The organism is Rhizobium sp. KDH_Rht_773_N, from assembly GCF_052946295.1.
In genome coordinates, this window is record NZ_CM129525.1 from 4,110,643 (window position 1) to 4,223,412 (window position 112,770).

Annotated in this window: 106 protein-coding genes, 1 pseudogene and 1 riboswitch (2 of these 108 cut by a window edge); of the genes and pseudogenes, 53 read left to right on the forward strand and 54 right to left on the reverse strand. The window is 63.4% G+C overall.

The features are described from left to right. Positions 1-12: the 5' end (the start) of a class II fumarate hydratase gene (fumC, locus tag ACU8HS_RS20425; RefSeq protein WP_377311843.1), read on the reverse strand. The gene continues 1,380 nt to the left of window position 1, outside the view; the window shows 12 of its 1,392 coding nt (coding positions 1-12); its start codon is at positions 10-12; its stop codon lies off the left edge, out of view. Positions 13-75: 63 nt separating this feature from the next. Here fumC and ACU8HS_RS20430 point away from each other — a divergent pair, with 63 nt between their 5' ends. The 3 genes from ACU8HS_RS20430 to ACU8HS_RS20440 all read left to right on the forward strand — a co-directional run bounded on the left by ACU8HS_RS20430 (position 76) and on the right by ACU8HS_RS20440 (position 4,474). Further along, the gene (locus tag ACU8HS_RS20430; protein WP_162763292.1) at positions 76-318 is read left to right on the forward strand and encodes a hypothetical protein; all 243 of its coding nucleotides are present in this window, start codon (positions 76-78) and stop codon (positions 316-318) included. A gap of 113 nt (positions 319-431) precedes the next feature. Then, entirely contained in the window at positions 432-2,330 is a 1,899-nt protein-coding gene (locus ACU8HS_RS20435; RefSeq protein WP_112705331.1) for a L,D-transpeptidase family protein, read from the forward strand. Between the two features lie 77 nt (positions 2,331-2,407). Next, positions 2,408-4,474, forward strand: a complete 2,067-nt coding sequence (locus tag ACU8HS_RS20440) for an adenylate/guanylate cyclase domain-containing protein (RefSeq protein ID WP_113412262.1) — start codon at positions 2,408-2,410, stop codon at positions 4,472-4,474. A gap of 114 nt (positions 4,475-4,588) precedes the next feature. Here ACU8HS_RS20440 and ACU8HS_RS20445 read toward each other — a convergent pair whose 3' ends face one another. Further along, entirely contained in the window at positions 4,589-5,299 is a 711-nt protein-coding gene (locus ACU8HS_RS20445) for an HAD family hydrolase (RefSeq protein WP_447015088.1), read from the reverse strand. Between the two features lie 194 nt (positions 5,300-5,493). On the opposite strand from ACU8HS_RS20445, the gene rpiA reads away from it, so the two are divergent. From rpiA to ACU8HS_RS20465, 4 genes are all read left to right on the forward strand, one after another. Further along, a complete protein-coding gene (gene rpiA, locus ACU8HS_RS20450; RefSeq protein WP_112705235.1) occupies positions 5,494-6,192 on the forward strand; it encodes a ribose-5-phosphate isomerase RpiA in 699 nt (232 codons plus the stop codon). Between the two features lie 17 nt (positions 6,193-6,209). Further along, positions 6,210-6,776: a DUF2059 domain-containing protein gene (locus ACU8HS_RS20455; protein ID WP_112569379.1), complete on the forward strand. Its 567-nt coding sequence runs from the start codon at positions 6,210-6,212 to the stop codon at positions 6,774-6,776. Positions 6,777-6,882: 106 nt separating this feature from the next. Continuing rightward, the gene (gor, locus tag ACU8HS_RS20460) at positions 6,883-8,268 is read left to right on the forward strand and encodes a glutathione-disulfide reductase (RefSeq protein ID WP_447015089.1); all 1,386 of its coding nucleotides are present in this window, start codon (positions 6,883-6,885) and stop codon (positions 8,266-8,268) included. Positions 8,269-8,479: 211 nt separating this feature from the next. Further along, positions 8,480-8,620, forward strand: a complete 141-nt coding sequence (locus tag ACU8HS_RS20465) for a hypothetical protein (protein WP_447015090.1) — start codon at positions 8,480-8,482, stop codon at positions 8,618-8,620. Between the two features lie 106 nt (positions 8,621-8,726). Here ACU8HS_RS20465 and ACU8HS_RS20470 read toward each other — a convergent pair whose 3' ends face one another. Continuing rightward, positions 8,727-9,089, reverse strand: coding sequence for a hypothetical protein (locus ACU8HS_RS20470; RefSeq protein WP_447015091.1), 363 nt, complete (start codon positions 9,087-9,089; stop codon positions 8,727-8,729). 209 nt (positions 9,090-9,298) lie between these two features. On the opposite strand from ACU8HS_RS20470, the gene ACU8HS_RS20475 reads away from it, so the two are divergent. Further along, positions 9,299-9,598 carry a transposase gene (locus ACU8HS_RS20475; protein WP_447015092.1) on the forward strand — a complete coding sequence of 100 codons (300 nt, stop codon included), beginning with the start codon at positions 9,299-9,301 and terminating at the stop codon, positions 9,596-9,598. Positions 9,599-9,610: 12 nt separating this feature from the next. Here the strand turns inward: ACU8HS_RS20475 and ACU8HS_RS20480 are convergent, their stop codons facing one another. After that, a complete protein-coding gene (locus ACU8HS_RS20480; protein ID WP_112705237.1) occupies positions 9,611-10,894 on the reverse strand; it encodes a pilus assembly protein in 1,284 nt (427 codons plus the stop codon). Positions 10,895-11,149: 255 nt separating this feature from the next. Between ACU8HS_RS20480 and ACU8HS_RS20485 the strand changes: the two genes are divergently transcribed. Continuing rightward, a complete protein-coding gene (locus tag ACU8HS_RS20485) occupies positions 11,150-12,523 on the forward strand; it encodes a class II 3-deoxy-7-phosphoheptulonate synthase (protein ID WP_112573552.1) in 1,374 nt (457 codons plus the stop codon). 175 nt (positions 12,524-12,698) lie between these two features. Here ACU8HS_RS20485 and ACU8HS_RS20490 read toward each other — a convergent pair whose 3' ends face one another. Next, complete coding sequence (locus ACU8HS_RS20490; RefSeq protein ID WP_447015093.1) at positions 12,699-13,511, reverse strand: hypothetical protein; 813 nt, start codon at positions 13,509-13,511, stop codon at positions 12,699-12,701. Positions 13,512-13,733: 222 nt separating this feature from the next. On the opposite strand from ACU8HS_RS20490, the gene ACU8HS_RS20495 reads away from it, so the two are divergent. Then, positions 13,734-14,003 carry a hypothetical protein gene (locus tag ACU8HS_RS20495; protein WP_447015094.1) on the forward strand — a complete coding sequence of 90 codons (270 nt, stop codon included), beginning with the start codon at positions 13,734-13,736 and terminating at the stop codon, positions 14,001-14,003. Positions 14,004-14,359: 356 nt separating this feature from the next. On the opposite strand, the gene ACU8HS_RS20500 is transcribed toward ACU8HS_RS20495, so the two are convergent. Next, positions 14,360-15,325 carry an IS110 family transposase gene (locus ACU8HS_RS20500; protein WP_112706310.1) on the reverse strand — a complete coding sequence of 322 codons (966 nt, stop codon included), beginning with the start codon at positions 15,323-15,325 and terminating at the stop codon, positions 14,360-14,362. A 418-nt stretch (positions 15,326-15,743) separates the two neighbouring features. Between ACU8HS_RS20500 and ACU8HS_RS20505 the strand changes: the two genes are divergently transcribed. Beyond that, the gene (locus tag ACU8HS_RS20505) at positions 15,744-16,178 is read left to right on the forward strand and encodes an NUDIX hydrolase (protein WP_447015095.1); all 435 of its coding nucleotides are present in this window, start codon (positions 15,744-15,746) and stop codon (positions 16,176-16,178) included. A 122-nt stretch (positions 16,179-16,300) separates the two neighbouring features. Here the strand turns inward: ACU8HS_RS20505 and ACU8HS_RS20510 are convergent, their stop codons facing one another. From ACU8HS_RS20510 to ACU8HS_RS20535, 6 genes are all read right to left on the reverse strand, one after another. After that, complete coding sequence (locus tag ACU8HS_RS20510; RefSeq protein WP_447015096.1) at positions 16,301-17,056, reverse strand: NUDIX hydrolase; 756 nt, start codon at positions 17,054-17,056, stop codon at positions 16,301-16,303. Then, a complete protein-coding gene (locus ACU8HS_RS20515) occupies positions 17,056-17,538 on the reverse strand; it encodes an HIT family protein (RefSeq protein WP_447015097.1) in 483 nt (160 codons plus the stop codon). Before ACU8HS_RS20515 ends, ACU8HS_RS20510 begins: the two co-directional genes overlap by 1 nt. A 169-nt stretch (positions 17,539-17,707) precedes the next feature. Beyond that, on the reverse strand, positions 17,708-18,538 hold the full coding sequence (locus ACU8HS_RS20520) for an alpha/beta fold hydrolase (protein ID WP_162703013.1): 831 nt from the start codon (positions 18,536-18,538) through the stop codon (positions 17,708-17,710). Between the two features lie 238 nt (positions 18,539-18,776). Then, positions 18,777-20,018 (reverse strand): MFS transporter, encoded by a 1,242-nt coding sequence (locus tag ACU8HS_RS20525; RefSeq protein ID WP_447015098.1) that lies wholly within the window; start codon positions 20,016-20,018, stop codon positions 18,777-18,779. Then, positions 20,015-20,656 carry a winged helix-turn-helix domain-containing protein gene (locus ACU8HS_RS20530; protein WP_112756342.1) on the reverse strand — a complete coding sequence of 214 codons (642 nt, stop codon included), beginning with the start codon at positions 20,654-20,656 and terminating at the stop codon, positions 20,015-20,017. The genes ACU8HS_RS20525 and ACU8HS_RS20530 overlap by 4 nt, the downstream gene beginning before the upstream one ends. Before the next feature lie 63 nt (positions 20,657-20,719). Beyond that, the gene (locus tag ACU8HS_RS20535; protein ID WP_112756464.1) at positions 20,720-21,256 is read right to left on the reverse strand and encodes a DUF1003 domain-containing protein; all 537 of its coding nucleotides are present in this window, start codon (positions 21,254-21,256) and stop codon (positions 20,720-20,722) included. Between ACU8HS_RS20535 and ACU8HS_RS20540 the strand changes: the two genes are divergently transcribed. The 4 genes from ACU8HS_RS20540 (at position 21,255) to ACU8HS_RS20555 (ending at position 25,378) form a co-directional block, all read left to right on the forward strand. Continuing rightward, a complete protein-coding gene (locus ACU8HS_RS20540) occupies positions 21,255-21,452 on the forward strand; it encodes a hypothetical protein (RefSeq protein ID WP_447015099.1) in 198 nt (65 codons plus the stop codon). The genes ACU8HS_RS20535 and ACU8HS_RS20540 overlap by 2 nt on opposite strands. Before the next feature lie 5 nt (positions 21,453-21,457). Beyond that, positions 21,458-23,137 (forward strand): NAD+ synthase, encoded by a 1,680-nt coding sequence (locus ACU8HS_RS20545; RefSeq protein WP_112573556.1) that lies wholly within the window; start codon positions 21,458-21,460, stop codon positions 23,135-23,137. A 27-nt stretch (positions 23,138-23,164) separates the two neighbouring features. Further along, positions 23,165-23,998 (forward strand): TolB family protein, encoded by an 834-nt coding sequence (locus ACU8HS_RS20550; protein WP_447015100.1) that lies wholly within the window; start codon positions 23,165-23,167, stop codon positions 23,996-23,998. A gap of 321 nt (positions 23,999-24,319) precedes the next feature. After that, the gene (locus ACU8HS_RS20555; RefSeq protein WP_113500894.1) at positions 24,320-25,378 is read left to right on the forward strand and encodes a glycosyltransferase family 1 protein; all 1,059 of its coding nucleotides are present in this window, start codon (positions 24,320-24,322) and stop codon (positions 25,376-25,378) included. Between the two features lie 152 nt (positions 25,379-25,530). On the opposite strand, the gene ACU8HS_RS20560 is transcribed toward ACU8HS_RS20555, so the two are convergent. Continuing rightward, positions 25,531-26,598, reverse strand: coding sequence for a 3-deoxy-7-phosphoheptulonate synthase (locus ACU8HS_RS20560; protein WP_112705248.1), 1,068 nt, complete (start codon positions 26,596-26,598; stop codon positions 25,531-25,533). Between the two features lie 240 nt (positions 26,599-26,838). Beyond that, the gene (locus tag ACU8HS_RS20565; RefSeq protein ID WP_377310399.1) at positions 26,839-28,236 is read right to left on the reverse strand and encodes an MFS transporter; all 1,398 of its coding nucleotides are present in this window, start codon (positions 28,234-28,236) and stop codon (positions 26,839-26,841) included. 152 nt (positions 28,237-28,388) lie between these two features. Beyond that, positions 28,389-28,579, forward strand: a riboswitch (cobalamin riboswitch). Positions 28,580-28,621: 42 nt separating this feature from the next. Here ACU8HS_RS20565 and bluB point away from each other — a divergent pair. After that, positions 28,622-29,308 carry a 5,6-dimethylbenzimidazole synthase gene (gene bluB, locus ACU8HS_RS20570; protein WP_112705249.1) on the forward strand — a complete coding sequence of 229 codons (687 nt, stop codon included), beginning with the start codon at positions 28,622-28,624 and terminating at the stop codon, positions 29,306-29,308. Between the two features lie 14 nt (positions 29,309-29,322). Here bluB and ACU8HS_RS20575 read toward each other — a convergent pair whose 3' ends face one another. Next, positions 29,323-30,399: a DUF2865 domain-containing protein gene (locus ACU8HS_RS20575; RefSeq protein WP_447015101.1), complete on the reverse strand. Its 1,077-nt coding sequence runs from the start codon at positions 30,397-30,399 to the stop codon at positions 29,323-29,325. Between the two features lie 198 nt (positions 30,400-30,597). Here ACU8HS_RS20575 and ACU8HS_RS20580 point away from each other — a divergent pair, with 198 nt between their 5' ends. Continuing rightward, on the forward strand, positions 30,598-31,140 hold the full coding sequence (locus ACU8HS_RS20580; RefSeq protein WP_447015102.1) for a ribonuclease H family protein: 543 nt from the start codon (positions 30,598-30,600) through the stop codon (positions 31,138-31,140). 5 nt (positions 31,141-31,145) lie between these two features. Here ACU8HS_RS20580 and ACU8HS_RS20585 read toward each other — a convergent pair whose 3' ends face one another. Then, entirely contained in the window at positions 31,146-33,458 is a 2,313-nt protein-coding gene (locus ACU8HS_RS20585) for an NADP-dependent malic enzyme (RefSeq protein ID WP_447015103.1), read from the reverse strand. Between the two features lie 231 nt (positions 33,459-33,689). Between ACU8HS_RS20585 and ACU8HS_RS20590 the strand changes: the two genes are divergently transcribed. From ACU8HS_RS20590 to ACU8HS_RS20600, 3 genes are all read left to right on the forward strand, one after another. Further along, complete coding sequence (locus ACU8HS_RS20590) at positions 33,690-35,129, forward strand: FAD-binding oxidoreductase (protein ID WP_447015104.1); 1,440 nt, start codon at positions 33,690-33,692, stop codon at positions 35,127-35,129. Between the two features lie 264 nt (positions 35,130-35,393). Further along, entirely contained in the window at positions 35,394-36,206 is an 813-nt protein-coding gene (locus ACU8HS_RS20595; protein ID WP_112573284.1) for a UDP-2,3-diacylglucosamine diphosphatase, read from the forward strand. Positions 36,207-36,401: 195 nt separating this feature from the next. Continuing rightward, on the forward strand, positions 36,402-37,622 hold the full coding sequence (locus ACU8HS_RS20600) for an MFS transporter (protein WP_447015105.1): 1,221 nt from the start codon (positions 36,402-36,404) through the stop codon (positions 37,620-37,622). Here ACU8HS_RS20600 and dgcA read toward each other — a convergent pair. Beyond that, positions 37,574-38,557, reverse strand: coding sequence for an N-acetyl-D-Glu racemase DgcA (gene dgcA / locus ACU8HS_RS20605; RefSeq protein WP_447015106.1), 984 nt, complete (start codon positions 38,555-38,557; stop codon positions 37,574-37,576). The two genes, ACU8HS_RS20600 and dgcA, sit on opposite strands and share 49 nt — an antisense overlap. A gap of 100 nt (positions 38,558-38,657) precedes the next feature. Between dgcA and ACU8HS_RS20610 the strand changes: the two genes are divergently transcribed. The 4 genes from ACU8HS_RS20610 to ACU8HS_RS20625 all read left to right on the forward strand — a co-directional run bounded on the left by ACU8HS_RS20610 (position 38,658) and on the right by ACU8HS_RS20625 (position 42,797). Further along, positions 38,658-39,827: an MlaE family lipid ABC transporter permease subunit gene (locus tag ACU8HS_RS20610; protein ID WP_447015107.1), complete on the forward strand. Its 1,170-nt coding sequence runs from the start codon at positions 38,658-38,660 to the stop codon at positions 39,825-39,827. Position 39,828: 1 nt separating this feature from the next. Beyond that, positions 39,829-40,689 (forward strand): ABC transporter ATP-binding protein, encoded by an 861-nt coding sequence (locus ACU8HS_RS20615; protein WP_377309838.1) that lies wholly within the window; start codon positions 39,829-39,831, stop codon positions 40,687-40,689. A gap of 9 nt (positions 40,690-40,698) precedes the next feature. Next, the gene (locus ACU8HS_RS20620) at positions 40,699-42,069 is read left to right on the forward strand and encodes an MCE family protein (protein ID WP_112573294.1); all 1,371 of its coding nucleotides are present in this window, start codon (positions 40,699-40,701) and stop codon (positions 42,067-42,069) included. Between the two features lie 113 nt (positions 42,070-42,182). Then, entirely contained in the window at positions 42,183-42,797 is a 615-nt protein-coding gene (locus tag ACU8HS_RS20625; RefSeq protein ID WP_113412282.1) for an ABC-type transport auxiliary lipoprotein family protein, read from the forward strand. Between the two features lie 77 nt (positions 42,798-42,874). Here ACU8HS_RS20625 and ACU8HS_RS20630 read toward each other — a convergent pair whose 3' ends face one another. Together ACU8HS_RS20630 and ACU8HS_RS20635 are read right to left on the reverse strand one after the other, a co-directional pair. Beyond that, positions 42,875-43,741, reverse strand: a complete 867-nt coding sequence (locus ACU8HS_RS20630; protein ID WP_112759090.1) for a D-alanyl-D-alanine carboxypeptidase family protein — start codon at positions 43,739-43,741, stop codon at positions 42,875-42,877. A gap of 190 nt (positions 43,742-43,931) precedes the next feature. After that, positions 43,932-50,615 (reverse strand): apolipoprotein A-IV repeat region-like domain-containing protein, encoded by a 6,684-nt coding sequence (locus tag ACU8HS_RS20635; protein ID WP_113412356.1) that lies wholly within the window; start codon positions 50,613-50,615, stop codon positions 43,932-43,934. Between the two features lie 462 nt (positions 50,616-51,077). Between ACU8HS_RS20635 and ACU8HS_RS20640 the strand changes: the two genes are divergently transcribed. Next, a complete protein-coding gene (locus ACU8HS_RS20640) occupies positions 51,078-51,449 on the forward strand; it encodes an Hpt domain-containing protein (RefSeq protein ID WP_112567514.1) in 372 nt (123 codons plus the stop codon). Positions 51,450-51,652: 203 nt separating this feature from the next. Beyond that, positions 51,653-51,973, forward strand: a complete 321-nt coding sequence (locus ACU8HS_RS20645; protein WP_112568251.1) for a 2Fe-2S iron-sulfur cluster-binding protein — start codon at positions 51,653-51,655, stop codon at positions 51,971-51,973. Positions 51,974-52,265: 292 nt separating this feature from the next. On the opposite strand, the gene ACU8HS_RS20650 is transcribed toward ACU8HS_RS20645, so the two are convergent. After that, complete coding sequence (locus ACU8HS_RS20650) at positions 52,266-52,892, reverse strand: DUF922 domain-containing protein (RefSeq protein WP_112567516.1); 627 nt, start codon at positions 52,890-52,892, stop codon at positions 52,266-52,268. Between the two features lie 206 nt (positions 52,893-53,098). Between ACU8HS_RS20650 and folP the strand changes: the two genes are divergently transcribed. The 3 genes from folP (at position 53,099) to folK (ending at position 54,945) form a co-directional block, all read left to right on the forward strand. Continuing rightward, on the forward strand, positions 53,099-53,992 hold the full coding sequence (gene folP, locus ACU8HS_RS20655; protein WP_112705258.1) for a dihydropteroate synthase: 894 nt from the start codon (positions 53,099-53,101) through the stop codon (positions 53,990-53,992). 76 nt (positions 53,993-54,068) lie between these two features. Continuing rightward, positions 54,069-54,437 (forward strand): dihydroneopterin aldolase, encoded by a 369-nt coding sequence (folB, locus tag ACU8HS_RS20660; protein WP_112567520.1) that lies wholly within the window; start codon positions 54,069-54,071, stop codon positions 54,435-54,437. After that, a complete protein-coding gene (folK, locus tag ACU8HS_RS20665; RefSeq protein WP_447015108.1) occupies positions 54,418-54,945 on the forward strand; it encodes a 2-amino-4-hydroxy-6-hydroxymethyldihydropteridine diphosphokinase in 528 nt (175 codons plus the stop codon). Before folB ends, folK begins: the two co-directional genes overlap by 20 nt. 27 nt (positions 54,946-54,972) lie before the next feature. On the opposite strand, the pseudogene ACU8HS_RS20670 reads toward folK, so the two are convergent. The 5 genes and pseudogenes from ACU8HS_RS20670 to ACU8HS_RS20690 all read right to left on the reverse strand — a co-directional run. Further along, positions 54,973-55,191 (reverse strand): annotated as a pseudogene (locus tag ACU8HS_RS20670) (hypothetical protein); the annotation flags it as partial. 162 nt (positions 55,192-55,353) lie between these two features. Then, positions 55,354-55,905 (reverse strand): hypothetical protein, encoded by a 552-nt coding sequence (locus ACU8HS_RS20675; protein WP_112567524.1) that lies wholly within the window; start codon positions 55,903-55,905, stop codon positions 55,354-55,356. Positions 55,906-56,116: 211 nt separating this feature from the next. Continuing rightward, positions 56,117-57,196, reverse strand: coding sequence for a TIGR01620 family protein (locus ACU8HS_RS20680; protein ID WP_112756361.1), 1,080 nt, complete (start codon positions 57,194-57,196; stop codon positions 56,117-56,119). Then, positions 57,193-58,668, reverse strand: coding sequence for a YcjX family protein (locus ACU8HS_RS20685; protein ID WP_112567528.1), 1,476 nt, complete (start codon positions 58,666-58,668; stop codon positions 57,193-57,195). The genes ACU8HS_RS20680 and ACU8HS_RS20685 overlap by 4 nt, the downstream gene beginning before the upstream one ends. A 72-nt stretch (positions 58,669-58,740) precedes the next feature. Further along, positions 58,741-59,235: a SixA phosphatase family protein gene (locus ACU8HS_RS20690; protein WP_447015109.1), complete on the reverse strand. Its 495-nt coding sequence runs from the start codon at positions 59,233-59,235 to the stop codon at positions 58,741-58,743. A gap of 277 nt (positions 59,236-59,512) precedes the next feature. Here ACU8HS_RS20690 and dksA point away from each other — a divergent pair, with 277 nt between their 5' ends. Then, positions 59,513-59,932 (forward strand): RNA polymerase-binding protein DksA, encoded by a 420-nt coding sequence (gene dksA, locus ACU8HS_RS20695; RefSeq protein WP_112567532.1) that lies wholly within the window; start codon positions 59,513-59,515, stop codon positions 59,930-59,932. Between the two features lie 109 nt (positions 59,933-60,041). On the opposite strand, the gene ACU8HS_RS20700 is transcribed toward dksA, so the two are convergent. Further along, positions 60,042-61,232 (reverse strand): flagellar biosynthetic protein FliO, encoded by a 1,191-nt coding sequence (locus ACU8HS_RS20700; RefSeq protein WP_447015110.1) that lies wholly within the window; start codon positions 61,230-61,232, stop codon positions 60,042-60,044. Positions 61,233-61,539: 307 nt separating this feature from the next. Here ACU8HS_RS20700 and cckA point away from each other — a divergent pair, with 307 nt between their 5' ends. Beyond that, complete coding sequence (gene cckA / locus ACU8HS_RS20705; RefSeq protein WP_112705265.1) at positions 61,540-64,143, forward strand: cell cycle histidine kinase CckA; 2,604 nt, start codon at positions 61,540-61,542, stop codon at positions 64,141-64,143. A 115-nt stretch (positions 64,144-64,258) separates the two neighbouring features. Here the strand turns inward: cckA and ACU8HS_RS20710 are convergent, their stop codons facing one another. Both ACU8HS_RS20710 and ACU8HS_RS20715 read right to left on the reverse strand, forming a co-directional pair. After that, a complete protein-coding gene (locus ACU8HS_RS20710) occupies positions 64,259-65,185 on the reverse strand; it encodes a pseudouridine-5'-phosphate glycosidase (protein WP_112567538.1) in 927 nt (308 codons plus the stop codon). A gap of 30 nt (positions 65,186-65,215) precedes the next feature. Beyond that, the gene (locus ACU8HS_RS20715) at positions 65,216-66,160 is read right to left on the reverse strand and encodes a carbohydrate kinase family protein (RefSeq protein ID WP_447015111.1); all 945 of its coding nucleotides are present in this window, start codon (positions 66,158-66,160) and stop codon (positions 65,216-65,218) included. 229 nt (positions 66,161-66,389) lie between these two features. On the opposite strand from ACU8HS_RS20715, the gene recA reads away from it, so the two are divergent. The 4 genes from recA to ACU8HS_RS20735 all read left to right on the forward strand — a co-directional run bounded on the left by recA (position 66,390) and on the right by ACU8HS_RS20735 (position 71,776). Then, entirely contained in the window at positions 66,390-67,478 is a 1,089-nt protein-coding gene (recA, locus tag ACU8HS_RS20720; RefSeq protein ID WP_112567542.1) for a recombinase RecA, read from the forward strand. 170 nt (positions 67,479-67,648) lie between these two features. Further along, on the forward strand, positions 67,649-70,303 hold the full coding sequence (gene alaS, locus ACU8HS_RS20725; protein ID WP_447015112.1) for an alanine--tRNA ligase: 2,655 nt from the start codon (positions 67,649-67,651) through the stop codon (positions 70,301-70,303). A 32-nt stretch (positions 70,304-70,335) separates the two neighbouring features. Next, the gene (locus tag ACU8HS_RS20730) at positions 70,336-70,833 is read left to right on the forward strand and encodes an STM3941 family protein (RefSeq protein WP_113499192.1); all 498 of its coding nucleotides are present in this window, start codon (positions 70,336-70,338) and stop codon (positions 70,831-70,833) included. 91 nt (positions 70,834-70,924) lie between these two features. After that, the gene (locus tag ACU8HS_RS20735) at positions 70,925-71,776 is read left to right on the forward strand and encodes an AraC family transcriptional regulator (protein WP_112705269.1); all 852 of its coding nucleotides are present in this window, start codon (positions 70,925-70,927) and stop codon (positions 71,774-71,776) included. A 9-nt stretch (positions 71,777-71,785) separates the two neighbouring features. On the opposite strand, the gene ACU8HS_RS20740 is transcribed toward ACU8HS_RS20735, so the two are convergent. Together ACU8HS_RS20740 and ACU8HS_RS20745 are read right to left on the reverse strand one after the other, a co-directional pair. Beyond that, positions 71,786-72,415: a glutathione S-transferase family protein gene (locus ACU8HS_RS20740; RefSeq protein WP_447015113.1), complete on the reverse strand. Its 630-nt coding sequence runs from the start codon at positions 72,413-72,415 to the stop codon at positions 71,786-71,788. 437 nt (positions 72,416-72,852) lie between these two features. Next, complete coding sequence (locus ACU8HS_RS20745) at positions 72,853-74,064, reverse strand: NADP-dependent isocitrate dehydrogenase (protein ID WP_112567554.1); 1,212 nt, start codon at positions 74,062-74,064, stop codon at positions 72,853-72,855. Positions 74,065-74,255: 191 nt separating this feature from the next. Between ACU8HS_RS20745 and ACU8HS_RS20750 the strand changes: the two genes are divergently transcribed. The 6 genes from ACU8HS_RS20750 (at position 74,256) to ACU8HS_RS20775 (ending at position 81,463) form a co-directional block, all read left to right on the forward strand. Beyond that, a complete protein-coding gene (locus ACU8HS_RS20750) occupies positions 74,256-74,798 on the forward strand; it encodes a hypothetical protein (protein ID WP_112756374.1) in 543 nt (180 codons plus the stop codon). 113 nt (positions 74,799-74,911) lie between these two features. Further along, a complete protein-coding gene (locus tag ACU8HS_RS20755) occupies positions 74,912-76,948 on the forward strand; it encodes an FUSC family protein (RefSeq protein ID WP_447015114.1) in 2,037 nt (678 codons plus the stop codon). Positions 76,949-76,955: 7 nt separating this feature from the next. Continuing rightward, positions 76,956-77,786, forward strand: coding sequence for an RNA methyltransferase (locus ACU8HS_RS20760; protein WP_112567561.1), 831 nt, complete (start codon positions 76,956-76,958; stop codon positions 77,784-77,786). Further along, positions 77,767-78,570 (forward strand): glutamate racemase, encoded by an 804-nt coding sequence (murI, locus tag ACU8HS_RS20765; RefSeq protein WP_112567563.1) that lies wholly within the window; start codon positions 77,767-77,769, stop codon positions 78,568-78,570. Before ACU8HS_RS20760 ends, murI begins: the two co-directional genes overlap by 20 nt. Positions 78,571-78,664: 94 nt before the next feature. Next, complete coding sequence (locus tag ACU8HS_RS20770) at positions 78,665-79,840, forward strand: MFS transporter (protein ID WP_447015115.1); 1,176 nt, start codon at positions 78,665-78,667, stop codon at positions 79,838-79,840. Positions 79,841-79,948: 108 nt separating this feature from the next. Then, entirely contained in the window at positions 79,949-81,463 is a 1,515-nt protein-coding gene (locus ACU8HS_RS20775) for a helicase HerA domain-containing protein (protein ID WP_447015116.1), read from the forward strand. A gap of 6 nt (positions 81,464-81,469) precedes the next feature. On the opposite strand, the gene ACU8HS_RS20780 is transcribed toward ACU8HS_RS20775, so the two are convergent. Next, positions 81,470-81,805, reverse strand: a complete 336-nt coding sequence (locus ACU8HS_RS20780) for a cupin domain-containing protein (RefSeq protein ID WP_112568255.1) — start codon at positions 81,803-81,805, stop codon at positions 81,470-81,472. A gap of 101 nt (positions 81,806-81,906) precedes the next feature. Between ACU8HS_RS20780 and ACU8HS_RS20785 the strand changes: the two genes are divergently transcribed. The 6 genes from ACU8HS_RS20785 (at position 81,907) to ACU8HS_RS20810 (ending at position 86,994) form a co-directional block, all read left to right on the forward strand. Continuing rightward, positions 81,907-82,437 (forward strand): MarR family winged helix-turn-helix transcriptional regulator, encoded by a 531-nt coding sequence (locus tag ACU8HS_RS20785; protein WP_447015117.1) that lies wholly within the window; start codon positions 81,907-81,909, stop codon positions 82,435-82,437. 198 nt (positions 82,438-82,635) lie between these two features. Then, positions 82,636-83,253, forward strand: a complete 618-nt coding sequence (gene rpsD / locus ACU8HS_RS20790) for a 30S ribosomal protein S4 (protein WP_112567569.1) — start codon at positions 82,636-82,638, stop codon at positions 83,251-83,253. 168 nt (positions 83,254-83,421) lie between these two features. Next, entirely contained in the window at positions 83,422-84,351 is a 930-nt protein-coding gene (locus tag ACU8HS_RS20795; RefSeq protein ID WP_112567571.1) for a glutaminase, read from the forward strand. 59 nt (positions 84,352-84,410) lie between these two features. Further along, positions 84,411-85,277: a tRNA 2-thiocytidine(32) synthetase TtcA gene (ttcA, locus tag ACU8HS_RS20800; RefSeq protein ID WP_112756386.1), complete on the forward strand. Its 867-nt coding sequence runs from the start codon at positions 84,411-84,413 to the stop codon at positions 85,275-85,277. A 44-nt stretch (positions 85,278-85,321) separates the two neighbouring features. Beyond that, entirely contained in the window at positions 85,322-86,152 is an 831-nt protein-coding gene (locus ACU8HS_RS20805) for an inositol monophosphatase family protein (RefSeq protein ID WP_447015118.1), read from the forward strand. 17 nt (positions 86,153-86,169) lie between these two features. Then, positions 86,170-86,994, forward strand: coding sequence for an inositol monophosphatase family protein (locus ACU8HS_RS20810; RefSeq protein ID WP_447015119.1), 825 nt, complete (start codon positions 86,170-86,172; stop codon positions 86,992-86,994). A 24-nt stretch (positions 86,995-87,018) separates the two neighbouring features. Here ACU8HS_RS20810 and hisC read toward each other — a convergent pair whose 3' ends face one another. The 6 genes from hisC to ACU8HS_RS20840 all read right to left on the reverse strand — a co-directional run bounded on the left by hisC (position 87,019) and on the right by ACU8HS_RS20840 (position 92,890). Then, positions 87,019-88,077 (reverse strand): histidinol-phosphate transaminase, encoded by a 1,059-nt coding sequence (hisC, locus tag ACU8HS_RS20815; protein ID WP_447015120.1) that lies wholly within the window; start codon positions 88,075-88,077, stop codon positions 87,019-87,021. Positions 88,078-88,109: 32 nt separating this feature from the next. Then, positions 88,110-89,390, reverse strand: a complete 1,281-nt coding sequence (locus tag ACU8HS_RS20820) for a multidrug effflux MFS transporter (RefSeq protein WP_112567581.1) — start codon at positions 89,388-89,390, stop codon at positions 88,110-88,112. Between the two features lie 119 nt (positions 89,391-89,509). Then, the gene (locus ACU8HS_RS20825; protein ID WP_112567583.1) at positions 89,510-90,757 is read right to left on the reverse strand and encodes a multidrug effflux MFS transporter; all 1,248 of its coding nucleotides are present in this window, start codon (positions 90,755-90,757) and stop codon (positions 89,510-89,512) included. A gap of 137 nt (positions 90,758-90,894) precedes the next feature. Further along, positions 90,895-91,230, reverse strand: coding sequence for a Grx4 family monothiol glutaredoxin (gene grxD, locus ACU8HS_RS20830; protein WP_112567585.1), 336 nt, complete (start codon positions 91,228-91,230; stop codon positions 90,895-90,897). A gap of 146 nt (positions 91,231-91,376) precedes the next feature. Next, complete coding sequence (locus ACU8HS_RS20835) at positions 91,377-92,198, reverse strand: c-type cytochrome (RefSeq protein WP_447015121.1); 822 nt, start codon at positions 92,196-92,198, stop codon at positions 91,377-91,379. A 26-nt stretch (positions 92,199-92,224) separates the two neighbouring features. Then, positions 92,225-92,890 carry a glutathione S-transferase family protein gene (locus tag ACU8HS_RS20840; RefSeq protein ID WP_447015122.1) on the reverse strand — a complete coding sequence of 222 codons (666 nt, stop codon included), beginning with the start codon at positions 92,888-92,890 and terminating at the stop codon, positions 92,225-92,227. A gap of 112 nt (positions 92,891-93,002) precedes the next feature. Here ACU8HS_RS20840 and ACU8HS_RS20845 point away from each other — a divergent pair, with 112 nt between their 5' ends. Beyond that, entirely contained in the window at positions 93,003-93,911 is a 909-nt protein-coding gene (locus ACU8HS_RS20845) for a LysR family transcriptional regulator (protein ID WP_447015123.1), read from the forward strand. A 13-nt stretch (positions 93,912-93,924) separates the two neighbouring features. Here ACU8HS_RS20845 and ACU8HS_RS20850 read toward each other — a convergent pair whose 3' ends face one another. Then, positions 93,925-94,155 carry a hypothetical protein gene (locus ACU8HS_RS20850; protein WP_112756396.1) on the reverse strand — a complete coding sequence of 77 codons (231 nt, stop codon included), beginning with the start codon at positions 94,153-94,155 and terminating at the stop codon, positions 93,925-93,927. A 166-nt stretch (positions 94,156-94,321) separates the two neighbouring features. On the opposite strand from ACU8HS_RS20850, the gene ACU8HS_RS20855 reads away from it, so the two are divergent. Further along, positions 94,322-95,467 (forward strand): hypothetical protein, encoded by a 1,146-nt coding sequence (locus ACU8HS_RS20855; RefSeq protein ID WP_447015124.1) that lies wholly within the window; start codon positions 94,322-94,324, stop codon positions 95,465-95,467. 122 nt (positions 95,468-95,589) lie between these two features. Here the strand turns inward: ACU8HS_RS20855 and ACU8HS_RS20860 are convergent, their stop codons facing one another. From ACU8HS_RS20860 to ACU8HS_RS20875, 4 genes are all read right to left on the reverse strand, one after another. Continuing rightward, positions 95,590-95,823: a BolA/IbaG family iron-sulfur metabolism protein gene (locus ACU8HS_RS20860; RefSeq protein WP_112567597.1), complete on the reverse strand. Its 234-nt coding sequence runs from the start codon at positions 95,821-95,823 to the stop codon at positions 95,590-95,592. 19 nt (positions 95,824-95,842) lie between these two features. Beyond that, a complete protein-coding gene (purL, locus tag ACU8HS_RS20865) occupies positions 95,843-98,077 on the reverse strand; it encodes a phosphoribosylformylglycinamidine synthase subunit PurL (RefSeq protein ID WP_447015125.1) in 2,235 nt (744 codons plus the stop codon). Between the two features lie 239 nt (positions 98,078-98,316). Beyond that, positions 98,317-98,898, reverse strand: a complete 582-nt coding sequence (locus ACU8HS_RS20870; protein WP_112705279.1) for an acyloxyacyl hydrolase — start codon at positions 98,896-98,898, stop codon at positions 98,317-98,319. Positions 98,899-99,023: 125 nt separating this feature from the next. Beyond that, positions 99,024-100,442, reverse strand: coding sequence for an aminotransferase-like domain-containing protein (locus ACU8HS_RS20875; protein ID WP_447015126.1), 1,419 nt, complete (start codon positions 100,440-100,442; stop codon positions 99,024-99,026). Positions 100,443-100,522: 80 nt separating this feature from the next. On the opposite strand from ACU8HS_RS20875, the gene ACU8HS_RS20880 reads away from it, so the two are divergent. Next, the gene (locus tag ACU8HS_RS20880; RefSeq protein WP_112705281.1) at positions 100,523-100,777 is read left to right on the forward strand and encodes a DUF1127 domain-containing protein; all 255 of its coding nucleotides are present in this window, start codon (positions 100,523-100,525) and stop codon (positions 100,775-100,777) included. 55 nt (positions 100,778-100,832) lie between these two features. On the opposite strand, the gene ACU8HS_RS20885 is transcribed toward ACU8HS_RS20880, so the two are convergent. The 7 genes from ACU8HS_RS20885 to ACU8HS_RS20915 form a co-directional block, all read right to left on the reverse strand. Beyond that, positions 100,833-101,237 (reverse strand): hypothetical protein, encoded by a 405-nt coding sequence (locus ACU8HS_RS20885; protein ID WP_112567607.1) that lies wholly within the window; start codon positions 101,235-101,237, stop codon positions 100,833-100,835. 23 nt (positions 101,238-101,260) lie between these two features. Further along, positions 101,261-101,932, reverse strand: coding sequence for a phosphoribosylformylglycinamidine synthase subunit PurQ (gene purQ / locus ACU8HS_RS20890; protein ID WP_112567609.1), 672 nt, complete (start codon positions 101,930-101,932; stop codon positions 101,261-101,263). Beyond that, positions 101,929-102,186, reverse strand: coding sequence for a hypothetical protein (locus ACU8HS_RS20895; protein ID WP_112567611.1), 258 nt, complete (start codon positions 102,184-102,186; stop codon positions 101,929-101,931). The genes purQ and ACU8HS_RS20895 overlap by 4 nt, the downstream gene beginning before the upstream one ends. Before the next feature lie 19 nt (positions 102,187-102,205). After that, on the reverse strand, positions 102,206-102,448 hold the full coding sequence (gene purS / locus ACU8HS_RS20900; RefSeq protein WP_112567613.1) for a phosphoribosylformylglycinamidine synthase subunit PurS: 243 nt from the start codon (positions 102,446-102,448) through the stop codon (positions 102,206-102,208). Positions 102,449-102,482: 34 nt separating this feature from the next. Beyond that, positions 102,483-103,247 (reverse strand): phosphoribosylaminoimidazolesuccinocarboxamide synthase, encoded by a 765-nt coding sequence (gene purC, locus ACU8HS_RS20905; protein WP_112567615.1) that lies wholly within the window; start codon positions 103,245-103,247, stop codon positions 102,483-102,485. Between the two features lie 231 nt (positions 103,248-103,478). After that, positions 103,479-105,809 (reverse strand): putative bifunctional diguanylate cyclase/phosphodiesterase, encoded by a 2,331-nt coding sequence (locus ACU8HS_RS20910; RefSeq protein WP_447015127.1) that lies wholly within the window; start codon positions 105,807-105,809, stop codon positions 103,479-103,481. A 65-nt stretch (positions 105,810-105,874) separates the two neighbouring features. Continuing rightward, on the reverse strand, positions 105,875-106,429 hold the full coding sequence (locus tag ACU8HS_RS20915; RefSeq protein ID WP_112567619.1) for an RBBP9/YdeN family alpha/beta hydrolase: 555 nt from the start codon (positions 106,427-106,429) through the stop codon (positions 105,875-105,877). A 160-nt stretch (positions 106,430-106,589) separates the two neighbouring features. Between ACU8HS_RS20915 and ACU8HS_RS20920 the strand changes: the two genes are divergently transcribed. Together ACU8HS_RS20920 and ACU8HS_RS20925 are read left to right on the forward strand one after the other, a co-directional pair. Next, complete coding sequence (locus ACU8HS_RS20920) at positions 106,590-107,393, forward strand: DUF2189 domain-containing protein (RefSeq protein WP_112567621.1); 804 nt, start codon at positions 106,590-106,592, stop codon at positions 107,391-107,393. 123 nt (positions 107,394-107,516) lie between these two features. Beyond that, positions 107,517-107,984, forward strand: coding sequence for a low affinity iron permease family protein (locus tag ACU8HS_RS20925; RefSeq protein WP_447015128.1), 468 nt, complete (start codon positions 107,517-107,519; stop codon positions 107,982-107,984). A gap of 45 nt (positions 107,985-108,029) precedes the next feature. Here ACU8HS_RS20925 and purB read toward each other — a convergent pair whose 3' ends face one another. The 5 genes from purB to ACU8HS_RS20950 form a co-directional block, all read right to left on the reverse strand. Beyond that, the gene (purB, locus tag ACU8HS_RS20930; protein WP_447015129.1) at positions 108,030-109,337 is read right to left on the reverse strand and encodes an adenylosuccinate lyase; all 1,308 of its coding nucleotides are present in this window, start codon (positions 109,335-109,337) and stop codon (positions 108,030-108,032) included. A gap of 62 nt (positions 109,338-109,399) precedes the next feature. Then, entirely contained in the window at positions 109,400-109,885 is a 486-nt protein-coding gene (locus tag ACU8HS_RS20935) for a hypothetical protein (RefSeq protein ID WP_447015130.1), read from the reverse strand. Between the two features lie 2 nt (positions 109,886-109,887). Beyond that, entirely contained in the window at positions 109,888-110,619 is a 732-nt protein-coding gene (locus tag ACU8HS_RS20940) for a DUF2259 domain-containing protein (protein WP_112756410.1), read from the reverse strand. Continuing rightward, positions 110,620-111,297, reverse strand: a complete 678-nt coding sequence (gene rpe, locus ACU8HS_RS20945) for a ribulose-phosphate 3-epimerase (RefSeq protein ID WP_447015131.1) — start codon at positions 111,295-111,297, stop codon at positions 110,620-110,622. A gap of 59 nt (positions 111,298-111,356) precedes the next feature. Next, on the reverse strand, positions 111,357-112,439 hold the full coding sequence (locus tag ACU8HS_RS20950; RefSeq protein ID WP_447015132.1) for a branched-chain amino acid ABC transporter substrate-binding protein: 1,083 nt from the start codon (positions 112,437-112,439) through the stop codon (positions 111,357-111,359). A gap of 172 nt (positions 112,440-112,611) precedes the next feature. Between ACU8HS_RS20950 and ACU8HS_RS20955 the strand changes: the two genes are divergently transcribed. Further along, positions 112,612-112,770: the 5' end (the start) of a flavin reductase gene (locus tag ACU8HS_RS20955; protein ID WP_112567636.1), read on the forward strand. Its footprint extends 336 nt past the window's final position; only the first 159 of its 495 coding nucleotides appear in the window; its start codon is at positions 112,612-112,614; its stop codon lies beyond the right edge, outside the window.

The following is a 112,770-nucleotide window of genomic DNA, read 5'->3' on the forward strand; positions in this document are numbered from 1 at the left end:
GGTGGAGCTCATGGCTTGCGGCCTTCCTGTCACATGCTGTTAAGGGCAGTTTTTTGAAGATGAGGGACTTATAGGGTGGAACGCTTTCCAAGAAAACCGGACGCCGTGCGAAATATTGATGATGGATCTCATGTTTTGCATCGTCCTTCGGCGCCGCAGCCAGCGTGTTCTTTCGGCCACGCCGGCAAATTAATGCAAATGGCGGCAGAAAGCGCACTTTCTCGGGCGGGAAAATTCGGTAAAAAATTAACTAATAATTTCATAATTTTGTGTGAACTGCTGGCCGGCGTTGCGCTCAACCCCGTCACACAAAGTTGAGTCTGAAAACGCTGGCGGCGCAGGCCGGTTTCTGATGAATGGACCGCGGCTGCCGGGAAGAATTGATCTGAGCCATTTGCTCGAACAGCATGATACTGGAACTGGAAAACAAGATGAAGTTCGTTTTGAAAAGCGCGGTTTCCGCATTGGCACTTTCCTGCGTGATGGGCGCGGTTCCTGCGCATGCCTATACGCTGATGGATATGCTGCGCGGCGACCGGGCGAGGGGCCAGAGCACGATTTTCATGGACCCTTCGGCTCCGGTTCGCGGCAATCCGGGCAATCGCAACGGCGGCCTTGGCGGCGATCTCGATCCGGAAGCGGCCCTGCCCAAGGTTTCCAGCCCGCGCTATTACACCTACAAGGCTGAAACGCTGCAGCTCGTCGACACGACCAAGTTTGCCGATCCGGTCGTGACCGGCGCGGTGGCCGACGTTTCGGGTGCGGCCACGACCGACGTCGCCCCGCAGCGCCACTTCCTGACGGAAGCCAAGGTTCGCGCCAATGCCGATGTCGCCAGAGCGCTGCAGGCCTATTACGGCGACGGCAAGAACCCGCTCGTCTGGGTTTCCGGCGAGGGTGTCAACGAGCGCGGCAAGGCGGCGCTCGCCGTGCTTGCCGATGCGGCAAGCGTCGGCCTCGATCCGGCCGATTACGCCGTCACCCAGCCGGCGATCGATCCGGCCAATCCCGACCCTGACGCCCGCGACCGGGCGCTGACGCAGTTCGAACTGGCGCTGTCCGCCAAGGTCCTGGCCTATGTGCAGGATACGACGCGCGGCCGCATCGATCCCAACAAGCTCTCCGGCTACCATGATTTCCAGCGCAAGGTCGTCAAGCTCGATCCGGTGCTGAAGCTTTCGCGCCTCAGCCCCGACGTCGCCGCCTATCTTTCCAGCCGTAACCCCGACAGCCCGCAGTTCCTGGCGCTGAAGGCCGAGCTTGCCAAGCTGCGCGCGGCCGACGGCGGCAATGAAGAGCGGATCACCATTTCGCTGGACCGCCTGCTGCGCCCCGGCGACAGCTCGCCGGAAGTGGCCAATATCGTCAAGGCGATCGAGAAGCACGGTTCGCCGGAACTGAAGAGCGCGCACGCGGCAACATTTGCGGCCTATGCGGGCAGCAGCGACTATTCGCCCGAGATCGTGTCGATGGTCGAGGACTTCCAGAAGGAACACGGCCTGAAGCCGGACGGCGTGATCGGCCAGGCGACCGTGCGCACCATGACCGGCGGCGACAGCAACGCCTCCAAGATCGACAAGCTCGTCGTCGCCATGGAAGAGGCGCGCTGGCTGCCGGAGGATCTCGGCCCGCGTTACGTGATGATCAACCAGCCCGCCTTCATGGCCTATTATTACAACGACTCCAAGCAGCAGCTGGCGATGCGCACCGTCGTCGGCGGCAAGAACAACCAGACCTATTTCTTCGACGACGAGATCGAAACCGTCGAATTCAATCCGTTCTGGGGTGTTCCGCAGTCGATCATCATCAACGAGATGCTGCCGAAGCTGCGCGCCGACCCGAACTATCTGGACCAGCTCGGCTACGAAGTCGAAGTCGGCGGCCATGCCGTGCCGTCTTCCAGCGTCGACTGGTACGGCTCGACGCAGAACATCTCGGTGCGCCAGCCGCCGAGCAGCGACAATGCGCTCGGCGAGCTGAAGATCCTGTTCCCGAACAGCCACGCCATCTACATGCACGACACGCCGTCCAAGAGCTTCTTCAAGCGCGACATGCGGGCTCTCAGCCACGGCTGCGTGCGCCTGTCCGACCCGCGCGCCATGGCCGCAGCCGTGCTCGGCACGACGGTCGACGATGTGGCCCGGCAGATCGCGACCGGCCAGAACCATGCCGTGAAGGTGCCGCAGAAGATCCCGGTCTATGTGTCCTATTTCACCGCATGGCCGAACAAGGACGGCGTGATCGAGTATTTCGACGACGTCTACGGGCGCGATGCCTATACGCTGAAGGCGTTCGACGTGACGACGAAGGCGCGTGAGGCGCAGATCTGACGCCTGGCATTACGGAGTTCAAGCGGGCGGTCTTCTGACCCGGCCACTTGTCCAAATGCCGAACTGTCCGGACCGGCATGAGCGCCGTCCCTGCAACGCCCCGTATCGGGGCGTTTTTTGTGCGTGGACGCTATCCTCGGAGCGCTGTCACCGGCGCACCAACGAATCTCGCCACCGCAACCTGGTGGTGGTACAGTGCCAGAGAGCTTCGCGCCGCTGCCAGACAGTGGCCGTGCCAAGCATGGTTTGTGCGTCGAGGGGATGTACCCATGACAACAGCGGGCGTCGAGCGGCGGCTCGCGGCGATCCTGATGGCGGATGTCGTCGGCTATTCTCGTCTTGTCGAGCAGGACGAGGTCAGCACCGTCGATGCACTGAACGATATTCACCGCGAGGTCGTTGATCCACTCCTGACGGAACACAATGGCCGCCTGATCAAGCTGCTCGGAGATGGCGTTCTTGCCGAGTTCGCCTCCGTCGTCGATGCGGTCAAGTGCGCGGTCGCCATGCAGAAAACGGTTGCCGCGCGGCAGGCGGATGTTTTGCCCCAGAGGCGCATCGTCTTTCGCATCGGCATCAATCTGGGTGACGTAATCGTCGAAAGAGGCGACCTGCTGGGAGATGGTGTCAATATCGCCGCTCGCCTCGAGCAGCTTTGCGAGCCTGGCGGCGTTCTGATCTCCGGCACCGCCTACGATCATTTGCAGGGCAAGCTCACATTGCCCCTCGATCCTGCAGGAGATCAACGGGTCAAGAATATCGCCAGGCCCGTGCGCACCTATCGCGTGCGGATGGATCGGGGCGGACGGCCCTGGCGGTTGCGCCTGCGCCAATATTCGGCCCATCTCAGATGGGCTACGGTGATGATCGCAGTCGTGCTCGCGGCCGGCGGCTGGTACACCTTCATGCGGCCGGGTTCGGGCCAGCGGGTCGCCACAGCCCTCCCTTCCGTCGCCGTGCTCCCGTTCAAGGACATGAGCGGCAATGCGGCGCTTGGCTATTTCGGCGATGGCGTGGCCGAGGACATCATCTCCATGCTGTCGCGGGTGCCCGATCTGAAAGTGCTGGGCCGCAATTCGTCATTCCTCTTCAAGGGCGAACCGATCGACCTGCGCAAGATCGGCTCGGAGTTGGGCGTCACGCATGTTCTCGAAGGGAGCGTCCGAATGGATTCCGGCCGGCTGCGCATCGTGGCCCAGCTCGTCGAGACCAGGACTGGCGAGAATGTCTGGGCCGAGCGTTTCGACCGCTCCGGCACCGACCCCTGGGAAATACAGGACGAGGTCACGGAGAAGATCGTTGCCGTCCTGGCGGGCGACGCCGGCACCTTGAAGAAGGCGCAGTATCGGCAAAGCTGGGGAAAAGACCACGCCGATCTCGAAGAGTACGACTATTATCTCCGCGGCAATGATCTGCTGGTGCAATTGAGTCCCGGAACGACGGAACAGGCGCGTCAGGTACTGACGGACGGACTTGCGAAATTCCCCGATTCCGCTCTCCTCAAGATCAAGCTCGGCCTTGCCTATTTCACGCGAGGCTGGAACGGCTGGAGTGACAGCCCGACATCGGACTATGGCGAGGCAGCCAGGCTCGCAGGCGAGGCGATGGCCCAACCGACGCTTTCACCGATGGAGCGGCGGGCGGGCCACTATCTGTCGGCCTTCGTCCGTATGACGGAACGGAAGTTTGCAGAGGCAGTTATTGAGGCTGATGACGCGATCCGCCTGTCGCCTTACGACGCGCAGATGCTTGGCGCTCTCAGCCAGATACTGGTGGCGGCAGGAAAGCCCGCGCAGGCGCTGGAATGGATCGACCGTGCAGAGGCGCGGCAGGCCGCAAGCCCCCAGACATCTCAGGAACTGGCCTTCTACAGAGGCTGGGCCCTGGCGGTGCAAGGCAAGCTTGAGGAGTCGCTGTCCGCATTGAAGATAGATCAGACCGACTTCTTCAGTCCGTTGATGCAGGCAATCGTTCTGAAGCGGCTCGGCCGAACCGAGGAAGCGGCAGCCCAGTTGCAGAAGGGCCTCGCCTTCGATCCCGACTTCACGCAGGCCAAATGGCGCGAGCTCTTCTTCTACAGCGATCCCGCCATTGTCGAACGCGAAGTCGCAGACCTCGCCAGTCTCGGTCTTCCGGAAAATTAGCGCGGGAAGCCCATCTCAGCGGCCGATTGGCCGCTCGCGGGTTCCGGTGCTTGCCGTTGCCGCGCAGATACGGTCGGCGGAAATCGGCCGGGGAAACTTTTCGGGAAACGTATCTCAGACGGCGACTTTCGATCTGCTGCCCCGCAGCAGGCTCTCCACCAGCTCCCCCGTCAGCTCATCGAAATGCGCGATGACGGTATCCGGATCGAGGCTCGCCACCGGCACGTCCGAAAAGCCGAAGGGAACGGCAATCACAGGCACGCCGGCATTCTTCGCCACGGCAATGTCATTGATACTGTCGCCGATCATGACGGCGCGGGAGACATCGCCGCCGGCGCGCTCGATCGTGCCGGTCAGATGGCGGGCATCGGGCTTGCGGTATTCGAACGTGTCGCCGCCGATGATCGCATCGAAATAATGCGTCAGCTCGAGCTTCTGGAGGAGGGTGGTCGCAAGCCCTTCCATCTTGTTGGTGCAAACGGCGAGCGCGTAGCCGTCGGCCTTCAGCCGATCCATGGCGGCGACGAGGCCGGGATAGGGCCGGGTGTGGCCCGGCATGTTGGCGATGTAATGATCCACGAAGCGCTCGACCAGGGACGGCAGCTCTTCCTGCGAGACGGGCCTGTCCTGCATCCTGCCGGCGCGCTCGATCATGACGCGGGCGCCCTGGCCGACGAGAGAGGTCAGGTCGTCATAGGTGACGGGCACGAGGCCGATCGTCGCGATCGTGTGGTTCAGGCTGTCGACGAGATCGACACTGGTATCGAGCAAGGTGCCGTCGAGATCGAAAACGATGAGGGCCTTATTTTCGGGAGCGCGGGTCAAAGTCGTGCCTCTTTGCGGGATAAGATCATTCCGCAGTAGGCGATGGACGGGCGAAAAGCAACGCTGCGACATGCTACGGAAAAGTCGCAGCCGAAACGCGTGGCTTTCAATCGCAGGACGATGATTTTGGCTTTCGTTTGCAATACGAGCCGTGTAAACAGCACATCCAACGCAATATCAGGAGCTGGCGGCGCATGGATGCCCGCGAAATGAAGATCAAGGCCGCCGAGGCAGCGCTTGTCCATGTCGAATATGGCATGCGCCTCGGAATCGGGACGGGGAGCACGGCGGAAGAATTCGTCCGGCTGCTCGCCGAAAAGGTGGCGGCCGGTTTCAAGGTCGAGGGCGTTCCGACGTCCGAGCGCACGGCGCGGCTCTGCGTCGAACTCGGGGTCCCCCTGAAGTCGCTGGACGAACTGCCGCAGCTCGACCTGACGATCGACGGCGCCGACGAGGTCGATCCGGCGCTCAGGCTCATCAAGGGCGGCGGCGGCGCGCTGCTGCGCGAGAAGATCGTGGCGGCCGCCTCGACGCGCATGATCGTCATTGCCGACGAAAGCAAGCTGGTCGATACGCTCGGCGCTTTCGCCCTGCCGATCGAAGTCAATCCCTTCGGCCTCGTTTCGACGCGTATCGCGATCGAAAAGACCGCCGCGCGGCTTGGTCTTTCCGGCGAACTGACGCTGCGTCAGTCCGGTGACGGAGAGTTTACCACCGACGGCGGACATCACATCATCGATGCATCTTTTGGCCGCATTCCTGATGCAGAGGCGCTCTCGAGGGAGCTGAATTCCATACCCGGTGTCGTGGAGCACGGGCTTTTCATCAACATGGCGGCGCTTGCGATCATTGCCGGTCCTGCAGGTGCCCGCACGCTGCAGGCAAACAGATAACAGGAGCATAGAAACTCATGATGAACATTGCAGGTCTTGGCCGTCTTGCCGCTGCGACCATCGTTCTTTCCGGGCTTGCCTTCGGCTCTGCCGCAAGAGCGCAGGAAGTATCCGAAGAGCAGCTGAAGGCCGCCCGCGCGGCCATGGACGCGATCGGCGCAACCACGCAGTACGACAATATCCTGCCGGGTCTGGCCGAGCGCCTCAAGGCCGGCCTCATCCAGGATTCGCCGAACTACCAGGACGTCATCACCGCGACCGTCGATGCCCAGGCGCTGGCGCTCGCACCGCGCCGCGCCGACCTGGAAAAGGAAGCGGCGCTGACCTATGCCAAGGCGTTTACGGTCGACGAGCTGAAGGCGATTGCCGATTTCTACAATTCCGACGTCGGCAAGAAGCTGCTGCGCGACGGCCCGGTCGCCTCGCGCGAAACCGCCAAGGCTGCCGATATCTGGGCGCAGGGCATTTCCCGCGACCTGGAAAAGCAGAGCAATGCCGAGCTTTCCAAGGTCATCAAGGCTCCGCCGCCGGCAACCGAAAGCCCGGTGGCGCCGGCTCCGGCCGCTGCCCCGGCCAAGCCGTAAGGCCGCCTTCACCTTTCGCAAAAGCCCGGCCTCGTCCGGGCTTTTGTTTTTCTCCGCCTGTCCCTATGTGTGAAAGACCCTTCTTTCGATTCCTGCGGAGATCATCATGCCTTCCTACGACTACGACCTCTTCGTCATCGGCGGCGGTTCGGGGGGCGTGCGCGGCGCGCGCGTCGCGGCCTCGCTCGGCAAGAAGGTGGCGATCGCCGAGGAATATCGCTATGGCGGCACCTGCGTGATCCGCGGCTGCGTGCCGAAGAAGCTCTTCGTCTATGCCTCGCAGTTCCATGAGCATTTCGAGGACGCGGCCGGCTTCGGCTGGACGGTCGGCGAAAGCGCCTTCGACTGGAAGAAGCTCGTCGCCGCCAAGGACGCCGAGATTGCGCGGCTGGAAGGGCTCTACAAGAAGGGGCTTGCCGGCGCCCAGGCCGAGATCCTGGAGACGCGGGCCGAACTGGTCGACGCCCACACGATCAAGCTTATGAAAACCGGCGAGACGGTGACGGCGAGGACCATCGTCATTGCGACCGGCGGCAGGCCGAACCCGCACGAGGCGCTGCCCGGCCACGAGCTTTGCATTTCCTCCAACGAGGCCTTCCATCTGGAAGAGCTGCCGAAATCCATCCTGATCGCCGGCGGCGGCTATATCGCCGTCGAATTCGCCAATATCTTCCACGGGCTCGGCGTCGAGACGACGCTGATCTATCGCGGCACCGAGATCCTGTCGCGCTTCGACGAGGATCTGCGCCGCGGGCTGCACGAGGCGATGGTCGCCAAGGGCATCCGCATCCTCTGCCAGGATGTGATGGAGAAGGTGACGAAGGGCGAAGACGGCCTTGTCATCCAGACGATGAAGGGCGAGACGCTGCATGCCGGCGTCGTCATGCTGGCGCTCGGCCGCGATCCGAATACCAAGGGGCTGGGGCTTGAGAAGGCGGGCGTTGCGCTCAACGAGCGCGGCGCCGTCATCGTCGACGAATATTCGCGCACCAATGTCGAAAACATCTATGCGCTCGGCGATGTCGCCGACCGGGTACAGCTGACGCCGGTGGCGATCCACGAGGCCATGTGCTTCATCGAAACCGAGTACAAGAACAATCCGACCAGGCCGGATTACGACCTTATCCCGACCGCCGTCTTCTCGCAGCCGGAGATCGGCACGGTCGGCCTTTCCGAGGAAGAGGCTGGCAAGCGCTACAGGGAGCTGGAAGTCTACCGCGCCCAGTTCCGGCCGCTGAAAGCCACGCTCTCGGGCCGGGCGGAAAAGATGATGATGAAGCTCATCGTCGACGCCGCAAGCCGCAAGGTCGTCGGCGCCCATATTCTCGGCCACGACGCCGGCGAAATGGCGCAGATCCTCGGCATCACGCTGAAGGCCGGCTGCACCAAGGACGATTTCGACCGCACGATGGCGCTGCATCCGACGGCGGCCGAAGAGCTGGTGACGATGTATGCGCCGAGCTACCGCATCCGCGACGGGCAGCGCGTCTAGATCTACGGCCAAGCCGGCCGGTCGATCAGGCGGCCCGTTTCAGCCAACCCCGCTGGTTTGCTTGCAAATCAAGCAGGGCAGGGCATCTTTGCGCCAGGATCAAAGGCGATCGGCTCGGACGTACCTTGGGGTATGCCCTTCTCCGTCAGCCTTTGCCCTGACACAAACCTGCTCCGGCAGAATGCTTCAATTTAACCAGGAAAGGCTCTAGGTGGGCGCTCGCCTGCGTAACTCGGTGACCAGTGCAGATCGTCTAATTGAGTACGCGGAAGCCGGCTTCGCCGACGACTCCCCGGCCAATCTTGCCGCATCCGCCATTGCCGACGATGAAAATTCGATCCATCACATGTGATCCGGCCGAAGATCTAGGCCATAGACGGACGAGTGGCTGTCAATTTCAATGATGTTTGAGTTCGAAGTCCGCTTCTGGCCGCAAACGGACTACAATGTAAACGCTGCTACAGGTTAGCGGCGGTTGGACGACGCCGCTCTTGCACGACCTTTTCGACTTCCTCATCATGGACACTTTCCGGAAACTTGAGCTTCCACATCAGACGCCCCAATTCCTCTGGGCCAAAATCGTGATACCCTAGTTCCTCCAGCCGCAGCAAAAGAAGCATGTGATCTGCTTGGACCACCAGTCTGGCGTATCTACTGACCTCGTGCAGGAAGGGTCGCATTGCAGCGTAAGACTTGAAGCCCAACGATGCCGCAATAGCCTCATCTAGGTGTGAGGACTTAATTTGCGTGTAAGTGGTTCGCAAAGTCTTTTTCAGAGCGGCAACATTCGACGGAGTGAACCTGAAGAAAACGTTCATCATGAGACGACCCACTGATTTGTCGAAGTCCACCGATTACGCTTCGACCTTGATCAACATGGTCGTCAAAGAAATATCCTCAGGCCCTTTAACCCGGCAGCAAGTTTGGATGGGCTCCGTTTAACAAGAAATAGCGGCAAGCCCTTTGACGCTCAAGTGGAATCTCTGCTTTGGTGTATGTCTCATAGGCCGCTTTGCGCCGTAAGTGGTCATTGCTGTCGTCACACCAACTGAATATCGCCGATCGTGGCTACGACTGGCAGTACCTAATCGACCTGGTTCGACAACGCGGCGGCGAGGCCCACATCCCAACCCAGCGCGACCGCAGGGTCCAGAGATCAGTCGATCCAAGCCCCTATCGACAGCGCAATCTCGTCGAACGCTTCTTCTGCAAACTCAAACACTTCAGGAGGGTTGCCACCCGCTACGACAAGCTCGCCACCAACTTCCTTGCTGCCGTCGCTCTCGCCTCGGCCAGGTTGTGGATGCGAATTTATGAGTCCACCACCTAGATCCTTTCCTTTCTAGCCGGTCAGGCGCGGAGCGCGGATGACCTTCAGGAACAGCGCCTTCATGGCCTCGGCAATGCCTTCGGTCGGCGATACCTCGAAATAGAGGCCGGGCGAGGCGCAGGCGGCCATGCGCGAGGGGATCTCGTTCTGGAAGGGCTTGATCCAGTCATTGTACCAGCTGTTGCTCGGCAGCGGCAGGTAGGTGGTGTAGAGCACGGCGATCTTGACGCCGCGATCCTTGAGCGGCTTGCAGAAGGACGTGTCGATCGGCTCCTGGCAGCGGCCGCCGGTCGTCTTCTTGGTGCAGGTCGAGGGCTTGTAGCTGTCGCCGACGCCGTCCGACACGAAGAACAGGATCTTTTCCGGGCTGATATTCGACGTGCCGTCGCCGGCCGGGGTGATGATGGTGTTCATCTGGCTCATGGCGCTGTCGAAGCTGGTGAGCTGGTCCTTGTTGTAGTTCTGGTAGGGAATGGTCATCAGGTCGACGGCGTCGGTATAGTTCTTCACCTTCGTCAGGTCAGAGGTGAGGCTCGATATCGTCGTCAGCTTGGCGTCTTCCGCCTTGGTGCCGAACGTGTAGACGCCCATGCGGAACTGGTCGGCGCTGACGCGCTCGGTCTTGGCCGTATCGGTCAGGGCCTGGGTCGCCTTGCGCACCACGTCGATGCGCATGGCGACGCCGAGGCTTTTGGCGATCGTGTAATTGTTGCTGCTCTGGTCCATCTGGTGGCAGGCAAAGGCGCAGCCGGTCTTGGCCTCCAGCTTGGAAACGTCGGCCGGGGTCGCGGCGACACCCATGGACGGCGTATTGTCCAGCAGGATGTAGAAATCCATGAAGGAGGCGGTCTGGTATTCCGCCGTCGCCATGCCCGAAACGGTGATCGAGTCCTGGCCGAGCACGTGCATGAACGTGGTCGGCACGGTTGCGCTGAAGACGACCTGCGAATTGATCTTGTTGGCCGTCTTTGTGACGTCGATGGCGAGCTCCACCGGGGTTGCGGCCAGCTCGCCGGACATCTGCGAGAAGAAGATGTTGCGGGCATCCGTCTTGGCGATCGAGATCGTGCCGTCGCCCTGCATGGTCATGGCCGCGGCCACCGCATCCGACTTCTCGGAAACGGCGCCGACGGCTGCGGCATCGGCCGCCGCATAGAGCTGGGTGCGCAGGCTAAGCGCATGGGCATAGTCGAGCGCCAGGCCGGCGGAGCCGACCAGCGGCACCATCAGGAGCGCCGTCATGATGCCGAAATTGCCGGATCGGTCCGAAAAGAAAGCGGACAAAAGGAAATGCATATTCAACCCCCGTTTTTTAGGGGTAGCTGTACCTTCAGATTCTAAATTAGCTGGAAAATAGTATGATAAATGCGGCCTTAACCATAAAATTTTGCGCCATACCGGCACGGCCGGCACGGTGCCGTCGGCCGCTTGCGGAAACGCCCGCGCGGCGCCGAATGCGCTAGGCAAGGGATGCCGAAAGGTTTATAAGCCGCCGCAATCTTTAACGGGCAGGCATCCGGGGCAAACCGGGTGGGGAAGCAGATGAGTGACATGGCACAGAATTGGACCCCGAGCAGCTGGCGGAGCAAACCGATCCAGCAGGTTCCGGAATATCCTGACGCGGCTGCGCTGGCGGCGACGGAAGCCACCCTTGCCACCTATCCGCCGCTCGTTTTTGCCGGTGAGGCCCGCCGCCTGAAGAGCGCGCTTGCCAATGTGGCCGAAGGCAACGCCTTCCTGCTGCAGGGCGGCGACTGCGCCGAAAGCTTCCTGGAACATGGCGCCGACAATATCCGCGATTTCTTCCGCGCCTTCCTGCAGATGGCCGTCGTCCTGACCTTTGGCGCACAGCTGCCGGTGGTCAAGGTCGGCCGCATCGCCGGCCAGTTCGCCAAGCCGCGTTCGGCGCCGATGGAAACGCAGAACGGCGTGTCGCTGCCGAGCTATCGCGGCGATATCGTCAACGGCATCGAATTCACGCCGGAAGCCCGCATCCCGGCGCCGGAGCGCCAGCTCGACGCCTACCGCCAGTCGGCCGCGACGCTGAACCTGCTGCGCGCCTTCGCCATGGGCGGATATGCCAATCTCGACAACGTGCACAAGTGGATGCTCGGCTTCGTCAAGGACAGCCCGCAGGGCGAGCGCTACCGCAAGCTTGCCGACCGCATCACCGAAACCATGGATTTCATGAAGGCGATCGGCATCACCTCGGAAAACAATCCGAGCCTGCGCGAGACCGATTTCTTCACCAGCCACGAAGCGCTGCTGCTCGGTTATGAAGAGGCGCTGACCCGTGTCGATTCCACCTCGGGCGACTGGTACGCCACCTCGGGCCACATGATCTGGATCGGCGACCGCACGCGCCAGCTCGACCATGCGCATGTCGAATATTTCCGCGGCATCAGGAACCCGATCGGCCTGAAATGCGGCCCGTCGCTGCAGCCCGACAACCTGATCGAGCTGATCGACGCGCTGAACCCGGCCAACGAGGCCGGCCGCCTGACGCTGATCTGCCGCTTCGGCCACGACAAGGTGGCGGAAAACCTGCCGAAACTCATCCGCGCCGTCGAGCGCGAGGGCAGGAAGGTCGTCTGGTCCTGCGACCCGATGCACGGCAACACGATCACGCTCAACAATTACAAGACGCGCCCCTTCGAGCGCATCCTCTCGGAAGTGGAAAGCTTCTTCCAGATCCACCGCGCCGAAGGCACGCATCCGGGCGGCATCCATGTCGAAATGACCGGCAAGGACGTGACCGAATGCACCGGCGGCGCCCGCGCCGTCACCGCCGAAGACCTGCAGGACCGCTACCACACCCATTGCGACCCGCGCCTCAACGCCGACCAGGCGCTGGAGCTGGCTTTCCTGCTGGCCGAGCGCATGAAGGGTGGCCGGGATGAGAAGCGGATGGCTGCGAGCGCTTGATGGCGGGTAGTGAGTGGCGAATAGTGAGTGGCGAATAGTGAGTAGTGAGTAGTGAGTAGAGTTGAAGGCCCGGCCGAGCGCCGGGCTTTTTGTTTGTGGAGCGGGACACCCCACACTCCCTCATCTCTGTGCCCTCGTGCCAGCACAAGGCACAGAGATGAGGGAGGAGATGGCATCACTGCACCTGAACATGCAGATGGTCGTCGTGGCGCGCCGCCCGGCATCCCTGAAAACGCACATGATCGTCGAAAATACCGAGCGTATTTTTCAGATGCGGCTCGATAAATACCTTGTCCACTCCGAACCGGCTCACGCCCTCGGCGGTCAGCCAATTGATCGCGGCAACCATCCGCTGCTCCTCAAGCCGATAGTCCGGAAACAGCGGCTGCAGCACATCCAGATCCCATCGCCCGGTCAGCCAGTCATTCCGTCCTTTGCATGGCTGCTCCTCGCCATCGGCGGGTTGCTCGAAGGCGAAATAGCCGATCGGTGAGCGGGTGCCGCCATCGAGGAAGTTGCCGCTGGCATCCTTATAGTAATAGGCGAGGTCGAGCTTTCTGCCGTCGGTATGCGACAGGTGCGGCAGCAGGGGAAAGCCGGCAAGGAAGGGGAAATTGGCATCCAGCGCGATCGTCGTCGTTCCGGGAAATTCCTTGTCCATGTGATCGGCCAACGCATGGGCCAGATCGCGCAGACGCGGCGTTACATAGTTGCGATTGAGAGCACAGTAGATCGGTGAGCGGACGACGAGCTTATCCGAAGCGTCCGCCAGACAGGACAGGGGAACACGCCCGAAGATCGGTGCAACGATGCTGGTGGCGAGTATCAGGCTAGTATAGACGAACAGGAAGATTGCAAGCTTCGGCACCCATCTGCGCACGCCCCAGAGGCGCGTAACTGCAAGGCCCACGAGATAAGCGATACCGCCAATCTGGGTGAGCAAGGTCAGAAAGACGGCGATTGCGAAGCGGAAGGCGAAACGAAGCATTTGATATTTTCTTGCACCGGAAGTTGTGATTTTCTTTTACTGCCATTCTGATGAGCGATGGCACAAGAGGTAAGTTTGATGCGAACACGTCCGTCGGCACGGCTGCTCCTGCTCGATCAGTTCGGCTGCGTCCTCCTGTTCAAATTCGTCTTCAGATGCGAGCGCTTGATGGCGAATAGTGAATAGTGAGTAGCGAATAGTGAATAGTGAGTAGTGAGTAGAATGGAAGGCCCGGCTGCGAAGCTGGGCTTTCTGGTTGTTGGGCTGCAGCCCATTCACCACCCCATTCCTGTGCCTGTCACAGGAATCCAGTGCGCCCAAGTCATTGGGCGCGAAAGACTCTTTTCTTCCGGCGTGCTCAAGTCGTTCACCAGACATCAGTTGCGCATGGCTTCCCGCAGCAATTCGATCGTTTCCGCCACGGGCGGTCCTTCGATCGCGGGCGGGTCGGACCTTTCGCAGAATTTGCCGCCGGATGAAGAAGGTCAGTGACGAGAAGCGGTGGCTGCGAGCGCTTGATGGAGAATAGCGAATAGCGAGTAGTGAGTAGAATGGAAGGCCCGGCTGTGAAGCTGGGCTTTCTGTTTGTTGGGCGTCCGCCCATTCACCACCTCATTCCTGTGCCCGTCACAGGAATCCAGTGCGCCCAAGTCATTGGGCGCGAAAGACTCTTTTCTTCCGGCATGCTCAAGTCGTTCACCAGATATCAGTTGCGCATGGCCTCCCGCAGCAATTCGATCGGATGGCGAATAGTGAGTAGTCAGTAGAATGGAATGCCCGGCTGCGAAGCTGGGCTTTCTGGTCGTTGGGCGGTCGCCCATTCACCACCTCACCAAGTCAGTTAAAGCCTATGCCGGCATTTTTTCGGTTTTCGGCTTGAGAGCGTCCCTGACGCGGGCATTTGCGATGGTGATGATCTTTCGCATGAGGGCGGTGAGGGCGAGCCGTTTTGGTTTTCCGGCCTTGACCATGGTTTTGTAGGCCGTGGCGAGCGGTCCGTCTCCGCGGCAGGCGGTGAGGGCTGCGGTGAAGAGCGCGGGGCGGATCGTGCGTCGGCCGCCGAAGGTGGCGCGGTGCCAGCTGACCTTGCCGCTGTCTTTGGGATGGGGTGCGACGCCGGCAAGGCTTGCGACCTGGCGACGATTGAGGCTGCCGAGTTCGGGCATGAGGGCCAGCAGCATCGGCATGAGGACGGGGCCGATGCCGGGGACCGAGCGCAGTGCTTTGGCGCGCAATGTCAGATCGTGATCCTGGGTGATCAGGCTGTCGATCTCGGCATTGAGGGCGGCGATATGGCGGTTGAGCTCATCGAGATGGGCATTGATATCGTCGGCGAGGAAGCTGCCGCGCGGGGCCTTGAGGCGATTTTGCTCCTGGACGCGCATGGCGACGAGATCGAGCCGGCGGGCGACGAGCAGCGTAAGTCTTTGCCGGATCGGGTCTTTGGGTTGCCATTGTGGCAGCGCCTCGGCACGGTCCTGTCCGTAGCGGGCCAGCCATCGGGCATCGATCGGATCGGTCTTGGCGCGTTTGCCGAAGGATTGGATATAGGCCTTGACCTTGGCGGGATCGGCGCGATGGGCTGGAATGGACAGTTCCAGGAGTACGCCGAGCACGGTGTCCTCGTGGCCGCCGGTTGCTTCGCACACGGCAAGCGTGGCGCTGGCCTGATAGGGCTGCAGGGCCGCCCGCAGCGCGTCGGGATCGTTGGCAATGGTGATGCTGCGATGGGTGCGGCTATCGAAGAGGGCAACGGTATCGCACGAGACGTCCAGACCGAGGATGGACTGGATTTTGGCCGGTTCTGTCATCATAATCGGGCTCCATGCTTCGAATTGTCTGCGGGCGTGTCCGACGGATAGCCCAGTCAAGTCATCAAGCGATGCGAAGCTGGAGCGATGAGGTCCCTTCATGAGGTCGGTTGTCAAAACCAATTCCTGTACGGGCGCCTGACCGCGCGAACCCCGGGATGGCCGTCCCGGGGTTCAAAACCAGCTTCTCCGATAGTAAAGCATGGATCGCACAGACAATTCCTGTGCCTGTCACAGGAATCCAGTGCGCCCAAGTCATTGGGCGCGAAAGACTCTTTTCTTCCGGCATGCTCAAGCGCCAGATGAAGAGAAGTCAGTTCGGCGCCGTCGGTCGGGGTTTCGCCGGGCCTCGGCAAGGGCACGAGGACATGACTTTCGCCTGCCGCTGATGCAAGCTGCGGACGCATCGAAAGGGAATGTTTTGACCGATATTGCATGCGCCATCTTCTGGCGGGAAGGCCGGGTTCTGCTGGTCCGACGCGCAGGGCACAAAGAGCGGTTTCCGGATTGCTGGGATCTGGTCGGCGGCCATGTCGAGACGGGCGAGGTTCCCGAGGCGGCAATGGTGCGCGAGGCAAAAGAGGAAATCGGCCTCACTCCCTTGCGGTTTCGGAAGGTCGCGGAGCAATCCGAACAGGGCACCACCTACCATCTCTTTCTCGTCAGCGAATGGCAGGGCGGGGAGCCCGTATTGCTTGGCGACGAGCACACGGCGATGCAATGGCTCACGCCCGGCGAGGCCGAAGCCCTTGACGATATCGGACACCCGCAATGGTGCTTGCTGTTTCGCATGCTTCTGGAACAGTCTCCGAGCGGTGACGTGGGCGGCCAGGCCATGACGGCGCGTGGGGATTGATCCGTCCGTAGCGCAAGGCGCGCCGCGGGGACGTGCCTTCCGCCATGTTTGCCAGGAAACTCAGCCCTTGATGAAGGCAAGGATGTCCGGATTGATGCCATCGGGCCGAACCGGCTTGACCGTTACAGGGCGTGACGCTCACGAAAATGCTGGCGGAGAAAGCCTTGCCCCTTGAGAAAGCTCCAGGTGCGCGGTGTGTGCTCGGGAAGACCCTCCTCGTTGAGAAGATCGCTCAACGGCAACGAGAACAGTCCAGCCGCCTCGTTCCGGTCCGGCGCGTGGCGGGCGCCGTCGAGAATGTCGGCGGCGGTCGCCCGGCTGGGCGCCAGAAGGAAGAGTTCCGGATGGCAGAAAACGGGATCGTAGGCGAGGCCAATGGCGAAGGAGTCCGATCGCAGCAGGTCGGTGACGGCTATCTCCTCGGCGATTTCGCGGGCGGCCTCCTCGAAAAGATCGACGGTTTCGCCGGCCGCCGGCTCGGCATAGCCGCCGACGAAATAAACTGCGCCGGGGTTCTGTTCTGCGGTGAGGCTGCGTTTCGTGACGATGACGTGCTGGTCTGCCGTTACCACGAGTGCGGTCAGGCCAAGCGGGTCGGCGCGCTCCGCCTGCGGATGCTCGTCGGCAAAGCCCGGATGGCGGGTGATCACATAGGCGGAGAACGACGTGGCCTGGGCCTGTATGGTCAGCCTGTCGGGCTCGATGCGATGATCTGCCATGCGCAGCAAGGCGCCGTCGAAACCGGCGGGATGGCGAGCAAGGAATTTGTCCCAGGCCGCCTTGCGGCCGGCCTCGAGCGCGTCGGGGAGCTGAAAGCGGCCCGAAAGCCGGCAGTCGATACGGTCGACAGGGATGCTGAATGGCTGGTCGGCAAACATCAGTTGCGCATGGCCTCCCGCAGCAATTCGATCGTTTCCGCCACGGGCGGTCCTTCGATCGCGGGCGCGTCGGCCCTTTCGCAGAATTCCCGCCAGATGAAGAAGGTCAGTTCGGCGCCGTCGGTCGGGGTTTCGCCGGGGCCTTCGGCAAAGGTCTGGAGCAGGCGGTATCGCTCGTCGCGCCAGAAGAGCGCTTCCACCCAGTCATAGACCGGGATGATGTGGAAGTGGACGGGAAGCCCGGGCGTGTGGCCGTATCGGCCGATATAGACGCGTTTTGCGGCGAGCCTGCCGCCGAGGACCTTCTGTGCTTTCGCCAGCAGCGGGCCGAGTTCGGCGAGCGCTTCCGGCGACAGGTCCGAAAGGTCGTTGGTAAAGTTTCGGGAACTGACCATGAGATAGCCGGGCAGGGCGGAATTGATGCGATGGTTCACCAGCCAGCCGGGCGTTTGCGCAATATGAAACTGGGGAGGAATTTCCAAGGACTGTTTCCTTCATCTGCGCACGGCACCAGAGCGGAATCGCAGAGTGGACGACGACGGCCTGTTTCGGCAAGGGTCACGTCTCGGACTGCCGGGGGCCAGTTCCGGCACCATCCATAACAAAAGGCGCGCCGCGGGGACGCGCCTTCCGCCATGTTCGCCAGGAAACTCAGCCCTTGATGAAGGCCAGGATGTCCGGGTTGATGATTTCGGGATGCGTGGTGCACATGCCGTGCGGGAAGCCGGGATAGGTCTTCAGCGTGGCGTTCTTCAGAAGCTTGGCCGAAAGCGGCGCGGAATCGGCATAGGGGACGATCTGGTCGTCGTCGCCGTGCATGACGAGAACAGGCACGGTGATCTTCTGCAGGTCTTCGGTGAAGTCGGTTTCGGAGAAGGCCTTGATGCAATCGTAATGGGCCTTGGCGCCGCCCATCATGCCCTGGCGCCACCAGTTTTCGATGACGCCCTGGCTGACCTTGGCGCCCTCACGGTTGAAGCCGTAGAAGGGGCCGGTCGGGAGATCGAGGAAGAACTGGGCGCGGTTGGCAAGGAGAGCCGCACGCAGGCCGTCGAAGACTTCGAGCGGCAGGCCGCCGGGGTTCTTGTCCGACTTGACCATGACAGGCGGCACGGCGCCGATGATCACCGCCTTGGCGACGCGGCCTTCCTTGGCGCGGGCAACATAATGGACGACTTCGCCGCCACCGGTCGAGTGGCCGATATGGATGGCGTTCCTGAGGTCGAGATGGTCGGTCAGCGCGGCGACGTCGGCCGCATAGGTGTCCATCTCGTTGCCTTCGAAGGTCTGGGTGGAGCGGCCATGGCCGCGCCGGTCATGGGCGATGACGCGGAAACCCTTTTCCAGGAAGAACATCATCTGCGCGTCCCAGTCGTCGGCGCTGAGCGGCCAGCCGTGATGGAAGACGATCGGCTGGGCGTCCTTCGAACCCCAATCCTTGTAGAAGATTTCAGTTCCGTCCGTAGTCTTGATGAAAGGCATGGTCTGGCTCCGATTTTCTGGTGATGTTGGACTGGCTGCGGCGCCGCCTGTCGGAAGAAGGTCCGCCGCCAGCGCAAAACTGCGTTCAAACATGCGTAGGCACGTTCGCCTCCGGGCGGGCTTGCGCGCGCCCCTTCGACGAGGCCACGCTCACCCGCTTGCGGCGGCGATACGCGTTAACCGTCGTAAATTGATGCAAAGCAAAAATGACGGCAATGGGCAAAAAGGCGTAGCGGGCCTACGAAGACAGCAAGTTGTCCGCACGTTTCTTCCTTTCGAAGCCGCGAAAGCCTTGATGCGCCAGGGGAGCGAGCGTGGCGATGAGATAGGCAAGGCCCGTCAGGAGCAGGGCGGCAGACAGGCCCAGGGCATCGATCAGCACGCCGCCGACCAGCCCTCCGAATGGAAGCAGCGCCCAGCAGAGCGCGGCGTTCAGCGACGTGACGCGGCCGGTCAACGGCTTCGGGATGCGCTCGAACAGCACGGCCGAGAGGATGGGATTGAGAAAACCCGAGGCGAAGCCGCCAATGGCGAGCGTGGCGAAGACGAGCACGAGCGGCGAATCCACCGCAAAGACCAGGAAGCGCGGAAAGCCGGCCAGCAGGAAGGCGACCGTGTAGACGGCAAGGCGCGGCAGGCGCTCGCCGATGATGGCGGCAAGCATGGCGCCGGCGATCGAGGCGCCGGAGAAGGCGGCGAACATGATGCCGAGCAGGGCCGGCCCATTGCCCGAGGCCTGCGTCCAGACCGGCAACAGGACGGCAGCGAAGGCCTGATCGAGCAGGTTGGTGGTTGCCACCATCAGCACGATTGCGACCAGCACCGCGTCGCCGCGCAGGAAACGCCAGCCTTCCGCCAGTTCCCGGCCGTAGGCGGAGATACCGGCCGGTCCGGCCGCCGGGGCACGCGGCAAGGCGGGGATGCCGGCTGCGACGGTCACGGCGGCAGCGGCGAAGGTGAAAGCGTTGACGACCAGCGCCTGGCCCGGCCCGGCAAGGGCGATCAATGCACCGGCGCCGGCCGCTCCGGCCGTCGATGCCAGGCGCTCTATGGCGCCGACGACGCCTGTCACGCGCTCCAGCGGCACCGAGGCCAGATCGGCGATATCAGGCACCATGGATTGCTTGGCGGCGTCGGAGGGGCCGCGCAGCACGCCCATGGCAAAGACGATCGGAAGCAGGAGCGGCATGCTCAGCAGGCCGAAGAGATGCAGGAACGGCACAAGGCCGACCGCGACCACCGATGCCGCGTCGCAGACAATGGCGATCCGCCGGGCGCCGAGCCGGTCGATCAGGGGGCCGCCCAGCGCCTTGGCGACGACATAGGGCAGCATTTCCATCATGGCGACGAGACCGGTCAGCACCGGGCTGCCCGTCGTGCTCAGCACCAGCCAGGGAATGGCGACGCCGGAGAGCCGCGTGCCGGACAGGGAGAGCGTTTCGGCAAGGGCGAGCGCGAGGAAGGGGCGGCGCCCGCTCACGGCCCGTTCCCGTCTTCGCCATGCGGCACCCGGCCCGGATAGGGGAAGGCGTGCAGCATGACCGAGAAGGGCACCATATCGGCGGGCAGGGGCTTTCCGAGCGGCGGGGCGGCGGCCATCGCTTCCATCACGATATCGTTCAGCCGCCCGGTCAGCGCTTCGGCCTGTGCCGGCGTCAGGGGTATGACGATGTCGTTGGCCGCACTCGCCCTGCGCCATGCAAGCGGCAGTTCGGCATATTCCTCGACCGCCTTCTGCATCAGGCTGACCTGCAGCGACAACGCGGCCTGGGTGAAGGCGACATCCATGTCGAAAGCTTCGCCTTCGCTTTCGGCGGCCGGCACCGAGGTGATCTCGTGACTTGCGCGCCATCTGCGATCGCGGCGCGAGGGACCCGGCGCATCCTCGATGAAACCGTATTGGGCAAGCTGGCGCAGGTGATAGCTGGTGGCGCCGCTGTTGAGGCCGAGGCGCACGGCAAGCTCGGTTGCCGTGGCGGGTCCGTCGATGCGCAGCATGCCGAGCATGCGCAGGCGCACGGGATGGGCAAGCGCCTTCAGGGCCGTGACATCGGGAACGACGCGGCTGACGTTGCGGGAGATTGCTGGCCTTGCGTCAGGATCGGCTGGTGTCTTCATGCCGCCAGCATAATACCGCAAACAAATCTTTGCAAAGATTCCTTTGCAAATTTCGTTTGCGCATCAGGCCTGGCCGCGCTCTCCCAGAATGGAATGCAGGCGGGCGATTTCCTCGCGCACGGCCGTCAGTTCCGTCAGCACGTGCATATCGATCTTCTGGTGCAGCGACAGCACTTCCAGTTCCGCCTTCAGGTTCACCTCATAATCCTTGGCGGCTTCGAAGCGGTCGCGCTCGGCCTGCCGGTTCTGCGACATCATGATGATCGGCGCCTGGATGGCGGCGAGCATGGAGAGGATCAGGTTGAGGAAGACGAAGGGGTAGGGATCGAAGGCGCGCGACAGCAGGATGACCGTGTTGACGATCGTCCAGACCACCAGAAAGCCGATGAAGGCGAGAATGAAGGACCAGGAACCGCCGACGCGGGCGATGCTGTCGGCCAGCCGCTCGCCGAAGGAGGCTTCGGCGGAAAAGGCGGCGTTGACGTCGGTGGAGATGATCCTGCGTTCGTGCGCCTTGGCGATCACGCGCTTTTCGATATCGCCGAGTTCGTCGGCCGGCTTGCCGAAATGCAGGTGGACGAAATTCGGAAGGTTATACATGGCATTGTCCCGGAAATGGATCGAATTGGCGCGCAGTATTCCGCCAATGCCGCAAATTGCAATGCGCATCGGCGTCGCGCAAGGCAAACGCAGGGATGGGTTCGGGCGCCGGCGCGGCCTTCATCAAATTTTCGCCGCAGATCGCTACGGCTTTTCAAGCGGCTTATTGCGGTGCACGAAGGGGCGGATTAAATGAATGACATGACACAGGAAAACGCTCTCTCCCAGATCTTCAACATCGCCATCGCCCAGCTGAACCCCACGGTGGGCGATATCGCCGGAAACCTTGCCAAGGTGCGCGAGGCGCGCGCGGACGCGGCCCGGCAGGGCGCGCATCTGCTCATGATGACCGAGCTTTTCATCTCGGGCTATCCGCCGGAAGACCTGGTTCTCAAGCCGGCCTTCATCCGCGCCTGCTGGAAGGCCGTCGAAAGCCTGGCGGCCGATACGGCCGATGGCGGGCCGGGCATCGTCATCGGCTTTCCGCGCCAGGACGAGACGGGGCGTTACAATTCCGTCGCCGTGCTCGATGGCGGCAAGGTGATTGCGGTGCGCGACAAGATCGACCTGCCGAATTACGGCGAGTTCGACGAGAAGCGTGTCTTCGACCAGGGCGCGATGCCCGGTCCGGTGAATTTCCGCGGCGTGCGCATCGGCATTCCGATCTGCGAGGATATCTGGGGCGATCTCGGCGTGTGCGAGACGCTGGCCGAAAGCGGGGCGGAAATCCTGCTCGTGCCGAACGGCTCGCCCTATTATCGCGGCAAGGTCGATATCCGCCATCAGGTCGTGCTGAAGCAGGTGATCGAGACCGGCCTGCCGATGGTCTATGCCGCCCAGCTCGGCGGCCAGGACGAACTCGTCTTCGACGGCGCAAGTTTTGCCTTCAATGCCGACAGGTCGCTCGCCTTCCAGCTCAGCCAGTTCGAAGCGACGCTCGCCGTGACGACATGGAAGCGCACGGAAAAAGGCTGGCATTGCTCGGAAGGGCCGATGGCGCGCGTTCCCGAGGGCGAAGAGGCCGATTACCGCGCCTGCCTGCTCGGCTTCCGCGACTATGTGAACAAGAACGGTTTCAGGAATGTCGTGCTCGGCCTTTCCGGCGGTATCGATTCGGCGATCTGCGCGGCGATCGCCGTCGACGCGCTCGGCGAAGAGCGGGTGCGCACGGTCATGCTGCCCTATCACTATACGTCCGAGGATTCGCTGAAGGACGCGGCCGATTGCGCCAAGGCGCTTGGCTGCCGCTACGATATCGTGCCAATCGAGGCGCCGGTGACGGGCTTTTCCTCGGCATTGTCGAACCTTTTCGAAGGCACGAACAGCGGCATCACCGAGGAAAACCTGCAGAGCCGCGCACGCGGCGTCATCCTGATGGCGATCTCCAACAAGTTCGGCTCCATGGTGGTGACGACCGGCAACAAGTCGGAAATGTCTGTCGGCTACGCCACGCTCTACGGCGACATGAACGGCGGCTTCAACCCGATCAAGGACCTCTACAAGATGCAGGTCTATGCGCTCGCCCGCTGGCGCAACGAAAACGTGCCGCCGGATGCGCTCGGCCCTTCCGGCATGGTCATTCCGCAGAACATCATCGACAAGGCGCCGTCGGCCGAACTTCGCCCGGACCAGAAGGACCAGGATTCGCTGCCGCCCTATCCGGTGCTGGACGATATCCTGGAATGCCTTGTCGAGCGGGAAATGGCGGTCGAGGAAATCGTGGCGCGCGGCCATGATGTCGAGACGGTACACCGCGTCGAACATCTGCTCTATCTCGCCGAATACAAGCGCCGCCAGTCGGCACCGGGCGTGAAGATCACCAAGAAGAATTTCGGCCGCGACCGGCGCTACCCGATCACCAATCGATTCCGGGATCGCTGAGACGCTTCAAGAACCTGGGAGGGATGAATGCGCAGCTCAGTTGAAATCTACAATGTGCGGCGGGGCGAAAGCCGTGTCGTCTGGCAGACGGAAGCGCTGGTGGAGGCGCCGAATTTCTCGCGGGACGGGGCCTATCTGCTGATCAACGGCGACGGGCTGCTCTATCGCCTGCGGCTCGACGGCAGCGATCTCGTCGAGCGGGTCGATACCGGCTTTGCCGTCCATTGCAACAACGACCACGGCATTTCGCCGGATGGCGAGCAGATCGTCATTTCCGACAAGACCGAGTTCGGCAAGTCGGCGATCTATATCCTGCCGATCGAGGGCGGCAAGCCGCGGCTGATCACGAAGAACCTGCCGTCCTACTGGCACGGCTGGTCGCCCGACGGGCGCGAGCTTGCCTATTGCGGCATCCGCAACGACCTCTTCGACATCTACACGATCTCGGTCGATGGCGGCGAGGAGAAGCGGCTGACGCATGGCGAGGGCCGCAACGACGGGCCGGACTGGTCGGCCGACGGGCAGTGGATCTATTTCAATTCCAGCCGCACCGGCCTGATGCAGATCTGGCGCATCCACCCGGACGGCACGGGTCTTGAGCAGGTGACATCGGACAATTACGGCAACTGGTTTGCGCATCCGTCGCCCGACAACGACAAGGTGCTGATCCTCTCCTACGACCCCGACGTCTTCGACCATCCGCGCGATCTGAACGTGCGCCTGCGGATGATGGACATGGACGGCGGCAACCTGACGGAGCTGTTCGAGCTGTTTGGCGGGCAGGGCACGATCAACGTGCCGAACTGGTCGCCGGATGGCGAGGAATTCGCCTATGTGCGGTATTTCCCGGCGAAGGCTTGAGGGCGGCGCACCGCCATTTGATGATGGGGCGGCGGGGTGCAGGGCCGGCTCGACGCAAGAATTCAGGTATTGGTGATCTTAAAGACTCAGCCCATGATTGAGATGTTGCCAAATAAACGCCTTGCCCGACATTTCGGGGCCTCGCCTGACCGCGGGGCCTTTTTTACGGCGATTATGTTGCAAGCGGGAGCCCCGCCGCAGTAACCTTACCAGCTAACCAATCGGCTAACGCCGGTTGTAAAGCACTCGTTTCCAGATTGAACTTCCTCATCTCTAATTATAACTTCCCTTCACATTTGATAAATGGCTGGGCAGGTTAATATGTCTTTTTCGCGTCTGGAAGCGACCAGTAAAGGTCCGCTCGTTCTGCTTTTTTACGACGGCTTCGACATGCGCGCTGAGAAAACGCGCATCGGCAAAGTGCGGTCGAAGGCCCGTGAGGCCGCGAGATTTCTCTACTGCAAATGGCGAGGAATCCATGACCGAAGTGGGTTCTACACGGCCTTTTCCAGCCTGCATCGCTCCCTCAAAGCATATGGCTGCGATGTCCGCGTCAATGATTTCGAGGCCGCGCGAAAGCGTCCTCACTACCCGATCGGCGTCGCCGGCTACGCCTCCATCATCGATAAACTGGAAGGGCCAAATCCGATCCTCTTCGGCCATGGAGATCCCGGCTCGCCGGAACGCGTTGCAAACGATGGCCGCTTCGTCAACATCATCCAGCCGTGCGATTGGGCACTTAGATTCAGCTTCCCGAAATATGGTGAAAAACTGAGGGTCTGGCCCGCCGGTATCGACATGCCGAAGCCGCTGACGGAGAAGAAAACGGTCGATTTCCTCATCTACGACAAAATCAGGTGGCATCGCGAGACGCAGGTACCCGCCATCCTTGACAAGATCACAGCCGAGCTTTCCCGCGCCGGCCGCACCTTCGAAGTGATCCGCTACGGCAAACACACCAAGGATAGCTATAACGCGGCGCTCGCCAGATCGAGCGCCATGCTTTTCGTTTGCGAGCACGAGACGCAAGGGCTCGCCTACCAGGAGGCCCTTGCGGCCGGAGTGCCGGTCCTCGCGTGGGATGAGGGCCGGCTCGTTGACCCGAAAATCATCGATCGCGTCCCGCCTGACTTCGAGGTTAGCAGCGTCCCGTACTTTGATGCCCGCTGCGGCCTCACATTCCGGATCGCCGATTTCCCCGACAGGCTTGCCGATTTCTGGAAGCGGGTCGATACCTTCCGCCCTCGCCAATATATAGAGGAAGAGCTCTCCATGAAGGTATGCGCTAAACGCTACCTTGACCTCTACTCCAGCTTGACGGATCAAGTCCCAGGGGCGATCCCCTTGGCGTCCATCGCGCAAATAAAGCGGGCACTGTAGACCGGTGCCAATGGATATTGCCCCACTCGGGTCTTTGAACGACCGAGAGCCGGTCGGGAACTGCAGATCATAGACCTGTGCGGTGCCCGGCTGCCCCCCCACCGCCCTGTGAATAGGCGGCGGGCTTTACCCGCCGCGCTTGATGCGGCAACTCAAGCCGCGACAGCAGCCTTCCGCCGTTCGCGGACGGCCTTGGCGAGATCCTCGAGCACATCGACCGACATATCCCAGCCGATGCAGCCATCGGTGATCGACTGGCCGTAGACCAGCGGCTTGCCGGGGACGAGGTCCTGGCGGCCGGCGACGAGGTTGCTCTCGATCATCATGCCCTTGATATGGTGGTTGCCGGCGACGATCTGGCCGGCGACGTCGCGGACGACCTTCGGCTGGTTCATCGGGTCCTTGTTGCTGTTGGCGTGGCTGGCGTCGATGAGGATGCGCGGATCGACGCCGAGCTTGATCGCCTCGGCGATGACGGCCTGGACGTCGGCAGCCTCGTAGTTCGGCCGCTTGCCGCCGCGCAGGATGATGTGGCAGTCCTCGTTGCCGCGGGTAGACGCGATCGCGGCCTGTCCGTCCTTGGTGACAGCCGGGAAATGGTGGGGCTGGGAGGCCGCGACGATGGCGTCGAGCGCAATGCGCGCGCCGCCGTCCGTGCCGTTCTTGAAGCCGATCGGGCAGGAGAGACCCGAGGCGAGCTGGCGGTGGATCTGGCTTTCGGTCGTGCGCGCGCCGATGGCGCCGTAGCTGACGAGATCGGCAATGTATTGCGGCGTGATCGTATCGAGGAATTCGCAGCCGGCCGGCAGGCCCATGGCGTTGATGTCGAGCAGCAGGCGGCGCGCGAGGCGCAGGCCTTCCTCGATGCGGTAGCTGCCGTCGAGATGCGGGTCGTTCATCAGGCCCTTCCAGCCGACGGTGGTGCGGGGCTTTTCGAAATAGACACGCATGACGATTTCGAGATCGCCGGAGAGGCGTCGTCGCTGCTCGACGAGGCGGGAGGCGTATTCGCGGGCGGCTGCCGGATCGTGGATCGAGCAGGGGCCGATGATGACGAGCTGGCGGTCGTCCTTGCCTGTCAGGATATTGTGGATCGTGTCGCGCGTGCCGGTCACGGTCTCGGTGACGGCGCGGTCGCGCGGGATTTCCGAGAGGATGTCGGCAGGCTTGGTCAGCGGGGTGATCTCGACAATGCGCAGATCATCAATGGTATCGGTCACGGTATGCTCTCCTGTTTGGTCATACCGTGCGGAACAAAAAAGCCGCCAGGTAGACTAGCGGCTGTTCGGGTTGTCGTCGCGTTAGTTTCGGTTACGCACAGACCCGCATCCGCTGGAAGCAGCGGTACGAATAAAATCGCGATGCGTAAACGGACGAAATCGACATGCCGCCTATGTAGACATGCGAACTGGAATTGTCACGCGGAATCTGTGAGGAAAAATGACGGGTCCGTGAAGTTTTCAGCGGCTTTCCGCCATTGCCTCTTCCGGATGCCGGTTCTTGCGGCGCCGCGTCGTCAGTTCCTCGCCGGCATTGGCGGGCAGGCGCAGGAAGGTGATGCAGGCAAGCGCCGAGATCGTCGCCACGATGAAGAAGGCGATGTGGAAATCGCCGACCGTGAGCCTGCCGCCATGGAAGCTTGCGGAGACTTCCAGGATCGTGCCGGCCACGGCAACGCCCATGGCCATGGAGATGCGTTGCGCCACGGCATTGATGGCGGTTGCCTGGCTGCTGTCCGCCTCGTCCACATCGCCGAAGGCCATGGCGTTGACGCCCGAGAAGGCCATGGAGCGCAGCAGGCCGCCGACGAGAAGACAGCCCATGATGACGTAGACAGGCGTTTCGGCGGTGAAGAAGCCGTTGATGCCCAGGAAGATCGCCGCCAGGAAGGTCGTCAGCGCGATGACGTTGCGGAAGCCGAAGGCATTGTAGGTGCGCGATGCCGCGAATTTCGAGCCCATGGAGCCGAGCGCGCTGACGAAGGTGATCGAGCCGGACTGCAGCGGCGTCAGCCCGAAACCGAGCTGCAGCATCAGCGGCAGGAGGAAGGGCAGCGCGCCAAGCCCCATGCGGAAATTCGAAGCGCCGAGAATCGCCGCCCGGAACATCGGATAACGGAACATTTTCGGATCGAGCAGCGGATGCGGCGTGCGTTTCGCATGCACGAAATAGAGGATGCCGGAGAGGATGCCGACGGCGACGGTGACATAGCCGTAGACGATGGGAACGGCCGGCAGGCTGATGACGGAAATGCCGAAGACGAAACCGGCAAAACCTATCCCGGAAAGGAAGAAGCCCGGAAAATCCATCGGCTTGGGGCTGCGCGGCTCGACCGCCGGCAGGAAGCGGGTGACGAGAGCGATGCCGATAATGCCGATCGGCACGTTGATCCAGAAGATCCAGTGCCAGCTCAGATAGGTGGTCAGGAAGCCGCCGATCGGCGGCCCCATGATCGGGCCGATGAGCGCCGGTATGGTCAGCCAGGCCATGGCATTCACCAGCTGGTGACGTGGCGTGCCGCGCACGAGCAGCAACCGCCCGACCGGCGTCATCATCGAGCCGCCGGCGCCCTGGATGAGGCGGGAGATCACGAAGGCGGCGATGGAATTGGAAAAGGCGCAGGCGACCGAGCCGACCATGAACACGAAGATCGCCAGCCGGAAAACGTTGCGGGCGCCGAAGCGATCCGACATCCAGCCGCTGATCGGAATGAAGATCGCCAGCGCCACGAGGTAGCTCGTTACCGCAAGCTTGAGCGCGATCGGCGAGGTGCCGATATCGGCGGCAATGGCCGGCAGGCTGGTGGCAATCACGGTCGAATCCATCTGTTCCATGAACAGGGCGACCGCAAGGATCATCGGCGTTAGACGGGACACGGGCAACCGGAATGCAACGGGATGGGATTCGGCGCCTTCGGCACCGGTCGGATTCTGGCTTCCTTCTAGGCCAGCATTTTTAGCCTGTCCACGAAATCAATGTCGCAGCGGCTTGCCGTCGTGCCGTTTCCGCGCCATAGATCCGATTGTCAGGTGCCCGCCGTCACAGGCGGGAGAATCGGGAATCCGGTGCAAGGCCGGAACGTGCCCAACGCTGTAAGGCCGACGCCCGCCGCTTCATGACGCCACTGGCCGCAGGGCCGGGAAGGCAGCGGCCGGGCGGATGACGCCGAGTCAGAAGACCGGCCTGGCAAGATAGACCTAACCCGCGCGGACGGCGGGCGGTTGCGTTGTTGGGGATTTGACGATGCGACCCATTGACGATGCCGTTTGCCCGGCATCCGGTTTTTCTGCGGCCGAACGAGAGGCCGTCTATCACGCAATCATGACGCGGCGCGACGTGCGCGGCGAGTTCCTGCCCGATCCCTTGCCGGACGACCTGATCAGGCGGCTTCTGACGGCCGCCCATCACGCGCCTTCGGTCGGCTTCATGCAGCCGTGGAATTTCGTTCTGGTCAAAAGCGCCGAGGTGAGGGCGCGGGTGCGCGACGCATTCGTCAAGGCCAACGAAGAGGCCGCCCTGATGTTTGCGGCCGAACGGCGGCAGGCCTATCGCGCGCTGAAGCTTGAAGGAATCGTCGAGGCGCCGCTCGGCATCTGCGTCACCTGCGATCCCACCCGCAGCGGCAGCGTCGTGCTGGGGCGCACGCACAATCCGCGCATGGACAGCTATTCCACCGTCTGCGCCATCCAGAACCTGTGGCTTGCGGCACGAGCCGAAGGCGTCGGCATCGGCTGGGTCAGCATCTTTCGCGAGGGCGACCTGAAGCAGATTCTCGGCATACCCGATCATATCGAGGTCGTGGCCTGGCTCTGCGCCGGTTTCGTCGACCGGCTCTATGAAGAGCCGGAACTGGCGGTCAAGGGCTGGCGGCAGCGCCTGGCGCTGGAAGAGCTGGTCTTCCATGACGGCTGGGGGCAGGCGGCAGGCTAAGGCCGCGCCGTTTCCTACGGCTGCTGCTGCGGCTGCGGGCCTGTCACGGCCGGATTGGCGAGATCGATCTTGCCCTGATCGCCGGCAAGGAATTGCGGGCCGACCTGGCGAACCTTGGTTGCGGGATCGTAGGGGCGATCCGGCACCTGCGGCTGCGGCGGCGTATCCGCGGCCTTCGGGGCCTGAGTGCGGATCGTGGTGATCGAGCCCTGCGGCGCGGGCGCCGGCGCGGAGACCGTCTGGTTCCGGCGCATTTCCTCGTAATAGGCCGTCAGGTTGCAGGAGCAGGCGGATTTTTCGCCGGGCGGGCGGGTCTTGTAGGCGAAGGCGTTCTTCATCGCGCCATAGGGCGCGCCCGTCGCCGTCGAGATCATGTTTGCGGCTTCGGTGCTGGAAATATCGCGATAATAGAGTTCCGTCTCCACGCCGGGGCACATCTTGGCGCAGGTCGCGGCATCGCGGCCGAAATCGACCGAGGTGGCGTTGTTGCTGATCGGGAAGAAGCCGCCGTCGCAGGTGCGCACGCAGATGGTGCTGACGGGCGAGAGCATTTCGGCGCGCGGCAGGCCGTAGCGCTCACCGCCGCCGAGGGGAATGAACGTATCGCCGCGCATGGCCTGTTCCTCGATCGAGGGGGCCGGCGCATAGAGGTCGCCCTGTGCGGGTTCGCTGAAACTCTCGCTGTTGCAGCCATTGTCTTCAAGCGCGGCCAGCAGGCCTTCGCGGGCCGGATCGACAGCGGACTGGCGCAACGCGTCGCGGCGGTCCTGCAGGTAGCGGATATTGTCCACCATCTTTGCCTGCGCCTGTTCCAGCTCTTCGCAGAAACCGGCATTCTCGCCGCCGACGACGACCATGCTGCCGGACGTGCAGCCGTAGCGGCGCAGATCGCCGCGCACCTTGCGCAATTCCAGATTCTGTTCGGCCAGCGCGCCCGCATATTGGCGCATCTCGGTGCCGTTGGCATTGCCGATCACCTGCGGCAGGTCGGCAAGACGCCCGCGCAGATCCTCGCAGATCGCATTGGTCTGCGCCTCTGCGGGAACCGCGAATGCCAGAAAGAAGACGAGATACAGGTTTCGGCGCTTCACGACGTCGTTCCGGAGTGAGAAAATGCATCCATCGGCGAATTGCGGCTTCAATCCGCCGCGCTTTGTCTTAACGTATTTCCCTTAATAAGCTCGGATGAATTCCTAGCGCATTTTTGCGATCTTATCCAGAACACCCGATGCTCCGCTCCCGCCGCTCCCGCAATCGCGCGGGGCATCCGTGACAGCTAAACAGTTGATATGACAGATATCCCACGCGACATGCTTTCCCGCGCAGCCGCATCGGCAATGCCGCAGGGCAGACAGGGCCTTCACGTTTTCGTGGACGGCTGTTTCGAGCCCGGTTCCGGGCAGGGAGGATGGGCCTTCGTCGCCTACCGCGACGGCGCCGAAATCGCCGCAGGCTTCGGCGGCGCGGAGAATTCGGCCAATAACAGGATGGAACTGACCGCCGTGCTTGAGGCGGCGGCCTGGATCGGCGGCGCGGCGGCGGGCCTGCCGGCGCTGATCTGGTCCGATTCCGTCTACGTCGTCGAAGGCTGCAACCATTGGCGGGCGATCTGGCGGAACAACGGCTGGAAGAAGAGCAATCCAGGCGGCAAGGCCCGAAACCGGGCGATAGCGGATGCGGACCTCTGGAGGGCCGTCGATCTCAGGCTGTTGCAGAATCCGGCGATCGGCATTGCCTGGTGCAAGGGCCATTCCGGTATTGCCGGCAACGAGCGCGCCGACGAACTGTCGGATCGGGGACGCCGCTCGATAGGGCGTCCCCGACAGGCTTGACATGCCTAGGCCGGCTGCGAGGCCTCGACGACGGCGAGCGCCGCCATGTTGACCACGCCGCGCGAGGTGACTGACGGTGCCAGGATGTGGGCGGGCATGGCCGTGCCGAGCAGGATCGGGCCGACATGCAGGCCGTCGGTCATCGACTTGACGACGCCGAGCGTGATGTTGGCGGCATCGAGGTTCGGGAAGACCAGGAGGTTGGCTTCGTCATGCAGCGTCGTGTGCGGCATGACGCGGCGGCGCAGCTCCTCGGAGATCGCGCTTTCGCCGTGCATTTCGCCGTCGACCTCGAGATCGGGTGCTGCCTCGCGCACGAGCTGCAGCGCATTGCGCATCTTGGTGGCGCTTTCGGATTCGCGCGAGCCGAAGTTCGAATGCGAGACGAGGGCGGCGCGCGGGGTGATGCCGAAACGCTTGATTTCCTCGGCTGCCAGAACCGTCGCCTCGGCGATCTCTTCCGCCGTCGGGTTGAAGGTCACGTAGGTATCGGCAAAGAAGGTGGCGCCGCGCTGCGAGATCATCAGGCTGAGGGCCGAGAAATCGCGCACGTTCGGGCGCTTGCCGATGATCTGGCGCACGTCGCGCAGGTGCTTCTCGTAACGGCCTTCGAGGCCGCAGATCAGCGCATCGGCTTCGCCGCGCTTCAGCGCCAGCGCGCCGATGACGGTGGTGTTGGTGCGCACGATGGTGCGCGCCGCTTCCGGGATCACGCCGCGACGGCCGACGAGCTGCAGGTAGAGATCGACATATTCGCGGAAGCGCGGATCGTCCTCGGGGTTGATGACCTCGAAATCCTGCAGCGGGCGGATGCGCAACCCGTAGCGCTTCAGGCGCGTCTCGATGACCTGCGGGCGGCCGATGATGATCGGCTCGGCAATGCCTTCCTCGAGCAGCACCTGGGCGGCGCGCAGCACGCGCTCGTCTTCCCCTTCGGAGAAGATGACGCGCTTGCGCTCGGCCGTCTTGGCGGCCGTGAAGATCGGCTTCATGACGAAGCCGGAGCGGAACACGAAGCGGTTCAGCTGGTCGAGATAGGCATCGAAATCGACGATCGGGCGGCGCGCGACGCCGCTTTCGGCCGCAGCCTTGGCGACTTCAGGCGCGATGCGCAGGATCAGGCGCGGATCGAAGGGCGAGGGGATGAGGTAATCGGGGCCGAAAACCGGCGTTTCGCCGGAATAGGCGCGGGCGGCAACGTCGGACGGCTCCTCGCGGGCAAGGGCTGCGATGGCGCGCACGGCGGCCATCTTCATTTCCTCGTTGATCGTCTCGGCGCCGCAATCCAGCGCGCCCCTGAAAATATAGGGGAAGCAGAGGACGTTATTGACCTGGTTCGGGAAGTCGGAGCGGCCGGTGCAGATCATCGCATCCGGGCGGGCGGCGCGGGCGAGATCCGGCATGATCTCAGGCGTCGGGTTGGCGAGCGCCATGATGAGTGGCTTTTTGGCCATCTGGGCCAGCAGTTCCGGCTTCAGAACGCCTGCGGCCGACAGGCCGAGGAAAACGTCGGCGCCGCCGATATTTTCGGCGAGCGTGCGCGTGTCGCTCTTCTGGGCGTAGACGGCCTTCCATTCGTCCATCAGCTCGACGCGGCCTTCATAGACGAGGCCTTCGAGGTCGTGGACCCAGATGTTTTCGCGCCTGGCGCCAAGCGTCACCAGCAGGTTGAGACAGGCGAGCGCGGCCGCGCCGGCGCCCGAAGCGACGATCTTGACCTCGTCGATCTTCTTGCCGGCGAGTTCCAGGCCGTTGAGGATGGCGGCGGCGACGATGATGGCGGTGCCGTGCTGGTCGTCGTGGAAGACCGGGATCTTCATCTTCTCGCGCAGCTGCTTCTCGATGCGGAAACATTCCGGCGCCTTGATATCCTCGAGGTTGATGCCGCCGAAGGTCGGCTCCAGCGAGGCGACGGTGGACACCATCTGGTCGACGTCGGCCGCATCCACTTCGATATCGAAGACGTCGATATTGGCGAATTTCTTGAACAGCACCGCCTTGCCTTCCATGACCGGCTTGGAGGCCAGCGGGCCGATATTGCCGAGGCCGAGAACGGCGGTGCCGTTGGAGATGACGGCGACGAGGTTGGCGCGGGACGTATAATCGGCAGCCTGTTCCGGATTGTCACGGATGGCGAGGCAGGGAGCGGCCACGCCGGGCGAATAGGCGAGCGCCAGGTCGCGCTGGTTGCCGAGCGGCTTGGTGGCCTGGATTTCCAGCTTGCCGGGGCGCGGATAGCGATGGAAGAAGAGCGCCTGCTCGTCGAGGCTGCCGCCCGTCAGATTCTTTTCCGATTTGGATTTCTCCTGGTGATCCATCGCCGCCTCCAGCGTTGTTCGAAGTCTTTTGGAGCTTCCTCCATACATCAATCGACCGGCCTGGACAGTACGGAAATGCGGCGTGGGGAAAGTTTTCGTGCGGGGGCGGGGCGGCTCTTGGTGCCGAACGGCTGCCGCCAGCTAATCCTTTTGGGGAAACTTGTCTGGTGAGGGCGGCAAGCGCAGAATACACGCGCGGCGGTGCGGGGCGCCGGTCGCATGGAGGAAATCATGGACAACTTGAACCTCACGACCCTGCAAAGGGGTCAGACGATGGTCAATGACGTGGCCATCGATGCATTTGCCGCCGGATTTCGCGGCAGTCTCCTGACCAGCAAGGATATGAATTACAACGAGGCGCGGGCGATCTGGAATGCGATGATCGACCGGCGGCCCGGCCTCATCGCGCGCTGCGCGGGCGCTGCCGATGTCGTTCGGGCGGTGCGGTTCGCGCGCGACAACAATCTTCTCGTTTCGGTGCGCGGCGGCGGGCACGGCATTGCCGGCAACGCCGTCTGCGACGGCGGAGTCGTCATCGACCTGTCGGCGATGAAATCGGTGCGGGTCGATCCGCAGACGCGGCGCGCCAGGATCGAGCCGGGTGCAACCCTTGCCGATGTAGACAAGGAAACGCTGGCCTTCGGGCTAGTGCTGCCGACCGGCATCAATTCCACGACAGGCATCGCCGGCCTGACGCTCGGCGGCGGCTTCGGCTGGCTGACTCGCAAATTCGGACTGACCCTCGACAATCTACTCTCGGTCGACGTGGTGACGGCGGATGGCGAACTGGTCAAGGCGAGCGAGACGGATAAGCCCGATCTCTTCTGGGCATTGCGCGGCGGCGGCGGCAATTTCGGCGTCGTGACCTCCTTCGAGTTCAAGCTCAACCCGCTCGACACCGAGGTTCTCGCCGGGCTCGTCGTGCATCCCTTCGCCGATGCGGAAAAAGTGCTGAAGGAATACCGGCAAGCGCTGGAGGCGGCGCCCGACGAACTGACCTGCTGGGTGGTGATGCGTCAGGCGCCGCCGCTGCCCTTCCTGCCGGCCGAATGGCACGGCAAGGAGATCGTGGTGCTGGCGATGTGCTATTGCGGAGGTGTCGCGGCGGGTGAGAAGGCTGCTGCCAGGTTGCGCGCTATCGGAAAGCCGATTGCCGATATCGTCGGCCCGATGCCGTTCACCAGCTGGCAGCAGGCCTTCGATCCGCTGCTCACACCAGGTGCGCGCAATTACTGGAAGAGCCAGGATTTCGCTTCCCTGTCCGATGCGGCGATCGACGTGCTGCTCAAGGCGGTGCGCAGGCTGCCCGGCCCGGAATGCGAGATCTTCATCGGCCATGTCGGGGGTGCTGCCGGGCGCGTGGCCAACGAGGCCACCGCGTTTCCGCAGCGCAGCTCGCATTTCGTCATGAATGTGCATGCCCGCTGGCGGGAAACCGGGATGGACGGAAGCTGCGTCGGCTGGGCGCGCGAGCTTTTCGATGCCACCAAGCCGCATGCTGTGGGAACCGCCTATATCAACTTCATGCCTGACGACGAAACCGACCGCGTCGAAGCCGCCTATGGCACCAACTACGCCCGCCTTGCTGAGATCAAGCGGCGTTACGATCCGAACAATCTGTTCCGGATGAACCAGAACGTGAAACCGATGGCGACGGTGCGCACTGCCTGAGGATTGATGTTTTAGGGAAGGAGTTTCGCGCCAGCGCCGGAATGTGAATGTGTTGGCGTGAAGCCGGCCAGAGCCTCGAACGGGAGGTTCGGTTGGCGTTCCCGGTGAAGCACCGTGGAAAGGCCACCAGGCGCTCCACATCTAGCCTGTATGAACGGCTTTGCAGGGCTTTCCCGCGCTTTGTCATCTTCCTGATACACGAGTCTGATTTTGGAAGACCAGACGAAGAACGATGGGACACGAGCGGAAAGGCTTGTGACAGACATGATGGAACCCCGGCGCTTCCGCACCCTCTTCATTTCCGATCTGCATCTGGGCTCGAAGGCCGCCAAGGCGGATTTCCTGCTGGATTTCCTGCGGTATCACGAGGCCGACACGATCTACCTCGTCGGCGATATCGTCGACGGCTGGCGCCTGAAGCGCAGCTGGTACTGGCCGCAGGTCTGCAACGACGTCGTCCAGAAACTGCTGCGCAAGGCGCGCAAGGGCACGCGCGTCGTCTATATCCCCGGCAATCACGACGAATTCCTGCGCGCCTTTCCGGGCACGCATTTCGGCGGCATCGAAGTGGTCGACCGAATCGTCCATGACGGCGCCGACGGCAAGAAATACCTGATCCTGCATGGCGACGAATTCGACGTCGTGGTGCGCAACGCAAGGCTGCTCGCCTATCTCGGCGACTGGGCCTACGACATGGCGATCCGCATCAACGTGGTGCTCGCCGCCGTGCGCCGCCGCCTCGGCATGCCCTACTGGTCCTTCTCGGCCTGGGCCAAGCTGCAGGTCAAGCACGCCGTCAACTTCATCGGCGAGTTCCAGCGCGTGGTGGCCGAGGAAGCCCGCAAGAGCGGCGCCGACGGCGTCATCTGCGGCCATATCCATCATGCGGTGATCGAGGATATGGAGGGCATCCGCTACATCAATACCGGTGACTGGGTGGAAAGCTGCACGGCGATCGTGGAGCATGAAGACGGTACGTTCGAACTCATCACCTGGCGCGCGCTGACCAGCAACGTGCCGGCATTGACATCTGTCGAATTGCTTGAGGAGGGCGATCTCGCCCCGCAGGCTGCCTGAATAATGTGTGCGTACCGCATCGGCGGCCTGCCGCCGGTGCACCATGAATTTAGCCGTTGCCTTCGGGCGACAGGCCCTATTTATTTTTTTAAATCGTTTCGAATTCTATCCGTATCGTTTCGATCGGGCTATTTCTCGCCATAGTCGTGTCTGATTGGATGTGTTAGGCAACGCAGAGTTTCCTTCAGGTCCATCATGATTCCCGCTCAAAATCCCTCCAGGGGCGAGGGAGCGCCACCGCGCTTCCGGCTGCTCAGCGCGCTGTGCTACAGCGCGCCGCTGCTGGTCAACGGTATCGTCCTGCCCTTCTTTCCCGTCTGGCTGTCGACCCACCAGTTCAACGACCACCAGATCGGCACGATTCTCGCCGTGCCCATGGTGGTGCGCGTTCTGGTGGCGCCCATCGTGGCGGTCTTTGCCGACCGCATGCAGGAGCGGGCGCATGTGCTGCTCTGGTCGGGCATCCTGTCGCTGCTGACGGCCATCGCGCTCTACTGGACGACGGATTTCTGGCCGGTGCTGATCGTCTTTGCGCTGCAGGGCGCGACCTTTGCGCCCTATGTGCCTGTGGTCGAATCGATCGTGATTTCGGGCGTGCGCCGCTGGGGGCTCGATTACGGCTCCATGCGCGTCTGGGGCTCGGTCGCCTTCATCGTCTCGACGCTGGCAGGCGGCGAGCTGGTCGGCCGCTGGGGCGGCGGCATGGTGCTGCCGGTGATGATCTTCGGCTTCCTGCTGACCATCGTCATGGCGATCTTCTGTCCGCGCATCGGCCCGACGCGGCGGCGCGGCCAGCCGATCAACCTTCCGGCCACCACCGGCAGCGGGCTGCGCGAGCCGCATCTTCTGCTTCTGCTGCTCGGCGTGTCGATCCAGCAGGCAAGCCATGCGCTGCTCAACGCCTTCTCCTCGATCTACTGGCACCAGCTCGGCTTTTCCGGCACCGAGGTCGGCATTCTCTGGAGCGCGGGCGTCGCCTCCGAGGTGACGGTCTTCTTCCTGTCGCGCCGCCTCAACCGCCGCTTCAACGCCTGGACGCTGATCCGTTTCGGCTGCGCCGTCAGCATCTGCCGCTGGGTCTTCTTCCCGACGGAGACGAGCTTCATCGGCTTTTTCGCGCTGCAATGCCTGCACGGCTTCACCTATGCCTTCGTGCATACGGGCGTGCAGCGGCGCATCGTGGCGACCGTGCAGGAGACGCAGGAGGCCTCGGCCCAGGGCGCCTATTTCTTCTATATCGGCATGGCCTCGGGGCTGATGACGATCGCCTCCGGCTATATCTACGCCGCACTCGGCCTCGACAGCTATTATGTCATGGCCTGCGTGGCGGCCTTCGGGCTCGGGCTCGTCATCATCGCCTATTACCTTCAGCCCCAGAGGCTGGCTTCGGGCGGGGATACGAGGGAGCCGGCATAGGTCAGGCCGGGCTCGCGGTCGCGGGCAAGCAGCAGCGGGCCGTCGAGATCGACGAAATCGGCATCCTGCGCCAGCAGGACCGCCGGCGCCATCGCCAGCGACGTGCCGACCATGCAGCCGATCATGATCGAGAAGCCGAGACGCTGCGCTTCCTCCTTCATTTCAAGCGCTTCCGTCAGGCCGCCGGTCTTGTCGAGCTTGATGTTGATGGCGTCGTAGCGGTCGGCAAGGCTTGCGAGATCGCCGGTGTGGTGGACGCTTTCGTCGGCGCAGACAAGGACATGACGGGCGATCTCGGCCAGCATGTCGTCGCGGCCGGCCGGCAGCGGCTGCTCCACCAGCGCGATCCCGGCTTCGGCGGCGATGCGAAGATGATGCTCCAGCCGATCCTCCGGCCAGCCCTCGTTGGCATCGAGAATGATGGCGGCGTTCGGGGCGGCCTGGCGCACCGCGCGGATGCGGCTTTCGTCGTCGCCCGTGCCGACCTTCACCTTCAGGAGCGGGCGCTGCGCATGTTCGCGCGCCTGGGCCGCCATCACGTCGGGTTCGCCGAGCGAGATCGTGTAGGCCGTGGTCAGCGGCTTCAGCTTGCGCAGGTCGAGGCGGGAGGCGACGCTTCTGCCCGTCAGCTTGGCTTCGAGATCCCAGAGCGCGCAATCGACGGCGTTGCGGGCGGCACCCGGCGGCATGGCGTGCAGCAGTTCGGAGCGCGAAACGCCGTTCTCGATCAGCGGGCGGGCCGCTTCGATCTGCGCCATGACGCTTTCCATCGTCTCGCCGTAGCGGCGGTAGGGCACGCATTCGCCGCGCCCTCTGGCCGTTGCCTCCGTCAGCGTGCAGGTAATCACCTTTGCCGAGGTCTTTGCCCCGCGCGAGATGGTGAAAGTTCCGGCAATCGGGAATGAATTCATCTGGATATCAAGGTGACGCGGCATATTTGCTCTCCTGCGAGCATGGAAATTGCGCGTTGCTTCTGTATATTGACGCGCCGGCGGCGAATATAGTGTTCGCGAGTCGGAACTGTCGCCGCAAGCATTGAAAGACACAAGTATTTTGAAGTCCGAGAAACGCAACGCCGCCTCGCTGCATGTGGACGACCGAGCCGGTGGCTCGGGCCAGCACGTGCATCTTGAAGGCAATTGGCGCAGCGCCAACATCCATCTCGTGCTGCAGGATTTCGACAAGCTTTCGCGCAGCAACAGCGGCGACCTGACGCTCGACCTTTCCGGCGTCACCGATATCGATACGGCCGGCATCTGGCTTCTTTGCCGGCTAAAGAAACAGCAGGAAGAGGCCGGACAGACGGTTCGCTTCGAGGGAACCAACCCGCATATCGACGAGCTGATCGCCACTTTCTCCAGGGAGCCCGAAAAGCAGGAGCCCGAGCAGAAGGAGCGGCTGTCGATAACCGAGCGCATCTTCGCGCCGATCGGGCGCATGACGCTCGACGTCTGGGACAACCTGGCCGCCGCCATGTATATCCTCGGCTCGGCGGTGCGCGGCGCGCAGATGAAGTTCGGCCGCGGCAGCGGCGTTTCTCCGGCCTCGATCGTCAACCAGATCGACCATATGGGCGTGCGCGCCGTTCCGATCATCCTGCTGATGTCCTTTCTGATCGGCGCGATCATCGCGCAGCAGGGCGCCTTCCAGCTTCGTTACTTCGGCGCGGAAATCTTCGTCGTCGATCTTGTCGGCATCCTGCAGCTGCGCGAAATCGGCGTGCTGCTGACGGCCATCATGATCGCCGGCCGTTCGGGCAGCGCGATCACCGCCGAAATCGGCTCCATGAAGATGCGCGAGGAAGTGGACGCGCTGAAGGTGATGGGGCTGAACCCGATCGGCGTCCTGATCTTCCCGCGGCTGGTGGCGCTGACCGTGGCGCTGCCGCTTCTGACGGTGATCGCCAACTTTGCCTCGCTCGCGGGTGCCGCCGCCGTCGCCTATGCCTATTCGGGCATTACCTTCGCCACCTTCCTGTCGCGCCTGCACGAGGCGGTGACGCTCTCGACCGTGCTTGCCGGCATGATCAAGGCGCCGTTCATGGCGCTCGTCATCGGCATTGTCGCAGCCGTCGAGGGGCTGAAGGTGGGCGGCAGCGCCGAATCGCTCGGCCAGCATGTGACGGCCTCCGTCGTGAAGGCGATTTTCGTCGTCATCCTGATGGACGGGCTTTTTGCGATGTTCTATGCAGCGATCGATTTCTGACATGGCGGGCAACGTGGATCAGCAACCGATCGAAACGGGCAGGAACGGCACCCAGAACGGGGGGCGCGACGTCGTGCTTTCGGCGCGCGACGTCACCGTCGGTTTCGGCTCCAAGGTGGTGCTCGACAAGCTCAGCCTCGATATCTACCGCGGCGAGATCCTCGGTTTCGTCGGCGCCTCTGGCACCGGCAAATCGGTGCTGATGCGCACCGTGCTGCGCCTCCTGCCGCGCCGCTCCGGCACGATCAGGATTCTCGGCCAGGATTTCGACGAGCTGGACGAGCCGGAGCGCAATGCGCTGGACATGCGTCTCGGCGTTCTCTTTCAGCAGGGCGCGCTCTTCTCCTCGCTGACGGTGAAGGAGAATATCCAGGTGCCGATGCGCGAATATCTGGATCTGCCGGCGACGCTGATGGACGAGCTGGCGCATCTGAAGATCCGCATGGTGGGTCTGGCGGCCGACGCGGCCGACAAATATCCGTCCGAGCTTTCGGGCGGCATGATCAAGCGCGCGGCCCTTGCCCGCGCACTGGCGCTCGATCCCGAACTCGTCTTCCTCGACGAGCCGACCTCGGGCCTCGATCCTATTGGTGCTGCCGAATTCGACGAGTTGATCGCCAACCTGCGCGATAGCCTGGGGTTAACCGTCTATATGGTGACGCATGACCTCGACAGCCTGTTTTCGGTCTGCGACCGTATTGCCGTGCTCGGAAAGAAGCGGGTAATGGTGGAAGGAACGATCGACGACATGCTGGCCTACGACGATCCGTGGGTGCAGGCCTATTTCAGGGGCAAGCGGGCGCGCTCGATCGTGCCGCAGGACGACGCGCCGGCAAGGGCGCAGCATGACAGCGGGAAGTGACCGGAGACGATGGAAACCAGAGCCAATTACACGATCGTCGGCTTTTTCACCGTTCTGGTGATCGCGGCCGCATTCGGCTTCGTCTACTGGATGGCCGAATATGGCCGCAGCGGGCCGATGGCCGAGCTGATCGTGCGCATTCCGGGCTCCGCCAACGGCCTCAGCGTCGGCTCGCCCGTGCGCTTCAACGGCATCCAGGTCGGCTCGGTGCAGACGCTCTCCATCGATGCCGACGATCCGCAATATTCGCTGGCTTTCACCGAGGTCCGCTCGGACGCGCCGATCTATCCCTCCACCAAGGCCGCCCTTGAAATCCAGGGCCTGACGGGTGCGGCCTATATCGAGCTTTCGGGCGGGCGCAAGGAAGACAAGAACATTCTCCAGCAGGCGCTGGAAAGCGGCAAACGCGCCGTCATCGTCGCCGACCAGTCGAGCGTCACCAACCTGCTTGCCACCGCCGACAAGATCCTCGACCGCGCCAACGATGCGGTCGGCGACGTGCAGGGCTTCGTGCGCGATGCGCGCGGGCCGCTGACCAAGACGCTGCAGAATGCCGAGACCTTCTCGGATGCGCTGGCCAAGAATTCCGGCAATATCGACAGTTTCCTGCAGAGCGTCGGCGACCTCTCCAACACGGTGCGCAACGTCTCGGGCCGGGTCGATTCCACGCTTGCCGCCGTCGAGGATCTGGTGAAGGCCGTCGACGCACAGAAGATCAACACGATCCTGACAAACGCCGAGAAGGTGAGCCGCGATATCGCCGATGCGTCCGGCGATCTCAAGGGTCTGGTCGACAAGGTCGACCAGACGGTGACGACCTATAACGAATTCGGCAAGAAGGCGCAGGTGACGCTCGACCGCGTCGATACGCTGGTGGCCGCCATCGACGCCAACAAGATCAAGGGCTCGGTCGACGATATCGCCCAGGCGACCAGGGATGCACGCGTCGCCGTCGCCTCGATCCGCGATGTCACCAATACGGTGGCCGACCGGAAGAAGGATATCGACCAGACGATCCAGGACGTGCAGCAGATGGCGAACAAGCTGAACTCGGCTTCGACGCGTGTCGACGGCATTCTCATCAAGGTCGATGCGCTGCTCGGCTCGGACAATACGAATTCGCTCTTCACCGAAGCGCGCGCGACGCTCGAATCCTTCAAGAAGGTGGCCGACAGCATCAATGCCCGCATCGGGCCGATCGCCGACAATCTGCAGCGCTTTTCCGGCAGCGGCCTGAGCGACGTGCAGACGCTGGTCAACGAGCTGCGCGGCACGGCCAACAATCTCAACAATGCCATTACCAATTTCGACCAGAACCCGCAGCGGATCATCTTCGGCGGGCCGACGGTGAAACAGTATGACGGGCGTACGCGGCGTTGAGGCGGTTCCGGCAAAAATGCGCAGCGGTTTTGCGTGCGGAATTGCCGAGCTGCAGGCAACAGTTTCAGTCAGGATTTGCGGGAAAGAAGAACAGAGGTCAGGGGTAGCGTAATATGGGTCTATCGCATGTGATGTCGCGCCGTTCCTGGATCCGCGGAACGGCGATTATTTTGCCGCTGACGGCCGCACTTCTGGCAGGCTGCGGAACGACGGCAAAGAACGACACCTTTGATCTCTCGGCAGCCAACGTCGACGGCACCGGCCCGTCGGCCAAAAACAAGCAGATCCTGATTGCCGATCCGACGGCTCTGAAGGCGCTGAACAGCGACCAGATCGTCATCCGCGTTTCGCCCTCCGAAATCCAGTATCTGGCACGCGCCCAATGGAGCGATACGCTGCCGCGCATGGTGCAGTCGAAGCTCGTCGAAGCCTTCGAGAATTCCGGCAAGCTCGGCGGCGTCGGCAAGCCGGGGCAGGGACTGGCGATCGACTATCAGGTGGTGAGCGATATCCGGTCCTTCGAGATCGACGCTTCCTCGGGCAACAAGGCCGTGGTCGAGATTTCCGTCAAGATCCTCAACGACCGCAACGGCACGGTGCGCGCCCAGCAGGTCTTCCGCGCAACGGCTGCGGCCGGCGGCGACAATGCGGGCTTCGTGAAGGGGCTCGACCGGGCGTTCACGGCCGTGACCGACCAGATCGTCGGCTGGACGCTGAAGTCGGTCTGAGCCTGCTCTTCCGAAAGAGAAAGCCCGAAACCGTCAGGCGGTTTCGGGCTTTTTCGTTTCCGGCCTGTCCGGAGGCCTTACTTGGTCGGCTGGGCATCCGTCATCGACGGCGTGCCACCCGTTGCCGAGGCCGTGGCGGTCGAGGCCTGGGGCAGGTAGCTGTCGAGCAGGCCGGCCATCTTGTCGTCGCGCAGGCTGGCGGTCTTTTCGCCCATGACGACGCCGACGACGCGGCGGCCGTCCTTGGCGGCTGAGGTCACGACATTGTAGCCGGAGGCATCGGTGAAGCCGGTCTTGATGCCGTCGACGCCGGCATAGCGGTACATGAGGTTGTTATGGCCGCGCAGCTTCATGCCGCGGAACTGGAAGCCGCGCATGGAGAAGAGCTTGAACTCCTCGGGGAAGTCGCGCATCAGCGCCACGCCGAGCGTCGCCATGTCGCGGGCGGTGGTCACCTGTTCGGGATCGGGCAGGCCCGACGGGTTCTTGAAGACGGTGTCCTTCATGCCGAGCGCGCGAGCCTTGTCCGTCATGACAGTGGCAAAAGCCTGTTCCGAGCCGGCGAGCTGTTCGGCAAGCGCCACGGCGGAATCATTGGCCGAGAGCACGACGATGCTTTCGACGGCTTCCTTGACCGTGACCTTGCGGCCGGCGCCGACGGCGAGCTTGAAGGGCTCCTTGCTCTCGGCATTTTCCGACATGGTGATCTTCTGGTCCCAGGTCAGGCGCTTTTCATGCAGCGCCTGGAAGGTGAGGTAGAGGGTCATCATCTTGGTCAGCGATGCCGGGAAGTTCAGCTCGTCCTGATTGGAGGCTTCCAGCACCTGGCCGGTCTGCACGTCCACGAGGATGCTTGCCTGGCCGGCTTCGGCCTGCATGGATGCGCCCAGAAGAAATGCGGAGGACAGGGCGGCGGCGATCAGCCGGGAGGTCGTCTTGGTCATCAATGTCTGCGGTCTCTGTCGTGGCAAGCGATTGGCTTGGCAAAGGTCTTGATGGAGCCATGGCCTGATACGGCCCGGCCCGTCGATGGATGCGGATCGGGAATGTTTGTGACGGAATGAAGGAGCAGGGGCAATAAAAAAGGGCCATCCACAGATGACCCCTTTTGTCTCACCATCTTTCGGCGCGCGCTCAGCTGAGCCGGCCTGCCGCATGGGCCAGCATCGTATAGACCTTGCCGGTATCGGAAGTCAGGTAGGACTGCGTGACCGTGCGGTTCGGATCGGTGCGGGCGACATCGGCAAGCAGCTTTTCGAAATCGCCGATGTAGCGGTCGACAGCGGTGCGGAATTCCGGCTCGCGGTCGTACTTGCGCTTGATCTCGTCAAAGGTCTGCTGGCCCTTCAGCGTGTAGAGGCGACGGGTGAAGACGTCGCGCTCGCCGCGCTGGTAGCGGCGCCACAGGTCCACCGAAGCGTCGTGATCGATGGCGCGGGCGATATCGACCGAGAGCGAATTCAGCGATTCGACGACATGGCGCGGGTTGCGGGCATCGTTGGCGCGCTGGGCGGGAGCAGGGGCTGCGGCTTCCGCTGCCGGGCGGGCCGGGGCCGCACGCGAGGCTTCCTCGGCCTCGTCACGCGAGGCGCCGCGCAGGAGATCGCTGATCCAGCCGCCGCTCGTGGCTTCCGGGCGCGGCGCTTCCTGCCGGGCTGCAGCCGGTGCCGGCTGGGGAGCCTGGGCAGCCGGACGCTGCGGGGCCGGCGCAGGGGCTGTTGCCGGGTTCGGGGCGATGGTGCCGCGCAGGCCCATGGATTCGATCGACTGGCGGGCCGTCGGAGCCGGCTGCGGGGCCGGCGCCGCCGGGATCACCGGCTGGCTGACACGCGGCGCCGGCTCCGCCTGGGCGAGCGAGCGGGCGACCGGCTCGGAGATTTCCAGGCGGTGGCTGGAACGGCCGACGATCTGCGAAATATCCTGCAGGGCCTTGATCTGCTCGGCGACGGCGCGGCGCATGGCGGACGCGCTTTCCTTGGCTTCTTCCGGCAGGTCGAAGGCGCCGCGCTTCAGCTCGGCGCGGGTGGCGTCGAGTTCGTTGCGGATATCGGCCGCCGAGCGGCGGATTTCTTCGGTGGCGCCCGAGAAGCGGCCGACCGCTTCGTCGATCGCGTCCCGCAGCGATTCACGCAGGTTCTGCGCCGCATTGTCGGAAGCGCGGCCGGCTTCGCCGAGCATGCGCTCGACTTCCGACAGCGAGGCCGTCAGGCCGCCGCGCAGGCGGTTGGTGAGATCGCCGGAGCGGCGCTCGACATTGGCAAAGCTGTTGTCAATCGTCGCGTTGGCCTCTTCGCCGGCGCGGTTGATCGCCTCGCGCATGGTCAAGGCTGCTTCCTCGGCGCGCTTTTCCGTATCCGAAAGCACGCGGCCGATATCGGCGAAGGAGGCCTGCACGCTCTGGCGCAGAGTCCCCGTGACCTGGTTGGAGCGCTGTTCCGCACGTTCGAAGACGGTTTCGATCATGCCGCCCAGGCCGCGCATGGTCTTTTCGATCTCGCCGGAGCGCTGGACGAGGCCGCTTGCCAGCGTCTGCAGGGCGGCTTCACGCTCTTCCAGCGTGGAGACGAGGCCGGACTGGGCGGCCGCGAGAAGATGCGATGCCTGGCCGAGAACCTTGGAATGGTCGTCGAAGCGGCCGATGATGCTGCCGACCTGGGCGAGCGTCTGGCCGGATATATCCGACAGGCGATCGACCTTGCCTTCGAGCAGGCGGGTGGAAGCGGACACCATTTCGGCAGCCTTGGCGGCCGAGTCCGTGAAGCGCGTCGTCGTGTCGCCGAGGCGGCTGTCGACGCCGCTCAGCTGATCGGCGGCGCGCGTCATCATCATGGACATGGCGGCGCTGCTTTCCGACAGGCGCTGGACAAGGCCGTTGACGTTGTTCGTCAGGTTGTTCTCGATGGCGGCGACGGCATTGGCGACATTTTCGGCGCGGGCGGCGACGGCCTGGGTCAGCGCGTCGTTTTCCGCCCGCAGGCGCTCGGCGCTGAGGCTCGCGGCCGCGGTGATGCGCGCTGCGGCTTCCTGGCCGGCATCGCTGTAGCGGTCGATGATCGGGCGCGCCGTCTCGTCCAGGATGCGCGTCAGCTCGGTGGAGCGGCCGGCCAGCATGGAGTTCAGGTCGCGGGTGCGCTCGTCGAGCGTGGCGCGGATCGAATTGCCGCGCGCTTCCAGCGCCTTGTCGATATCGCTGAGCGTGGTGTCGATTTCGCGGGCACGCTGCTCCAGGCTGGAGCGGATGATGCTGCTGCGGGCTTCCAGCGCGCGGTCGACCTCGGCCATGCTGGAGGTGATCTGGCTGCCGGCATCCGTCAGCGTCGAGCGGATCGAATTGCCGTGCGCCTCCAGCGTCTGGCCGGCATCGGCCAGCGCACGGTTGATGGCGCTGACCTGGCCGCTGACGATGTTTTCGGCTTCCGCCACCTTGCTGACGATGACGTTGCCGGCTTCGGAGAAGGTCTGGGCAACGGCGGCAGCCTGGCCGGCGAGGCGGCTCTGCGCTTCGGCGACGCGGTTGACGATCTGCGAGGAGCGCTCGTCCATGGCGTCGGCGAACTGCTGGCCGGTGCGGCTGAGCAGTTCGGAGGATTTGACGGCTTCGCCGTCCATGCCTTCGGCCGCTTCGGCAACGGCGCTGCGCAGGCTGGCGGCAAGGCCGGCGGCCTTGCCTTCGATCGTGCGGTTGACGGCGTCGAGGCCGACGGTCAGGGCGCGGTCCATGGTGGACAGGCGCTCTTCGATGCGTGCGGTGCCGCGATCCATCATATCGCTCAGGGCCGCGGTGCGGCCGTCGATCGACTGGGCCAGGTTCGCGCTGCCGCTTTCGAGCGTTTCGGCAAGCTGCGCCCGGCGGCTGTCCAGAGCCTCGGTGAGATGGGCGCTGTGGCTGTCGAGAGCGTGCGTGAGGTTGGCGCTGCCGGCCTGCAGCGCATCCGTCAGGCTGGCGGCGCGGCCGTCGAAGGTTTCGGTCAGGCTGGCGGTGCGGCTGTCGAGCGCCTGCGTCAGGTTTGCGGCGCTGGTGCCGAGCGTCGTGGCGATGCGCTGGGCGGCGTCGTCGCCGATCGAGCCCAGACGCGAGATACCGTCGTCCAGAAGGCCGGAGAGATGGCTGCCTGCGGCATCGACCCTGCCGACCACGCCCTCGACGCCATCGGCGATGCGCGCCTCGATGGCGGCAAGGCTGGCTTCGACGCGGGCGCCGGTTTCGGTGAAGCGGCCCGTGAGGCTGTCGACGGACTGGTCGAGATGACCGGAGAAATCGACGGCCGAACGCGAGATCGTGTCGGCGGCTTCCTGGAAGCGGCCCGCAATCTGGCCGGCGCCCTCGCGCATGCGCTCTTCGAGCGACTGGGCGCTGTTGTCGATCGCCTGGCGGATCGCCGCCTCGCGATCTTCCAGCGACATTTCGAGCATGCTGATGCTGGTCGCAACAGAGGTGCCGATCGAGGTCGCCTGTTCGGAGAGCGTGTCGTTGATGAGGTTGTGCGCCTCGCTCAATGTCAGCGTGATCGCATTGGTGCGGTCTTCGAGCGTGGTGCGAATGCGCTCATGGGCGGCGGCAAGACCGCCTTCGACATTGTTTGCCGCGTCGTTGGCAAGGGCGGCCATGCGCTGCTCGGCGTCGGTCAGGCCGTTCTCGATGCGGCCCGTCATGCTGCCGATGATGCCTTCCATGCGGGCGCTGCCGGCGTCGAGGGCTTCCGAGAGGGTGGACGTGTGCTCGGCCAGCGCGGTTTCCAGGCGCGCCTGATTGTCCGTATAGGCGGCGCGGATCGCTTCCGTGCGGTCGGCAAAGGCGCCGGCGACGCGCTCTTCGGCATTGGCAACGGTGTCCATGATGGCGTTGCTGCGGTTTTCGAGCGCCGATTCGAAGCGGCTCTGGCCGTCGTCGAGCGAAATGGCGAGCGCCATGGTCTTTTCGTCAAGCGTGTCGGACAGGCGGTCGGTGCTGTTGGCAACGGCAAGGACGATGGATTCGGCGCGGCTGGCGAGCGCTTCCTCGATGCGCAGCTGGCTTTCGCCGAGCGAGGCGGTAATCCGCTCATGCGTGCCGGCGGCCGCGTTGACCAGCGCGTCGGCGCCCGCCGTCAGCGTGTCTTCCAGGCGGCTCTGGCTTTCGTTCAGCGAGATCGCCAGCGCCATCGCCTTTTCGTCCAGCGTTTCGGCAAGGCGGTCATGCGTGCCGGAAACGGCGCTGAGGAACGATTGCGAATGGGTCGAGAGCGTGTCTTCGATGCGCGACTGAGTTTCGTTGAGCGAAATGCCGAGCGCCATCGCCCGCTCGTCGAGCGCTTCGGCAAGGCGGTCATGGGTGCTGGAAACGGCGCTGAGCAGCGCCTCCGAACGGGTCGAGAGCGTGTCGTCGATGCGGGCCTGGCCTTCGTTCAGCGAGATCGCCAGCGCCATCGCCTTTTCGTCCAGCGTTTCGGCAAGGCGGTCGTGGGTGCTGGAAACGGCGCTGAGCAGCGCCTCCGAACGGGTCGAGAGCGTGTCGTCGATACGGGCCTGGCCCTCGTTCAGCGAGATGGCGAGCGCCATCGCCTTCTCGTCCAGCGTATCGGAGAGGCGGTCATGGGTGCCGGACACGGCATCGATGAGCGATTGCGAACGGGTGGTGAGCGTGTCTTCGATGCGCGACTGCGTTTCGTTGAGCGAAATCGCCAGCGCCATCGCCTTTTCGTCGAGCGTCTCGGCAAGACGGTCATGCGTGCCGGAGACCGTATTGATAATGGCTTCCGAACGGGTGGTGAGCGCCTCGTCGAAGCGGCTGTGATGGTCGGCGAGCGCGCCGATCAGCGCTCCGCCGCGTTCGGCCATCACGCTGTCGAGATCGCTGTGCGCCGTCTTCAGCGCATCGGTGATCTCGGCGGCGCGGGCGGCGAGAACGCCGCTCAGCTCTTCGGCGCGGCCGCCGAATGCGCTCGTGACCTTTTCGGTGCCGCTATCGACGGCAGCGGCAAGTTCGCTCGTGGTGGTCTGCAGCGTCTCGCGGAATTCGGCGGCGCGGGCGGCGAGGTTGTTCTGCAGGTCCGAGGTGCCGGCCGCAAGCGCCAGCGAGATTTCCGAGGTGGCCGTGCTCAGCGCCGAGCCAAGTTCGCCGGTGCGGGCCGTCAGTGCCGAGGTGATTTCGTCGGCGCGGTTGGCCAGCGTGTTTTCCAGCACTTCCTGGCCGGTTGCAAAGGCGGTCGCCAGCGCCAGCGACCGCTCGCTCATGGACGCGCCGAGGCGATCGATATTGCTGGTGAGGATGCCTTCGATGGAATCGGCGTTGCCCGACAGCGTCTCGTTGATGCGGGTGAGGCTTTCGATGAGCTTGGTATCGAGCGAGCCGGAGCGCTTGTCGAAGGCATCGGTGAATTCGGCGACGCGCTCGTCGAAGGCGGTCGAAAGCTGGGCGACGGTCGTCTGCAGGCGTTCCTCGAAGAAGCCGGAACGCACGTCGAGATCCATGACCGCGTCGTCGGCCGTCGATTGCAGGCTCTGGCGGAAGCTCGCGCCCTTTTCGTCGAGCGCGGCGTTCAGCCTGGAGAGCACGTCGTCCAGCGTGCCGCCGATCGTGCGTTCGCCGGTCGTCAGGCTCTCGTTGATCTCGCGGGTGCGGGAAATCAGGATTTCGTTGAGCTGCTGGGTGCGTTCCTGCAGCGCCGCGTTCAGGCGCTCGGTGCTCGCATCCATCGTCGAGGCGCGCGTCTCGAACTGGGTGAGCAGGCGCTCGCCATGTTCGTTGATCGTGTTGGTGAGCGCATCCAGGCGGTTGTCGAACTCGTTGCCGATCGCAAGGCCGGAGGCGGTCAGCGTGTGGAGCAGCGTATCGGCCTTGGCGGCCAGCAGCGTGCCGAGCGACTGCATGGCGCTGTCGGACTTTTCCATGATCGCGGCGGCGCGCGTATCGATGAGCGAGGCGAAGGCTTCGCCGGAGGTCGCAAGGCGGATGGCGATCTCTTCCGTCGCCAGCGACAGTTCTTCCTTGAGCTGGTCGTGAACGCCGGCAATGGAGGAGCGGATGCGGTCGGCATGGTTGACGATCGCTTCGCGCTCGGAGCCGAGTTCATGGACGAGGCCGCGCACGCGCAGTTCGTTGTCGGCATAGGAGCGCTCCAGCGCATTCACTTCGGAATGCACGAGCGTCTCGAGTTCGGAAGCGCGCGCAATGGTGCGCTCGATGCCTTCGTTCATCGCCGAGACTTCGCGGCGCACGGCCTGGCCGACCGTCATGATGCGTTCGGAGGCGATGGTTTCCGGCTCGGAAAGGCGCAATGCCACTTCGGCCATGGAGCGGGCGGCGTTGCGCATGTCCTGGGCGCGCGAGATCATGATGGCAAAGGCGTAGAACATCATGACCGGCACGACGATGCCGACGATGCCGGCAATCACGCCCGGCAGGGCGGCAAGGTCGGTCAGCGAGCGGATCTGCGAGATCTGCGGCGCATAAAGCATGAACATCAGCCCGAGGCCGATGACGACCCAGAGGATGGAGACGAGGGCGGCCGTGCGCAGGGCAGGGCGGCTGGAGCCGCTTTCCAGCGACTTCAGCAGCGAGGCCGGCGAGTTGCGGCTGGCGTCGTTGGCGGGCGAAAAGGCCGGTGCGCGCGGAGCCTGCTGATCGCCGGTGCGGGCGGCGCGGCCGCGGCGGCGCTGCGTTTCTTCCTGGGACTGATTACGGGCATTGGATGGTTCAGTCACATTAGCCTCCGGGGCATGGGGCGCGCTGCCGCGGCGAGACGGCACGTTCTCCTGGCCGAAATCAATCTGAAGCGCCTCGTCCAATGCCTTGAACGCCTTGTCCTCGATCGATTCATTGTATTTGTTATTCGCCATTCCGGTATGCCTCGCAATTCCCGGCCAGCCCGGCAGCGCGTCCGGGCCATCGCCTTCGCCCGGATGAACCTTCGCCGTTCCAGCCTTCCATCCCAAGACGGACGGATAAGCATGTCATTTCAGAGTAGATAGCCGATTTTTCAAACGAAAGGTATCAAAACACTACCATTATCCACTCTGGCGGCAAAGGCGCGCGGCAGGAGCCCGCCTCAACAGTATCGTAGTGACACATCTGCGCCCCCGAGACAATTAACGAACCCTTGCCTTGCATGGCTCTTAACCTGTTGTTAACACCTTTAAATTTCGGAAGCCGCCCAAAAGCCGATATTTTAGCGTTATTTAAGGGACGTTAACCATACGGTCAGATTTCCGCCGCGAAGGCGCCGGAATTTAACGGGATCGCCATTCTCCGACCGCACAACGGAAGCAAGCGCGGACGATACAAGACGGGAGAATTGGCAAATGGCAGCAATGAATATCGCATTCGAGGCACCGGACAATTCCACGGGTCCTTCGCCTTCCAAGGTCCGGCCGATCGACCTTGTTCACCTTGCGCGCCAGACGATGGGCGACAAGACGGTGGAAATCGAAGTTCTCCAGATGTTTGCGCGCCAGGCGCGGGCCTGCCTGCAGGAGATCGCAAGCGGCGAAACCGCCAAGGTGGGCGCTGCGGCACATCGCCTGAAGGGAGCCGCAAGCTCCGTCGGCGCCTTCCGGGTTTCGCAGTCGGCCGAAGCGGTGGAAGAGAACAATGGCGACGCCGCCGCGATGGCGGCGCTCGGCGCGGCTGTCGTCGATGCGGAGAATTTCATTCTGAAACTCTGCCGCGGATAAGGCAGGACAGATCGGCAAGACACCAGGCCCGCTGTTCCATTCGGGAACGGCGGGTCTTTTTGCGACCAGGGCCATGACGCATTCTGAATGGCGCAAGCCTGCCCGATCTGCGACGTTCGAGGCATGCCGGCAATGTTGACTGACACGCCGAATTGTCGGAAGAAAATCCGCCCATCTCCTACGAAAGACCGGAAATAGTCCTGATGCCCAAACTTACCATCGTCGCCTTTGACGGAACGCGCTTCGATCTCGATGTCGATCAAGGCTCCACCGTGATGGAGAACGCGGTCCGCAATTCCGTGCCCGGCATCGAGGCCGAATGCGGCGGCGCCTGCGCCTGTGCGACCTGTCACGTCTATGTCGACGAGCAGTGGAGCGAAATCGTCGGCCCGCCGGAGGCGATGGAAGAGGATATGCTGGATTTCGCCTTTGACGTGCGTCCGACCTCGCGCCTTTCCTGTCAGATCAGGATGAAGGCCGCCTATGACGGGCTGACCGTTCACGTGCCGGAACGGCAGGCCTGATTTCCCGCAAGCTCTTCAAAAAGAGAGCCTCGCACGCCGGAGGCGGGCGAGGCGAGGCGGGCGCATTACCTACGGATGAGGGAGGAACACCCGCGGCTTCGGAACGCGCCAGGAGAACACAGTCACGAAAGCCAGCTGCCTCACTGCACTTTCGAATATAGTCATATTACCGCGTTCCGGTTGAGTCCACCAGAATGAAAAATGACCGGTAAAAGGCTGTGACGTCCACAAGCTTCGCACAGGTTTCATTGTGCAGCTAACGATCTCTGCTCGCGCTGAGGGCAAAAAAGGCTTATCTTTCGCCGCCCTTGCCTCTGAGTCTGTTATTGAGCAGCCGCAGCATGCGATTCTGGAAATTGACCGCCTCGACACGGTCGAATCGCGCCTGCAACCTGTCGTGCTCTTCTATTCCGCGCGCCGACCTGTCCGAAACGAGTTCCTGCATGAGCTCGCAGCTGCGCTGCGCAGGCAGCGCCTTCAGTTCGCGTTCCATGGCGCGCGCCTGGGTGCGGGCGATCTCGGCATGGCGCTCCTCGTGGCGCTTGATGTCGCTCGACAGCGCATCCCAGATCATCGACAGTTCGCGGCTCGCGCCCTTGCGGTTGCGCCAGCGCGGCATGATGATCTGCGTGTGGACCGTGACCTTGACGTTGCCGACGCGGCAGCGGCCATTGTCCTGGATATAGGTCGCCTCGCCGCCGAAGCGGATCTTGGTGGCGCCGGGATGGCGGGCCGAGGAGCCGTTCGCCGTCGGGCCGCGCCGGCTCAGCTCGTCGTCCAGCTCGTCGGCCGTCTTTCCCTTGATGTCGAAATAGGAATAGCTTTTCGTCGCAATGACTTCGGCTGCCGCGGTGCCGCAGAAAAAGGCAATCACAAAAAAGGCGATGGGCAGGCGCATATAACGCAACGCAAGCGGCATTCTGAACTGTACCCGTGTTGAAGTTCGGGGGAGCTTGGGGCATAGCCACCGCAAGCGCAATATCGGACGGCGGCTTTTTTGGCTACAGCATGCCGCGCAAAAGTGCGAAACGGCTCTGCGGCAACGACATGGGCCGGACAGATTCGAAGCCCGGCGGGCCGATCCGCGGCTGCGACAGGCTTCGGCGAGGAGACGGGACGAAACGGATGAAGCAGCTGGAAAGCAGTGTCTGGCGCGTGGCCCATGGCCGCGAGATCGCGCTCAACGGGCGCTCGGCGATCATGGCGATCGTCAACGTGACGCCCGATTCCTTTTCCGACGGCGGGCGCTACGACACGGTGGAGAGCGCCGTCGAACACGCGCTGCAGGCGGTCGCCGACGGGGCCGACATTCTCGACATAGGCGGGGAATCGACGCGGCCGGACGCGGCCCCCGTCAGCCCGGCGGAGGAACAGGCGCGCGTGCTGCCGGTCATCGAGGCGCTCAGGGCGCGCACGCAGGCCCTGATTTCCATCGATACCTATCGCGCCGAAACGGCGCGGCTTGCCATCGGCGCCGGCGCCCATATCGTCAACGATGTCTTCGGCCTGCAGAAGGAGCCTGCCATCGCCGCGCTTTCGGCAGAGACCGGGGCGGGGCTCTGCATCATGCATACGGGCCGCGACCGGGCAAAGCTTGCCGATATCATCGACGACCAGGTCTTCTTTCTCGAGCGCTCGCTGGAAATCGCGTCTGCCGCCGGTGTCGGGCGCGACCGCATCGTGCTCGATCCCGGCTTCGGCTTTGCCAAGGAGACGCCGGAAGAAAATCTGGAACTGATGGCACGTTTCGAAGAGCTGCACCGTTTCGGCCTGCCGCTTCTGGCCGGCACCTCGCGCAAGCGCTTCCTGGGCGCCGTCACCGGCCGGCAGCCGGCCGAGCGCGATGCCGCCACGGCTGCGACAAGCGCGCTTCTGAGGCTGCAGGGTGCCGCTGTTTTTCGCGTGCACAATGTCGCAATCAACAGGGATGCGCTTGCCGTCGCCGATGCTATGCTGGCCGCCCGGAACAGCAATTCCAAGGCAGGTCGCGATCCTTCAGGTCCGCGCATCCCGCTTTAAGTCTTTGTTTTACGCATGTCGCTATCGCAGAGGTGCCGCACACCTTCGCACGACACGCTCTAGAGAAGAGGCCGTCATGGGCACCTATACGATCCTGATGCAGAACTGCGCCTTCTTCGCCCGCCACGGCGTGCATGCCGAGGAGGAATTCCTTGGCCAGCGTTTCTTCGTGGATGCCGAACTGGAGGTGGAAGCGGGCAGCGCGCTGGAAAACGATTCCATCGACGAAACCGTGCATTACGGCACCGCCTTCACCATTATCGAGGAAATCGTCGTCGGCCAGCGGCGCTACCTGATCGAGGCGCTGGCGCTCGATATCGCCAAGGGACTGTGCAAGAAATTCCCGCAGATCATCCGGGCCAGGATCACCGTGCGCAAGCCGAATGCGCCGATCCCCGGCGTGCTCGACTTCGTGCAGGTGACTGTTGAGCATCGTGCCCGATAATCCCTTCCGTCTCGCAACGCTTGGCCTCGGCGGCAATATAGGCGATCCGGTCAGGGCGATGGCGGCAGCGCTTGCCACGCTCGACGCCCGCGCGGACTGCCGGGTGGCCGCCGTCTCCCGGCTCTACCGCACGCCGCCCTGGGGCAAGACCGACCAGTCCTATTTCTTCAACGCCTGCGCGGCGGTGGAAACCCTGATGGCGCCGGAATCGCTGCTCGACCTCTGCCTGTCGATCGAGCGGGACATGAAGCGCGAGCGCATCGAGCGCTGGGGGCCGCGCACGCTCGATATCGACGTGCTGACCTTCGAGGGCGTCGAGCAGGACGCGCCGCGGCTGGAACTGCCGCATCCGCGCATGACGGAGCGGGGCTTCGTGCTGATGCCGCTTGCCGATATCGCGCCCGCACTCACGGTCCGGGGCAGGGCTGTCTCCGACTGGCTGGCCGGCGCCGACGTCGCGGGTATCGAGATCGCCAACGAGGACCGCGGCTGGTGGCGCAGGCCCTGACGGCATAAAGCCCTGCCGAGCCTGTCTTCAGGGCGAATTGATGCTGGGCAGGAAATCCTCCACCTGCTTGCGGTCAGCGGCAGACAGCGGCTGAACCCGTTCCTGCCAGAAACGTTCGGCCTCCGGCGGGTCTTTTTCCCATTGGCGCACAGTGGTGATGTTGTCGTCGATCTTGCAGCGGCGGCGTCCACCAAGGCGCAGATATTCCTCGGCGAGCCTCAGGCTCTTGGTGGAAGTATCCTTGTCGTCCGTGTTCATGTCATCGGCCTCCTTGGTTGCGCAGGGACAAGCCCCGGCATCCAGGAAGAACGACGTGCGAGGGGAAACGATCCCGCTCGGCGATAAATTTTGGCCAAACAAAAAGCGGCGGGAGACCGCCGCTTGGAAAACCCGCGAGAAGCAGACGGCTTACTGGATGGAGCCGACCGCCATTTCGTCCACCTGGCGCGTCAGGGTCAGGCCGATGACCGGGATCATCTGGCTTTCCACCTTGACCGAAACGGTGACGTTCATGGTCTTGTCGTCGCGCACGCGGGCGATCATGGCGCCGTTCAGCTTGGCGCGGTTGATGCCGACAACGACGGTATCGTCGGTGACGGCGCCGGAAACGACATCGAGGCCCTTGCCTTCGGCTCCGTCAAGGAACTTGCCCTTGTAGGTGGAGCCGGACTGGGAAATGACGGCGGTCATCGGCTGCTTGAAGACGCCGACGCGGCAGGTGCCGTCCAGCTTGATGCCGGCAGAGGAATCCTCGGTCGGCGAGCCGACGAGATTGCAGGTGAACTTGGTGCCCTTGTATTTGCCGGCGACGATTTCGCCCGGACCCTTCCAGGTGCCGGCAACGGATTCGAAGAAGGCCTTGTCGCGGGTTGCGGCAGTGGCGTTGGAAGCGACGTCTGCCACCGGAGACAATGCCGCGGCGGCCAGGCCGCATACAAAAAGAAACTTGCGCGAGTACATGGATTTTCCTTGGCAAACACCACTCGGGAACTGGTCGGAAGTTTTGCCGAAGAATGGTTAATCATTTCTTTCCGGCGGCGCTGAAATGCATGGAGATACAAGGCTTTCGCAAGGCGACGTCTCTGAGGCCGCAGCTATAGCGCCTTGAATCCGCTATGATTTTTCGCGCCACCCGAAATCGGCCGGCAATGCGGCGAAATTCGCCGCCTTCTTAAGGATTGCCGTTGCGTGCCGTCATCGAGGGCGTCAGGTCGGCGATGAAATCGCCGATTCCCGGCCGTTTCAGCGCGCGGAAGGTCAGCGGGCGGCAGAGATCCATGGCGGCAATGCCGATGCGCGCCGTCATCAGGCCGTTGATGACGCCTTCGCCGAGTCGGGCCGACAGCTTCGAGGCAAGGCCGTGGCCAAGGACCTGCTGCACCAGGCTGTCGCCGACAGCGATCGAGCCGGTCACGGCAAGGTGGGCGAGCACGTCGCGCATCAGTCGCAGCATGCCGAGCGTGCCGGGCCGGCCGCCATAGAGTTCGGCCATGGCGCGGATCAGGCGGGCGGACTCGTAGAGCACGTAGAGCAGATCGACGACGGCGCGCGGGCTGACGGCGGTGACGATCGACACGCGCTTGGAGGAATTGACGATCAGCGCGCGTGCCCGGCGGTCGAGCGGGGCAAGCAGCTCGCGCTCGGCAAGCGCAATCAGATGCGGCGCGTCGATGACCTCGCCTTCGGTCTCCTTCAGCGTGGCGCGGCCCCTGGCGGTTTCAGGCTTGCTGGCAAGCAGCCCCGTCAGGCGGGCGACGACCGCGCGCGCCCTGGCGGGGCGGGTTTCCAGGATCGCGGCATCGGCTTCGGCCTTGACGGTCTGCACGGCGGCAAGGCGCATCATGCCCGCCGTCTCGCGGATGGCGATGGCGATAACGGCGAGGATGCCGATCGCGAGGACGGCAAGCGCGGTGTAACCGAGCCAGTCGGCGCGGCTGAAGAGATCGCGGATCAGCCGGTCGGTCCACAGGCCGAAGGCGAGCGACAGCAGGATGCCGAAGGCGCCGGCGGCAATGCCGGCAAGGGAGGTGCGACGCTTGCGCGGGCTGGCGACAGGCAGCGGGCTCGGATCCTGTTCCGGATTGAGGAAGGGATCGTCCTCGTCCGGCGTCAGCACGACCTCGCCGGAGAAGCTTGCCGGCTTGCGGCGCTCGGCGCGCGGCGTTTCGGGCGCGGCGTTCTCTTCCTCGTAAGCGAAGGCGGCAGGCGCCCGGCGCGGCGGATTGGGCTGGTCGATCGGCGGCTTGCTCATGCGAGGCGATCTCCGAACAGGAACTGCATGGCGCGGTCGAGGCGGATATGCGGCACGGAAAGCTTGATGCCGCCGCCGGTTTCCTCGAGCTGCGGCGGGCGGAAGCGCACGACGCTGACGTCGGGCAGTTCGACCGAACTGTCGCCGGCCTCGATGCGCTCGAACAGGCTTTCCGGATTGTCCGGCAGATCGCCGGGGAAGATCGCCGTCTTGCGCTCGCCGTCGAAGGTTTCGCCGGCGATCCTTTCGCCGGCCATGGGCGTGCCGACGATGACGGGCAGGTCGTGGCCGTCGCGGCGCACGGTCGCCTCGCGCGTGGCGCGCACGGAGGCGAGCGCCATGACGTCGATGCCGGCGCCGGCCATGCCGATGCGGTCGATGGCGCGATCGACGAGACGGCGCGTCAGCCGGTCCAGCCGGTCATGGCTTTCGTGGTGCAGGTGGTCGGCCTTGGTGGCGGCGACCAGAACGCGGTCGATGCGCCGGCCGAGCAGCGACGACAGGATGGAATTGGTGCCGGGGCGGAAGCAGGCGAGCACGTCGGTCAGGGCGCGCTCCAGATCCTGCACGGCCTCCGGGCCGCGGTTCATCGCCTGCAGCGCATCGACCAGCACGATCTGCCGGTCGAGCCTGGCAAAATGCTCGCGGAAGAAGGGTTTGACGACGACGGACTTATAGGCCTCGTAACGGCGCTCCATCATCGCCCAGAGCGAGCCGCGCCCGGCGCGGCCCTCGGGCGGCAGGGCAAGCGGGGCAAAGGTCAGGGCAGGGGAGCCGTCGAGATCGCCGGGCAGCAGGAAACGGCCGGGCGGCAGGGTGGAGAGCGAGCGCTCGTCCGTCTTGCAGGCCTTCAGATAATCGGCGAAGCTCGCGGAAAGCGCGCGGGCGGCCATCTCGTCGGCCGTGGCGTGGATGTCCGTTGCCTTGGTCAGCGCCAGCCAGCCGCTCGACAGTTCCCGGCGGATGCCGGTTGCGGCAAGAGCGATGGTTTCCTCGCTGAAGGTGCGGAAATCCTTGCCGAGCAGCGGCAGGTCGAGCAGCCACTCGCCGGGATAATCGACGATATCGATCGACAGGCGGCCGGGCGAGAACATGCGCGTCCAGGAACTGGCGCTCTGATAGTCGAGCGTGATGCGCAGCTCGGAAATCGCGCGGGTGGAATCCGGCCAGATGCGCTCCTTCACCAGCGCGCGGATATGATCCTCGTACTGGAAACGCGGCACGGCGTCATCGGGCTGCGGCTCCAGGCGAACGGCCGAAACGCGGCCGGACTGCACCGCCTCGAAGAGCGGCAGCCGGCCGCCATGCAGGAGATTGTGGACCAGCGACGAAATGAAGACCGTCTTGCCGGAACGGGAAAGGCCGGTGACGCCGAGCCGGATGGTCGGATTGACGAGACCGCTGGCACGGTCGGCAAGGTTATCAAGCGCGATCAGCGCATCGTCGGCAAAGGTTGTCAGGCGTGGCGGCAAATCGGGATCCCTGATGGCACTGTCCGCAATATAGGAAACCGTCCCTGCCTGAAAAAGAAGCGGCGCGAAAGCTCAGTCGATGACGAAATCGACGAGACGCCAGGCCGACGTCGTCGCGACGTAATCGATGACGGCGAGCCCGGCTGTCGGAAAGCCTTTCGGCACGGAGGCCGCCATGGCCTTCTGGCCGATCAGCGCCGAAAGGACCTGCTCCATGGTCGGGTTATGGCCGACGAGCATGACGCTTGCCGCATCCTGCGCGTCGATGATTTCGAGATAGGTATCGAGCGAGGCATTGTAGAGCGTGTCGACGAAGCGCATGTCGAGCGCCTCTCCCATGGCGCGGTGCACGGCCTCGGCGGTGTCGCGGCAGCGAAGGGCCGTCGAGCTGATCAGGATATCGGGACGGTAGCCCTTGTCGGCGGCGCGGTCGGCGACGATCTCGGCATCGCCGAAGCCTTTCCGGCTGAGCGGGCGGTCGAAATCGCGCTGTCCGGGCTCGGCCCAGGCGGCTTCGGCATGACGCAGCAGGTAGATCCGATGGGGCGGAGGCAGGAGGGCGGCCATGGGCAAATCCAGCTTCGAACGGAGCCTTTTCAGTAGCGGTTGCGGTCCGGCAACGTCAACTGCCGGCCGGCCCTCAACGGCGCGAAACGGCATGGCGGAGAGGGCGTTTTGATGGCGAAGCTAAAATCGCCGTTCCGAATAATGGTGAGAAAATAGACTGTTAGCTTAAAATTGTGACAGATTTAAAAATCTGTTTACCTGTCTTATTTGGCTTGAATCGCGGATAGCGCTTGGGATATACACCCGGCCAGATGAGATGTTCTTCAGGAGAATCGCGTTGAGTGAGAAGATCGATCTTAGCAATTATGTTCCTTCGGAGGACGAGGAATTCATGAATGCAAATCAGCGGGCCTATTTCAGGGCCAAGCTGATCGCCTGGAAAAACGACATCCTCCGCGAAGCGCGCGAAACTCTCGATCACCTCGCAGAAGAAAGCGCAAACCACCCCGACCTTGCAGACCGTGCCTCCTCCGAAACCGACCGGGCCATCGAACTTCGCGCCCGCGACCGCCAGAGAAAGCTGATCTCCAAGATCGACGCAGCCCTGCAGCGCATCGAAGACGGCACCTACGGCTATTGCGAGGAAACCGGCGAGCCGATCGGTCTCAAGCGCCTCGACGCCCGCCCGATCGCCACGCTGTCGATCGAAGCGCAAGAGCGCCACGAGCGCCGCGAAAAGGTTTACCGGGACGAATAAGCGCTCCCGACCGGCAATTGACCCAACCGGCAATTGAAAAGGCACCGCGAGACGATCGCGGTGCCTTTTTGTTTTGGCGGTTTTGCGCCGGGCTCACGCAAGCCGACTGCTATTTGTCGCGATTGACGCTCATTTCGCCGAAAATGCGGGCGACTTCCTTCTGAAGGGCGGCATCGGCGCCGGTGATCGGCGCCATTTCCGGGTCGCGGCGCGGCATCGATCCCGGCTGGGCGGGGCCGGGCTGCGGGGCGGGCCGCGCCTGCTGCGCATTGGGTGCGGGAACCACGCGCTCGGCGGCCGGACCGGCTGCTATTTCCTCATCGAGGATGCGCTGGAAATCGCGGCGGATGGCGGCCGATTGCAGGCCGCCGTCCTCAGCCGCGAGCGGCGTGCCGCGGGAGGCGACGGGCATGGCCTGGGCCGGCGGGGCCGACACTTCCGGCTCGATGCGCTGCTGCGGCAGCACGCGCTGGCGGGCTGCGTCGAGGATATCGGCGGCACTGGCGGCATCCGGCACAGGCTGCGGCGCGGGGCGTTCGGGCTGGCGGGACGGAAGCTGCGACACGCGCTGCGGGCCGTCGCGCTCGGCTGTAAGCGGCGGGGCGGAAACCTGCGGCGCGGACATTTGCTGGCCGGTCATTTGTTGCCCGGTCATTTGCTGCCCGGTCATTTGTTGCCCGGTCATTTGCTGCCCGGTCATTTGCTGGCCGGACATGGGCGGCGCAACGGCCGGAGCGACCGAAGGTTCGGGCCGCTGGCGGATGGGCTCGGCCGGTGGTGCGATGACCGGCGGGGCGATGACCGGAGCCGGTGCCGGGCTGTAGGGTTCGAAATCGGGCTCGGCGCTTGCCGCGACAGGCGGTGCGGCGACAGGCGGTGCGGCGACAGGCGGTGCGGCGACAGGGGCGACCGGCCTCGGCTGCGGGGCGGGCGGCGGTTCGCGGCGCGGCTGGACGGCCGCCGGCTCCTCGGCCGGCTGCGGGCGGGCATCACCCGCCGTTTCGGCTTCGCCTTCCGGCAGGATGCGGCTTTCGATGACGATATCGGTCGGGCCGCCGATCATGACGAGATGTTCGACGTTGTCGCGGCGCACGAGCACCAGGCGGCGGCGCGCATCGACGGCGGCGGCATCCAGCACCTGCAGGCGCGGCTGGCGGTTGCGCCCGCCGCGCACGAAGGGCGAGGGGGCGCGGCTGCGCAGGAACCAGAGAACCAGGACGAGCAGGATGAGGGCAAGGCCGACGCCGCCGGCGGCGACCAGAAAGTTGCTACCGTATGCCCCTACAACATCATCGAACATAGGCACTCACTCCATTTCGCATTTTGGCACAACAGACGACGTTTCCGCTCCTTAGGCAAGAGCCGGCCTGTCTGTCCAGTCACCGGCGAACGCGATTTCGTGTTCTGCGGCCATTTGGCCGGGACCGGCTGCGCGCAGGCCGGCGAACTCACGGGCAAACTGGCGCGTTTGCCTGTGAATTCAAGCAGTCTCACGAAAGCCTGCTGTTTTTGCCGGCGCGGCAAGTTGATAAGAAGGAGAAGAATGCCTGATTCCCGCTGCGCGACGGTGTTACGCGCGGGGCGGATAAGGCTCATGCGAGGAATAGATGACGAAATCGCGTCAGGTCGACGACTATAACGCGCCGCTTGTGGACCGCGAGGGGCGTTCGGGCACGGCGATACGCATCATTCTGCTGGCGATCGTGCTGATCGCGGCGGCGGCCGCCTTCGTCTTCTTCAAGGATTCGCTCGGCAACGAGCTGGTGCTCGGCTGTCTCGGCGTTCTTGCCATGGTCGGCATCTTCTTCCTCGTCTCCTCCGTCATCGGCTTCATCGAGGTCATGCCGCAGCGCCAGTCCGACGGCCTGGCGCGCGCTTTCCTGAACAGCCATCCCGACGGAACGCTGATTACCGACGACAAGGGGCGCATCGTCTATGCCAACGCCGCCTACGGGGCGCTGACGGGCGCGCGCAAGGCGACCGAGGTGCAGACGCTGGAGACATTGCTGTCGCGCCACCGCGAATCGAACGAGGCGCTTTACCGGCTGGTGAACGGTCTGCGCGAGGGACGGGAAGGGCGCGAAGAATTCCGCCTGCTGCGCGCCGTCGGGCCTGGCAGCAGCGCCGGCGCGCACTGGTATCGGTTGAAGGCGCGGCTCCTGAAGGCGGAAGACGGCGACGGCAAGCCGCTGCAGATCTGGCAGATTACCGACATCACCGCCGAGCGCGAGGATCAGGAGCGCTTCTTCAAGGAGCTGCAGAACGCGATCGACTATCTCGACCACGCCCCGTCCGGTTTCTTCTCCGCCGGGCGCAAGGGCGAGATCTTCTACCTGAACGCAACGCTGGCCGAGTGGCTGGGCCTCGATCTCACCAAATTCATACCGGGCTCGATGAATATCGGCGATCTCGTCGCCGGCGAGGGGCTGGCGCTGATCCAGTCGGTGCAGGCCGAGCCGGGGCTCAAGAAGACCGTGACGCTGGACCTCGACCTGCGCAAATCGAACGGCCAGAGCCTGCCGGTGCAGATCATCCACCGCGTCACGTCCATGCGCGACGGGGCGCCCGGCGAAAGCCGCACGATCGTGCTGACGCGCGATGCGGGTGAGGAAAGCGGGCAGTCCGCCTCGGCGGCGGCCATGCGCTTCACGCGCTTCTTCAACAATACGCCGATGGCGATTGCGTCCGTCGACGGCAAGGGCAAGATCCTGCGCACCAACGCGCCGTTCCTGAAACTCTTTTCCAATATCGTCTCGCGTGACGATCTGGAGCGTGGCGCGCTGCTCGAAACCATCGTGCAGGAAAGCGACCGGCCGCAGCTTGCCGAAGCCCTTGCCGCCGCCAAGGACCGGCAGGGCGATATCGCGCCGATCGATTCCCGCACGCCGACCGACGAGGCGCGCTTCTTTCGCTTCTACGTCAACGCCGTCATCGACCAGTCCGACGAGGCGCCCGAGGAGGCGGCCATCGTCTATGCGGTCGAAGTGACCGAGCAGAAGGCGCTTGAGGCGCAGATGGCCCAGACGCAGAAGATGAACGCGGTCGGCACGCTTGCCGGCGGCATCGCGCACGACTTCAACAACGTGCTGACGGCGATCCTGCTCTCCTCCGACCACCTGCTCCTGCAGGCGCGGCCGGCCGACGCGAGCTTTGCCGACCTGATGGAAATCAAGCGCAACGCCAACCGCGCCGCCGTTCTCGTGCGCCAGCTGCTCGCGTTTTCGCGCAAGCAGACGATGCGGCCGACCGTGCTCAACCTCACCGATGTCGTCGGCGACCTGCGCATGCTGGTCGACCGGCTGATTTCGGGCACGAACGTCAAGCTCGATGTCGAATATGGCCGCGATCTCTGGCCGGTGAAGACCGACCTGTCGCAGTTCGAGCAGGTGCTGATCAACCTCTGCGTCAACGCGCGCGACGCCATGCCCCAGGGCGGCACGCTGACGCTGCGCACCCGTAACCTTCCTGCCGCCGAAGTCGCGGCCTTCAACTATTCCTACATGCCGCATGAGGACATGGTGCTGGTGGAAGTGACCGATACCGGCACCGGTATCGCGCCCGAGATCATGGACAAGATCTTCGAGCCCTTCTTCACCACCAAGGAAGTGGGCAAGGGCACCGGCCTCGGACTTGCCATGGTCTATGGCATCGTCAAGCAGTCCGGCGGCTATATCCAGCCGGAATCGGAAGTCGGCAAGGGCACGACCTTCCGCATCTTCCTGCCGCGCCATATCGTCGAGCCGGCCGTCGCCGCCGAAGCGGATGCCGCCGATCAGGCGGTTGCTTCGGGCGGCGCCAATGTCGTGGAACTGGTGCAGCCGAAGCAGCCGGAAGACCTGACGGGCTCTGCCGTCATCCTGCTCGTCGAGGACGAGGAGGCGGTGCGCCGCGGCGGCAAGCGCATGCTGGAGACGCGCGGCTATACGGTCTATGAGGCGGGCTCGGGCGTAGAAGCGCTCGACATCATGGACGAGCTCGAAGGCAAGGTGGACATCGTCGTTTCCGACGTGGTGATGCCGGAAATGGACGGGCCGTCGCTCTTGCGCGAATTGCGCAAGAAATATCCGGACCTGAAATTCATCTTCGTGTCCGGTTATGCCGAGGATGCCTTTGCCCGCAACCTGCCGCCGGAAGCCAAGTTCGGCTTCCTGCCGAAGCCGTTCTCGCTGAAGCAGCTGGCCGTGGCGGTGAAAGAGACGCTGGATAGCTGACGGGTCGAGTGATGCAGGCGGTCAGCGCCGGCAGTGCGTGCGGCCCCCCCTTTCGACAGGGAATTCTGCCGCACAAATGCGTCGGCAGGGCGGGTCCAGCCCGCCCCGTCATTCATTACTCGCCCAGCGCCACGGCAATCTCTGCCGCCAGCCGCGCATTATTCTCCACCAGCGCGATGTTCGTCTTCAGGCTCTGGCCATCGGTCAGGTCGAAGATCGTGCTCAAGAGGTATGGCGTTACCGCCTTGCCGGTGATTTCGTCGCGTTCGGCGCTGTCGAGCGCGCGCTCGATATAGATTTCCATTTCCTCGCGGGCGATTTCATCGGCTTCGGGAACGGGGTTGGCGATCAGCATGCCGCCATCAATCCCCAGCTGTTCGCGGGTCGTCTGGAAATTGGCGATCGCGGCCGGGCTGTTCAACGTCAGCGGGCTTGGGATGCCCGAGGAGCGCGACCAGAAGGCCGGGAATTCGTCGCTTTCATAGGTGACGACGGGAACGCCGCGGGTTTCCAGCACTTCCAGCGTCTTCGGAATGTCGAGGATCGCCTTGGCGCCGGCGCAGACGACGATGACGCCGGTGCGGGCGAGTTCTTCAAGGTCGGCGGAAATATCGAAAGTCTCTTCCGCGCCGCGATGCACGCCGCCGATGCCGCCGGTCGCAAAGACCTTGATGCCGGCGCGCGCGGCCGCAATCATCGTGGCGGCAACGGTGGTGGCACCGGTGCGGCGCTCGGCGATCGCAAAGGCGATATCGGCGCGCGACACTTTCATCACGTCCTTGGCCCTGGCGAGCTGTTCCAGCTCGGCGGCCTCCAGGCCGATATGCAGCGTGCCGTGGATGACGGCGATCGTGGCGGGAACGGCACCCTGGTCGCGAATGATCGATTCGACGCTGCGCGCCATTTCGATATTGCCGGGGTAGGGCATGCCGTGGGTGATGATGGTCGATTCGAGGGCGACGATCGGGGCGCCGCGCTGCTTGGCGGCGGCCACTTCCTTCGAATAGGAGATCGGCAGCAGGGGCGAGAAGGGTTTGGTCATGATCCGTATCCGTTTATCGATGTTGCCGCTTCATTGCAGAATTCTCGCCGCCGGGACAAGCGAAAGCATGTCGCGGAGCAATTCGGGAGAGAGATTTTCGCTCACCGCGTGATGCGACTGGACGGTGAGTGCGGCCGCCGCCGCGCCGTGGCGAACCGCCTCTTCCAGCGGATGGCCGAGCATCAGGGCCGCCAGCGTGCCGGCGGCAAGCGAGTCTCCCGCACCGGTGACATCGGCGACAGTATCGGAGATCGGCGGCTGCAGGAGAAGGGCGCGCCCGTCCTTGAAGGCGACGAGTTCCCGCTGGCCGCGGGTGACGACCGCGCCGCCGATGCCGATGTCACCGAGCAGGGATGGCCAGGCGGCGGCATCGTCGGGCCGCTCGCCGGTCAGTGCCGCGGCCTCGGCTTCGTTGAGGAAGAGATAGTCGATGCCTTCAAGGCAGGGCAGAAGGCGCACGACCTTGGCCGGGGAAATGGCAATCGCGGCAACCGGCTTGCCGAGCGCATTGGCCCTGGAAACGATCGCGGCTGCGGTCTCCTCCGGCAGGTTGGCGTCGAAGAGGACGAAATCGGTGGCGGCAAAGGCGTCGCGCACCCAGCGGATCGACAGGCGGCGCGGCACGAAGAAGCGGTAGAGTTCCATGTCGGCCAGCGCGATGACGAGATTGCCGTCCCTCTCGATGATCGCCGTGTAACTCGGCGTCTTGCGGTCGAGGAAGACGAAGGGGCGGTCGTCGATGCCGGCAAAGTCTGCCGCCTCGCTCACCATCTCGCCGATCGGGTCGCCGCCGCGCGGCGAAATCATCGTCACGTCGAAGCCGAGCCGGGCAAGATTGCGGGCCGCGTTGAAGCCGCCGCCGCCCGGTTCCTCGAACCATGTGCCGGGATTGCTGGCGCCCGGTGCCGTCTCGCCGGAAATACGGCCGCGGCGATCGATATGGGCGCCGCCGAGAACGAGAATCCTGGCGTTCATTTCTGCACTCCGCAAGCGAATCGAATGGCGGCGGACGCTGTCGCATCCACAGGGCGGGACGCACTAAGCCGTTGCTTTGCATCGATAAAACAAAAATAGAACACGGGCCGTTTTACCTTTTTCTTTCAGATATTTGCAACCCCATTGCGAAATAAGAACAAATGGGGTACAAACTTCGCATCAGCGGCGACATTGCTAGAGCAGCGTCAATAACCTAAAGGTGGATCGAATGTCTCAGAATTCATTGCGGCTCGTAGAGGACAAATCGGTGGACAAAAGCAAGGCGCTCGAAGCGGCACTCTCACAGATCGAGCGGTCGTTCGGCAAGGGCTCGATCATGAAACTCGGCTCGAACGAGAACATCGTCGAGATCGAAACGGTTTCCACAGGTTCTCTCAGCCTCGATATCGCTCTCGGCATCGGCGGCCTGCCGAAGGGTCGTATCATCGAGATCTACGGTCCGGAAAGCTCGGGCAAGACGACGCTGGCGCTGCAGACCATTGCCGAGGCGCAGAAGAAGGGCGGCATCTGCGCCTTCGTCGATGCCGAACATGCGCTCGATCCGGTCTATGCCCGCAAGCTCGGCGTCGACCTGCAGAACCTTCTGATCTCGCAGCCCGACACCGGCGAGCAGGCGCTCGAAATCACCGATACGCTGGTGCGCTCCGGCGCCATCGACGTTCTCGTCGTCGATTCCGTTGCAGCGCTGACGCCGCGTGCCGAAATCGAGGGCGAAATGGGCGACAACCTGCCGGGCATGCAGGCCCGCCTGATGAGCCAGGCGCTGCGCAAGCTGACGGCCTCGATCTCCAAGTCGAACTGCATGGTGATCTTCATCAACCAGATCCGCATGAAGATCGGCGTCATGTTCGGTTCGCCGGAAACCACGACCGGCGGCAACGCGCTGAAATTCTATGCCTCCGTCCGCCTCGACATCCGCCGTATCGGCCAGGTCAAGGAGCGCGAAGAGGTGATCGGCAACCAGACGCGCGTCAAGGTCGTCAAGAACAAGATGGCGCCTCCCTTCAAGCAGGTCGAATTCGACATCATGTATGGCGAGGGCGTGTCGAAGACCGGCGAACTCATCGACCTCGGCGTCAAGGCCGGCATCGTCGAGAAGTCCGGCGCCTGGTTCTCCTATAACAGCCAGCGTCTCGGCCAGGGCCGCGAAAACGCCAAGATCTTCCTGCGCGACAATCCGGATCTCGCCCGCGAGATCGAGACCGCGCTTCGCCAGAATGCCGGCCTGATCGCCGACCGCTTCCTGCAGAACGGCGGCCCGGACGCCGGCGACGATGCAGGCGATGGCGACATGTAATCCAGCCTGAGCGCAAAGCGAATTCGAACCGGCCGCATTCCCTCACGAGAATGCGGCCGGTTCTGTTTGTGTGCCGGACTTTGTTTGTATGCTGGACAGTGGCAGGGCCGGACGATAAAAGCCGATGGATTTAATTTTACCTGCCTGCTGGCAGCATCGAAGGGCATGAAATGAGCGGTGTAAACGATATCCGGTCGACCTTCCTCGACTATTTCAAGAAGAACGGCCACGAGGTCGTTCCATCAAGCCCGCTCGTGCCGCGCAATGATCCGACGCTGATGTTCACCAATGCCGGCATGGTGCAGTTCAAGAACGTCTTCACCGGCCTCGAAAAGCGTCCCTATTTGACGGCGACGACCTCGCAGAAATGCGTGCGCGCCGGCGGCAAGCACAACGACCTCGACAATGTCGGCTATACCGCGCGCCACCTGACCTTCTTCGAAATGCTCGGCAATTTCTCCTTCGGCGACTATTTCAAGGAGAATGCGATCGAGCTTGCCTGGAAGCTCGTCACCGAAGGTTTCGACCTGCCGAAGAACCGGCTGCTGGTGACGGTCTATTCGGAAGACGAGGAAGCCGCGTCGCTGTGGAAGAAAATCGCCGGTTTCTCCGACGACAAGATCATCCGCATCCCGACCTCCGACAATTTCTGGCAGATGGGCGATACCGGCCCCTGCGGCCCGTGCTCGGAAATCTTCATCGACCAGGGCGAGAATATCTGGGGCGGCCCTCCCGGCTCGCCGGAAGAGGATGGCGACCGGTTCCTGGAATTCTGGAACCTCGTCTTCATGCAGTTCGAACAGACCGAGCCCGGCGTTCGCAACCCGCTGCCGCGTCCGTCGATCGATACCGGCATGGGCCTGGAGCGCATGGCGGCCGTCCTGCAGGGCGTGCAGAGCGTTTTCGATACCGACCTGTTCCGCACGCTGACCGGCACGATCGAGGATGCCGTCGGCGTCAAGGCCGAGGGCAATGCCAGCCACCGCGTCATCGCCGACCACCTGCGTTCCTCCGCCTTCCTGATCGCCGACGGCGTGCTGCCGTCGAATGAGGGCCGCGGCTACGTGCTGCGCCGTATCATGCGCCGCGCCATGCGCCACGCCCAGCTTCTCGGCGCCAGGGAGCCGCTGATGTACCGGCTGCTGCCGACGCTGGTGCAGGAGATGGGCCGCGCCTATCCGGAGCTGGTGCGCGCCGAGGCGCTGATTTCCGAAACGCTGAAGCTCGAGGAAAACCGTTTCCGCAAGACGCTGGAGCGCGGCCTGTCGCTTCTCTCGGACGCGACCGTCAACCTGTCCAAGGGCGACATGCTGGACGGCGAGACCGCCTTCAAGCTCTACGATACCTATGGCTTCCCGCTCGACCTGACGCAGGACGCGCTGCGTGCCCGCGAGATCGGCGTCGACATTTCCGGCTTCACCGATGCGATGGAGCGCCAGAAGGCCGAGGCCCGTTCGCACTGGGCCGGTTCCGGCGAGAAGGCCACGGAAACGGTCTGGTTCGAGCTGAAAGAAAAACACGGCGCGAGCGAATTCCTCGGCTACGACACCGAGACGGCCGAAGGCGTGGTGCAGGCGATCGTCAAGGACGGTGCTGTCGCAGCCGAAGCCAGGGCCGGCGACAAGGTGCAGATCGTCGTCAACCAGACGCCGTTCTACGGCGAATCCGGCGGCCAGATGGGCGATACCGGCGTGATCTCCACCGATCACGGCAGGATCGAAATTTCCGACACGCAGAAGAAGGGCGAGGGCCTGTTCGTGCATTCCGGCACGGTTGTCGAAGGCGTGGTCAAGGCCGGCGAAGCCGTCGCGCTGACGGTCGATCATATCAGGCGTTCGCGCCTGCGCGCCAACCATTCGGCCACCCATCTTCTGCATGAGGCGCTGCGCGAGGTGCTTGGCACGCACGTTGCCCAGAAGGGCTCGCTGGTCGCGCCCGAGCGCCTGCGCTTCGACGTGTCGCATCCGAAGCCGATGACGGCCGAAGAGCTCAAGGTCGTCGAAGAGATGGCCAACGAGATCGTGCTGCAGAACGCGCCGGTGACGACACGCCTGATGAGCGTCGACGATGCCATCGCGGAAGGCGCAATGGCGCTCTTCGGCGAAAAATACGGCGACGAAGTGCGCGTCGTGTCGATGGGCACGGGCCTGCACGGCGCCAAGAAGGACAGGCCCTATTCGATCGAACTCTGTGGCGGCACGCATGTCTCGGCGACCGGCCAGATCGGTCTCGTGCGTATTCTCGGCGAAAGCGCCGTCGGTGCGGGCGTTCGCCGTATCGAGGCCGTGACCGGTGAATCGGCGCGCGAATATCTTGCCGAGCAGGACGAGCGCGTGAAGACGCTCGCCGCGTCGCTGAAGGTCCAGCCTTCGGACGTTGTGGCGCGTGTCGAGGCGCTGATGGACGAGCGCCGCAAGCTGGAAAAGGAACTGGCCGATGCCAAGCGCAAGCTCGCCATGGGCGGCGGGCAGGGCGGTTCTGCCGATGCCGTGCGCGAGGTCGCCGGCGTCAAGTTCCTCGGCAAGGCCGTGGCCGGCGTCGATCCGAAGGACCTCAAGGGTCTCGCCGATGACGGCAAGGCCAGCCTCGGCTCCGGCGTCGTGACGCTGATCGGCGTGTCCGAAGACGGCAAGGCGAGCGCGGTCGTGGCCGTCACGCCCGATCTCGTCGATCGTTTCAGCGCCGTCGATCTGGTTCGCGTCGCCTCTGCAGCGCTTGGCGGCAAGGGCGGCGGCGGCCGCCCCGACATGGCGCAGGCCGGCGGCCCGGATGGATCCAAGGCCGATGAAGCGCTTGAGGCTGTCGCAGCGGCACTCGCCAGCTGATCGACAAAGACCCGGAGGGCAGGAGGTTCCCTGTGAAAGTCCATCGCTCTCCAGGCAAGACGATCGGTCTTGCCGTTCTCTCGCTGCTGATGACGGCGCTTCTGGCCGCCCTCAGCTTCGCCGGTTATCAGAAGGAAGGCGTGAACGGCGTATCCGTCGTGCTCGGCCTCCTCGGCGTGCTTTTTCTCGTCGCCTTCATCGCGTTCCTCCGGAAGGCGTTTGACCGGCGTCCGGTGATGGATTTTGCTGACGAGGGCCTTCTGGTGACCGAAGTCGCTCCCCAGCGGATCGGTTGGGCTGACCTTGTGGCTGTCCGCGCATTCCAGGTGCACAGGCAGCCCTTCATCGAACTCCAGATCACACCGGCCGCAGCCGCACGGCTGACGATCTCGCGCATGACGCGCCTCAACAACAAGGCGCTCGGCAAGTCGAACGACTATCTGACCTTTTCGGTCAGCGGTCTCGACCATCCGGTGGAGCAGATTCTGTCCGAGCTTCAGGAGCGGGCGCAGGCCGTGCGCCAAGGCTAATCGCCACGCGCTTTCATGCGAGCCTCAAGTCCGCAGGATTTGTCAAATCGGGTTATGCTTTGTTGCGGCCGATCGAAGAGCGAGGTTCGACATGACAGGCGAAACGGCATGGGCGCTTTACGAGGACCGTCTGAGACGGGTCTCGGCCTATATTCACGATCATCTCGACGAGGATCTGGATATGGAGCGGCTGGCCGAGATCGCCTGCCTGTCGAGCTATCACTGGCACCGGATCTATCGGGCGATCTACGGCGAGACGCTGGCGGCGACCGTCAAGCGGCTGCGGCTGCATCGCGCGGCGGGCGAGATCGTCCGCACCGAGCTTGGCGTCAGCGAGATTGCGAAGCGATCGGGCTATCCCAATCTCCAGTCCTTCAACCGCATCTTCAAATCGGTCTACGGCATGCCGCCGGCGCGCTACCGGAAAGAGGGAAGCCACAAGCAGTTCGAACCCTCAATCTCCGGAAAGGCACCAGCCATGTTTGATGTCACCCTGAAAACCATCCCGCCGCTCGAACTCGTCGGCGTTGCCCATACCGGCTCCTACATGGAGATCGGCAAGGCTTTCGAAACGCTGTTCGGCACGCTCTACGCCCGCGGGCTGGCAAGGCCCGAGATGCGGATGATCGGCGTCTATCTCGACGATCCCGATCTCGTGCTGCCGGAAAAGCTGCGCTCCGTCGCCTGTGTCACGGCCGGGCAGGAGACGACCGCCAACGCTCCCCTGGAGCGGCGACTGGTGGAAGGCGGCGATTATGCCGTGCTGCATCACAAGGGGCCTTATGCCGACATGCACAAGGCCTATCAGTGGCTCTACGCCCAGTGGCTGCCAGCCTCCGGCCGGCAGATCCGGGATCGCGTCATGTTCGAGGAATATCTCAACAATCCGCGCGAGGTCGCGCCGACCGAGTTGCTGACCGATATCTATATGCCACTGGCCTGAGCGAAACGCTCAGGCGGCCTGCATCGCCTTCGCCGCCGCTTCATCCAGCGCCGTTGCCCGCTTATAGGCATCACGTTCTGACAGCCTGCCAAAATAGTCGACGAAGGCCTGGCGCTTTTCGATGCTGCCGAAGGCAAGGCCCCAGCCGATATGCGAGCCGACATAGACGTCGGCGGCCGTGAAACGCTGGCCGGCAATATAGGGGGAGGCGGCCGAGACCGCCTTTTCCAGCGTGCCCATGACATCGCCGAAGGAACCGCAGCCGGCCATGCGCAACCGCTCCTGCGGGATTTCGAAGCCGAGCGCCTTCAGCGTGACGGCAGCTTCCAGCGGCCCGGCGGCGAAGAACATCCAGCGGTAATAATCGGCGCGTTCATCGGGCTGCGGCGCGAGGCCCGCCTGCGGAAACGTATCCGCAAGATAGGCGCAGATCGCCGCGCATTCCGTCACGATCGTCGTGCCGTGACGGATCGCCGGCACCTTGCCCATCGGGTTGACGGAAAGGTAGTCCGCGCCCTTCATCGTCCCGCCGAAGGTCAGGATTTCAGTACGGTAGGGGACGCCGGTCTCCTCCAGCATCCACCGCGCTATCCGGCCGCGCGACATCGGATTGGTGTAAAAGGTGATTTCCTCGCTCATCCTGGTCTCCTCTCTCCCATGTTGTTTTCGTAGCGCCGGCGCGGGAGATTTCAACCCTTGGAGAGGGCGGCACCTTCACAGCCGCAGGCGGCGCGACCGGCGTCGGCGTGATCCCGGAAGCCTCGCCGGGAGGGGAGCGCCAACGCTGATTGTAATATTGCGTCCCGGTCTCCAGCAAAGCGAGATCGAGATAAAAGACAATCATATCCTGGCCCTCGCGCCGCGGGAGAAGCCTTACAAGCTGCAGGAATTCGGGGACAATACTCGTCTTGACCATCGGAACCTCCATGTCCGGGTGAGTTTCCAGATAGGCCTTGCAACTTACGCGAGGCTTATTTGCGAAAGTTGCTACTAAATTAGCGACGGGATCCGATTTTATCCGGCAACAAAAAACCCGGCGCGAAGGCCGGGTTTCTCGATCTCTGCGCGAGCAGGGCTCAGGCCATTGCGGCCTGCAGGTTCTGGTCGATCTTGTCGAGGAAAGCGGTGGTGGAGAGCCACGGCTGATCGGGGCCGATGAGCAGCGCCAGGTCCTTGGTCATGAAGCCGGCTTCGACGGTGTCGACGCAGACCTTTTCCAGCGTGGAGGCGAACTTGGCGAGTTCGGCATTGTCGTCCAGCTTGGCGCGGTGGGCGAGGCCACGGGTCCAGGCGAAGATCGAGGCGATCGAGTTCGTCGAGGTTTCCTGGCCCTTCTGGTGCTGGCGGTAGTGGCGGGTGACCGTGCCGTGGGCGGCTTCGGCCTCGACCGTCTTGCCGTCGGGCGTGAGCAGAACCGAGGTCATCAGGCCGAGCGAACCGAAGCCCTGGGCAACGGTATCGGACTGGACGTCGCCGTCGTAGTTCTTGCAGGCCCAGACATAACCGCCGGACCACTTCAGCGCGGAGGCGACCATGTCGTCGATCAGGCGGTGTTCGTAGGTGATGCCGATTTCGTCGAACTGCGCCTTGAACTCGGCTTCGTAGACTTCCTGGAAGATGTCCTTGAAGCGGCCGTCATAGGCCTTGAGAATGGTGTTCTTGGTCGACAGGTAGACCGGCCACTTGCGCATCAGGCCGTACATCATCGAGGCGCGGGCGAATTCGCGGATCGACTCGTCGAGGTTGTACATCGCCATGGCGACGCCGGCGCCCGGCGCGTTGAAGACTTCCTTCTCGATGACCGTGCCGTCCTCGCCGACGAACTTGATCGTCAGCTTGCCCTTGCCGGGGAACTTGAAGTCGGTCGCGCGATACTGGTCGCCGAAAGCGTGACGGCCGACGACGATCGGCTGCGTCCAGCCGGGAACGAGGCGGGGAACGTTGCGGCAGATGATCGGCTCGCGGAAGATGACGCCGCCGAGGATGTTGCGGATCGTGCCGTTCGGGCTCTTCCACATTTCCTTGAGGTTGAATTCCTTCACGCGGGCTTCGTCCGGCGTGATCGTCGCGCACTTGATGCCGACGCCGTATTTCTTGATGGCGTTGGCGGCATCGACCGTCACCTGGTCGTTGGTGGCGTCGCGGTTTTCGACCGAGAGGTCGTAATAGTCGATGTCGAGGTCGAGATACGGATGGATCAGCTTATCCTTGATGAGCTGCCAAATGATGCGAGTCATTTCATCGCCGTCGAGATCGGCGACGGGATTGGCGACCTTGATCTTCTTCATGTATCTGCCTCGTAAGCTTAAGAAAGGGACAGCTGTCCCGGGTGGGTGATGTGGGTCCGGAGCGCTATAGCATTGTGAGCCGGGAACGCAAAGCAGAACGGGCAGGCGCCGTGACGTTTTTGCCGCCTTTGCCAAGCGCGGGAAAATGGCTAGTCTCGCCGGCACAAGCCCCGAGTCTCGGACATTTCGCCATGAAAAAGATCGCCGTTCTCTTCGCCGGCCTCGTTGCCGCCTCGTCCGTCCTGCCCGGCGTCTCGGCCGCCGCGGACGCGACCGCGCCGGTCAAGGAGATCATCGAGGATACGAAGAAGAACTGGGCGGGCGACAACAGCGACTGGATCGACATTTTCGACGAGGCCACGCTCGGCCGGCTCTACAGCAAGGACTTTGCCGAGAAATACAAGGCGGCCGCCCAGAACCCGGCCGCCGACGAGGACGGCATTTCCCCCTTCGATTACGACGTGATCGTCAACGGCCAGGATGCCTGTCCGCTCCAGGATCTTTCGATGGAAAGCGGCCAGCCGGCCAACGGCACGACCGAGGTGACGGTCAAGTTCAAGGCGGCGACCTGCATGGAAGGCACGCCGGACAAGGATGCCTTCACGACCGTGCGTTTCGAGGTGATCGACGAGAACGGCAAGCCGGTCATCGACGACATCATGATCCAGGGCGAGGAAGGCCAGGGGCCGATCTCGCTCAAGGAAGCGATGGTGCAGATCGCCAACGGCGAATGAGGCTTCTTCGGCGTCACCGGCCGGCGACACCGGCTGCGATTTGATTTTTGCCGGGGCAGCGGTATCTCGCTCTCGGGCGCCGCCGGCGCTGGCGCGCATGAGGATTGGCAAGGGTGATTTCCGGATTCGAGTTCCGAGACTGGCTGCTCGCCAATGACCCGGCGCTTTCGCGCCTGCGCATGGGCACGCGCGTCACGCTGTCGATCGGCCTGTCCTTCGCGATCCTGCTTCTGATCCACGCGCTTGTCGTGCCGCTGCCGATCGCCTCCTATGCCCTCGGCATCGTGCTGTCGATCGAAGGCGGGGTCGCCGTGCGCGACAAGGGCTCGGCGCGCCAGCTGGTCACGCGGCTGCTCGGCTGCCTGGCGAGCGTGATCGTCGTCGGCATTGCGGCGCTGCTCGAGCCCTATCGGTATTTTTCGGATTTCATCTTCCTCGTGGTGATCTGCCTTGCCTCCATCGGACGCGTCTATGGGCCGCGCGGCTTTGCGATCGGCATGTTCGCCTTCACCTCCTATTTCATGGGCGCCTATTTCCACCCGACGGTCGAGGAACTGCCCGTCATCGTCATCGGTCCTGTCGTCTCCGCGCTCGTCAGCCATTGGGTGAGGGCGGTGCTCCTGCCCGACAACTGGCGGCGCGACCTCCTGCGTTCGCTCGAAAGCGTGCGCGGCCGCATCAACCAGATCCTCTACAAGCTCGCGGCACTGGCCGCTGTCGGAACGGTGAACGAGGCGGACCGGCAGGAACTGCGCCAGCTGGAAGACCGGCTGAAGGAAGTGGTGCTGATGGCCGAGAGCTTCATTCCGCGCCCGCCGGGCGGCGTCTTCGACGGCGCCTCCGCACCGGCCGCGCAGCTGGCGATCCGCCTGTTCGACGCGCATCTGGCGACCGAGAGCGCCATCGTGCTGAGCTTTCAAAGCCCGCCGCCCTTTGCGCTCGTCCATGCGGTGATCGAGGACGACCGCGCCGCACTTTCGGCCGAGGAGAAGGCGGCCGAGGAGAGGGAAGGCGAGCCGCGGGGAGAGACGGCGCGCGCGCTGCTCTGGCTTGCGGCGGCCCGCCGGCAGCTTGCCGAAACCATCGATGCCGGGCGCGGGTCCGACTTTGCCGAGATTGCCTCGGTGGAAGAGGCGAGCGCAGCGGCAGCAATCGATTTTTCCCTGAAGAACCCGCTCATGCGCTCGGCCCTGCAGATCACGCTCGCTGCGGCGATTGCCATGACGCTTGGGCTTGCCCTGTCGCGCGAACGCTGGTTCTGGGCGGTGCTGGCCTCCTTCCTCGTGTTCACCAATACCAATTCGCGCGGCGACACCGCCATCAAGGCGCTGCAGCGGTCGATCGGCACGCTGTTCGGCATCGCCTTCGGCCTGGTTCTGGCGACGCTGCTGACAGGGCATGTGGCGATAGCGGTCGCCGTTTCGGTCGCCTGCATCTTCCTCGCCTTCTACTTCCTGCAGATTTCCTATGCGACGATGACCTTTTTCGTCTCGATCGTGCTCTGCCTCGTCTATGGCATGATGGGCGTGCTGACCTTCGATCTCTTGAAGCTGCGCCTCGAGGAGACGTTGATCGGCGCGGTCGCCGGAACGCTGGTTGCCTTCCTCGTGCTGCCGGCGCGCACGCGCGGGACGCTGGATACGGCGCTCGCCAAATGGTTCGACGCCCTGAAGGAGCTGCTGTCGGCCGTATCGGAGAAGAAGAGCCAGCCGGAACTCATCGTCATCTCGCAGAAGGTCGATGCCTGCTACCGCGACGTCACGCTGGCCGCCCGCCCGCTCGGCTCGACCTGGTCCATTGTCACCAGGCCGGGACAAATCCGCCAGACGCTGGCGATCTTCCTTTCCGTCACCTACTGGTCGCGCATCCTGGCGCGAAACCACATGGCCGATGCGGTCGATGACGATCTGCAGCGCAGCATCGCCGCCGATCTCGGCCTGCTGGATGCGGCGGCGCCGCGCGGTTCGGAATGTTTCCTGATCGTGCGCAAGCAGATGCGGCCGACCGGCCGCCACCTGCCGCTCTGGCGGGAAGGGGCGCGGCTTGCGGTGGAAATGATCGGCTCGACGCTGGAGCGGCTCTACCCGGAAGAGGCGCAGGACTTGCCTGTTGCGGCCGGCAAAGCTATTGCGCCGGTAAATCAGGAATAGGAAGCACATGGCGGGTACCAACAGCGAGCGTCAACTTCTGGCCGAAGGGCCTGTCATCATTCTGGTCGAGCCGCAGATGGGCGAGAATATCGGCATGGTGGCGCGCGCCATGGCGAATTTCGGGCTTGCCGATCTGCGCCTCGTCAATCCGCGCGACGGCTGGCCCAACGAGAAGGCGCAGGCCGCCGCCTCCAAGGCCGATCACGTGATCGAAGGCACCAGGGTTTTCGGCACGCTGGAAGAGGCGATCGCCGACCTCAATTTCGTCTACGCGACGACGGCGCGCAGCCGCGACAACTACAAGCCGGTGCGCTCGCCGGTCTTTGCTGCCGGAAACCTGCGCAACCGGTTCAGGGCAGGCGAGGCGACGGGCATCCTCTTCGGCCGCGAGCGCTGGGGCCTGACCAACGAGGAAGTGGCGCTTGCCGACGAGATCGTCACCTTCCCGGTCAATCCCGCCTTTGCCTCGCTCAATATCGCCCAGGCCGTGCTGCTCATGTCCTATGAGTGGATGAAATCGGGCATGGAGGATCTGGAAGCGGTGCCGTTCCAGGCCCTGGAACAGCGGCCCTCCACCAAGGAGCAGCTGTTCGGCCTGTTCGAGCAGCTGGAAGAGGCGCTGGATTCGCGCAACTATTTCCATCCGCCCTCGAAAAAGCCGAAAATGGTGGACAACCTGCGCGCCGTTCTCTCCCGCCGGGCATTCACGGAGCAGGAAATCAGCGTGCTGCGCGGCGTCATCTCCTCCCTCGACCGCTTCACGCGCAACAGTCCGCGCAAAGGCGGTTTCACCCGATCCGGCAAGGATGCGCCCACCGATGACAGCGCCGACAAGTGAACTGAAACCCGTCCTCGTTTTCGATTCAGGCATAGGCGGGCTGACCGTGCTGCGCGAGGCGCGCGTGCTGATGCCCGAGCGCGGCTTCATCTATGTGGCCGACGATGCCGGCTTTCCCTATGGCGGCTGGGAGGAACAGGCGCTGAAGGAGCGGGTGATCGGGCTCTTTGCCCGGCTGCTCGAAGAATACGATCCCGAAGTCTGCATCATCGCCTGCAACACGGCCTTCACGCTGGTCGGGGCGGATCTGCGCGCCGCCTTCCCGCAGATGACCTTCGTCGGCACGGTGCCGGCGATCAAGCCCGCGGCCGAGCGCACGCGCTCCGGCCTCGTCTCGGTGCTCGCCACCCCCGGCACGGTCAGGCGCGCCTATACGCGCGATCTCATCCAGTCCTTCGCGCAGCAGTGCCATGTGCGGCTCGTCGGCTCCGAGAACCTGGCGCGCATGGCGGAGGCCTATATCCGCGGCGATGCGGTTTCCGACGAGGCCGTCATGGCCGAGATCGAACAATGTTTCGTCGAAAGGGAAGGGCGCAAGACCGATATCGTCGTGCTGGCCTGCACGCATTATCCGTTCATGGCCAATCTGTTCCGCCGGCTGGCGCCGTGGCCGGTCGACTGGCTGGATCCGGCGGAAGCCATTGCGCGGCGCGCCCGTTCGCTGGTGCCGCAGGTGGCCGATGCCGTGCACCCGGATCATTTCGACTTCGCCGTCTTTACGTCCGGCAATCCGGATTTCGCCACGCGGCGGCTGATGCAGGGCTTCGGGCTGAGCACGCGGTAAGGCGCAGCGCTTTATTTCACCGGCCTCATCGCGCAAGATCGCCGCGGGGAATCGCAAGCGGGTCTCTGCCGCTCAAGATGCAAAGGGATGCGCCGTGCCGCTGCAAAGACTTGTCATGCTGATCTTCTTTCTGCAACCGATCGCCTTCGGCGCCTGGTTGCCGCGCATTCCCGACATCCAGGCGAAACTGGGACTCGGCACCGCCGATCTTGCTGTTGCCCTTCTCGGATTGCCGATCGGCACGCTGATCACGCTGCCCTTTGCCGGCCGCCTCGTCTCGCGCATCGGCGGGCGCATGGCGATCGTCTACGGTTTCGTCTTCTTTCTTGCCGTGGTTTCGCTGCCGGCCTTCGCGCCGAGCGCCGTGCTTCTGTTCCTTGCCCTGATGATCGTCGGGGTGGCGCTTTCGACGGTGGAACTCGGCATGAATGTCGAGGCCGACGTGACGGAAAAGGCGACGGGGCTGATTATCATGAGCCGCTGCCACGGCTTCTGGAGCCTCGGCATCATGGCCGGCAGCCTGCTCGGCGTCGGTGCCATTGCCATCGGGCTTTCGCCGCACTCGTCGATCCTGGTTACGGCCATCGTCATCCTGCCCGTCGCGCTGCTTGCCAGCCTGCGCCTGCCGAAACTGCCGGAAAGTCACCAAGCGGAGAATGCGCAGGCAAGCACCGGCTTCAAGCCGCCGAGCCTTGCCCTGCTCGGCATCTGCGCCTTCGTCTTCGGCGTGACGATGACGGAAGGCGCGATCGCCGATTGGTCGGCGGTCTATCTGCGCGATGTGATGAATAGCGAGGGTGCGCAGACCGGCCTCGGCTATTCGGTCTTCGCTTTCATGGTTGCGGCGGGACGCTTCAGCGGCGACTACATGAAGGGCCGGTTCGGCGCGGTTGCCATTGCCCGCGGCTGCGGCATCGCCTCGCTTGCCGGCATGCTCGTCGTTCTCCTTGCGCCGGCGACGCCGCTTGCCCTGCTGGGTTTTGCCGCAGTCGGTGTCGGCGTCTCGGTCGGCTTTCCGCTTGCGGTAACGGCCGTCGCTTCGCTGACCGACCGCCCGCCGGCCTCAAGCGTTGCGACGCTCTCCTTCGCGGCGCTCAGCGGCTTTCTCATCGGGCCGCCGATCATCGGCTTTCTCGGCGAACATCTGGGTCTGCGGGCAGGGCTTGCGGTCCTGCTGCTTCCGCTTTTCGTCAGCCTGCTCTGCACCCGCCTGCTGATTCCGGCGCAGGCAGAGATGGCGGGCGGCCTCGTCGAGCGCGAGGCGGTGTGAGGCATCTTTCCCCAGCGGACTTTCCCTGTGGGTTTTTGAAGGTTTGAAGACAACAGCGCCTGCGAATCTGCTAGAGACGTGGGCTGGAATTTGTAAGGGGAATGGGACGTGCAGGTTGGCATCGATATGGGAATGGCGTCCGGCGGTCCGGCGACGCTCGATATCGAGGAATTGCTGGCGACGCGTCTGCTCGTGCAGGGCAATTCCGGCTCCGGCAAATCGCATCTGCTGCGCCGCCTGCTGGAGCAATCGGCCCAATGGGTGCAGCAGGTCATCATCGATCCCGAAGGTGATTTCGTGACACTCTCCGATCGCTTCGGCCATGTGGTGGTCGATGGCGAGCGCACCGAGGCCGAGCTTGCCGGCATTGCCAACCGTATCCGCCAGCACCGCGTTTCCTGCGTTCTGACGCTGGAAGGGCTCGATATCGAGCAGCAGATGCGGGCGGCGGCCGCCTTCCTCAACGGCATGTTCGATGCCGATCGCGAATATTGGTATCCGGTGCTCGTCGTGGTCGACGAGGCGCAGATGTTTGCGCCCTCGGTCGGCGGCGACGTCTCGGAAGATGCGCGCAAGGCCTCGCTCGGCGCCATGACCAACCTGATGTGCCGCGGGCGCAAACGCGGGCTTGCCGGCGTCATCGCCACGCAGCGGCTCGCCAAGCTTGCCAAGAACGTCGCGGCCGAAGCTTCGAATTTCCTGATGGGCCGCACCTTCCTCGATATCGACATGGCGCGCGCGGCCGACCTGCTCGGCATGGACCGCCGCCAGGCCGAAATGTTCCGCGACCTGAAGCGCGGCCATTTCGTGGCGCTTGGCCCGGCATTGTCGCGCCGGCCGCTGCCGATCCAGATCGGCAATGTCGAGACCTCTGCGCGCTCTTCCAGCCCGAAGCTGATGCCGCTGCCGGATTCGCCACAGGATGTGGAAGACCTGATCTTCACGCCCGATCCGGAAGAGTTCCAGCGGCCGATCGTGCGCCGCGCGCCGCCCGCACCGCGCCCGACCACCGATATCCTGGCCGAACTCTCGCGGTCCACGCCCGCAGCCGGCCCGGTGCAGGCTGCCGAAACCAGGGCGGCCCAGCCGGAGCTGTCGGCCGAAGAGCGCGAGGAGCGGCTTGCCGGCGTGCTCGCCGAAATCCTCGACGATCCGGGCTCCGGCTTCCGCACGGATGCCGTTCTCTATCAGGAATTCCTCGTTCGGCTGCGCATGCGCCGCGTTCCCGGCCCGCCGATGTCGCTGCCGGAATTCCGGCGGCGCGTGGCGGTGTCGCGCTCCGGCGTCGATCCCGAAATGGCGGCGAGCGAGGCCTGGGCGACGGCGCTGTCGCTCTCCAACGGCGTCACCGACGACCTGCAGGGCGTGTTCCTGATGATGGCGAAGGCTGCGATCGGCGGCGAGGCCTGCCCTTCGGATGCCCGCATCGCACGGGCCTATGGCACCCACTCCGCCCGGCGCGCACGCCGGCTGCTCGGCTATTTCGAAGAGCAGGGGCTGATCGTCGTCCATACGGACTTTACCGGCAAGCGCATCGTCGCCTTTCCGGACCTGCAGGCAGAGACGGCACCCGGTTCGGCCGACGCGCCCGATAGCGACTTTCTGAAGAGCGCTGCCGAATAAGCTTGCTCAGACCCAGCTCTGGATGATTTCCGGGCTGGCGTGGATGCAGGTGAGTTCCAGCCGTGTCGTTCCCACATTCTTGAAGCAGTGCGGCGTCTCGGCATTGACGACGACGATATCGCCGACATTGGGTTCCAGCGTTTCTTCGCCAACGGTGAAACGGGCCTTGCCGGAGCGCACGATCCACATTTCCGCATAGGGATGAACATGCAGTTCCGGCCCCTGGCCGGGCTCGTTGTCGATCAGGAAGATCGAGACGGGGGCGCCATATTCGCCGCCTTCGAAGCGGATGGTGCGGTTGGCGAATTGCTGCTGGCTTTCACGCGGTATGACATGGAACATGATTTCCTCCTTGATCACTCGGCAGGCTTCGCTATGAATTATCTTTGCGAGAAGATAATTCCCTCAATTTATCTTCTCGTCAAGATAGTTTTGGAGTGATCATGGAAACGGAAGACCATGTGGACCGGCTGCGCGCGCTCTGGGCCGCGGAGTTGCCAGATCTCGATACGACGCCGATGAGCATTCTCGGGCGCATCTACCGGATCTCCAATCTGGTGCGACCGTCGATCGAAGCGACATTTGCCGAATTCGATCTTGATAGGGGCGAGTTCGACGTGATCGCGACAATCCGCAAGGCAGGACCGCCTTACCGGATGATCCCGACAGAACTCTACGGCCTGCTGATGATCTCCTCGGGCGGACTGACGCACCGGTTGGACAGGCTGGAGAAATCGGGGCTTATCCGCCGGGAGCGATCGGCGCAGGACAAGCGCAGCTTCGAAGTGGTATTGACGGACGAGGGCATCCGCCGCGCGGAAAACGCCTTTCGCGAGGATATGAAACGGGAGCTTGCGCATCTCGATGGGCTGGACGATGGGGAGCGCCAGGCACTGGCGGGGTTGCTGCGCAAGCTTGCCGGTTCGCTCGAGCGGGCAGGCGAGAACGGCCCTGAAACGGCAGATTCTGTTTGACAATCCTGTGACTTATCCCTAAAGACCGCGCCAGCACCGGGCAGCAATGTCCGGTGTTTCATTTGACATGTCCCGTGGATCAGATCCGTTCGCGTAACGGAAAGATCCTGTCGGCTCCCGGAAACGGGATCAAAGGAGGGCGTGTTTCCTTCGCGCGGTTTGGTAACAGACCGTCACAACACTTTGAAAGGAAATACGATGAGCAAGCGCGAATCGTCCAAGTACAAGATCGACCGCCGTATGGGCGAAAACATCTGGGGCCGTCCGAAGTCCCCGGTGAACCGCCGCGAATACGGTCCGGGCCAGCACGGCCAGCGCCGCAAGGGCAAGCTTTCCGACTTCGGCGTGCAGCTGCGCGCCAAGCAGAAGCTGAAGGGTTACTACGGCGACCTGCGCGAGAAGCAGTTCCGCGCCATCTTCGCCGAAGCAGCCCGCCGCAAGGGCGACACCTCGGAAAACCTGATCGGTCTTCTGGAGTCCCGCCTCGACGCGATCGTCTACCGCGCCAAGTTCGTTCCGACGGTCTTTGCTGCCCGTCAGTTCGTCAACCATGGCCACGTTACGGTCAACGGCGTGCGCGTCAACATCGGTTCTTACCGTTGCAAGGCCGGCGACGTTATCGAAGTTCGTGAAAAGTCCAAGCAGCTCGTGACCGTTCTGGAATCCGTTGCACTCGCTGAGCGCGACGTTCCGGACTATGTCGAAGTCGACCACAACAAGATGGTTGCCACTTTCGCACGCGTCCCGACGCTGTCCGACGTTCCGTACCCGGTCGTCATGGAGCCGCATCTGGTCGTCGAATTCTATTCGCGTTAACGCATAACCCCGACAATCGATTTCGATTGTCGGAGAGGCTTATGCGTCTCTATAAGTGCTGCTGCGTCCCTTGCACATCTTCGATGTGCGGCGCAGCAGGGCGCGAGACGTTTTCGCATACGGAAAAGCCGCCCTCCAAGGCGGCTTTTTTGTCTTCGGAGAGAAGTCATGGTGGATTTGCAGGCAGTCCTCGACAGCATCTACAAGGAATTGGCGCCGCGCATCGGCGAGGGCAAGGTCGCGGATTACATTCCCGAGCTTGCCAAGATCGATCCGAACCAGTTCGGCCTGTCGGTCGTCACCGTCGACGGCAGGGTCCATAGCGTCGGCAATGCCGACGTCGCCTTCTCCATCCAGAGCATTTCCAAGGTCTTCATGCTGACGCTGGCGCTCGGCAAGGTGGGCGAGGGGTTGTGGAAGCGGGTCGGGCGCGAACCGTCGGGATCGGCCTTCAATTCCATCGTCCAGCTCGAGCACGAACACGGCATCCCGCGCAATCCCTTCATCAATGCCGGCGCGATCGCCGTCACCGACGTCGTCATGGCCGGCCATGCGCCGCGTGAGGCGATCGGCGAGCTCCTGCGCTTCGTGCGTTACCTCGCCGACGACGAATCCGTCACCATCGACGACAAGGTGGCGCGTTCGGAGACGGCAACCGGCTATCGCAATTTCGCGCTTGCCAATTTCATGCGCTCCTACCGCAATCTCGACCATCCGGTCGACCATGTGCTCGGCGTTTATTTCCACCAGTGCGCGCTGTCGATGAGCTGCGAGCAGCTCGCCCGCGCCGGCCTGTTCCTGGCGGCGCGCGGCAGCAATCCGCTGACCGGCCATTCGGTCGTCTCGCCCAAGCGCGCGCGGCGCATCAACGCGCTGATGCTGACCTGCGGCCATTACGACGGATCGGGCGATTTCGCCTATCATGTCGGCCTGCCGGGCAAGAGCGGCGTCGGCGGCGGCATCTTTGCGGTCGCACCCGGCATCGCCTCCATCGCGGTCTGGTCGCCGGGGCTGAACAAGGTCGGCAATTCGCAGCTCGGCGCCGTGGCGCTGGAGATGCTGGCGGCGCGCACCGGCTGGTCCGTTTTCGGCGATTGAGGCTGTGTTGGGCTGCGGCTTTCTGCTAAGCAGGGCAGGCACAGCAGACAGGTAGGAAGATGAATATCGCAGCCAATATTGCCGACGATCTGGAAGCGGCCGACCCCGGCATCGGCCATGCGCTGTTTGCCGATGCGCCTCACTCCGTTTCCTTCAACAAGCTGCGCAAGCGGCTGTTGCGGCAGGTGCGCCAGGCCTTCGACGATTTCGACATGCTGAAGGGCCAGAAGCGCTGGCTGATCGGCATTTCCGGCGGCAAGGATTCCTACGGGCTGCTGGCGCTGCTGCTCGACCTGCAATGGCGCGGCCTGCTGCCGGTGGAACTGATCGCCTGCAATCTCGACCAGGGCCAGCCGAACTTTCCGAAACATGTGCTGCCGGACTATCTCACCAGGATCGGCGTCAAACACCGGATCGAATATCGCGACACCTATTCGATCGTGAAGGAGAAGGTGCCGGAGGGGGCGACCTACTGTTCGCTCTGCTCGCGCCTGCGGCGCGGCAATCTCTACCGCATCGCCAGGGAGGAGGGCTGCGACGCGCTGGTGCTCGGCCATCACCGCGAGGACATCCTCGAAACCTTCTTCATGAACTTCTTCCACGGCGGGCGCATGGCGGCCATGCCGGCGAAGCTTCTGAACGACGAAGGCAACCTGATGGTGCTGCGTCCGCTCGCTTACTGCGCGGAGGACGACATGGCGAAATTCGCGGCCGCCATGCAGTTTCCGATCATCCCCTGCGATCTCTGCGGCTCGCAGGACGGCCTGCAGCGCAATGCGATGAAGGACATGCTTGCCGATATCGAGCGCCGCATGCCCGGCCGCAAGGACACGATGCTGCGGGCGCTCGCGCATGTGAACCCGTCGCATCTGCTCGACCCCAAACTTTTCGACTTTTCTGCGCTGAGCGTCACCCAAACGTCATAACGGACTTGCTATGAGCCTCTGCAGATCCATGCAACGAGTCCAGAATGATTTTCTCAGACAATGACATAGAGTTTCTCGGCGATTGCCTGCGGCATGTCGCCGAAGAAGAAATCATGCCGCGGTTCCGCAATGCGGCCGCCGCCAATGTTTCCGAAAAAACCTCCTCCGTCGATCTCGTCACACAGGCCGACCTGCGCTCCGAGGCCTATCTGACGGCAGCGATCCGCGAGCGCTTTCCCGATGCGCTCATCGTCGGCGAGGAGGCCTATGAGGCGGACCGGTCGGTGGTGCCGGCGCTTGCCGATGCCGATCTTGCCTTCGTCATCGATCCGGTGGACGGCACTTTCAATTTCGCCGCCGGCCTGCCGGTCTTCGGCACGATCCTCGCCGTAATGGTCAAGGGCGAGACGGTTGCCGGCATCATTCACGATCCGGCGCTCGGCGATACGGTCATTTCCCTCAAGGGTGCCGGCGCCTTCCAGCAGAAGCGCAATTGCGAGCCGGTCCGCCTGAAGGTCGCAGAACCGGTCGAGCTTGGCCGCATGGTCGGCGCCATGGCCTGCAGCCATATGGAGGAGCCGGATCGTTCGCGCATTGCCGGCAACATGGCGAAGATCCGCATGACCTTCGCCTTCAACTGCTCGGCCTATGAATATTGGATGGCTTCGTCCGGCAAACTGCATTTCATCGGCCATGCCAAGCTGATGCCGTGGGACCATCTTGCCGGCGTGCTGACGCATCAGGAAGCCGGCGGCCATACCGCGAAATTCGACGGAACGCCCTACAGGCCGGGCGAGATTTCCGGCGGCATCATCTCGGCTCCCGACAGGGAAAGCTGGCAGATGATCCGCAGCGAGATCGTCGGCCACCGATAGACCGAAAGGAAAGCGCCATGACGACTGCCATAGATACGATGAAACTTGCCGATCTCCTGCGGCAGGCAGCGAAAGCCGAGATCCTGCCGCGCTTTCGCCGGCTGGCCAGCGGCGACGTGCGCGCCAAGACGGAAGCGACCGATCTCGTGACCGAGGCGGACGAGCAGGCCGAACGTTTGATGAAGGCGCAAGCCCGGCGCCTTTGGCCGGAAGCGCTGTTCATCGGCGAGGAATCGGTTGCCGCCGACGCGTCGCTGCTCGACAGGCTCGCGGGGGCGGATCTCGCCATCGTCGTCGATCCGGTCGACGGCACGTTCAACTTTGCTGCCGGCATTCCGGCCTTCGGCGTCATGGCCTCGGTCGTTTCCAAGGGCGAGACGGTTGCCGGCATCATCTACGATCCGATGGGCGACGACTGGGTCATGGCGGAAAAGGGCGGCGGCGCCTGGCTGCGGCGGCCGGACGGCGAGGCGCAGCGGCTCAAGGTGGCGGCGCCGGTTGCGCTCGACCAGATGGTCGGCATGGCCTCCACCGGCTACCTGCCGCAGGAAAAGCGCGCCGAAATCCTCGGCAATCTCGCCAAGGTGCGCTTCCTCACCAACTACCGCTGCGCTGCCCACGAATACCGCACCTTTGCCGGCGGCCATGTGCATTACCTGATGTATAACAAGCTGATGCCCTGGGATCATCTGGCCGGCACGCTGATCTGCCAGGAAGCCGGCGCCCATGCCGCCCGTTTCGACGGCTCGGCCTATCTGCCGCACCATGTCACCGGCGGACTGCTGATTGCGCCCGACAGGGAGAGCTGGGACATCCTGCGCCGCGAGGTTTTCACGGTCTGAGGCCGAGATGGCCTGAACGTGCGTTCAGGCCAATATCTCCCTCAGCGCGTCCAGCAGCCTGTCGCATTCGGCATCGGTGCCGATGGTGATGCGCAGGAAATCCTGGATGCGCTCCTTGCGGAAATGCCGGACGAGGATTGCTCGCTTGCGCAGTTCCGCCGCCAGCTCCGCACCGCCGCGGATGCTATGGCGGGCAAAGACGAAATTGGCGGATGAGGGCAGGACCTCGAAGCCGAGTTCGCCAAGGGCTGCCGTCAGCCGCTCGCGGCTGGCGATGATCAGTTCGCAATGTTTCTCGAACCAGTCCCGGTCCTCCCAGGCGGCGACGGCGCCGGCCTGGCTCAGCCTGTCCAGCGGATAGGAATTGAAACTGTCCTTGACCCGTTCCAGCGCGTCGACGAGCGGGCGCTGGCCGACGGCGAAACCGACGCGCAGGCCGGAGAGGCCGCGCGATTTGGAGAAGGTCTGGACGACGAGCAGGTTCGGGTATTTCCGGACCAGCGGAATGGCGCTCTCGCCGCCGAAATCCACATAGGCTTCGTCGATGACGACGACCTGATCGGGGTGCTCGGATATCAGCGTTTCGATCGCGGCGAGCGGCAGCGCCGTTCCGGTCGGTGCGTTCGGGTTGGTCAGGATGATCGCGCCGCAGGGCTGGCGGTAATCCTCGATCCTCACCCGCATCCTCTCGTCCAGCGGGATTTCGCGGAATTCGATGCCGTAGAGGCGGCAATAGGTCGGGTAGAAGCTGTAGCTGATATCGGGGTAGAGCAGGGGCAACTCGTGCTTCAGGAGCGCCCGGAACGTGTGGGCCAGAACCTCGTCCGAGCCGTTGCCGACGAACACTTCGCCGGGATCGAGATCGTGGCTCGCGGCAATCGCCTGGCGCAGCTTCAGGCCGGTCGGCTCGGGGTAGAGGCGCAGCGTGTCGTTGACCGCCTGCCCAATCGCCGCCAGCGCATGCGGCGAGGGGCCGTAAGGGTTCTCGTTGGTGTTCAGCTTCACGAGGCCCTCGATGACGGGCTGTTCGCCCGCCACATAGGGTGTCAGGGAATGAACGACGGGGCTCCAGAAACGGCTCATCATCACTTTCCAATATTGGCGCTCAAGCACCATTACATGTGAACGGCGCCGGGGTCGATCTGCGGGCTGTCGCCGGGGTGGGTGAAAAGCTTGCCCTTTTCGGCCCAGAGCACCATGACGATGGTAATGGCGCCGAAGAGCGCGAAACCGCCGAAGAGCGGCTGGACGGTGCCGTTGAAGAGCTGGCCGACGCCGCCGCCGAGAACGGCGCCGAAAGTAGTGGAGACGAAACCCGTCACCGCCGTTGCCGTGCCGGCGAGGTTGCCCATCGGCTCCAGGCTGATGGCCGTGAAATTGGTGGCGATCACGGCAAACATCATCAGGAGGATCGAGAAGAGCGCATAGGAGAAGGCGAAGGACGGCGTGCCGCCGAGTGCTGCGACAAAGCCGATTGCCGAAATGATGGTGAAGAGCAGCATGGCGGCATGGGAGATGCGGCGCATGCCGAAGCTGCGCACCAGCATGCCGTTCAGGAAGTTTGCGACCGCGATGCCGCCTGCCGTCGCGGCAAAGGCGATCGGCAGCCAGTCGCCGAGGCCGTAGACCTCGCCGAAGACCTGCTGGACCGAGATGACATAGGCGCTGATGACGCCGGTGAACATGGTGAGCCCGATCATGTAGCCGCAGGTGATGCGGTTGGTCAGAACCGTCCTGAAGCCATCGGCGACGGCGGCGAAGGAGAGCGGAATGCGCTCGTCCGGCGGCAGCGATTCCTTCAGGCGCAGGAGCGCCCAGACGAAAAGGATCGAGGCGACGACGCCGAGCAGGATGAAGATCCAGTGCCATTCGGCATAGGTGATGATCAGCTGGCCGACGGAGGGGGCAACGATCGGCACGATCATGAAGACGATCATGACATAGGACATGACGCGGGCCATCTCGCGGCCGCCGAAGCAGTCGCGCACGATCGCCATGGTGGTGATGCGCACGGCCGCGCCGCCGATGCCCTGGACGAAACGCATGACCAGCAGCATTTCGAAACTGCCGGTGGCGGCCGCCGCAAACATGCCGATGACATAGCAGGCGAGGCCGCCGAGCAGGATGTTGCGGCGGCCGAAGGCATCCGACAGGCTGCCGAAGACGATCTGCGAGGCGCCGAAGCCCAAGAAGAACACGCCGATGACGAGCTGCGTGTCGTTGTTGTTGGTCACGCCGAGCGAATGGCCGATGCTCGGCAGTGCCGCCAGCATGCTGTCGATCGCCATGGCGATCGAGGCGGTCATGATGGCGATCGTCACCACGAATTCGACGAAGCCCATGCCGATGCGGGCCGAACCCTGGTTTTCCGTATGCGGTTTGTGTGTCGGAGTCATTCGAATCCCCCTGAATGACGCAAGAGCGGCCGCAACGCGGCCGAATGAAGCGGGATGCGGCGAGCCCCTACCAGAATGCCCCGCCGCCTGATGTGTCTGGAAGCTTCCGGTGCCCGATATCAGTGGCCGATATCGGTGAAGCTCGAAAGCGATGCGTCCTTCGACAGCGGCGCGTGCTGTGCCCTGAACAGCCGGCCCTTTTCGGCGATCAGCACGAAGACGATGCCGATCAGCGAGACGACGAAATAACCGGCGATCATCGGCGTTGCCGTGCCGTTATAGGCCTGCCCGATCATGGCGCCGATCGAGGCGCCGCCGACCGTGCTCATGAAGCCGATCACCGAGGAGGCCGTGCCGGCGAGATGGCCGAGCGGCTCCATGGCGAGCGAATTGAAGTTCGAGCCGATCCAGCCGAACTGGAACATGACCAGCGCGAAGAAGACGATGAAGATCGCAAAGGGCATCGGCTGCGGCCCGAAGGCCTGCACCAGAAGCCAGACGAAGCTCAAGAGGCAGAAGCCGATGATGGAGGCGTGCGACAGGCGGCGCATGCCGAAACGGCCGACGAGCTGGGAATTGATGAAGGACGAGAAGGCCATGAACAGGGCCACGCCGGCGAAAGCCACCGGCGCGTATACGCCGAGCCCGTAAATGCCGACATAGATCTGCTGGGCGGAATTGATGAAGCCGAACAGCGCGCCGAACAGGATCGTGCTGGCGATGGTGTAACAGAGGGCGATGCGGTTGGAAAGGAAGATCGCAAAACCCTGCAGGATGGAGCGCGCCGTGAACGGGCGCACATTGGCCGGATCCAGCGTTTCGGGCAGGCGCAGATACATCCAGATGCCGACGGCCGTCGCCATCGTGCCGATGAAGACGAAGATCATGTGCCAGGTGCTGACGAGCATGATGATCTGGCCGCTGCCGGGCGCAATGACCGGCACGATCATGAAGACCATCATGATGAGCGACATGACTTCCGCCATCTGCCGGCCGCCGTAGACGTCGCGGACGATGGAGATGGTGATGACGCGGGTGGCGGCCGAACCGAGGCCCTGGATGAAGCGCAGCGCCAGAAGCCCGGCGAAGGTCGGCACGACGGCGATGCCGAAAGCGGAAACGACGTAGATGCTGAGGCCGATCAGCAGCGGAACGCGGCGGCCGAAGCGGTCCGACAGCGGGCCGTAGAAAAGCTGGGCGAGGCCGAAGCCGAACAGATAGGCGGAAACGACATATTGGCGATGATTTTCGTTTTCGACACCGAGACTCGCGCCGATCTGCTGCAATGCGGGCAGCATGATGTCGATCGCCAGCGAGTTGACGGCCATCATGAAAGCCGCAAGCGCGATAAATTCCAGCTTGCCCATGGGCAGCCGACCCGCGGACATGGCTTGTGATGAATCTGTCACAATGAAATTCCCATAAACAGGTCAAGGCGCTGCTTGGCGCAGCGCCTCGAACTCAAAATACAGATTTGGAAACCGGACGGACGCCCGATGACCGATCAGGCGGCGCCTTTGACCGTGACGCCGTTTTCCTGGAGATGCTGCTGGAGCTCACCGGCCTGGAACATTTCCCGGACGATGTCGCAGCCGCCGATGAACTCGCCCTTGACGTAGAGCTGGGGGATCGTCGGCCAGTTGGAGTAATCCTTGATGCCCTGGCGGATTTCCGAATCGGCGAGCACGTTGATGCCCTTATAGTCGACGCCGAGATAGTCGAGGATCTGCACGACCTGGCCGGAGAAACCGCACTGCGGAAACTGCGGCGTGCCCTTCATGAAGAGGACGACGTCGTTGCTCTTGACTTCGTTGTCGATGAATTCGTTGATACCGCTCATGGGACCTAATCCTTTCAACAGGCAGGTTAAAGGCCCGCCGTTTCAATCATTTTCCTTAGATAGCATGTGGGGGCGGGAATTCCACCCGCCCAAACCAAAAAAAGACCAATCCGCGACACTCTGCGGCTGGTATTGTTGCCCATGTGTTACTGCTCCCTGGCGAGGTAAGCCTGGATCTGTTCAATCTCGCTGTCGGTGAAGTGGCTGAAGTCCCACTGCGAGACTTCGGTCATGACGCCGAGGTCGCGCCCGCCCATGCCCTTGCCGGTGCGCAGCAGGGCCTTGAACTGTTCGGGCGGATAGGATTGCGCCAGGGGCTTCAGGGCAGGGGCCTTGAAGGCGGCCGACTGTTTCTCGGTGTCGAGATTGTGGCAGTGGCTGCAATCCGTCTTCCACATATATTCGCCGATATCGGCCGGGCGCGCCGCCGCCGGCTTGAAATCCGGCGCCACGTCGTCGGCCTCGAAGGGGATCTGGCCGAGCGCCAGCGCGATTCGCCCGACAGGCCCCCAGCTCGTGCCGCCGTCGACGGCATCGGGAAGCGGCTTCTGGCTGCGCAGCCAGGCGATGATATCGGCCATGTCCTCGTCCGAAATGTTGGAGAGGTTGCTGGCCGGCATGATGACGGCGCCGGTGCCGTCCCGCTTGATGCCGTGGCGGATGAGGCGCACCAGTTCGGCATCGGTATATTCGGGAACCAGCCGCGTCAGGTTCGGCGCGACGAGGCGGCCGAGCGCGGGGTCGTCCACCAGGACGTTGCCGGCATCGCGGTGACAGCCGCCGCACATGAAAGTGCGGGCGCGCCGTTCCGATTCCTCCGGCGACAGCGTCGTCTTGACGGTGAAATCGGCCGCCGCCAGATCGTAGCTCCTTGCAAGCCGCATTTCGGACAGGCTGTAGACGGCGCCAACCGCTACAAGACAGAGAACGACGAGTGCGGCGAGAACGATTTTCAGGATGCGAAACATTTGAAGACCTCCCAGGAAGATATGGTTCAAGCGGCGGCCGGACGCTGCCTTGCGGCAACAGCCCGTTCAAAATCGCCATAGGCAAGGTTCCAGCCGCGGCGTTCCCTCAGCGTCGCAAGCCAGCGCAGGACGTTGGGAAAGGCGGAGAGATCGACATCAGCAAAAGCGCCGAGCGTGACGTTGGCGGCGCCGACATAGTCGGCAAGCGTGATTTCGCTGCCGCAGACGAACTCGCCGTCGCCGATCATGCGGTCGTTGAGAACCTGCAGATATTTGCGGCTGCCCTGCGCGCCGATCGCGCGCATCGCGGCAAGCGTGTTTGCCTCCAGCGCCAGCAGGGGCGGCAATATATGGGTGTAGGAAAGCAGGACGCAGTGGAAGACGTGGAAATTCGTCTGGAACCAGCTGATGGCCTCGTCGACACGGGTGCGGGCCTGCAGTTCCGCCGGATAGACGGGCATTTCATATTTCAGGGCGACGTAGCGGATGATCGCCGAACTCTGCGCCACAGTGAAATCGCCATCGACCAGCACGGGAACCTGAGCATTGGCATTGATGCCGCTAAATTCGGCCGTGTATTGCTCTCCGTCGGCGATCGAGATGATCTGTTCTTCGAACTCGACATTCTGGTCAAACAGGAAAAAAGAGGCGATGCGCGAAGATGTCGAGGTCGGATCGTATATAAGCTTCATGATATTTACTACCCGGGAATAGAAACGGCGGCGGCGATCTGCTAAGGCAATTCTTGGGCGGGCTCAAACACCGATATTGAAAGTTGGTTCTGCATTTTTGCATAATGGACGCATGGTGGAGTGGGGCGATCTCAAATTTCTGCTGCATGTGGTGCGCGAGGGCTCGACGCTCGCGGCCTCGCGCGTGCTCAATACCAGCCAGAGCACGGTCATGCGCCGCATTGCCGTGCTCGAAGGCCAGCTTGGGCTGAGCCTGTTTGAAAAGCGCCGCAGCGGCTATGTGCCGACCGATACGCTGCTTGGCCTGCTCGGCAAGCTGGAGGCGGTGGAGGCTGCCCATTCGGCCTTCGAAAGCGAGGCCCGCGTCATCTGCCGGGGTTTGAGCGGCACGGTGCGGCTGACGACGCCGGAACTGATCTCAAGCCATTTCCTGAAATTTCCGCTGCAGCAGTTCCGCCAGCTCAATCCCGATATCCGGATCGAGCTGGTGGCGAGCGACGATTATCTCGATCTGTCCTGGGAGGCCGATATTGCGCTGCGGGCCGGCGACCCGCCGACGGACGGCGCGCTCTTCGGGCGGCGCATCATCAACGACACCTGGAGCGTCTATTGCAGCCGCGCCTATGCGGAGGCGAACGGCTACCCCACGACGACGGCCGATTTCGGCAAGCACGGCTTCATCTGCATCGTCGAGCGGGCGCGGCCGGACAGGCTGACGGAGTGGATGAACACGCATTTTCCGCCTGATAACATCGTCCTGCGCCACAGCAGCCTCATGTCCGCCTTCTTCAGCGTCAAGGCCGGTGACGGCATCGGCATCTGTCCGGACATGATCGGCACGAACGAGCCGGATTTCATCCGCTGCATGCCGGTCGACGTGCAGACCGGCAAGGAAGTCTGGCTGCTCGCGCATGAGCGCAACCGCCAGACGCCGCGCATCCGCATCGTTCTCGATTTCCTGACCGAGCACCTGATGAAAAAGGTGCAGACGATGCGGCTGGTGATGGGGGAGAAGGTCTGAAGCTCCTGCCGGCCTATGCGCGCCGCTGCTTGCTGCGGCCGGCGGCGGTACGGCGCCTGCTCACCTGTTTGCGGGCCGGTTTGCGGCTCACCGACGCTGCCTTGCGGGTAGTGCGGCCCGTTGCGGCCGATGCGGCCTTGCGGCGCTTGCGCTTGGTCGTGGTGCGGCCCGCCGTCTTCTTCAAAATTTCCTTCAGCACGCTGTCGATGACGCCTGATACAAGTTCGTTCACGAGATTGGCCACAAAATCCCCCTCAATCCTATCGAAACGCCGCTTTTCCTATTGAATTCCCGAGGAGTTCGCTTAGCAAGGCGGCTCGAAGTTTTTATCCGTTTTTTCGCCGTATTTTCAAGCGAACCGGTCACTCGATCAACGGCGCATTCAACCCGCCTGAAAGAAGAAAAAGACTATGAAACTCGTCGAAAAGCGGGTGGTGCTGCATTTTCCCGGATTCGAACCGCTGGATGGCGCAGCGCATCGGGCGCGCTACGAGCGCAGTGCAAGGCAAAGCGCCTCCGTCTGGGGCTACAATGTCGCGACCGGTGCCGCCGACGACGGGCACCATGTTTCCTTCGATGTCGGCACCGGTGCCGACGGCTGGCAAACGCAGACGCGCGTGCATGTCTTCGATCACAATGAGCTGGTGGAGCGGTTGCGCGCCGGCAATACGGCCGGGCGGATCGCGTCGGGTTTTGCCAGCTTCTGGCAGGTTGTGCGCGAGGGCGGCATGGCCGGCTATTTCCGCCATGCCTGGCGCTTCGGCCTGTTCTTCATCTTTCCCTTCCTGCTGACGGCGTTCGCGATCCTCGTCGCGCTGCAGATCCTGACGCTGCATTACTGGCTCGGCCTTCCGGGCTGGCACTTCGGCTGGAGCGCGCCGCTGGCGGCCGTTTTCTTCATCTTCGGTTTTCTGCCCTTTTCGGAGCGGTTCCACACGCTGCACCTCTTCGCCGACTGGGAAATGGCCGTGGCGCTGGCGCGCATGGACAGGCCCGAATTCAACGACTGGCTGGAGCAATGCGCAAGCGCGATGCGCGCAGCGCTCGACGAGGAGGCGGACGAATATGTCATCTCCTCACACAGCATGGGCTCCAGCGTCGCCGCCCATGTCGTCGGCATCCTGCTGGAGCGGGAGCCGGACGTCTTCAAGGGCAAGCGCGTGGTGTTTGCGACACTCGGCTGCGCCATCCTGCAATGCGCGCTGATGTCGTCGGCGACGCTGCTGCGCTCGCGCGTCGGTCTGATTGCCCGTTGCCCGGATATTTTCTGGCTGGACGTGCAGTGCCTGACGGACTCGATCAATTTCTACAAGGTGCCGGTCGTCAGCGTTTCCGGCCACCCGGACGCGCCGCAGGCCAGCATGATCCATATCCGCGTCCGGCAGATGCTGACGCCAGAGCATTACAGGAAGATCCGCGGGGATCAGTTGCGCGTGCACCGGCAATATGTGCTGGGGCCGGACACGAAATCCGCCTTCGATTTCACGCTGCTGACCGCCGGGCCGATGCCGGCCTCCGTCTTTGCCTATCCCGAGCAGAGCAAGCTTCCGGCCTGAACCTGCAAACCGAGAGAGAGCGTCGATCGCCTTCGCGCGGGTCCGTCCGATCGTCAAAAGGCCCGGCGGGAAAATTCTTCCAGCCGGGCCGTTCGTTTCCGTTCTTCAGTTGAACCCGGATTTCAATCCGGCGCCGAGGTCTGCAGGGCAAGCGCGTGCAGGATGCCGCCCATGTTGCCTTTCAGCGCCTCGTAAACCATCTGATGCTGCTGCACGCGGCTCTTGCCGCGAAAGGCTTCCGCGACGACTTCGGCGGCGTAGTGGTCGCCGTCGCCCGCCAGATCGCGGATCGTTACCTTGGCACCGGGAATCCCGGCCTTGATCATGTCTTCGATATCGCCGGGTGTCATCGCCATGATCGTTACTCCCTATACATTATTCCGCAGCGACCAGCTCGCCGCTGTTATCCATGAAATCAGGGAACCACGATTCATGGGCATCACGCAATTGCTGAATCGGCAGGGCGATCAGATCGTCGACGACGAGCGCATCCCCCTGGACGGCGCCGAGACGGCGGAAGGGCACGCCGGCGCCTTCGGCATTGGCGCAGACGAAATCGGCGACATCCTTCGGGACCGTGAGAACGTAGCGCGCCTGATCCTCGCCGAAGAGCAGGGCATGCGCGGCACCCTTGCCTTCGCTGAGGCTGATGCGCAAGCCCTTGCCCGAGGCCATCGCCATTTCGGCGAGCGCGATCGCAAGACCGCCCGAGGAAATGTCGTGGCAGGCAGTCGCCTGGCCGTTGCGGATGACGGAGCGGACGAAATCACCGTTGCGGCGCTCGGCAAAGAGATCGACTTCCGGCGCCGGGCCTTCCGCGCTGCCGACAATATCGCGCAGGTAGACGGACTGGCCGAGATGGCTGCCGTCGGTGCCGATGAGCAGGACCCTGTCGCCTTCGGCCGCACTGCCGATGCGGGCCATCTTGCGCCAGTCGGGCATCAGGCCGACGCCGGCAATGGTGGGCGTCGGCAGGATGGCGACGCCGTTGGTCTCGTTATAGAGCGAGACGTTGCCGGAGACGATCGGGAAGTCGAGCGCGCGGCAGGCTTCGCCGATGCCCTTCACGGCGCCGACGAACTGGCCCATGATTTCGGGCTTTTCCGGATTGCCGAAATTGAGGTTGTCGGTCGCAGCCAGCGGCTCGGCGCCCGTTGCCGTGATGTTGCGCCAGCATTCGGCGACGGCCTGCTTGCCGCCTTCGAAAGGATCGGCCTCGACGTAGCGCGGGGTGACGTCGGAGGAAAAGGCGAGGGCCTTCAACGGGTGGCCCTCGACGCGCACGACACCGGCGTCACCGCCCGGAAGCTGCAGGGAATTGCCCTGGATCAGCGTGTCGTACTGTTCGTAGACCCAACGGCGGCTGGACTGGTTGGCGGAGCCGACGAGCTTGAGCAGCGCTTCGTTGTAATCCGTGGGAGCGGCAACGAGATTAGCCGGCAGGGGCGCGCGCTTGTCGGATTCGCGCCAGGGGCGGTCATATTCCGGCGCCTGGTCGCCGAGATCCTTGATCGGCAGGTTGGCGACTTCCTCGCCCTGATGCATGACGCGGAAGCGCAGGTCGTCGGTGGTCTTGCCGACGATGGCGAAATCGAGGCCCCACTTGACGAAGATCGCCTTGGCTACCTCTTCCTTTTCCGGCTGCAGGACCATGAGCATGCGCTCCTGGCTTTCCGACAGCATCATCTCGTAGGCCGTCATGCGCTCTTCGCGCACCGGCACCTTGTCGAGTTCCAGCAGGATGCCGAGGTCGCCCTTGGCGCCCATTTCGACAGCCGAGCAGGTGAGGCCGGCGGCACCCATGTCCTGGATGGCGATGACGGCACCCGTCTGCATCAGTTCAAGGCAGGCCTCCAGCAGGCACTTTTCGGTGAAGGGGTCGCCGACCTGAACGGTCGGGCGCTTCTCCTCGATCGATTCGTCGAATTCGGCCGATGCCATGGTGGCGCCGCCGACGCCGTCGCGGCCGGTCTTGGCACCGAGATAGACGACGGGCAGGCCGACGCCCTTGGCTTCCGACAGGAAGATGGCGTTCGACTTGGCGAGACCTGCCGCAAAGGCGTTGACCAGGATGTTGCCGTTGTAGCGGGCGTCGAATTCCACTTCGCCGCCGACCGTCGGCACGCCGAAGGAATTGCCGTAGCCGCCAACACCGGCAACCACACCGGCGACGAGGTGGCGGGTCTTGGGATGGTCGGGCTCGCCGAAGCGCAGCGCGTTCATGGCAGCGATCGGGCGCGCGCCCATGGTGAAGACGTCACGCAGGATGCCGCCGACGCCGGTCGCGGCCCCCTGATAGGGCTCGATATAGGAGGGGTGGTTGTGGCTCTCCATCTTGAAGACCACGCAATCGCCGTCGTCGATATCGACCACGCCGGCATTTTCGCCCGGTCCCTGGATGACCCGCGGCCCCTTGGTCGGCAGCGTGCGCAGCCACTTCTTGGAAGACTTGTAGGAGCAGTGCTCGTTCCACATGGCCGAGAAGATACCGAGCTCGGTGAAGGTCGGTTCGCGGCCGATCAGATCGAGAATGCGCTGGTATTCATCCGGCTTGAGACCGTGCGAGGCGATGAGTTCCGGCGTGATCTTGATGGTGTTTGGAATGGTCATGAGCTCTTGAAAGTCCCTGCCTAGAGCAATCCAGCGAAAGTGCGCAGCGGTTTTGCGTCCGGAATGCGTGAAAACAAAGAGATAGAGCATGCCTGCGATTCAAGCGAATAACGGACATGCTCTAGCGCGTTTGTCGTGTCTTTAGCTTATGTAGGAACCGCGCGCGACAGGAAAATGCCTGCCGTCAACAGAGGGCAGGCACATAAGCTTTACAATGCCGTCTCCGGCGGTCGCCACGGTCAGAATTTGTAGCCGACCATCAGCCCGGCGCGGGTCATGCCGTCATTCGGGCCGTCGCAAAGATTGGCGTTCGAGGAATGGGCGAGCTGTGCCATGACATTCCAGTTGCTGTCGAAGCGATAGCCGGCGCCGAGATATTCGTGGAACAGCACGCGACAGCCGAGATCCGGACCGTCGTCATTGCCGCGAAGATCGCCGGTGTGGACGACACCGCCGAAACCGGCCTCGGCGAAGATCCTGTCGCTGAGATCGACGGTCCAGGTGAAACCGGCGAAAAACTGCGTCGCTTCGCCAGCCGTGCCGATCGAGGTGCCGACATGGACGCGCGGGTGCATGAGCTGCTGTTTCCAGCCCGTCGCCTGCTCGAAGCCGAAGGGGTCGAAAAGGGCCGTTATTTCGGGAAAGACGCCGTCTTCACCCGAATGGCCGCCCTGGATGGAGGCGGATGCGCCGAAGCGCAATTCGTCGAAGACCTTGTCTGCGGCCGCCGCCGCCGATGACATTCCCAAGCTGCTGGCAATTGCTGCGACCGACGCGATACCGGACAGGCGCAGCAGGAACGAAGGAAGATCGAATTTCATCTGCTGTCCTTTGATTCCCGCCTGAACAGCGGGACAGGACAGAGGTAACATGCAGGCATCAGCGGTAAAGCGCCGCTCTTCCGATCAGGGGCTTTTCCACATTCCTGACACCGAATTGCAACAGTTCAGATCTCCCCGTCATAGGCCGAGCCGCCGTTTTCCAGCAGTCTTTTCAAGATCATAAGCCCAGACAGCATCTCGCTTCTATCCTTCGGCGAGGAGATTCCGATGCGCACCCGGTGGTAGGCCTTCTCGCCGCGGGCGGCCTTGAACTCGTCCTCGTCGTCCACCAGCACGCCGTCCCGGTAGGCGGCGTTCTTGAAGGTGCCGGACATCCAGGGCTCCGGCAGCTTGAGCCAGAGGAAGGGCGCGTGCGGGTGGGATTCGAATTCGAAGCCCTGCAGATGCTCGCGGGCGAGGCCGACGCGGGCAGACAGTTCCACGACGCATGTATTGCGGATCTCGTGCGCCTTGCCGCTGGCGACCAGCCGCGCGCAGGTTTCGGCGAGGATGAAGGGCAGGCCGCCCGTCACCATCTTGTGCGTGACCTTGATGCGCTGGGCGAAATGCGGCGGGCAGGCCACCCAGCCGCCGCGCACGCCGGCGGCAACCGATTTCGACAGGCCGTTGACCAGGAAAGTGCGGTCGGGCGCGATCGAGGCCAGCAGCGGCGTCTCGTCATTGGCCATGCCGCCGTAAAGATCGTCCTCGATGATCCACACACCGTGGCGCCTGGCAATCTCGGCAATGGCGACGCGCCGCGCATAGGGCATGATGGCGAGCGTCGGATTGTGGACCGTCGGCATCAGGAAGATAAGCTTCGGATGCTGCTGCTGGCAGAGCCGCTCGAAATCCTCGGGGATGACGCCGTTCTCGTCCGACTCGACCGTCAGCGCACGCCGGCCGAGCAGGCGCACGCTGCGGCTGACCTGCGTATAGGTGAGGTTTTCGAAGACGATCTTGTCGCCGGGCGCAGACACGGCGGCGATGACGGCAATGGCCGCGGCATGGGCGCCGAGCGTGGGGACGACGTTTTCGACCTCCGGCGACCAGTCGTTGCGCGCCAGCCAGAGACGGCCGGCCTCGAACCAATTCATGGGAAAGCTGCGCGAATAGGAGGAGATTTCCGCCAGGTGCTGCTCGCCGATCTCGGCCATGATGCCGGCAATGACCTTGCCCTGACCGAGATCGGGGGCGGCGGTCGTGTCGAAGCGAAGCTTGTTTGCCGGGGCCTCCGCAATGCGCGTGCCGCTCAGAGAAAGGGTAAGCGGATCGGCCTGTTCGCTCGGGGGCGTATTGGCGCGGTCGAGCACATAGGTGCCGCGGCCGACTTCGCCGGCAACGAGACCGCGTTCATGCACCAGCGCATAGGCGCGGCCGATTGTTCCGATTGTCACCCCGATGTCATAGGCGAGGTTTCTCTGCGGCGGCAATTTCGTGCCCGCCGGCAAGGCGCCGGAAGCAATGGCGGATTCGATATTGTCCGCAAGCCGCATATAGACCGGGCCGGAGCCCTGCGAGAGATCGGGGAGCCAATTTGTCATGGTGACAATGATTAGATTGTCACCCTTACCCTGTCAAGACTATGTGACAATCCCATGAGCGGAAACAACAGGAGCCAAGGATGTCCGTTGTACCTCAAGTAAAGTGCGATATTGTATCGATTGTCTCTATCGATAGCCCGCATGCGATTGTTCTCCCCAGGCAGGCGCCGGCCAAGACATGGCTCGGCCGGCTGTGGGCCGCCTTTTGCCTGTGGCAGCAGAAGCGGGAGGGGCGCCGCGCGCTGCGCGGGCTGACGGCGGACCAGCTCAAGGATATCGGCCTGTCGCGGTCCGATGCCGCACGCGAAGTCAGCAAATCGTTTTTCTGGGATTGAGCCCGGAGCCTGGAGCAATCCAGCAAAAGCGGTTCCCACTTTTGCTGGAATTGCTTTAGCTGCAGGCGCGGTTGCCGCCGGACCAGCGGGTTACATCGGCGGCGATGCGGCCGGCGACCGGCTCGGACATCATCGGGCCGAAGGCCTGCATTCTCGCCGGATTGCCTTCCGCCTGCACGACGAGCAGCGGCCGGCTTTCCGGGCTGCCCTTGTGCACCACGAGAATGCGCGGACGGCCGGAGAAGGAATTGAGTTCCGGTGCCAGCTTGTAAGCGGCAAAAGCCGCGTCGCCCGACTTGAACCAGCAGCTGTTGGCGCCAAGCGCCACACGCTCCATCGTCGACAGCGCACTGCGGTCCGGCCCCTTTGCGGGTGTCGAGGACTGGCAGGCGGCGACGAGTGCGGCAAGGCCGGCAAAGGCAGCGGCGTGAGCAATGGCTGCGAAAAGGCGAGGGCGCATCTGTCTTGTTCTCTGGCCGGAAATCAGGCAGCGATGACGTCGAGCGCCGAGGCAAACAGGCCGCGGCCATCCGAACCGCCATGGGCGGCTTCGATGAGGTTTTCCGGATGCGGCATCATGCCGAGAACGTTGCCCCTGGCATTCATGACGCCGGCGATGTCGTTGACCGAACCGTTCGGATTGGTGCCTTCCGCATAGCGGAAGACGACCTGGCCATTGCCTTCGATGGCGGACAGCGTCTCGGCATCGGCGAAATAGTTGCCGTCGTGATGGGCGACCGGGCAGCGGATGATCTGGCCCTTTTCATAGGCGCGGGAGAAATCCGTCTCGGCATTGACGACTTCGAGCTTGATCTCGCGGCAGACGAATTTCAGCGAGGCATTGCGCATCAGGGCGCCGGGCAGCAGGCCGGCCTCGACGAGGATCTGGAAGCCGTTGCAGACGCCCAGAACCTTCACGCCCCTGTTGGCCTTCTCGATGATCGCCTGCATGACCGGCATGCGCGCGGCAATGGCGCCGCAGCGCAGGTAATCGCCGTAGGAGAAGCCGCCGGGAATGACGATCAGATCGACGTCAGGGATTTCCGTCTCCGTCTGCCAGATCGTCACCGGCCTGTGACCGGAGATCTTGGTGAGAGCGGCGATCATGTCGCGATCGCGGTTGAGGCCCGGAAGTTGAACGACGGCTGATTTCATGGTTGCGGTTCAAACCTTGCTTGTGCTTCTGCCAGTTCTCGAAGTTCGAGACGATTTTCGATACGGTCGAGCCGATCAAGAATTTGGCCAATCGTACCGCGCAGATTGTTTATGTCGCCCTGCATGACATGCATGTGGTTTCGAAAGCTGACCATCTCCTGGCGCATATCGCGCTGCCCTTCCTTTACGGAAGACACATCTGTCTGAATCCTCCTCAGGATTTCAAACAGAAGCTCTTGGTTCACTTCAGCCATCGATTATTCCTCACAACCCCTAGTCGAGAGAAATAGTATAGTTCTCAATCACCGTATTGGCCAGCAGCTTTTCGCACATTGCCTTGAGATCGGCCTCGGCCTTGGCCTTGTCTGTGCCTTCCAGTTCCAGGTCGAAGACCTTGCCCTGGCGGACATGGCCGACGCCGCCGAAGCCGAGCGCGCCGAGCGCGCCTTCGATGGCCTTGCCCTGAGGATCGAGAACGCCGTTTTTCAGCGTGACGGTGACGCGAGCCTTGATCACTTGTTTTTCCCTGCTTTGCTTGACCAGACGGTTTTTACTTGACCAGAACCGGGCCGGTGCCGCGCACGGGCTCGTTCTCATTGATGATGCCGAGACGGCGCGCGACTTCGGAATAGGCCTCCAGCAGACCGCCCATATCGCGGCGGAAGAGGTCCTTGTCCATCTTCTTGTGCGTCTCGATATCCCAGAGGCGGCAGCTGTCGGGCGAGATTTCGTCGGCCAGGATGATGCGCATCATGTCGCCTTCGAACAGGCGGCCGCATTCGATCTTGAAATCGACAAGCTGGATGCCGACGCCGAGGAAGAGGCCGGTCATGAAGTCGTTGACGCGGATGGCGAGCGCCATGATGTCGTCAAGCTCGGCCGGATTGGCCCAGCCGAAGGCGGTGATGTGCTCTTCGGAGACCATCGGGTCTTCGAGCGTGTCGGACTTGTAATAGAATTCGATGATCGAGCGCGGCAGGACCACGCCTTCCTCGATGCCGAGGCGTTTGGCGAGCGAGCCGGCAGCGACGTTGCGCACGACGATCTCGAGCGGGATCATCTCCACTTCCTTGATCAGCTGCTCGCGCATGTTGAGCCGGCGGATGAAGTGGGTGGGAATGCCGATCTTGTTCAGATGGCTGAAGATGTATTCGGAAATACGGTTGTTGAGGACGCCCTTGCCATCGATGACTTCGTGTTTCTTCTTGTTGAAAGCAGTGGCATCGTCCTTGAAGAACTGGATCAGCGTGCCCGGTTCAGGTCCCTCATACAGAATCTTTGCCTTGCCCTCGTAGATACGGCGGCGACGGTTCATTGTGGTTATTCTCTAGCTGTTGGCGCTCTTGGGATGGCGCGCGTGGATCGATCTCGTGGCGTCCCCTTAAAGGAAAAGAGAGAGTTTCACAATCCGCCTGTCACTCCTTCCCCGGTTTCCGGCCTCGGGCGGGAAAACCGCATAGAGAATCGAAATCTTGCCAAGGGGAGACTACCGCCTTTTTCCTTACGGTGGAATGAAGGCAAAATCCCGGACGGGTTATGCAGGCCCTTATCTGGAGGCCGTCCTGGAAACGGAGCGGCGCAGAGCCCTCTGCAGCGCGCGAGCCTCGCCCTCCGGACGCCGCCAGCCTTCCTCGCGGGCAAAAGCCGGGATCTGCCGGGCCGGCATCGGCCGGGCAAGCGCGTAACCCTGCAGCATGTCGCAGCCGATCTCCTGCAGGATGCGGACGTGATCGGTCGTCTCGACACCTTCGGCAGTCACGAGGATGTTCAGCGAACGGCCGATCTCGACGATGGAGCGCACGAGCTTGCGCTGCTCGGCCGATTGCGGCAGCCGGCCGATCAGTTCGCGGTCGATCTTCAGCGTTTTCGGGCTCAGCCGCAGCAGGCTGACGATCGAGGCGTGGCCGGTGCCGAAATCATCGACCTCGATATCGATGCCGAGCTTCTTCAGCTTCTTGAGATTGGCCGCGACCGCATCGTCGCAATCGTCGAGCGAGATCGATTCCAGGAGTTCGAAGGACACCGTGCCGGGCTCGATCTTCAGCGAACGCAGCTTCTTGCCGAGCTGCGGATCGGACAGTCTCCGGCCGGAGACATTGACCGAGATGCGGGGGACGGCAAAACCTTCGCCGATCCAGGCCTTGCGGTCGGCGATGGCGCGTTCGAGGATCAGCGCGTCGATGGTCGAAACGACATCGAGATCCTCGGCGATATCGAGGAAACGATCGGGCGCCAGCAGCCCGTGTTCGGGGTGCTGCCAGCGGGCGAGCGTCTCGATGCCGGCAATGTCGAGCGTGCGGGCATCGAACTGCGGCTGGTAGAAGGGCACGAATTCGTTGCGCTCCAGGCCGATCAGGATTTCGTCGGCAAGGCGCTTGGCCGTCAGGATCGAGCGGCGCGCGGCATTGGAGAAAAATTCGTGGCGGTTGCGGCCGGAGCCCTTGGCCCGGTAGAGCGCGATGTCGGCATTGAGCAGGAGCTGTTTTTCGTCGAGCCTCGCGCCGGCGTCGATGGCGATGCCGATGCTGGCGCCGAAACGGCAATCGTGCCCCTCATATTTGATGGGCTTGCGCAATTCGCGGATGATGCGCTCGGCGACGGTGGCAATCTTCTTCGAGGCGGTATCGACGATGCAGAGGATGACGAATTCGTCGCCGCCGATGCGCGCCACGAAATCGGTCGCGCGAATGGAATCGCGCAGCACCCGGGCGGCATGTTTGAGCATATGGTCGCCGGCGCGGTGGCCGAGCGTGTCGTTGATCTGCTTGAAGCGGTCGAGATCGATATGGAGGATGGCGAGCGCCGTGCCTTCCTCGCGGCAACGGGCCGAATAGGCCTCGACCATCTTGTCGAGATAGCGGCGGTTCGGCAGGCCGGTCAGATAGTCGTGCAGGGCCAGATGCTCGATGCTTTCCTTGGCGGCTTCGAGTTCCCGGTTGCGCGCTTCGGCCAGGTCCTTGGCGCGCTGCAATTCGTTGCGCAGCGCCACTTCCTCCGTCACGTCCCAATTGGCGCCGATGAGCTTGCGGCAGCCGTTGCCGTCCACGAAGAAGGCGCCGCGGGCGCGGATGATGCGCTCGGCGCCGTCGCCCCTGACGATGCGGAACTCGTGATTGAAGCCGGTCTGGTCGTGGACATGGCGCTCGACGGTGCCGAGCACGCGCTCGCGATCGTCGGGATGGATCGCCTGCGGCCAGGCCGTCACCGCCGTCCGGCGATCGAAGCCCTTCAGGCCGTAGATGGCGATCAGCCTGTCGTCCCATTCCACGGTTTCATGATCGATATCGGCTTCGAAAACGCCGATATCGCTGATCTGCAGGGCAAGGTCGAGGCGGCGGGAAAGCTGCGCCAGCATCTCCCCGGTTTCCTTGCGCGCGGTGATGTCGGTGTCGGTGCCGACGACGCGCTGGGCCGCGCCGCTCTCATCCCATTCGACGGGCGCGCCGCGGCATTCGATCCAGACCCAGTGGCCGTCCCGGTGCCGCTCGCGATACTCGAAGACATGATAGTCGGGGTCGCCGGCATTCTGGCGCTCGATGGCGTTGACGACAAAATCGCGATCGTCGGGGTGGACGAGCTGCAGCCAGGCTTCGTAATCGCCGTCGGCCTGCTCGTCGGGCGCCATGCCGCGAATGCTTTTCCAGGTCTGCGAATAGAATTTCTTGTCGAGCCGGTAATTGTGGTCCCACACACCGAGACCGGAACCGACGAGCGCATAGTTCCACCGGCTCTCGCGCTCGGCAATATCGGAATCGTCGGTGTAGCTTGCAAACCCGTCGGCCGCCGGCTCGTCACGACTGGCATCGGCGGCTTTTGGCGGCTGGCTTTGCTTCACGGGCGCTCTCGCTTTTCTGGCGTCAGCGCAGTCTGCGGCCATTCCATTAAGAAATGCTTAGAAAGCCATCGCTTAATTCTCTGGAAATACCGGATTTTTCGGCCTGGTCAGCCGGGCAGGCGGCTCAGGAACTGGGCAAAGACCATCGTGCCTTCGGGCCAGGGGCCATGGCCGGATTCGGCATTGATGTGACCGGATTCGCCGGCATCCACCAGGAACGAACCCCAGCTGCTGGCGATATCGTCGGCATGTTCGTAGGTGCCGAAAGGATCGTTGCGGCTGGCGACGGTGATCGACGGGAAAGGCAGCGGATCGCGCGGGTAGGGGCCGAAGGTCATCAGGTGCTTCGGGCGGATATCCGGATTGGCGACATCGGGCGGCGCCACGAAGAAAGCGCCGGCGACGCGCTTGCGAAACAGCGGGATCGCGTGGATCACCGAGGGCACGCCAAGCGAGTGGGCGACGAGCACGACGGGGCGCGTGCAGCCGTTCACCTCTTCGGCGATGCGGGCCACCCAGTCCTCGCGCACGGGCTTGGACCACTCCGCCTGCTCGACGCGGCGCGCGGTGGAAAGTTTCGCTTCCCAGCGGCTCTGCCAATGGTCGGGGCCGGAATTGGTATAGCCGGGAACGATGAGAATATCTGCGTCTGAAGCTTTCATAGTGCGCCGATGTGAGAAAGCTTAACCGCGATGTCAAGGGAAAGAGCGACTTAGCTCAAGAAATTTGCTATTGTCACTTTGTGCCGGTTGCGTTCTCGTGTCGGCCTATCGTGCCGACATACTCGCCTCCGGCTTCATCTTGGCTGAGGAGGAGAAAGCCATGGCGACATTTCATGTCATGACAGGTGCCGGCGAAAGTTTTGCACGGCCTGCGATCAATCGCATCAGCATAGCCGACGTCTTCGATGCGCTGAGGCTGGGTTTCGAGGATTTCCGCGAGAAGCCTTCGCATTACGTTTTCCTGTGTCTCATGTATCCGATCGCCGGCATCTTCCTGACGATGCTGACCTCGGGCGCCAATCTCGCACCGATGGTCTTTCCGCTGATGTCGGGCTTCGTGCTGATCGGCCCGCTCGCCGCGGTCGGTCTCTATGAAATCAGCCGCCGGCGCGAGGCCGGGCTCGACACGTCCTGGCAACATGCGCTCGAGGTGCGCCGTTCACCGGCCCTGCCGTCGATCATCGCCGTCGGCCTGCTGCTGTTCGGCATCTTCACCGTCTGGCTGGTCACCGCACAGACCATTTACGCAAATCTCCTCGGCGAGGTTTTCCCGCGCTCCACCTCGCTCTTCCTGCAGCAGGTGTTCGGCACGCCGGAAGGCATGCAGCTCATCCTGTGGGGCAATCTGGTCGGTCTCGGCTTTGCGCTCGTCGTTCTGGCGATCACGGTCGTCACCTTCCCGATGCTGCTCGACAGGGATTGCGGGGCGGTGGCCGCAATGGTCGCCTCGGTGCGGGCAACCGCCGCCAATCCGGTTCCGGTGCTGTTCTGGGGCCTGATCGTCGCGGCATTGCTCGTCATCGGCACGATCCCGGTCTTTGTCGGCCTGGCGCTCGTCATTCCCATCCTCGGCCATGCGACATGGCATCTCTACCGCAAGCTGATTGCCCGCGAAGCCATGTAGCGGCAGCGGCCCGTTGCCGGGGTATCGCAAACTCTCCCGATACCCCGGAATTTCCACAGCGCCCGGAACCTCGCAACCGTGCCTGGAGTTTGTCTTGCGCCGGCTTCGAAGGAGGATTTCCAGGTGACCGTACGTCATGTGTTCGCCCGCTTCGCCACCAGGATATCGGAGTGGGCGGGCAAGCCCGTAAGCTTCATTCTGGCGCTCATCGCCGTCATCATCTGGGCCGCGCTTGGCCCCGTCTTCGACTATTCCGAAACCTGGCAGCTGGTGATCAATACCGGCACGACGATCGTCACCTTCCTGATGGTCTTCGTGCTGCAGAACGCGCAGACGCGCGACACCCGCGCCATCCAGGCCAAGCTCAACGAAATCATCCTGACGAGCCATGCCGAGAACCGCTTCATCGGCATCGAAAACCTCGATGAGGAGGACCTCAAGCATCTCGACCGGCTGGTGGCCAAGGCGGCCAAGGGCAGGGGCGAGACCGAGGCCCGCCGGACGACCGAGAAGCAGGCCGATCTGCCCGCCGCCAAGCCGGAGAAAAGGAAGCGCGCGGCGCCGGCGACAGCATCGCGCAAGCGCAAATGAAAACGGCGCCCCGCAGGCGCCGTTTCATGCCATGACCCCGGCCGGTCAGGCCTGGCCGAAGACGCGGCGGAAGATCGTATCGACGTGTTTCGTGTGGTAGCCGAGATCGAATTTCTCGCGGATATCGGCTTCCGAAAGGGCCGCGCGCACTTCGGTGTCGGCCAGCAGTTCTTCGAGGAAGTCCTTGCCCTGTTCCCAGACCTTCATGGCGTTGCGCTGCACGAGGCGATAGGCGTCCTCGCGGGAGACGCCGGCCTGCGTCAGCGCCAGCAGGACGCGCTGCGAATGGACGAGGCCGCGGAACTTGTCGAGGTTCTTCATCATGTTCTCGGGATAGACCACGAGCTTTTCGATGACGCCGGCCAGGCGGTTCAGCGCGAAATCGAGCGTGATGGTCGTATCCGGGCCGATGGCGCGCTCGACGCTCGAATGGCTGATGTCGCGCTCGTGCCAGAGGGCCACGTTTTCCATCGCGGGCACGACCGACATGCGCACGAGGCGGGCAAGGCCCGTCAGGTTTTCGGTCAGGACCGGGTTGCGCTTGTGCGGCATGGCCGAGGAGCCCTTCTGGCCCGGCGAGAAGAATTCTTCCGCTTCCAGCACTTCGGTGCGCTGCATGTGGCGGATCTCGATCGCGACGTTTTCGATCGACGAGCCGATGACGCCGAGTGTCGCGAAGAACATGGCGTGGCGGTCCCGCGGGATGACCTGCGTGGAAACGGTCTCCGGCACGAGGCCGAGGGCGGCGCAGACATGCTCTTCGACCTGCGGGTCGATATTGGCGAATGTGCCGACGGCGCCGGAAATGGCGCCGGTGGCGATTTCGGCGCGGGCCGCGACGAGGCGGGCGCGGTTGCGGCTCATCTCGGCGTAGAAGCGGGCAAAGGTCAGGCCCATCGTCGTCGGCTCGGCATGGATGCCGTGGCTGCGGCCGATGCGGATCGTATCCTTGTGCTCGAAGGCGCGCGCCTTCAGTGCCGCCAGGACGCGGTCCATGTCGGCAAGCAGGATATCGGCGGCGCGCACGAGCTGGATGTTCAGCGTCGTGTCGAGTACGTCGGAGGAGGTCATGCCCTGGTGCACGAAGCGGGCGTCGGGGCCGACGATTTCGGCAAGGTGGGTCAGGAAGGCAATGACGTCATGCTTGGTGACGGCTTCGATCTCGTCGATACGGGCAACGTCGAAGGTCGCCTTGCCGCCCTTTTCCCAGATGGTGGCGGCCGCCGATTTCGGGATCACGCCGAGGTTGGCAAGCGCGTCGCAGGCGTGCGCCTCGATCTCGAACCAGATGCGGAACTTGGTTTCGGGAGACCAGATGGCGACCATCTCTGGCCGGGAATAACGAGGGATCATGGGCGAGCGCCTTCATTTCGTGACAGTAGCTGCCGCCCCTGTAGCAAAGACGGCCGGCAATCTCAACGCATGCGTTTGGCAAGAGCCAGACTGGTGGCAAGCAGGCAGACAAGGCCGATGGGCAGGAACAGCCCGAGACCGATGACGAGGAACTGATAAACGGCGCTGACGCTGGTGAAGATGAATTGCAGCATCCAGATGAAGGAACCGAACGGCGCGTGCCAGCGGGAATAGAAAATCCGGTAATCCATGGCGAAGAGAAAGGCCGTCATCAGCACCGTGCCTACCGTCAACGCCAGGAAGAAGGCGGCAAAACGCGCTTCCACCCGATGGCCGAGCGCCAGATAGCGCCCGACCAGCAGGTTGAAGGGCCAGGAAAGCAGGCCGCCACCGAAATAAAGGATGGCGAGATCGAGGACGTGGCTCGTCTCCAGGCGATTGCGCAGGTAGAGGCCCGATATCGCCGAGATCAGCATCAGGACGCCCCAGAGCGGGGCGCCGACGAAAAGTTCCGGAAAGGACGGCCATGCCGCCCGCAGACGGTTCATTCTCAGGGGTGAACCGGAACGGCGATCCAGCGGCCGTTGCGGCCGTCGGGAGACGCGCTCAGCGCCAGGACGAGGGCGATATGGACAGGCTTGCCCGATTCCGGCTGATAGACGAGGGCGCCGCCCATGCGATATTCCACCGCGCAGCCGCGCTCGGCCGGAATGGCCTTGTCCTCATGGACGAGCTGGCGGTTCGGCGCGCCGTCCTTCTCGATGAGCTGCAGCGTGAAGCCGACGGCACGGTTGTTCATGCCCTTGCAGGCGTCGGGGGCGGCGACCTGCGCATCGCCGAGCAGCAGCGTATAGGCGCCGCGTGCCGGCCCGTCGGTGGCAAGCGGCGTATAGCGGATCGTCTTCATCGGCGAGCCAAGTTCGGTCGGCGGATTGAAGGCCGCGATCAGGCCGGGATTGGTCAGAAGGTCGTATTTGTCCATCTGCTGGCGGGCAGCCGTCAGGTTCTGGCGGCGCGCCTTGGAGAGATTGGCGTCCTTGTCCGTCAGCTCCAGATGAAAGGGCGTGCCCTCGAGATCGGCGCCGGTGTCGGTATCGATGAAATAGGTGTCCGAATAGGGGACCTTGCCGTCCTTCATGCCGAATTCCTGGAAGGCAAAGACCTTGCCGTCGGCGGAAAAGCCGACAGGCTGAATATTGGCAATATCGCCGGCATGGGCCGTTGCGGCCATGCCGGTCAGCACGGCGGCAAGAAACCCGCCCATGAACATGCGCTTCGTCATCTAGCGAGCTCCCTCAGCCGCGTTGCGAAGGGCCGATATCGCCTGGCGATAGGCCTCGACGGTGTCGCCCTTGAAAATTGCCGATCCGGCGACAAGCACATTGCCGCCGGCCTTTGCAACGGCAGGCGCGGTATCAACCGTCACGCCGCCGTCCACCTCAAGCTCGATCGGGCGGTCACCGATGAGTGACTTCGCCGCTGCGATCTTGCCTGTCATTGCCGGAATGAATTTCTGGCCGCCGAAACCGGGGTTGACGGACATAATGAGAATGAGGTCGATATCGTCAAGCACGTTCTCGATCACCGAGAGCGGGGTTGCCGGATTGAGCGTGACGCCGACCTTCTTGCCGAGATGGCGGATGGTCTGCAGCGAGCGATGCAGGTGCGGTCCGGCCTCGGCATGAACGGTGATGCGGTCGCAACCGGCCTTGGCGAAAGCCTCCAGGTAGGGATCGGCCGGCGAGATCATCAGATGGCAGTCGAAGGTCGCGTCCGTATAGGAGCGCAGCGACTTGATGACATCGGGGCCGAAGGAAATGTTCGGCACGAAATGCCCGTCCATGACGTCGAGGTGGATCCAGTCGGCGCCGACCGCGGTGACGTTGCGCACTTCCTCGCCGAGCTTTGCAAAATCAGCCGCCAGGATCGACGGGGCGATGCGGATGGGCAGTGTCGTCATGGGTCTCGGTCTCCATCTCAGCCGGCAGCGGCATGCCGCCTCACGGCATATTCAACAGGTCAGTCCGTCCCGTCGGCGGACGGGACGAAAGCACCGCCGCGCCATTCGAGAAGACGATAGGGATTTTGCGCCAGTTCATGAGCCGGCGTGAACGTGACCGGACCGATCGGCGTATCGAATTGCGTGCCGATCAGCTTTTCGGCCACCGGCTTGCCCTCGGCCACGGCGGCCCGCACGGCCTGATCGGCAATCAGCGCGGCTGCGGCCGCCGGCAGCACATAACCTTCCGGCTCGGTTCCGGCCGCGCGCAGCGCCTCGACGCTTGCCGCCGCCGCCGGCAGAAGCGCATATTCGGGAATGGCGACGGCGCGCACGCCGTCCATCAGCGCCAGCGGCTGGTTCGCCGCGCGCATCGCGTCACCGCCCAGAATGTCGAGCTGGATGTTCTCGGCCTCGGCGTCGCGGGCGATGGTGGCGACATCGTTCCTGTCGCCGCCGATGAAGACCTTGGTGGCGCCGGCCCGCTTCAGGCGCCGCACGAGGCCGACCTGCTGATCCTGTCCCGGCCGGTAGGTATCGGTGAAGACGGGCTTCAGGCCGTTTTCCTCCAGCGCGTTGCGCACGGCCTCCGTCAGTTCGCGGCCGTGGATCGTGCCGTCCTCGACAAGGGCGATCGGGGACGCCGTCCATTGCTGCAGGATGATCTGGATGATCCGGGCGGCTTCGTCGCTGTCCTGCGGTCCCAGGCGGAAGAGGGGCCAGCCGTTCTTCAGCGAATCTTCCATCAGGATGCGCGAGCGCACCGACACGGTGATGACGGGAATATTGGCGTCCTTGAGCTTCGGCAGCGCGCCTTCCAGCGTTTCGCTGCAGAGGAAGCCGATGGCGATCTGCACCTTGGCGGCGATCAGCGCATCGGCGATCGCCTGGCCGCTATTGTCCTGACAGGTTTCGTTGACGGCAACGAGCGTGTCGCCCGCCTGCCGGATCTGGAAACCCGCGCCGGCGGAGATCTGGGCGCCGAGCGAGGCGAAGGTGCCTTCCTGCGGCGCCACGACGCCGATCGTCACGCCGGCCGCGCGGCTTTCGGCCGTCAACGCCATCAGCGTCAGGAGGGCGGCTATGACACGCAGGCTCGTCATGAAAGGTGCAGGTCTCTCGTCTGGTCCATGCCCTTTTATCCGCACGGCGGCAATCGTCAAAGAAAAACAAGCGCGTTCTGCAGCTTTTAGCGGGCGCTATTGTAGAAAAGGTAACTGATGCCCGCCATATTGGTGAAATAACAAGAACAAGAAGCGGATTGCGGAGAAGCACGTGTTGAACAGGCAGCATATCGATCCCGGCCTCTATCGCGATGCCATGAGCCGCTACGCCGGCCATGTGCAGCTGGTGACGACGGCGCTCGGCCAGGCCCGGCGCGGCGTTACCATCACGGCCGCCTGTTCGGTGTCCGACAATCCGGCTTCCGTTCTC

Coding starts and splice junctions, on each gene's coding strand:
- ACU8HS_RS20435 (WP_112705331.1), top strand. CDS start 432: ATGAAGTTCGTTTTGAAAAGCGCGGTTTCCGCATTGGCACTTTCCTGC.
- ACU8HS_RS20440 (WP_113412262.1), top strand. CDS start 2,408: ATGAGCGCCGTCCCTGCAACGCCCCGTATCGGGGCGTTTTTTGTGCGT.
- rpiA (WP_112705235.1), top strand. CDS start 5,494: ATGGATGCCCGCGAAATGAAGATCAAGGCCGCCGAGGCAGCGCTTGTC.
- ACU8HS_RS20455 (WP_112569379.1), top strand. CDS start 6,210: ATGATGAACATTGCAGGTCTTGGCCGTCTTGCCGCTGCGACCATCGTT.
- gor (WP_447015089.1), top strand. CDS start 6,883: ATGCCTTCCTACGACTACGACCTCTTCGTCATCGGCGGCGGTTCGGGG.
- ACU8HS_RS20470 (WP_447015091.1), bottom strand. CDS start 9,089: ATGATGAACGTTTTCTTCAGGTTCACTCCGTCGAATGTTGCCGCTCTG.
- ACU8HS_RS20480 (WP_112705237.1), bottom strand. CDS start 10,894: ATGCATTTCCTTTTGTCCGCTTTCTTTTCGGACCGATCCGGCAATTTC.
- ACU8HS_RS20485 (WP_112573552.1), top strand. CDS start 11,150: ATGGCACAGAATTGGACCCCGAGCAGCTGGCGGAGCAAACCGATCCAG.
- ACU8HS_RS20490 (WP_447015093.1), bottom strand. CDS start 13,511: ATGCTTCGTTTCGCCTTCCGCTTCGCAATCGCCGTCTTTCTGACCTTG.
- ACU8HS_RS20495 (WP_447015094.1), top strand. CDS start 13,734: ATGGAAGGCCCGGCTGCGAAGCTGGGCTTTCTGGTTGTTGGGCTGCAG.
- ACU8HS_RS20500 (WP_112706310.1), bottom strand. CDS start 15,325: ATGATGACAGAACCGGCCAAAATCCAGTCCATCCTCGGTCTGGACGTC.
- ACU8HS_RS20510 (WP_447015096.1), bottom strand. CDS start 17,056: ATGTTTGCCGACCAGCCATTCAGCATCCCTGTCGACCGTATCGACTGC.
- ACU8HS_RS20520 (WP_162703013.1), bottom strand. CDS start 18,538: ATGCCTTTCATCAAGACTACGGACGGAACTGAAATCTTCTACAAGGAT.
- ACU8HS_RS20530 (WP_112756342.1), bottom strand. CDS start 20,656: ATGAAGACACCAGCCGATCCTGACGCAAGGCCAGCAATCTCCCGCAAC.
- ACU8HS_RS20540 (WP_447015099.1), top strand. CDS start 21,255: ATGGCATTGTCCCGGAAATGGATCGAATTGGCGCGCAGTATTCCGCCA.
- ACU8HS_RS20535 (WP_112756464.1), bottom strand. CDS start 21,256: ATGTATAACCTTCCGAATTTCGTCCACCTGCATTTCGGCAAGCCGGCC.
- ACU8HS_RS20545 (WP_112573556.1), top strand. CDS start 21,458: ATGACACAGGAAAACGCTCTCTCCCAGATCTTCAACATCGCCATCGCC.
- ACU8HS_RS20550 (WP_447015100.1), top strand. CDS start 23,165: ATGCGCAGCTCAGTTGAAATCTACAATGTGCGGCGGGGCGAAAGCCGT.
- ACU8HS_RS20555 (WP_113500894.1), top strand. CDS start 24,320: ATGTCTTTTTCGCGTCTGGAAGCGACCAGTAAAGGTCCGCTCGTTCTG.
- ACU8HS_RS20565 (WP_377310399.1), bottom strand. CDS start 28,236: ATGATCCTTGCGGTCGCCCTGTTCATGGAACAGATGGATTCGACCGTG.
- bluB (WP_112705249.1), top strand. CDS start 28,622: ATGCGACCCATTGACGATGCCGTTTGCCCGGCATCCGGTTTTTCTGCG.
- ACU8HS_RS20580 (WP_447015102.1), top strand. CDS start 30,598: ATGACAGATATCCCACGCGACATGCTTTCCCGCGCAGCCGCATCGGCA.
- ACU8HS_RS20585 (WP_447015103.1), bottom strand. CDS start 33,458: ATGGATCACCAGGAGAAATCCAAATCGGAAAAGAATCTGACGGGCGGC.
- ACU8HS_RS20590 (WP_447015104.1), top strand. CDS start 33,690: ATGGACAACTTGAACCTCACGACCCTGCAAAGGGGTCAGACGATGGTC.
- ACU8HS_RS20595 (WP_112573284.1), top strand. CDS start 35,394: ATGATGGAACCCCGGCGCTTCCGCACCCTCTTCATTTCCGATCTGCAT.
- ACU8HS_RS20600 (WP_447015105.1), top strand. CDS start 36,402: ATGATTCCCGCTCAAAATCCCTCCAGGGGCGAGGGAGCGCCACCGCGC.
- dgcA (WP_447015106.1), bottom strand. CDS start 38,557: ATGCCGCGTCACCTTGATATCCAGATGAATTCATTCCCGATTGCCGGA.
- ACU8HS_RS20615 (WP_377309838.1), top strand. CDS start 39,829: ATGGCGGGCAACGTGGATCAGCAACCGATCGAAACGGGCAGGAACGGC.
- ACU8HS_RS20620 (WP_112573294.1), top strand. CDS start 40,699: ATGGAAACCAGAGCCAATTACACGATCGTCGGCTTTTTCACCGTTCTG.
- ACU8HS_RS20625 (WP_113412282.1), top strand. CDS start 42,183: ATGGGTCTATCGCATGTGATGTCGCGCCGTTCCTGGATCCGCGGAACG.
- ACU8HS_RS20630 (WP_112759090.1), bottom strand. CDS start 43,741: ATGACCAAGACGACCTCCCGGCTGATCGCCGCCGCCCTGTCCTCCGCA.
- ACU8HS_RS20635 (WP_113412356.1), bottom strand. CDS start 50,615: ATGGCGAATAACAAATACAATGAATCGATCGAGGACAAGGCGTTCAAG.
- ACU8HS_RS20640 (WP_112567514.1), top strand. CDS start 51,078: ATGGCAGCAATGAATATCGCATTCGAGGCACCGGACAATTCCACGGGT.
- ACU8HS_RS20645 (WP_112568251.1), top strand. CDS start 51,653: ATGCCCAAACTTACCATCGTCGCCTTTGACGGAACGCGCTTCGATCTC.
- ACU8HS_RS20650 (WP_112567516.1), bottom strand. CDS start 52,892: ATGCCGCTTGCGTTGCGTTATATGCGCCTGCCCATCGCCTTTTTTGTG.
- folP (WP_112705258.1), top strand. CDS start 53,099: ATGAAGCAGCTGGAAAGCAGTGTCTGGCGCGTGGCCCATGGCCGCGAG.
- folB (WP_112567520.1), top strand. CDS start 54,069: ATGGGCACCTATACGATCCTGATGCAGAACTGCGCCTTCTTCGCCCGC.
- ACU8HS_RS20675 (WP_112567524.1), bottom strand. CDS start 55,905: ATGTACTCGCGCAAGTTTCTTTTTGTATGCGGCCTGGCCGCCGCGGCA.
- ACU8HS_RS20680 (WP_112756361.1), bottom strand. CDS start 57,196: ATGAGCAAGCCGCCGATCGACCAGCCCAATCCGCCGCGCCGGGCGCCT.
- ACU8HS_RS20690 (WP_447015109.1), bottom strand. CDS start 59,235: ATGGCCGCCCTCCTGCCTCCGCCCCATCGGATCTACCTGCTGCGTCAT.
- ACU8HS_RS20700 (WP_447015110.1), bottom strand. CDS start 61,232: ATGTTCGATGATGTTGTAGGGGCATACGGTAGCAACTTTCTGGTCGCC.
- cckA (WP_112705265.1), top strand. CDS start 61,540: ATGACGAAATCGCGTCAGGTCGACGACTATAACGCGCCGCTTGTGGAC.
- ACU8HS_RS20710 (WP_112567538.1), bottom strand. CDS start 65,185: ATGACCAAACCCTTCTCGCCCCTGCTGCCGATCTCCTATTCGAAGGAA.
- ACU8HS_RS20715 (WP_447015111.1), bottom strand. CDS start 66,160: ATGAACGCCAGGATTCTCGTTCTCGGCGGCGCCCATATCGATCGCCGC.
- recA (WP_112567542.1), top strand. CDS start 66,390: ATGTCTCAGAATTCATTGCGGCTCGTAGAGGACAAATCGGTGGACAAA.
- alaS (WP_447015112.1), top strand. CDS start 67,649: ATGAGCGGTGTAAACGATATCCGGTCGACCTTCCTCGACTATTTCAAG.
- ACU8HS_RS20735 (WP_112705269.1), top strand. CDS start 70,925: ATGACAGGCGAAACGGCATGGGCGCTTTACGAGGACCGTCTGAGACGG.
- ACU8HS_RS20740 (WP_447015113.1), bottom strand. CDS start 72,415: ATGAGCGAGGAAATCACCTTTTACACCAATCCGATGTCGCGCGGCCGG.
- ACU8HS_RS20745 (WP_112567554.1), bottom strand. CDS start 74,064: ATGAAGAAGATCAAGGTCGCCAATCCCGTCGCCGATCTCGACGGCGAT.
- ACU8HS_RS20750 (WP_112756374.1), top strand. CDS start 74,256: ATGAAAAAGATCGCCGTTCTCTTCGCCGGCCTCGTTGCCGCCTCGTCC.
- ACU8HS_RS20760 (WP_112567561.1), top strand. CDS start 76,956: ATGGCGGGTACCAACAGCGAGCGTCAACTTCTGGCCGAAGGGCCTGTC.
- murI (WP_112567563.1), top strand. CDS start 77,767: ATGACAGCGCCGACAAGTGAACTGAAACCCGTCCTCGTTTTCGATTCA.
- ACU8HS_RS20780 (WP_112568255.1), bottom strand. CDS start 81,805: ATGTTCCATGTCATACCGCGTGAAAGCCAGCAGCAATTCGCCAACCGC.
- ACU8HS_RS20785 (WP_447015117.1), top strand. CDS start 81,907: ATGGAAACGGAAGACCATGTGGACCGGCTGCGCGCGCTCTGGGCCGCG.
- rpsD (WP_112567569.1), top strand. CDS start 82,636: ATGAGCAAGCGCGAATCGTCCAAGTACAAGATCGACCGCCGTATGGGC.
- ACU8HS_RS20795 (WP_112567571.1), top strand. CDS start 83,422: ATGGTGGATTTGCAGGCAGTCCTCGACAGCATCTACAAGGAATTGGCG.
- ttcA (WP_112756386.1), top strand. CDS start 84,411: ATGAATATCGCAGCCAATATTGCCGACGATCTGGAAGCGGCCGACCCC.
- ACU8HS_RS20805 (WP_447015118.1), top strand. CDS start 85,322: ATGATTTTCTCAGACAATGACATAGAGTTTCTCGGCGATTGCCTGCGG.
- ACU8HS_RS20810 (WP_447015119.1), top strand. CDS start 86,170: ATGACGACTGCCATAGATACGATGAAACTTGCCGATCTCCTGCGGCAG.
- hisC (WP_447015120.1), bottom strand. CDS start 88,077: ATGAGCCGTTTCTGGAGCCCCGTCGTTCATTCCCTGACACCCTATGTG.
- ACU8HS_RS20820 (WP_112567581.1), bottom strand. CDS start 89,390: ATGACTCCGACACACAAACCGCATACGGAAAACCAGGGTTCGGCCCGC.
- ACU8HS_RS20825 (WP_112567583.1), bottom strand. CDS start 90,757: ATGGGCAAGCTGGAATTTATCGCGCTTGCGGCTTTCATGATGGCCGTC.
- grxD (WP_112567585.1), bottom strand. CDS start 91,230: ATGAGCGGTATCAACGAATTCATCGACAACGAAGTCAAGAGCAACGAC.
- ACU8HS_RS20835 (WP_447015121.1), bottom strand. CDS start 92,198: ATGTTTCGCATCCTGAAAATCGTTCTCGCCGCACTCGTCGTTCTCTGT.
- ACU8HS_RS20840 (WP_447015122.1), bottom strand. CDS start 92,890: ATGAAGCTTATATACGATCCGACCTCGACATCTTCGCGCATCGCCTCT.
- ACU8HS_RS20845 (WP_447015123.1), top strand. CDS start 93,003: ATGGTGGAGTGGGGCGATCTCAAATTTCTGCTGCATGTGGTGCGCGAG.
- ACU8HS_RS20855 (WP_447015124.1), top strand. CDS start 94,322: ATGAAACTCGTCGAAAAGCGGGTGGTGCTGCATTTTCCCGGATTCGAA.
- ACU8HS_RS20860 (WP_112567597.1), bottom strand. CDS start 95,823: ATGGCGATGACACCCGGCGATATCGAAGACATGATCAAGGCCGGGATT.
- purL (WP_447015125.1), bottom strand. CDS start 98,077: ATGACCATTCCAAACACCATCAAGATCACGCCGGAACTCATCGCCTCG.
- ACU8HS_RS20870 (WP_112705279.1), bottom strand. CDS start 98,898: ATGAAATTCGATCTTCCTTCGTTCCTGCTGCGCCTGTCCGGTATCGCG.
- ACU8HS_RS20875 (WP_447015126.1), bottom strand. CDS start 100,442: ATGACAAATTGGCTCCCCGATCTCTCGCAGGGCTCCGGCCCGGTCTAT.
- ACU8HS_RS20880 (WP_112705281.1), top strand. CDS start 100,523: ATGTCCGTTGTACCTCAAGTAAAGTGCGATATTGTATCGATTGTCTCT.
- ACU8HS_RS20885 (WP_112567607.1), bottom strand. CDS start 101,237: ATGCGCCCTCGCCTTTTCGCAGCCATTGCTCACGCCGCTGCCTTTGCC.
- purQ (WP_112567609.1), bottom strand. CDS start 101,932: ATGAAATCAGCCGTCGTTCAACTTCCGGGCCTCAACCGCGATCGCGAC.
- ACU8HS_RS20895 (WP_112567611.1), bottom strand. CDS start 102,186: ATGGCTGAAGTGAACCAAGAGCTTCTGTTTGAAATCCTGAGGAGGATT.
- purC (WP_112567615.1), bottom strand. CDS start 103,247: ATGAACCGTCGCCGCCGTATCTACGAGGGCAAGGCAAAGATTCTGTAT.
- ACU8HS_RS20910 (WP_447015127.1), bottom strand. CDS start 105,809: ATGGCCGCAGACTGCGCTGACGCCAGAAAAGCGAGAGCGCCCGTGAAG.
- ACU8HS_RS20915 (WP_112567619.1), bottom strand. CDS start 106,429: ATGAAAGCTTCAGACGCAGATATTCTCATCGTTCCCGGCTATACCAAT.
- ACU8HS_RS20920 (WP_112567621.1), top strand. CDS start 106,590: ATGGCGACATTTCATGTCATGACAGGTGCCGGCGAAAGTTTTGCACGG.
- purB (WP_447015129.1), bottom strand. CDS start 109,337: ATGATCCCTCGTTATTCCCGGCCAGAGATGGTCGCCATCTGGTCTCCC.
- ACU8HS_RS20935 (WP_447015130.1), bottom strand. CDS start 109,885: ATGAACCGTCTGCGGGCGGCATGGCCGTCCTTTCCGGAACTTTTCGTC.
- ACU8HS_RS20940 (WP_112756410.1), bottom strand. CDS start 110,619: ATGACGAAGCGCATGTTCATGGGCGGGTTTCTTGCCGCCGTGCTGACC.
- rpe (WP_447015131.1), bottom strand. CDS start 111,297: ATGACGACACTGCCCATCCGCATCGCCCCGTCGATCCTGGCGGCTGAT.
- ACU8HS_RS20950 (WP_447015132.1), bottom strand. CDS start 112,439: ATGACGAGCCTGCGTGTCATAGCCGCCCTCCTGACGCTGATGGCGTTG.